The 113,558-nt window shown below is 62.6% G+C and carries 107 protein-coding genes, 1 tRNA gene and 1 pseudogene (2 of these 109 only partly in view); 53 read left to right on the plus strand and 56 right to left on the minus strand.

The annotated features are described in order from the left end of the window. Positions 1–1,610: the 3' portion of a cation-translocating P-type ATPase gene (locus KBX19_RS00545; RefSeq protein ID WP_255997031.1), read on the plus strand. 283 nt of this gene lie to the left of the window's left edge; only the last 1,610 of its 1,893 coding nucleotides appear in the window; its start codon lies beyond the left edge, outside the window; its stop codon occupies positions 1,608–1,610. A gap of 78 nt (positions 1,611–1,688) precedes the next feature. Here the strand turns inward: KBX19_RS00545 and KBX19_RS11350 are convergent. Together KBX19_RS11350 and KBX19_RS00560 are read right to left on the minus strand one after the other, a co-directional pair. After that, positions 1,689–2,676 (minus strand): annotated as a pseudogene (locus tag KBX19_RS11350) (NAD(P)-binding domain-containing protein). 286 nt (positions 2,677–2,962) lie between these two features. After that, positions 2,963–6,631 (minus strand): hypothetical protein, encoded by a 3,669-nt coding sequence (locus tag KBX19_RS00560; RefSeq protein ID WP_255997034.1) that lies wholly within the window; start codon positions 6,629–6,631, stop codon positions 2,963–2,965. A 611-nt stretch (positions 6,632–7,242) separates the two neighbouring features. Here KBX19_RS00560 and KBX19_RS00565 point away from each other — a divergent pair. From KBX19_RS00565 to arfB, 3 genes are all read left to right on the plus strand, one after another. After that, entirely contained in the window at positions 7,243–7,554 is a 312-nt protein-coding gene (locus KBX19_RS00565; RefSeq protein ID WP_255997035.1) for a helix-turn-helix domain-containing protein, read from the plus strand. 433 nt (positions 7,555–7,987) lie between these two features. Beyond that, a complete protein-coding gene (locus KBX19_RS00570) occupies positions 7,988–8,269 on the plus strand; it encodes a putative glycolipid-binding domain-containing protein (protein ID WP_255997148.1) in 282 nt (93 codons plus the stop codon). 31 nt (positions 8,270–8,300) lie between these two features. Next, entirely contained in the window at positions 8,301–8,744 is a 444-nt protein-coding gene (arfB, locus tag KBX19_RS00575; protein ID WP_255997036.1) for an alternative ribosome rescue aminoacyl-tRNA hydrolase ArfB, read from the plus strand. 54 nt (positions 8,745–8,798) lie between these two features. Here the strand turns inward: arfB and KBX19_RS00580 are convergent, their stop codons facing one another. The 4 genes from KBX19_RS00580 to KBX19_RS00595 form a co-directional block, all read right to left on the minus strand. Continuing rightward, a complete protein-coding gene (locus tag KBX19_RS00580; RefSeq protein WP_040424570.1) occupies positions 8,799–9,059 on the minus strand; it encodes a HigA family addiction module antitoxin in 261 nt (86 codons plus the stop codon). A 34-nt stretch (positions 9,060–9,093) separates the two neighbouring features. After that, positions 9,094–9,375 (minus strand): type II toxin-antitoxin system RelE/ParE family toxin, encoded by a 282-nt coding sequence (locus KBX19_RS00585; RefSeq protein ID WP_005290974.1) that lies wholly within the window; start codon positions 9,373–9,375, stop codon positions 9,094–9,096. A 39-nt stretch (positions 9,376–9,414) separates the two neighbouring features. Continuing rightward, positions 9,415–10,500, minus strand: coding sequence for a redox-regulated ATPase YchF (ychF, locus tag KBX19_RS00590; protein WP_255997037.1), 1,086 nt, complete (start codon positions 10,498–10,500; stop codon positions 9,415–9,417). Between the two features lie 143 nt (positions 10,501–10,643). Beyond that, positions 10,644–12,128 (minus strand): metallophosphoesterase family protein, encoded by a 1,485-nt coding sequence (locus KBX19_RS00595; RefSeq protein ID WP_255997038.1) that lies wholly within the window; start codon positions 12,126–12,128, stop codon positions 10,644–10,646. Between the two features lie 152 nt (positions 12,129–12,280). On the opposite strand from KBX19_RS00595, the gene KBX19_RS00600 reads away from it, so the two are divergent. Genes KBX19_RS00600 through KBX19_RS00610 form a run of 3 tightly spaced genes read left to right on the plus strand, consistent with a single transcriptional unit; the run spans position 12,281 to position 15,820 of the window. Next, positions 12,281–13,861 (plus strand): AI-2E family transporter, encoded by a 1,581-nt coding sequence (locus KBX19_RS00600; protein ID WP_370686975.1) that lies wholly within the window; start codon positions 12,281–12,283, stop codon positions 13,859–13,861. 21 nt (positions 13,862–13,882) lie between these two features. Then, on the plus strand, positions 13,883–14,974 hold the full coding sequence (locus tag KBX19_RS00605) for a DNA recombination protein RmuC (protein ID WP_255995708.1): 1,092 nt from the start codon (positions 13,883–13,885) through the stop codon (positions 14,972–14,974). A gap of 39 nt (positions 14,975–15,013) precedes the next feature. Next, positions 15,014–15,820 (plus strand): DUF6542 domain-containing protein, encoded by an 807-nt coding sequence (locus KBX19_RS00610; protein ID WP_255995709.1) that lies wholly within the window; start codon positions 15,014–15,016, stop codon positions 15,818–15,820. Between the two features lie 6 nt (positions 15,821–15,826). Here KBX19_RS00610 and KBX19_RS00615 read toward each other — a convergent pair whose 3' ends face one another. Further along, positions 15,827–16,786: a 4-hydroxy-3-methylbut-2-enyl diphosphate reductase gene (locus KBX19_RS00615; protein WP_255997040.1), complete on the minus strand. Its 960-nt coding sequence runs from the start codon at positions 16,784–16,786 to the stop codon at positions 15,827–15,829. Positions 16,787–16,857: 71 nt separating this feature from the next. On the opposite strand from KBX19_RS00615, the gene xseA reads away from it, so the two are divergent. Together xseA and KBX19_RS00625 are read left to right on the plus strand one after the other, a co-directional pair. Continuing rightward, the gene (gene xseA / locus KBX19_RS00620) at positions 16,858–18,108 is read left to right on the plus strand and encodes an exodeoxyribonuclease VII large subunit (RefSeq protein WP_370686976.1); all 1,251 of its coding nucleotides are present in this window, start codon (positions 16,858–16,860) and stop codon (positions 18,106–18,108) included. A gap of 27 nt (positions 18,109–18,135) precedes the next feature. Then, entirely contained in the window at positions 18,136–18,402 is a 267-nt protein-coding gene (locus tag KBX19_RS00625; protein WP_255997041.1) for an exodeoxyribonuclease VII small subunit, read from the plus strand. A 281-nt stretch (positions 18,403–18,683) separates the two neighbouring features. Here the strand turns inward: KBX19_RS00625 and KBX19_RS00630 are convergent, their stop codons facing one another. Next, complete coding sequence (locus KBX19_RS00630) at positions 18,684–19,241, minus strand: DUF4245 domain-containing protein (protein WP_255997042.1); 558 nt, start codon at positions 19,239–19,241, stop codon at positions 18,684–18,686. Positions 19,242–19,359: 118 nt separating this feature from the next. Between KBX19_RS00630 and glpX the strand changes: the two genes are divergently transcribed. The 3 genes from glpX (at position 19,360) to KBX19_RS00645 (ending at position 23,522) form a co-directional block, all read left to right on the plus strand. Further along, entirely contained in the window at positions 19,360–20,367 is a 1,008-nt protein-coding gene (glpX, locus tag KBX19_RS00635; protein WP_255997043.1) for a class II fructose-bisphosphatase, read from the plus strand. Between the two features lie 117 nt (positions 20,368–20,484). Next, complete coding sequence (locus KBX19_RS00640) at positions 20,485–21,882, plus strand: class II fumarate hydratase (RefSeq protein WP_255997044.1); 1,398 nt, start codon at positions 20,485–20,487, stop codon at positions 21,880–21,882. Between the two features lie 77 nt (positions 21,883–21,959). Continuing rightward, positions 21,960–23,522, plus strand: a complete 1,563-nt coding sequence (locus tag KBX19_RS00645) for an MDR family MFS transporter (protein WP_255997045.1) — start codon at positions 21,960–21,962, stop codon at positions 23,520–23,522. 10 nt (positions 23,523–23,532) lie between these two features. Here the strand turns inward: KBX19_RS00645 and KBX19_RS00650 are convergent, their stop codons facing one another. The 4 genes from KBX19_RS00650 to KBX19_RS00665 form a co-directional block, all read right to left on the minus strand. Continuing rightward, on the minus strand, positions 23,533–24,084 hold the full coding sequence (locus tag KBX19_RS00650) for a GNAT family N-acetyltransferase (protein WP_005291087.1): 552 nt from the start codon (positions 24,082–24,084) through the stop codon (positions 23,533–23,535). Between the two features lie 78 nt (positions 24,085–24,162). Beyond that, entirely contained in the window at positions 24,163–25,506 is a 1,344-nt protein-coding gene (locus tag KBX19_RS00655; protein ID WP_255997046.1) for a PhoH family protein, read from the minus strand. Between the two features lie 128 nt (positions 25,507–25,634). After that, positions 25,635–26,219 carry an LGFP repeat-containing protein gene (locus KBX19_RS00660; RefSeq protein ID WP_255997047.1) on the minus strand — a complete coding sequence of 195 codons (585 nt, stop codon included), beginning with the start codon at positions 26,217–26,219 and terminating at the stop codon, positions 25,635–25,637. 60 nt (positions 26,220–26,279) lie between these two features. Then, positions 26,280–26,975: a substrate-binding domain-containing protein gene (locus KBX19_RS00665; protein ID WP_255995719.1), complete on the minus strand. Its 696-nt coding sequence runs from the start codon at positions 26,973–26,975 to the stop codon at positions 26,280–26,282. Between the two features lie 23 nt (positions 26,976–26,998). Between KBX19_RS00665 and KBX19_RS00670 the strand changes: the two genes are divergently transcribed. After that, positions 26,999–27,382 (plus strand): DUF5997 family protein, encoded by a 384-nt coding sequence (locus KBX19_RS00670; RefSeq protein WP_255997048.1) that lies wholly within the window; start codon positions 26,999–27,001, stop codon positions 27,380–27,382. On the opposite strand, the gene glyA is transcribed toward KBX19_RS00670, so the two are convergent. Next, on the minus strand, positions 27,379–28,668 hold the full coding sequence (glyA, locus tag KBX19_RS00675; protein ID WP_255997049.1) for a serine hydroxymethyltransferase: 1,290 nt from the start codon (positions 28,666–28,668) through the stop codon (positions 27,379–27,381). The two genes, KBX19_RS00670 and glyA, sit on opposite strands and share 4 nt — an antisense overlap. Before the next feature lie 77 nt (positions 28,669–28,745). On the opposite strand from glyA, the gene coaA reads away from it, so the two are divergent. Further along, entirely contained in the window at positions 28,746–29,672 is a 927-nt protein-coding gene (gene coaA / locus KBX19_RS00680; RefSeq protein WP_255997050.1) for a type I pantothenate kinase, read from the plus strand. On the opposite strand, the gene KBX19_RS00685 is transcribed toward coaA, so the two are convergent. The 3 genes from KBX19_RS00685 to mca are packed head-to-tail and all read right to left on the minus strand — an operon-like array spanning position 29,673 to position 31,647. Beyond that, positions 29,673–30,443, minus strand: coding sequence for an isoprenyl transferase (locus KBX19_RS00685; protein WP_255997051.1), 771 nt, complete (start codon positions 30,441–30,443; stop codon positions 29,673–29,675). Positions 30,444–30,469: 26 nt separating this feature from the next. Further along, positions 30,470–30,760, minus strand: coding sequence for a hypothetical protein (locus tag KBX19_RS00690; protein WP_005291110.1), 291 nt, complete (start codon positions 30,758–30,760; stop codon positions 30,470–30,472). Further along, entirely contained in the window at positions 30,760–31,647 is an 888-nt protein-coding gene (mca, locus tag KBX19_RS00695; RefSeq protein ID WP_255997052.1) for a mycothiol conjugate amidase Mca, read from the minus strand. Before mca ends, KBX19_RS00690 begins: the two co-directional genes overlap by 1 nt. A 75-nt stretch (positions 31,648–31,722) precedes the next feature. Here mca and KBX19_RS00700 point away from each other — a divergent pair, with 75 nt between their 5' ends. From KBX19_RS00700 to KBX19_RS00710, 3 genes are all read left to right on the plus strand, one after another. Further along, the gene (locus KBX19_RS00700) at positions 31,723–32,184 is read left to right on the plus strand and encodes a DUF4307 domain-containing protein (RefSeq protein WP_255997053.1); all 462 of its coding nucleotides are present in this window, start codon (positions 31,723–31,725) and stop codon (positions 32,182–32,184) included. Positions 32,185–32,290: 106 nt separating this feature from the next. Then, on the plus strand, positions 32,291–32,815 hold the full coding sequence (gene greA, locus KBX19_RS00705; RefSeq protein ID WP_255995725.1) for a transcription elongation factor GreA: 525 nt from the start codon (positions 32,291–32,293) through the stop codon (positions 32,813–32,815). Positions 32,816–32,863: 48 nt separating this feature from the next. Then, the gene (locus KBX19_RS00710; protein WP_255995726.1) at positions 32,864–33,409 is read left to right on the plus strand and encodes a hypothetical protein; all 546 of its coding nucleotides are present in this window, start codon (positions 32,864–32,866) and stop codon (positions 33,407–33,409) included. A 403-nt stretch (positions 33,410–33,812) separates the two neighbouring features. Here the strand turns inward: KBX19_RS00710 and KBX19_RS00715 are convergent, their stop codons facing one another. Continuing rightward, positions 33,813–34,715: a Bax inhibitor-1/YccA family protein gene (locus KBX19_RS00715; RefSeq protein WP_255997054.1), complete on the minus strand. Its 903-nt coding sequence runs from the start codon at positions 34,713–34,715 to the stop codon at positions 33,813–33,815. 119 nt (positions 34,716–34,834) lie between these two features. Here KBX19_RS00715 and KBX19_RS00720 point away from each other — a divergent pair, with 119 nt between their 5' ends. Continuing rightward, a complete protein-coding gene (locus KBX19_RS00720) occupies positions 34,835–35,878 on the plus strand; it encodes a suppressor of fused domain protein (protein ID WP_255997055.1) in 1,044 nt (347 codons plus the stop codon). A gap of 8 nt (positions 35,879–35,886) precedes the next feature. Here the strand turns inward: KBX19_RS00720 and KBX19_RS00725 are convergent. Both KBX19_RS00725 and KBX19_RS00730 read right to left on the minus strand, forming a co-directional pair. Further along, positions 35,887–35,960, minus strand: a tRNA-Leu gene (locus KBX19_RS00725). Positions 35,961–36,032: 72 nt separating this feature from the next. Next, a complete protein-coding gene (locus KBX19_RS00730) occupies positions 36,033–37,367 on the minus strand; it encodes an NAD(P)H-binding protein (RefSeq protein ID WP_255997056.1) in 1,335 nt (444 codons plus the stop codon). Positions 37,368–37,389: 22 nt separating this feature from the next. Between KBX19_RS00730 and KBX19_RS00735 the strand changes: the two genes are divergently transcribed. The 7 genes from KBX19_RS00735 to KBX19_RS00765 all read left to right on the plus strand — a co-directional run bounded on the left by KBX19_RS00735 (position 37,390) and on the right by KBX19_RS00765 (position 42,010). Further along, positions 37,390–38,010: a CPBP family intramembrane glutamic endopeptidase gene (locus tag KBX19_RS00735; protein WP_005291135.1), complete on the plus strand. Its 621-nt coding sequence runs from the start codon at positions 37,390–37,392 to the stop codon at positions 38,008–38,010. Between the two features lie 52 nt (positions 38,011–38,062). Continuing rightward, positions 38,063–38,869 carry an ABC transporter ATP-binding protein gene (locus KBX19_RS00740; RefSeq protein ID WP_005291138.1) on the plus strand — a complete coding sequence of 269 codons (807 nt, stop codon included), beginning with the start codon at positions 38,063–38,065 and terminating at the stop codon, positions 38,867–38,869. Then, complete coding sequence (locus tag KBX19_RS00745) at positions 38,866–39,501, plus strand: ABC transporter permease (protein WP_370686977.1); 636 nt, start codon at positions 38,866–38,868, stop codon at positions 39,499–39,501. Before KBX19_RS00740 ends, KBX19_RS00745 begins: the two co-directional genes overlap by 4 nt. Continuing rightward, entirely contained in the window at positions 39,489–40,193 is a 705-nt protein-coding gene (locus KBX19_RS00750) for an ABC transporter permease (RefSeq protein ID WP_005291143.1), read from the plus strand. Before KBX19_RS00745 ends, KBX19_RS00750 begins: the two co-directional genes overlap by 13 nt. Continuing rightward, positions 40,193–41,119, plus strand: coding sequence for an ABC transporter substrate-binding protein (locus KBX19_RS00755; RefSeq protein ID WP_255997057.1), 927 nt, complete (start codon positions 40,193–40,195; stop codon positions 41,117–41,119). The genes KBX19_RS00750 and KBX19_RS00755 overlap by 1 nt, the downstream gene beginning before the upstream one ends. Positions 41,120–41,162: 43 nt before the next feature. Beyond that, positions 41,163–41,363 carry an antitoxin VbhA family protein gene (locus KBX19_RS00760; RefSeq protein ID WP_005291148.1) on the plus strand — a complete coding sequence of 67 codons (201 nt, stop codon included), beginning with the start codon at positions 41,163–41,165 and terminating at the stop codon, positions 41,361–41,363. A gap of 74 nt (positions 41,364–41,437) precedes the next feature. Beyond that, on the plus strand, positions 41,438–42,010 hold the full coding sequence (locus tag KBX19_RS00765) for a Fic family protein (protein WP_255997058.1): 573 nt from the start codon (positions 41,438–41,440) through the stop codon (positions 42,008–42,010). A gap of 24 nt (positions 42,011–42,034) precedes the next feature. Here the strand turns inward: KBX19_RS00765 and mfd are convergent, their stop codons facing one another. Next, complete coding sequence (gene mfd, locus KBX19_RS00770) at positions 42,035–45,709, minus strand: transcription-repair coupling factor (RefSeq protein ID WP_255997059.1); 3,675 nt, start codon at positions 45,707–45,709, stop codon at positions 42,035–42,037. A gap of 434 nt (positions 45,710–46,143) precedes the next feature. On the opposite strand from mfd, the gene KBX19_RS00775 reads away from it, so the two are divergent. After that, on the plus strand, positions 46,144–47,046 hold the full coding sequence (locus KBX19_RS00775) for an Ltp family lipoprotein (RefSeq protein WP_255995735.1): 903 nt from the start codon (positions 46,144–46,146) through the stop codon (positions 47,044–47,046). A 23-nt stretch (positions 47,047–47,069) separates the two neighbouring features. On the opposite strand, the gene KBX19_RS00780 is transcribed toward KBX19_RS00775, so the two are convergent. Continuing rightward, positions 47,070–48,584: a multicopper oxidase domain-containing protein gene (locus tag KBX19_RS00780; protein WP_255997060.1), complete on the minus strand. Its 1,515-nt coding sequence runs from the start codon at positions 48,582–48,584 to the stop codon at positions 47,070–47,072. Positions 48,585–48,693: 109 nt separating this feature from the next. On the opposite strand from KBX19_RS00780, the gene KBX19_RS00785 reads away from it, so the two are divergent. From KBX19_RS00785 to KBX19_RS00800, 4 genes are all read left to right on the plus strand, one after another. Further along, a complete protein-coding gene (locus tag KBX19_RS00785) occupies positions 48,694–49,944 on the plus strand; it encodes an MFS transporter (RefSeq protein WP_255997061.1) in 1,251 nt (416 codons plus the stop codon). A gap of 72 nt (positions 49,945–50,016) precedes the next feature. Then, entirely contained in the window at positions 50,017–51,468 is a 1,452-nt protein-coding gene (glmU, locus tag KBX19_RS00790) for a bifunctional UDP-N-acetylglucosamine diphosphorylase/glucosamine-1-phosphate N-acetyltransferase GlmU (protein WP_255997150.1), read from the plus strand. 19 nt (positions 51,469–51,487) lie between these two features. Then, complete coding sequence (locus KBX19_RS00795; RefSeq protein WP_005291171.1) at positions 51,488–52,465, plus strand: ribose-phosphate diphosphokinase; 978 nt, start codon at positions 51,488–51,490, stop codon at positions 52,463–52,465. Between the two features lies 1 nt (position 52,466). After that, positions 52,467–53,945: an amino acid permease gene (locus tag KBX19_RS00800; protein ID WP_255997062.1), complete on the plus strand. Its 1,479-nt coding sequence runs from the start codon at positions 52,467–52,469 to the stop codon at positions 53,943–53,945. On the opposite strand, the gene KBX19_RS00805 is transcribed toward KBX19_RS00800, so the two are convergent. After that, entirely contained in the window at positions 53,942–55,423 is a 1,482-nt protein-coding gene (locus KBX19_RS00805; protein WP_255997063.1) for an NAD-dependent succinate-semialdehyde dehydrogenase, read from the minus strand. The genes KBX19_RS00800 and KBX19_RS00805 overlap by 4 nt on opposite strands. A 307-nt stretch (positions 55,424–55,730) precedes the next feature. Between KBX19_RS00805 and KBX19_RS00810 the strand changes: the two genes are divergently transcribed. The 3 genes from KBX19_RS00810 to KBX19_RS00820 all read left to right on the plus strand — a co-directional run bounded on the left by KBX19_RS00810 (position 55,731) and on the right by KBX19_RS00820 (position 57,773). Beyond that, positions 55,731–56,417, plus strand: a complete 687-nt coding sequence (locus KBX19_RS00810) for a 50S ribosomal protein L25/general stress protein Ctc (protein WP_005291181.1) — start codon at positions 55,731–55,733, stop codon at positions 56,415–56,417. Positions 56,418–56,558: 141 nt separating this feature from the next. Beyond that, positions 56,559–57,125 (plus strand): aminoacyl-tRNA hydrolase, encoded by a 567-nt coding sequence (gene pth / locus KBX19_RS00815; protein WP_255997064.1) that lies wholly within the window; start codon positions 56,559–56,561, stop codon positions 57,123–57,125. 111 nt (positions 57,126–57,236) lie between these two features. Next, a complete protein-coding gene (locus KBX19_RS00820; protein ID WP_255997065.1) occupies positions 57,237–57,773 on the plus strand; it encodes a hypothetical protein in 537 nt (178 codons plus the stop codon). A gap of 6 nt (positions 57,774–57,779) precedes the next feature. Here KBX19_RS00820 and KBX19_RS00825 read toward each other — a convergent pair whose 3' ends face one another. The 3 genes from KBX19_RS00825 to KBX19_RS00835 are packed head-to-tail and all read right to left on the minus strand — an operon-like array spanning position 57,780 to position 60,291. Further along, positions 57,780–58,739 carry a nitronate monooxygenase gene (locus KBX19_RS00825; RefSeq protein ID WP_255997066.1) on the minus strand — a complete coding sequence of 320 codons (960 nt, stop codon included), beginning with the start codon at positions 58,737–58,739 and terminating at the stop codon, positions 57,780–57,782. A 26-nt stretch (positions 58,740–58,765) separates the two neighbouring features. Beyond that, entirely contained in the window at positions 58,766–59,503 is a 738-nt protein-coding gene (locus KBX19_RS00830) for a hypothetical protein (protein ID WP_005291192.1), read from the minus strand. Next, a complete protein-coding gene (locus KBX19_RS00835; RefSeq protein WP_083770330.1) occupies positions 59,500–60,291 on the minus strand; it encodes a hypothetical protein in 792 nt (263 codons plus the stop codon). The genes KBX19_RS00830 and KBX19_RS00835 overlap by 4 nt, the downstream gene beginning before the upstream one ends. Before the next feature lie 51 nt (positions 60,292–60,342). Between KBX19_RS00835 and pth (KBX19_RS00840) the strand changes: the two genes are divergently transcribed. Further along, positions 60,343–60,972: an aminoacyl-tRNA hydrolase gene (gene pth / locus KBX19_RS00840; protein WP_255997151.1), complete on the plus strand. Its 630-nt coding sequence runs from the start codon at positions 60,343–60,345 to the stop codon at positions 60,970–60,972. Position 60,973: 1 nt separating this feature from the next. Here the strand turns inward: pth (KBX19_RS00840) and KBX19_RS00845 are convergent, their stop codons facing one another. Further along, on the minus strand, positions 60,974–61,519 hold the full coding sequence (locus tag KBX19_RS00845; RefSeq protein WP_005291198.1) for an NADPH-dependent FMN reductase: 546 nt from the start codon (positions 61,517–61,519) through the stop codon (positions 60,974–60,976). 138 nt (positions 61,520–61,657) lie between these two features. On the opposite strand from KBX19_RS00845, the gene KBX19_RS00850 reads away from it, so the two are divergent. Together KBX19_RS00850 and KBX19_RS00855 are read left to right on the plus strand one after the other, a co-directional pair. Beyond that, positions 61,658–62,542 (plus strand): NAD(P)/FAD-dependent oxidoreductase, encoded by an 885-nt coding sequence (locus tag KBX19_RS00850; RefSeq protein ID WP_255997067.1) that lies wholly within the window; start codon positions 61,658–61,660, stop codon positions 62,540–62,542. Between the two features lie 59 nt (positions 62,543–62,601). Beyond that, positions 62,602–64,242 (plus strand): peptide chain release factor 3, encoded by a 1,641-nt coding sequence (locus KBX19_RS00855; protein WP_255997068.1) that lies wholly within the window; start codon positions 62,602–62,604, stop codon positions 64,240–64,242. A gap of 19 nt (positions 64,243–64,261) precedes the next feature. Here KBX19_RS00855 and KBX19_RS00860 read toward each other — a convergent pair whose 3' ends face one another. From KBX19_RS00860 to KBX19_RS00890, 7 genes are all read right to left on the minus strand, one after another. After that, positions 64,262–65,851: a DASS family sodium-coupled anion symporter gene (locus KBX19_RS00860; RefSeq protein ID WP_255997069.1), complete on the minus strand. Its 1,590-nt coding sequence runs from the start codon at positions 65,849–65,851 to the stop codon at positions 64,262–64,264. A 291-nt stretch (positions 65,852–66,142) separates the two neighbouring features. Next, positions 66,143–67,786: an HNH endonuclease gene (locus KBX19_RS00865; RefSeq protein ID WP_255997070.1), complete on the minus strand. Its 1,644-nt coding sequence runs from the start codon at positions 67,784–67,786 to the stop codon at positions 66,143–66,145. A 215-nt stretch (positions 67,787–68,001) separates the two neighbouring features. After that, positions 68,002–68,871 carry a patatin family protein gene (locus tag KBX19_RS00870; protein ID WP_005291211.1) on the minus strand — a complete coding sequence of 290 codons (870 nt, stop codon included), beginning with the start codon at positions 68,869–68,871 and terminating at the stop codon, positions 68,002–68,004. Positions 68,872–68,882: 11 nt separating this feature from the next. Further along, the gene (locus tag KBX19_RS00875; protein ID WP_255995454.1) at positions 68,883–69,758 is read right to left on the minus strand and encodes a patatin family protein; all 876 of its coding nucleotides are present in this window, start codon (positions 69,756–69,758) and stop codon (positions 68,883–68,885) included. Positions 69,759–69,799: 41 nt separating this feature from the next. Next, positions 69,800–70,681: an SDR family oxidoreductase gene (locus KBX19_RS00880; protein ID WP_255997071.1), complete on the minus strand. Its 882-nt coding sequence runs from the start codon at positions 70,679–70,681 to the stop codon at positions 69,800–69,802. A 23-nt stretch (positions 70,682–70,704) separates the two neighbouring features. Then, positions 70,705–71,403, minus strand: a complete 699-nt coding sequence (locus KBX19_RS00885; RefSeq protein WP_255997072.1) for a YihY/virulence factor BrkB family protein — start codon at positions 71,401–71,403, stop codon at positions 70,705–70,707. A gap of 7 nt (positions 71,404–71,410) precedes the next feature. Continuing rightward, positions 71,411–71,917 (minus strand): YhjD/YihY/BrkB family envelope integrity protein, encoded by a 507-nt coding sequence (locus KBX19_RS00890; RefSeq protein WP_255997073.1) that lies wholly within the window; start codon positions 71,915–71,917, stop codon positions 71,411–71,413. Between the two features lie 85 nt (positions 71,918–72,002). On the opposite strand from KBX19_RS00890, the gene KBX19_RS00895 reads away from it, so the two are divergent. The 3 genes from KBX19_RS00895 to KBX19_RS00905 are packed head-to-tail and all read left to right on the plus strand — an operon-like array spanning position 72,003 to position 73,001. After that, entirely contained in the window at positions 72,003–72,296 is a 294-nt protein-coding gene (locus tag KBX19_RS00895) for a PLDc N-terminal domain-containing protein (RefSeq protein ID WP_005291223.1), read from the plus strand. Positions 72,297–72,311: 15 nt separating this feature from the next. Next, a complete protein-coding gene (locus tag KBX19_RS00900; protein ID WP_255995450.1) occupies positions 72,312–72,599 on the plus strand; it encodes a PLD nuclease N-terminal domain-containing protein in 288 nt (95 codons plus the stop codon). Between the two features lie 3 nt (positions 72,600–72,602). Next, positions 72,603–73,001, plus strand: a complete 399-nt coding sequence (locus KBX19_RS00905; RefSeq protein WP_255997074.1) for a hypothetical protein — start codon at positions 72,603–72,605, stop codon at positions 72,999–73,001. A gap of 34 nt (positions 73,002–73,035) precedes the next feature. Here KBX19_RS00905 and KBX19_RS00910 read toward each other — a convergent pair whose 3' ends face one another. Continuing rightward, entirely contained in the window at positions 73,036–74,304 is a 1,269-nt protein-coding gene (locus tag KBX19_RS00910; RefSeq protein WP_005291233.1) for an MFS transporter, read from the minus strand. Between the two features lie 100 nt (positions 74,305–74,404). Here KBX19_RS00910 and KBX19_RS00915 point away from each other — a divergent pair, with 100 nt between their 5' ends. Further along, a complete protein-coding gene (locus KBX19_RS00915; protein WP_255997075.1) occupies positions 74,405–75,661 on the plus strand; it encodes a D-serine ammonia-lyase in 1,257 nt (418 codons plus the stop codon). 5 nt (positions 75,662–75,666) lie between these two features. Here the strand turns inward: KBX19_RS00915 and KBX19_RS00920 are convergent, their stop codons facing one another. Then, entirely contained in the window at positions 75,667–77,358 is a 1,692-nt protein-coding gene (locus tag KBX19_RS00920; protein WP_255997076.1) for an FAD-binding dehydrogenase, read from the minus strand. Positions 77,359–77,568: 210 nt separating this feature from the next. On the opposite strand from KBX19_RS00920, the gene KBX19_RS00925 reads away from it, so the two are divergent. The 3 genes from KBX19_RS00925 to KBX19_RS00935 all read left to right on the plus strand — a co-directional run bounded on the left by KBX19_RS00925 (position 77,569) and on the right by KBX19_RS00935 (position 80,253). After that, on the plus strand, positions 77,569–78,765 hold the full coding sequence (locus KBX19_RS00925) for an NAD-dependent epimerase/dehydratase family protein (protein WP_255997077.1): 1,197 nt from the start codon (positions 77,569–77,571) through the stop codon (positions 78,763–78,765). 9 nt (positions 78,766–78,774) lie between these two features. Beyond that, the gene (locus KBX19_RS00930; protein WP_255997078.1) at positions 78,775–79,914 is read left to right on the plus strand and encodes a glycosyltransferase family 1 protein; all 1,140 of its coding nucleotides are present in this window, start codon (positions 78,775–78,777) and stop codon (positions 79,912–79,914) included. Between the two features lie 126 nt (positions 79,915–80,040). After that, positions 80,041–80,253: a PLD nuclease N-terminal domain-containing protein gene (locus tag KBX19_RS00935; protein ID WP_255997079.1), complete on the plus strand. Its 213-nt coding sequence runs from the start codon at positions 80,041–80,043 to the stop codon at positions 80,251–80,253. Positions 80,254–80,260: 7 nt separating this feature from the next. Here KBX19_RS00935 and manA read toward each other — a convergent pair whose 3' ends face one another. The 3 genes from manA to KBX19_RS00950 form a co-directional block, all read right to left on the minus strand. Next, complete coding sequence (gene manA, locus KBX19_RS00940; protein ID WP_255997080.1) at positions 80,261–81,538, minus strand: mannose-6-phosphate isomerase, class I; 1,278 nt, start codon at positions 81,536–81,538, stop codon at positions 80,261–80,263. Beyond that, positions 81,538–83,010, minus strand: a complete 1,473-nt coding sequence (locus KBX19_RS00945) for a glyceraldehyde-3-phosphate dehydrogenase (RefSeq protein ID WP_255997081.1) — start codon at positions 83,008–83,010, stop codon at positions 81,538–81,540. The genes manA and KBX19_RS00945 overlap by 1 nt, the downstream gene beginning before the upstream one ends. A gap of 72 nt (positions 83,011–83,082) precedes the next feature. Continuing rightward, entirely contained in the window at positions 83,083–84,084 is a 1,002-nt protein-coding gene (locus tag KBX19_RS00950; RefSeq protein ID WP_255997082.1) for a 3-hydroxyisobutyryl-CoA hydrolase, read from the minus strand. 34 nt (positions 84,085–84,118) lie between these two features. Here KBX19_RS00950 and KBX19_RS00955 point away from each other — a divergent pair, with 34 nt between their 5' ends. Together KBX19_RS00955 and KBX19_RS00960 are read left to right on the plus strand one after the other, a co-directional pair. Beyond that, positions 84,119–84,931 carry an HAD family hydrolase gene (locus KBX19_RS00955; protein WP_255997083.1) on the plus strand — a complete coding sequence of 271 codons (813 nt, stop codon included), beginning with the start codon at positions 84,119–84,121 and terminating at the stop codon, positions 84,929–84,931. Between the two features lie 3 nt (positions 84,932–84,934). Continuing rightward, on the plus strand, positions 84,935–85,492 hold the full coding sequence (locus tag KBX19_RS00960; RefSeq protein WP_255997084.1) for a DNA-3-methyladenine glycosylase: 558 nt from the start codon (positions 84,935–84,937) through the stop codon (positions 85,490–85,492). Here KBX19_RS00960 and ppk2 read toward each other — a convergent pair. Then, positions 85,489–86,361: a polyphosphate kinase 2 gene (gene ppk2 / locus KBX19_RS00965; RefSeq protein WP_255995437.1), complete on the minus strand. Its 873-nt coding sequence runs from the start codon at positions 86,359–86,361 to the stop codon at positions 85,489–85,491. The two genes, KBX19_RS00960 and ppk2, sit on opposite strands and share 4 nt — an antisense overlap. Before the next feature lie 80 nt (positions 86,362–86,441). Continuing rightward, on the minus strand, positions 86,442–86,765 hold the full coding sequence (locus tag KBX19_RS00970) for a putative quinol monooxygenase (RefSeq protein WP_005291270.1): 324 nt from the start codon (positions 86,763–86,765) through the stop codon (positions 86,442–86,444). Positions 86,766–86,836: 71 nt separating this feature from the next. On the opposite strand from KBX19_RS00970, the gene KBX19_RS00975 reads away from it, so the two are divergent. Genes KBX19_RS00975 through KBX19_RS00985 form a run of 3 tightly spaced genes read left to right on the plus strand, consistent with a single transcriptional unit; the run spans position 86,837 to position 90,902 of the window. Continuing rightward, positions 86,837–87,595 carry a 5-oxoprolinase subunit PxpA gene (locus KBX19_RS00975; protein WP_255997085.1) on the plus strand — a complete coding sequence of 253 codons (759 nt, stop codon included), beginning with the start codon at positions 86,837–86,839 and terminating at the stop codon, positions 87,593–87,595. Next, positions 87,592–89,145 (plus strand): urea amidolyase family protein, encoded by a 1,554-nt coding sequence (locus tag KBX19_RS00980; RefSeq protein WP_255997086.1) that lies wholly within the window; start codon positions 87,592–87,594, stop codon positions 89,143–89,145. The genes KBX19_RS00975 and KBX19_RS00980 overlap by 4 nt, the downstream gene beginning before the upstream one ends. Before the next feature lie 5 nt (positions 89,146–89,150). After that, complete coding sequence (locus KBX19_RS00985; RefSeq protein ID WP_255997087.1) at positions 89,151–90,902, plus strand: biotin carboxylase N-terminal domain-containing protein; 1,752 nt, start codon at positions 89,151–89,153, stop codon at positions 90,900–90,902. Between the two features lie 7 nt (positions 90,903–90,909). On the opposite strand, the gene KBX19_RS00990 is transcribed toward KBX19_RS00985, so the two are convergent. Together KBX19_RS00990 and KBX19_RS00995 are read right to left on the minus strand one after the other, a co-directional pair. Next, positions 90,910–91,701, minus strand: coding sequence for a putative hydro-lyase (locus tag KBX19_RS00990; protein ID WP_370686986.1), 792 nt, complete (start codon positions 91,699–91,701; stop codon positions 90,910–90,912). Further along, on the minus strand, positions 91,680–92,927 hold the full coding sequence (locus tag KBX19_RS00995) for an NRAMP family divalent metal transporter (protein ID WP_005291282.1): 1,248 nt from the start codon (positions 92,925–92,927) through the stop codon (positions 91,680–91,682). Before KBX19_RS00995 ends, KBX19_RS00990 begins: the two co-directional genes overlap by 22 nt. A 103-nt stretch (positions 92,928–93,030) precedes the next feature. Here KBX19_RS00995 and KBX19_RS01000 point away from each other — a divergent pair, with 103 nt between their 5' ends. After that, positions 93,031–93,846: a TraB/GumN family protein gene (locus KBX19_RS01000; RefSeq protein WP_255997089.1), complete on the plus strand. Its 816-nt coding sequence runs from the start codon at positions 93,031–93,033 to the stop codon at positions 93,844–93,846. A 30-nt stretch (positions 93,847–93,876) separates the two neighbouring features. On the opposite strand, the gene KBX19_RS01005 is transcribed toward KBX19_RS01000, so the two are convergent. The 5 genes from KBX19_RS01005 to KBX19_RS01025 are packed head-to-tail and all read right to left on the minus strand — an operon-like array spanning position 93,877 to position 99,528. Next, positions 93,877–95,679 carry an ABC-F family ATP-binding cassette domain-containing protein gene (locus tag KBX19_RS01005; RefSeq protein WP_255997090.1) on the minus strand — a complete coding sequence of 601 codons (1,803 nt, stop codon included), beginning with the start codon at positions 95,677–95,679 and terminating at the stop codon, positions 93,877–93,879. Positions 95,680–95,691: 12 nt separating this feature from the next. After that, entirely contained in the window at positions 95,692–96,642 is a 951-nt protein-coding gene (locus KBX19_RS01010) for a 4-(cytidine 5'-diphospho)-2-C-methyl-D-erythritol kinase (protein ID WP_255997091.1), read from the minus strand. After that, positions 96,642–97,493 carry a 16S rRNA (adenine(1518)-N(6)/adenine(1519)-N(6))-dimethyltransferase RsmA gene (rsmA, locus tag KBX19_RS01015; protein ID WP_255997092.1) on the minus strand — a complete coding sequence of 284 codons (852 nt, stop codon included), beginning with the start codon at positions 97,491–97,493 and terminating at the stop codon, positions 96,642–96,644. The genes KBX19_RS01010 and rsmA overlap by 1 nt, the downstream gene beginning before the upstream one ends. Positions 97,494–97,504: 11 nt before the next feature. Beyond that, the gene (locus KBX19_RS01020; RefSeq protein WP_255995422.1) at positions 97,505–98,647 is read right to left on the minus strand and encodes a resuscitation-promoting factor; all 1,143 of its coding nucleotides are present in this window, start codon (positions 98,645–98,647) and stop codon (positions 97,505–97,507) included. A 29-nt stretch (positions 98,648–98,676) separates the two neighbouring features. After that, complete coding sequence (locus tag KBX19_RS01025; protein ID WP_255997093.1) at positions 98,677–99,528, minus strand: TatD family hydrolase; 852 nt, start codon at positions 99,526–99,528, stop codon at positions 98,677–98,679. A gap of 23 nt (positions 99,529–99,551) precedes the next feature. Between KBX19_RS01025 and KBX19_RS01030 the strand changes: the two genes are divergently transcribed. After that, the gene (locus tag KBX19_RS01030; RefSeq protein WP_005291296.1) at positions 99,552–99,941 is read left to right on the plus strand and encodes a DUF3806 domain-containing protein; all 390 of its coding nucleotides are present in this window, start codon (positions 99,552–99,554) and stop codon (positions 99,939–99,941) included. A 338-nt stretch (positions 99,942–100,279) separates the two neighbouring features. Here KBX19_RS01030 and metG read toward each other — a convergent pair whose 3' ends face one another. Genes metG through rsmI form a run of 3 tightly spaced genes read right to left on the minus strand, consistent with a single transcriptional unit; the run spans position 100,280 to position 104,854 of the window. Further along, positions 100,280–102,148, minus strand: a complete 1,869-nt coding sequence (gene metG, locus KBX19_RS01035) for a methionine--tRNA ligase (RefSeq protein ID WP_255997094.1) — start codon at positions 102,146–102,148, stop codon at positions 100,280–100,282. An 18-nt stretch (positions 102,149–102,166) separates the two neighbouring features. Beyond that, positions 102,167–103,969, minus strand: coding sequence for a BCCT family transporter (locus KBX19_RS01040; RefSeq protein WP_255997152.1), 1,803 nt, complete (start codon positions 103,967–103,969; stop codon positions 102,167–102,169). Positions 103,970–104,008: 39 nt separating this feature from the next. Continuing rightward, the gene (gene rsmI / locus KBX19_RS01045) at positions 104,009–104,854 is read right to left on the minus strand and encodes a 16S rRNA (cytidine(1402)-2'-O)-methyltransferase (RefSeq protein ID WP_005291302.1); all 846 of its coding nucleotides are present in this window, start codon (positions 104,852–104,854) and stop codon (positions 104,009–104,011) included. Positions 104,855–104,904: 50 nt separating this feature from the next. On the opposite strand from rsmI, the gene KBX19_RS01050 reads away from it, so the two are divergent. Then, positions 104,905–106,482, plus strand: coding sequence for a dolichyl-phosphate-mannose--protein mannosyltransferase (locus tag KBX19_RS01050; protein WP_370686978.1), 1,578 nt, complete (start codon positions 104,905–104,907; stop codon positions 106,480–106,482). A gap of 110 nt (positions 106,483–106,592) precedes the next feature. Here the strand turns inward: KBX19_RS01050 and KBX19_RS01055 are convergent, their stop codons facing one another. Further along, on the minus strand, positions 106,593–107,249 hold the full coding sequence (locus KBX19_RS01055; protein ID WP_255997095.1) for a zf-HC2 domain-containing protein: 657 nt from the start codon (positions 107,247–107,249) through the stop codon (positions 106,593–106,595). Next, positions 107,242–107,649, minus strand: a complete 408-nt coding sequence (locus tag KBX19_RS01060) for a DoxX family protein (protein WP_005291308.1) — start codon at positions 107,647–107,649, stop codon at positions 107,242–107,244. Before KBX19_RS01060 ends, KBX19_RS01055 begins: the two co-directional genes overlap by 8 nt. A 56-nt stretch (positions 107,650–107,705) precedes the next feature. On the opposite strand from KBX19_RS01060, the gene KBX19_RS01065 reads away from it, so the two are divergent. Next, positions 107,706–108,443 (plus strand): DNA-3-methyladenine glycosylase I, encoded by a 738-nt coding sequence (locus tag KBX19_RS01065; protein WP_255997096.1) that lies wholly within the window; start codon positions 107,706–107,708, stop codon positions 108,441–108,443. A 67-nt stretch (positions 108,444–108,510) separates the two neighbouring features. Beyond that, entirely contained in the window at positions 108,511–110,154 is a 1,644-nt protein-coding gene (locus KBX19_RS01070; protein WP_255997097.1) for a thiamine pyrophosphate-dependent enzyme, read from the plus strand. 25 nt (positions 110,155–110,179) lie between these two features. Here KBX19_RS01070 and KBX19_RS01075 read toward each other — a convergent pair whose 3' ends face one another. From KBX19_RS01075 to glp, 4 genes are all read right to left on the minus strand, one after another. After that, positions 110,180–110,710, minus strand: coding sequence for a hotdog fold domain-containing protein (locus KBX19_RS01075; RefSeq protein ID WP_005291314.1), 531 nt, complete (start codon positions 110,708–110,710; stop codon positions 110,180–110,182). 24 nt (positions 110,711–110,734) lie between these two features. Continuing rightward, a complete protein-coding gene (glpR, locus tag KBX19_RS01080) occupies positions 110,735–111,847 on the minus strand; it encodes a gephyrin-like molybdotransferase receptor GlpR (protein WP_255997098.1) in 1,113 nt (370 codons plus the stop codon). Between the two features lie 108 nt (positions 111,848–111,955). Continuing rightward, a complete protein-coding gene (locus KBX19_RS01085; protein WP_255997099.1) occupies positions 111,956–112,633 on the minus strand; it encodes a GNAT family N-acetyltransferase in 678 nt (225 codons plus the stop codon). Then, positions 112,630–113,558 carry the 3' portion of a gephyrin-like molybdotransferase Glp gene (gene glp / locus KBX19_RS01090; protein WP_255997100.1) on the minus strand. The gene runs 337 nt beyond the window's last position, so 929 of the gene's 1,266 nt are visible here — the last part of the coding sequence; the start codon falls outside the window, past its right edge — the gene reads right to left on this strand; its stop codon occupies positions 112,630–112,632. The genes KBX19_RS01085 and glp overlap by 4 nt, the downstream gene beginning before the upstream one ends.

Below are 113,558 nucleotides of genomic sequence, written 5' to 3' on the forward strand. Positions count from 1 at the left end.
CGGTGATCCTCGGCTTCGTCGGAGAGGCCGCGGCGCTAGCGTTCCTATACTCGATCGCCGAGGCACTGGAAGACAAGGCGATGGACCGGGCCCAGGGCGGACTGCGGGCACTGTTGAAGTTGGTACCGCAGACCGCGACGGTGCTACGCGACGGCACGGCGGTCGAAGTCGCAGCGAAGGACCTCGTGGCTGGCGAGCTGATGCTCGTGCGCCCCGGGGAGCGGATCGCCACGGACGGCATCATTCGGTCTGGGCGCTCCAGCCTTGACACCTCAGCGATCACCGGAGAATCCATTCCGGAGGAGGTCGCGCCCGGCGACGAGGTCCCCGCGGGAGCGATCAACTCCGCCGGTGTGCTGGAGGTCGAGACGACCGCAGCTGGAACGGACAACTCGCTGACCACACTCGTGGACCTGGTTGAGCAGGCGCAGGCGGAAAAGGGCGACCGCGCCCGGATCGCCGACCGGATTGCCCAACCCCTAGTGCCCGGGGTGATGATCCTGGCGGTGCTGGTCGGCGTGATCGGCTCGCTGCTGGGCGACCCCGAGACGTGGATCACCCGTGCGTTAGTGGTTCTGGTCGCAGCGTCGCCGTGCGCGCTGGCAATCTCCGTGCCGCTGACGGTCGTGGCCGCGATCGGCGCGGCCAGCCGGTTCGGAGTAGTCATCAAGTCCGGCGCGGCGTTCGAGCGGCTCGGCGGCATCCGTCACCTGGCGGTGGACAAGACCGGAACCCTCACCCGCAACCAGCCCGAGGTTACCGGCGTGATCCCGGCAGACGGATTCGATCGGGCGCAAGTGCTTGCCTTCGCGGCGGCAGTTGAGCAGCAATCCACGCACCCCCTCGCCGCGGCGATCGCGGCAGCGGGGCCCGAAGCGCCCGCCGCCCTGGACATCAGCGAGGAAGCCGGGCACGGCATCAGCGGCACCGTCGAAGGTCGACGGGTGCTGGTGGGCAGCCCCCGGTGGATCGACGCCGGGCCGTTGAAGGCAGACGTTGAGCGCATGGAGTCCGAGGGCCAGACCTGCGTCCTGGTCACCGTCGATGACGCTCTCGCTGGGGCGATCGGGGTCCGCGACGAGTTGCGGCCCGAGGTGCCCGAAGCCGTGCAGGCCCTGCACGCCAACGACGTGGAAGTAAGCATGCTCACCGGTGACAACACTCGCACCGCCCGGGCGCTGGCTGAAATCGCCGGAATCGACGACGTGCGCGCCGAGCTGCGACCCGAGGACAAGGCGAGCATTGTCGCCGAACTCTCCTCCAAGACGCCGACGGCGATGATCGGCGACGGCATCAACGACGCACCGGCACTGGCGGGCGCGACGGTGGGCATCGCGATGGGAGCGACCGGCTCTGACGCCGCGATCGAGTCCGCTGACGTCGCCTTCACCGGCCACGACCTCCGGCTGATCCCGCAAGCGCTGCAGCACGCCCGCCGAGGCAGCAGGATCATCAACCAAAACATCGTGCTGTCTCTGGCCATCATCATCGTGTTGATGCCGCTGGCGATCAGCGGCGTGCTGGGCCTGGCCGCCGTCGTGTTGGTTCACGAGGTCGCCGAAGTCATCGTGATTTTGAACGGCCTGCGGGCTGCGCAAGCGAAGCGCTGAGACACGCCTTCGCCCAGCGCGCTGGCTCTCCAACGCGGATCATGGAAGGATCGAGCTGCTTAGGGACCAAGCGTCATCTCAAAACTTTTGGTGCCGAGCTTCATCGACACGGCCCGCGACTACCCGGGCAGTGTGTTTGGCAAAGGGCCCGACACCCATCAGGGTTGCCGAACCGTCGCCGGTCCAGTTGCCGTAACCAACTAGATGCAGATTCTTCACCGCGGTTTCGCGGCCGCGCATGAGGTGGCGGAATGGGCCGAGAGCCGGACGGAAACCCGTGCACCAAATCAGGTGGTCGTGGTCGAGCTCGCTCAGGCTATCGAAGATGGGGGTAGCGGTGAGCTGACCGGAGTTGCGGAGCTCACGTAGATGAGGAAGCGCGACAATATCCCCGAGGGTCGGGCCGGAATCACCGCCGAGAATCGGACGGCGGCTGCGTAAGAAAAGATCACGGCCATCGACATCATCAGGCATCCAGCGAGGCTCCTCAAGCGTGAACCATGTGACCTCCGACGGCCCGATGAGGTCGGCAGCGATCTGGGCACCCGAGTTCGCCCCACCGACCACCGCGACCTTCGCGCCGCGGAATGGTTCAGGCCCGGGGTAGGTCGACGAGTGCCACTGGCGTCCGCGGAAGGTGCCAGGATAGTGGGGCACGAAGGGCGCGGACCACGTGCTCTGCTGTGAACTGACCGGCAGACGTGTCCAGATGGAACACCCCACCATCAAGAGAAACGCTGCGAACGCGCACTGGGCGCCGAACCGGGAGGTCGTAGCGCCGTTCGTAGTGTTCGAGGTAGTCGATGACATGGCGTGCCGGCGGATACCCCGGGTACTGCGGCATAGGCCAGCCGGGCAGGTTGGAGAACCCCGCGGCGGAGAAAAGCGTCAGTGAAGGCCACGCGTGCAACCACGCTCCGCCGGGTTCCTCTTGATTGTCTAAGACCAAGAAGTCCACTTTGAAGCGCCGCAGGTAGTATGCCGTGGCTAGGCCGGACTGGCCACCACCGACGACGATGGCCGTGTGATGCTCAGCCAATCGATCATCCCTCCATAAACTCCCCATCGAGAATGGTCAGCTTCACGCGCATGCCGCCCGCGAGCTTATCCTCATCCAGCAGGCCAGCTAGCTGGATCGACTCGAACCTGTTGTCGGCCACGGGGCTCAATGACTGCGATCGAAAGGTCAGCAGTTTCAGAAGTAACGTGCAGGGGGAGCTTCTCCACCCCGCGTTACACGTTGAACTTGGACTCGACCACATTCCATATTCTTATAACGTCTCGAGCGATGTGCATACACACTCCAGCTCACAGTGTCCTGCAAACTCGCTGTGTGACGCGATTTATGCCGCTCAGTGCAGCCCGCGCCGGAAACGTTCTGCGTCCTCCTCGTTCCGTCGTGCGTCGTTTTCGTACGAGGCAGCGATTCTCCTAAACAAACCAGCCACTCGAGGCGCGATGTCGGCGAATGCTTGGGCCTTGACTCGATAGTCCGCAGCAAGCCTGAGCTCCTGCTCGCCGCCGTCTTCCAAGCCGCGACTAGTAACTCCACGACTATTAAGGATATAGAGGCACAAACCGGTCTCAATGTGATCAAGCTGCACTTCTTCAATGAGATCCCGCACGACGTTGCCCGGCCAGGTGCCGTCAGCGTCTGGTGGGGTGTGGCCGAGAACCTGGCCAATCTGCTGCAGGCCGACCTCGGTCCGGCCTCGTTCAGCCAGGAGCTCCATAGCTCGATCAAGCCAGGCTCGAAGCACCTCGGCATTCATGACGCCATCGACGAGGCCGGGCGGTGTGTCCCATGCATTGAGTAAGCGGTACGCATTGGTTGCCAGGGAAGCGTCGTGTTGTTCTTCGCCAGCCGGGTCCTCGGCGCCTTCTCCGTCCTCGCCGCTCGGCCGGGCACGGTAAACAGTGCACACGATCTCGACGAATTTTGCAGGGTCGGCAGCTAAGCTTTCGGATAGCGCTGGGACTCTCGCGTCATAGCCGAGCGCCGGAAGGTACGACCACTGTAGTCGAACAAGGCAGCCAGGCTCAAGGTGCTCGCGCATAGCTTCGAGGTAGGCGAAGAGCCGCTGAAAATCATAGGACGATAGATCACGAGCAGCGGCAGATGGAGTTTGATCTGCCAGGAGCCCGTCCAGTGCTCGCACAATGAGTTTCGCTACCTGGGGACGCGGACCGTCCTTGTCGATGTGGGTGTACATGCTCATGAGATGTACAACGTCGGCGTGGCGGCCAACTTGGATCAAGTGCTCAGCAATTTCGTCGATCTTGTCAATGTCTTGCCCCAAGCCGATTGTCTGGAATGCCCTCCAGTACCGGGCCTCAAGATCCGGGTCCGTATCAACCAGAGCCCATACCTCCGCGAGGTTGTCGCGCGCGACAAGCAGGAGTCGAACACGTTGATCGACCGTAAGATCGCTCTGTTCAAGGAAGTCTGTGATCAGAGCGAAACCTTCTAGGGAATAGCGAGTCGAGAAATACGACATCGCGGTGCTGGCGAGATCCTGGTCGGCAGACGTCAACCAACCGAGCAACTCATCATCGTGCGACGAGCCGATTTTCGCCAAGGCGATACCAACGGCCCCCGGCACCGACGCGTCTCGTGCCAGTCTCGTGATGGCGTCAAAACCGCCCTCGGCCTCGATCTTCTCTACGGCTTGGACGCGTCGGCGCCCGAGCTCACGTTCAAAGGCTTCATAATCATCTTGTTTGTGAGCGCCGATATACGGAGTCCATGATTGAAAGAGTCCGATCAGTCGGACATACGCAGACCTCGGCTGGTAGCGCGCTGCCAGTGCGTCGAGCTTGCCGAGTTCCTCGTCGGGAAGTGTCCAGGCAGCATCCGGAAACTTGCGATGACGGCCGATGAGGTCCACCAGGGTTCGCCACACCGCTTCTCGAAAGTCAGCCGTAAACCGCGGCTGGTCGGCCATCGATTCGAGAGCATCCACCACTCGCGCTCGGTCTGCTGGTGGTAACTCTGCCGTGTGAGAAAGGATCGTTGACCAGCGCTGCGCATCCTGACCAGCATCTTCGATGCAACGCTCTACCGCGGCGGTCGTCATCTTCCAGAATTCGCCGTATGTCACAGATAGTTTGTCCGGCCTCCAAGTTCGGAACGCAGGTGTACTAATCGGGAAATGTGTCCCGTGCCCCTCAGGAAGCATGCTGCACTCCAACTTCCAGGCGACGCCAGGGCGTCTTCGGCGCAACGTGTCGAGGACAATAAGTCGCCGGTCAGGATCGACAGAGCTATCTGGATGCCACGGGCGGAACATTGCAGCCAAAGAGGCCGCGGGACGGTTAGCCAGCCGACCACCCGGATCGATCTCGTCAAGGCGTGCCAGGAGATCGACAGCACGTCCGAAATGATCAGAGGACCAGGACACGCACTCGAGCGCCCACAGCAGATTGCTGTGGGGAGTTCCGCCCGAGAAGATTCCCGATTCGTCGGCGTTGTCCTGGAACATGGTGGCCAATAGAGGGGCATCGCCCGCTGTTGCTGCACTGACCGCATCGAGGAAGGCGTCCGGCCCGGCCTCAGCGAGGAGGGGCAAGATGTCAGCTAATGATTGCCACGCTCGCCCGGTATCATCTGTCGACGCCCATTCGAGTAGCTTCCCAACCAGATAGTTTGCGAAGTCTGACCCTGATACTCCACCCGACAAGACGACAGTTTCGCCGTACATTCCCAATAGAGCGAGCGACTGAGCGAGGCCGCGGCGGAGGTCACCGGAGTAGCGACGGGTTTTGCCATCAATCGATGCTCTCCACCGTTGATCCCGCGGTAGGTCGAGGGCCGGATCATCCTCTGCGAAGACCCTCTCGACGATGGTCTCGAACCGCTTCATGTCATCGTGAGTCAGCTTCGGCACCAACAGCATCCAAGCATCCACCGGTGAGACAAGATGCCAAGCTTCGCCAGTGCGGATTACCAGAGGATCGGTAGGATTGTCGGCTGTTCCTGTGATCGCCTCTCTAAACGACTCGTAGTCGGTTCCCGTGAGCGCCTCGAGGATCGAACGATCCCATTCTGCATTGTCTCCCCAGGAGCCAACCAACAGGATTGATCGGAAGTTTCGGGACGGACTCGCATCAGCCCAGGTCGGTCGATGCAGGACGGCCTTTACAGCCAAGTTTCGCCGCAGACCGGTCAAGCTTCGCCGTGCGAGCCTACCGAGCTCATCGGCCCTATCTCTATCTGTGACTCCGGCGCTCGTCAGCGCGACTGCTGCCTCAGCAGCATCCAACGCTGGAAGTGTGACGTCGGCACCTTCGTTGGAGACAACCGGCACACAAAAGTTGTGCACAGTACCTGCGGGGATCTCGCTTGCCAACTCGGGCCTGCGAGGGACCAAGACGAGCGGTTGGGACGAGGTTGTCAACTGCCTCCATGTGGATATGTCGTCGACGAATGCGAGCCGTGCGAGCATCTGGCCGCTGCCCTGGTCATCAAGGTTGACGGCGATCGCAGCGATGAAGGCGCATACTTCCTCCATCGAGGCGCCAGCAATCGTAGTGACGGAGCCGGATGAACCAAGCCGGTCTTCAAGATCCTTGGCAGTGTCAGTTCGACCGGCGAGCACAACTTTCGGTATCAATGTTGGATTCGTTTGTGCTGCCCAATCTCGCCACCAGGTCAGACCGGTGCGAAGTCCGTATGGAGAAAGCCCCAGTTCTTCCGACAGCCACGCCCATGTAATTGGGGCGGCCTCAAGCCAGGTCTCGATATCATCAAGCCCGAAAGCCTTGACGTCTCTCCAGACCTGGTCGTTTCGCTTATTTGTAGCCCACTTGTCCCGTGCCGTCCAAGTGCGCAGGATCACTTCGATATAGGTGCATTCAGCGGTCCGTGTGCCGTCTGGAGTGTCTGTTCGCTTAGAATAGTCCTCATCGGCCTTCTTGTTAGGGCTGGAATTAACCGACAACTCCCATACCGACAAACCATCTGGAACCCAAGCCGTCGCTTCGGTTGCCCGAACAGAACCGTCCCAATCCCCTGCTGCCACGCCGTCGCCTGCGGGCATCCCTAGCTGGACCAACCCCGGTGTCGTTTCAAGGATGAGACGACGAACCAGACGCGGGAGTTCAGACTCCGAATTACGAGTATCGGCCCAGTTCTTCAGCTTACTTCGGTCAATGTAGCCTGCTCTAGTCCTCACGGGACACGCCTCCAGTCGCGCAAGTTACTCCCCATAAACAAGGTCGCTCCAGATCCAGCTTTAGAGAGTTTAATGGATAACCGATTCCTTATACCTGAACGCGCAGCCCCAAATTGATCAATATCAGAAGAGTAATTACGGCAGAGCACTATATGTTGAACTGGACCACCACGTTTCACATAACTACAACTTCACAGCGCTCAGTCACGCTCTGGGCCGCTCATCCGTGTTATTCTGGTGTCACGTTGTGCTGGTGTGACTATCCTTCATCTGCAGCATGACGGGAGTAATTGCCTGGGGCGTCACTGGATTGGACGTCTGGCGACAATGGTCGCCACTGGCCCGCGCGACGGAACGGGCTCGCCGAATACGCCTGAGGGGATGGACCCCGGGCCGGAGCGCCGATTGGCTCCGGTAGCGCCTTCTTGACGGAAGGAGAAACGCTACCGGGAGTTTCCATGGGCGCATTCGCCTTACCGTCACTAGAAGACGAGAAAACACTTCTTACCCTGCAGGATGCGGTGGCCGAAGGTTTCGGCGGCTACTCCACCCTCCGCAAGTACATCTCCGAGGGGCATCTGCGCGCCAGGAAAATCGGTGGGCGCATCAAGATCGAGAGGGCTGACCTCGAGGCCCTCAAACGCCCCACCGGCCGCCAGCCGACATTTGAGGATATCGAGTCGGCCGTGAGCCGCATCGCCGCTGCTCCCCCGCTGAGTGATCAGCAGATCCACCGTCTCGCTCGGCTCCTGGGCGGTGGCCAGCAATGAGCACAAGTAAAAACCCCGCCAGCCTGGGGTGAACTGCACCCCATTAGTTGGACTGAGAAATCAGTTACCGACTAGTGGGGAGCAGTTTTCATTGAGAGCACGAAGTTCGCTGAAAGGGCCTGACCCCGATGCAGTATTAGAATCAGACCCTTGAACCCCTCACAGCCTAGAATTAAACCAGTCCAACTTTCGGGGGCTAGTTCATGTATAGGGGGAGCTTGGCAGTGGTAGTCAAAATCTCCACCTCGCTCTCGATTCCACAATCGTTCAGCGTCCTTGTCGGTGAACTACTGAGCTACGCTTCAAACTACCCCAATAACGCGAAGCGTCATTAACACCCCGCGTTACACGTTGAACTTGAACTCGACCGAGTTTCAGTCGAAAGCTACCTGCCTTTTCGCACCATCCCCCCGGTATCGTCCAGTCAGCCGACCTGAAAGCCGCACTCGATCGCGATCTCGGTCTGTGCCCTCTCACCAACACAATGCCTATTCGTCGCTTGACGCTGCTTGAGACTCAGGTTCCGAAAACGCAGCTGATCATGGCTTGGATTGATATACCGTCCCTCCAGGTGATCGCATCAGACCAGTACTACCGCTCCGTCGATGCTGAAACTGTCCGATACAAAAGCAGAACACGGGGAGTCGACGTCGAGTTGGAGGTCGACGGTGACGGAGTGGTCGTACACTACCCTGATCTCGCACGGCGGGTCTGATCCGGAAACAACTCTAACTAAGCTGGGCGGTATGAACGACCTGACCATCGCACCCGGCCCGGGCATCCCCGGCGGCCTCGTCATCGCCGCCGCGGATCTGACGGAGCGGTTCGCGAAGGCGTCGGGCCCGGGCGGCCAGGGCGTCAACACGACGGACAGCAAAGTGCAGCTCTCCATCGATATCGCGGAATGCGCATCGCTTTCCGACGCCCAACGCCGCCGCGCCCTGCGCAACCTAGAACACCGCCTGGCCGGCACGGTGCTCACCGTGAGCGCGTCGACGCAGCGGTCTCAGGTCCGCAACCGTGCTGAGGCGCGCGAGCGCATGGCCACCCTATTGCGGGAGGCGCTCGCCCCGCCGCCTCCCCCGCAGCGGAAGACGAAGCCGACGCGCGGCTCGGTGCGACGCCGTCTCGAAGCGAAAAAGCGGCGCTCGGAACTCAAGTCCACGCGACGGCGGCCCCAAATTCCCTAGTTCGAATCATCCGCGTGCATATCCTCACGCTGACGGACCTGGTTCGGGTAACCGCTACGCCGAGACAGCGTGAACCGGCTGAATTCGCTCGATCTCGGCGAGGATTTTGTCTTCTGCCACATCCAGGTCGTACTGGGTCTGCAACCCGAGCCAGAACTGGGGGCTCATCTCGAAAAACTTCGCTAGACGAAGAGCAGTGTCCGCGGTTACAGCGCGCTTACCGTGAACAATTTCGTTGATCCGGCGGGGCGGAACGCCGATGGAGACGGCGAGCTTGTGCTGGGTGATCCCCATTTCCTTGAGAAAGTCCTCCATGAGGATCTCACCGGGGTGAACCGGAGGGAGCTTGTCAGTGGTAGTCAACGATCTCAACCTCCTCTGGCCCCGCGGCGGACCACCGAAAACAGATCCGCCACTGGTCGTTGATTCGTATGCTGAACTGACCCCGCCGATCACCTTTTAACGCCTCGAGCCGGTTTCCCGGGGGAATCCGTAACTCATCAAGAGTCTGCGCGTACCCAAGCTGGCGAAGCTTGCGCAGCGCTACTGAGTGAATGCGGGAATCGATCGAGCGAACCCGCTCTCGATTCCACAGACGCTCAGTGTCCTTGTCAGCGAACGACTGGATCATGCTTCACCCTATCCCCCATAACGCGAAGCGTCAATAACGCTACACGTTAAATTTGAACTCAACCACGTCACCATCGGCCATGACGTAGTCCTTGCCCTCCTGGCGGACCTTGCCCTTCGCGCGGGCCTCGGCCATGGAGCCGAGTTCGTCGAGGTCATCGAAGGCCACGATCTCAGCCTTGATGAAGCCCTTCTCAAAGTCAGTGTGGATCACACCGGCGGCCTTCGGAGCAGTGTCGCCCTTGTGGATCGTCCAGGCGCGGGACTCCTTCGGACCAGCAGTCAGGTAGGTCTGCAGGCCGAGGGTTTCAAAGCCGGCGCGCGCGAGCGTCGACAAGCCTGGCTCGTCCTGGCCGACGGCGGCGAGGAGCTCGGCGGCGTCTTCGTCGTCAAGCTCAAGGAGCTCGGTCTCAGTCTGCGCGTCGAGGAACACGGCTTCAGCAGGCGCAACGAGTTCGCGCAACTCGGCCTTCTTCGCGTCATCGGTGAGCACCCCCTCGTCGGAGTTGAACACGTAGAGGAACGGCTTCGCGGTCATCAGGTGCAAATCGCGCACGAGCGCGAGGTCAATCTCGCCTGACTTGGAGGCGGCGAACAGCGTCCGATCTGACTCCAGGATCTCCTGTGCCTTTTTGGCCTCGGCGGCCTGGGCAGCGATGTCCTTGTCTTTGCGGCCGTCTTTCTCCAGGCGCGGCAAGGCCTTCTCGATCGTCTGCAGGTCGGCCAAGATGAGCTCAGTGTTGATCACAGAGATATCGCTGGCTGGGTCGACGTGGCCGTCGACGTGGATGACGTTGTCGTCAGCAAATGCGCGAACCACCTGGCAGATCGCGTCCGCCTCGCGGATGTTGGCGAGGAAGGCGTTGCCCATGCCCTCGCCCTCGGACGCACCCTTGACGATGCCTGCGATGTCGACAAACGACACCGTCGCCGGAAGAATCTCCGCGGACTCGAAGATCTCCGCGAGGCGGTCCAGGCGTTTGTCCGGCAGTGGCACTAAGCCGACGTTGGGTTCAATGGTGGCAAACGGGTAGTTCGCCGCCAGAACCTCATTGCGGGTCAGCGCGTTGAACAGGGTGGATTTGCCCACGTTAGGCAGGCCGACGATTCCAAGAGTAAGGCTCACGCTGGCCAATCATAACGTACGCCCCGGCTGCCAGTTCAGACTGGGCCGGGGCGCGGCCAGCCGCAGGCTAGCGCGGCTATGGTTACAGCTCGAGGCCGAATTGACGGGCAATGTCACCCGCCTGCCGAGCAAGCGGAACCGCCCTAGCTATTGCGCTGGGAGGAGCCAGAAGAACCGAAGGAGCTGCCATTGCCTTCGCCACCACCGGGTTGTGCAGGGGCTGCGCCGCTGCGGTCGATGGTGAACTCGTCGACAACCGAGTTGTCGGCGACATTGTGCGTACGCACGGTGAGCGTATTCTTGCTCACCTCAATGTTGGCGTAATCCGGGTTGTAGTCCTGGCGCCACACAGCGATCTCCGGGATGGCAAAGTCCTTACCGTAAGTCTGGGAGACATCGGTGAACTCCTTGCGCTTCTTACCGTCGCGGGTGTGGAAGTCGTAGTATTTGCCGCCGCCTGCGGTCGTGGTTGTCATGTAGACGGTCTCATTAGCCTTCGGGCGCAGCACGTCGCCGGGCTTCGGCGTGTCTTCCGGGATGACGGGCTCGGTGCCGTTCATCAGGTGGCTGCGGTTGTACATGTGGTCGTGGCCGTTGAGCACCAGGTCCACACCGGTTTCGGAGAACACCGGCGCAAGGCCTTCGCGCATCTGCGTGATCTCTTTCTCGTGGTAGCGGCCACCGTGGGAGTACGGAGCGTGGTGCATGACCACGATGGTCCAATCCTTGTCCGCGCCGTGGGCAGCGGTAGTCTCGCGCACGAACTGAGACTGCTTTTCGATCGCCCGCTTGCGCTTCGAATCGATCGGCTCGGAGTACTTGTTTCCGGTTTCGTTAGAGTCCAAAACGATGAACAGGGCATTGTTGCGCTCGAAGAAATAGTTCGCGTCACCCGGTTTCGCGTTTGGCAGGTTCCCGTGCTCTTTGAAGTGCTTATCGACGATAGACGTGGGCAACAGCTCGTGATTGCCCTTCGCCATAGCGAGCGGGTAGGACTGCAGCTCTTCAGCGGTAAAGAACGCCTCCCACTGTTTGATCGGGTCACCCCAGCCCTCAGCTTGGTCACCGGCGTGGACGATGAACTGGGAGTCCGGGTAGGCGCCGGTGGCTTGGCGGACCGCAGTGCGCCACGCTTCAGCCTGCTCGTCCACTTTGAGGTTCACACCGATCTGGGCGTCGGACAAGGTGAGGAAGTTCCAGCTGTCTCCTGCCGGCTGGGTGCGGAAGGTCGCCGCTTCGCTCCATCCGCCCTCATCGGAGCCGAGCTGGTAGGTGTACTCGGTGCCCGGCTGCAGACCGGTGACGGTGGCGTGGTTGGCGCGGTAGGCGATGGCGCCGAAGTCAGCCTCCGTAGCGGCCACTTCGTTCACCGCCTCAGGGGCGTCAGTCGGGTAGTACTTCACAAACTCCTGGCCGTTGTAAGCGGTGCGCCAGGAGAAGTTCATGTCGGCAGAGGTAGCGCCGACATGCACGTGACTGGACGAGATCGGCCCACCGGCTGCCTGGCTGGATCCTCCAGGCTGACTGGACTGCGCAACAGCTTCTGGTACGGCGGTGAACGACAGACCGAGCGCGAGGGACATCGCGGCTGCGGTCACTTTCAGGGAACGGGCGGGAGTCAGCGACATGGGAGGCCTTTCAGCAAACAGGCGCGGCACGGGAAGAGCAGCGTTCGCAGGCAAGGTATCACGGACGGGGTGTGGTTGCTGGGTGAGCGGGGAGGAATCGTCGATAAGCATTGCTTAGCGGGGCTGCTGGTGCTTCGGGCACAATAGTCTCCGTGACTGAAACGACGAAGGGTGGCGAGGACGCGGGCGCCGCCATGGCCTCCGGTTCCGCGCAAAAGCTCGCGGAGGAGGTCAAAGCCTCCGATAAAGCTAACGCCGGCGACAAGAAATCCCACGAATACGACAACCGCGTCGACCGCGCGGTGGTGTTCAACTCGTGGATGAAATCGACCGCGCTGTTCTCGCTGCGGATGGTGGCCATCTTCATCCTCATCGGTGCGCTGGCGTACCTGGTGGGCAAATTCTGGGCCGGCATCCTGCCGATCGTCCTCGCACTGATCGTGTGCACCGTGCTCGAACCCGTGACAAGCTTCCTGCGCAAACACGGCCTCCCCGGTGCGTTGTCGGCGCTGATATCGATGCTGCTGGCGCTGGCTGTGCTGGTGTTCTTCGTGTCGATGATCCTGCCGGACATCATCACGAACTCCCGCGTCCTTGCCATCCAGGCTGGGCAAGGGCTGCAAAGCCTGGCGCTATGGCTGCAGAACCAGGATTCGCTGCCGTTCAGCGTGGATGCGGAGCAGATCAACGAAGTCGTCCAAGACTCGATCACCTGGGTCCAAAACCGCGCCGGCGCGATCGCAGGCGGCATTTTCTCCGGTATCAGCACGGCGACGTCGATGATGATCACCTTCGTCGTTGTCGTGGTCCTCACCTTCTTCTTTCTTAACGACGGCCCCAAGTTCCTCCCCTGGGTCCGCTCCGCCACCGGCGGCCGCGCCGGACTGCACGCCACCGAGCTGCTCACCCGCATCTGGAACACGCTGTGCGGATACATTCGCGCCCAGGCGGTCGTGTCGTTTATCGACGCTGTCTGTATCGGCGTCGGTCTGTGGGCGGTCGGCGTGCCCATGGCGTTCACCCTTGCGGTGATCACGTTCATGGCAGGCTTCATCCCGCTTGTCGGCGCAATTGTCGCCGGGGCGCTTGCCGTGATCATCGCGCTCGTTTCCCTTGGGTTCACCGAGGCGCTCATCGTCCTGGGCATCGTCATCGCCGTCCAGCAGCTTGAAGGCAACGTCCTCTCCCCGCTGCTGCAGTCCCGCGCGATGAACCTGCACCCTGTGGTCGTCTTGGTCTCCGTCACAGTCGGCGGCGGTCTCTTCGGCCTCGTCGGCGCGTTCCTAGCTGTTCCCGCCGCCGCGACCGTTGCCGTGATCTTCCGCTACATGCAGGACATGCTCCAGCTGCACGCCGGTGAAGTCAGCGCAAGCGACCTTGAGTTCGCCACCGACGTGGGCAAGGCGCTCGCCGAAGCAGAAGAGCAGGAAAGCGCGGCGCAACGCGATGAGCTCATCGACAACCATGTCTGGAAAGCGCCGAGCATTGACGACGAGCCCGACGCACCCGCCCCCTCCCCCGGCTCAACGCTCGTGCGCCAGTGGAACAAGGTGGCCGCCCGACGCCGCTCCGACAAAGCAATGGACAAGACGGCGGACACGACAGAGGACAAGACCGCCTCAGCGAAGACCGGCGGCGACGGCGCGAACGGCTCGAACGGCTCAGCACGGAAAACTCGCCGTTTCGAACTTCCGTTCGGTACATCCAAGGGTGGCGGCGAGGACATGTCCTAACCGTATGCAAGGGTGAGACACATGAGTTCTGTGTCCCCAGCGCTGACTTTCACCCTTGTCTTCCTCGCGTTCATTCTCGGGCTGCTTGCCGGTGCGGCCGCGATGCACCTATTGCGCCGCCCCGCATCCCCGCCTTCCCAGCCGCCGCGGCAGGATGTGCGGCGGGAGTTGGAGCCGTTGGAGAGGGCCGTCGATAAGCTCGCGGCGCAGTTGCGTGACATGGATGAAGATCGCGCTGTCGCCCACTCAGCGCTCGCCGGGCAGGTGCAGGCCGTGACGCGTGCGAGTTCGCGGCTGAGCGATCGCACGGATCAGCTGGTCAACGCGCTGCGCTCACCGAACACGCGCGGGCGTTGGGGCGAGATGCAGCTCGAACGTGTCGTGGAGCTCGGCGGCATGGTCAAGTACTGCGACTTCGATGTGCAGCAAGCAGCGCGTATCGACGGTCAGCTGCTCCGCCCCGACATGATCATCCGGTTAAGCCGCGGCCGCAACATCGTGGTGGATGCGAAAGTGCCGTTCAGCGCCTACCTCGACGCGCTCAACACGGAGGATCCCGAGGAGAAAGCCGGCTATCTGCGCAGGCACAGCCACCTACTGCGGCAGCACGTGGCAACACTCGGGCAGAAAGCGTACGTCGAGGCTTTCGCGCCGACGCCCGAGTTCGTGGTCATGTTCATCCCCGCCGACCCCTTCCTCGACGCAGCGCTCGAGCAAGATCCGCAGTTGCTTGACGACGCATTTGCGCGAGGCGTTGTCATCGCCACCCCCTCCACCCTGTTCGCGTTGTTGCGCACCGTCGGGCTGGGATGGCAGCAAGAAGACATCAACGCGAAGGCGGCCGAGGTGCAGCGGCTCGGTGCGCAGCTGTACACGCGGTTGGGGACCATGGCGGAGCACTACAACCGCGTCGGCGGCTCGTTGGATAAGGCCGTCGAGGCGTTCAATGCCACGCTCGGGTCAATGGACGCCCGCGTCATGGTCACCGCACGCCGGCTGAAAGACCTCGACTTGCCCGGGCGTACGACTAGTGAACCCACCGAACTCCGTGCGGTGACTGCCCGGGCACGCACCGCCAACGGGGAAGAAAGTTCGCACTCCCACGTCGAGTAAAAGCTGTCCGCGCGCGGCGGCACGGTAACATCACACAACGTGTCGCATGCAACGTCCCGATCCTCAACGCAGTCAGACCCGGCAATGCCCGGTTTCTCGACGGGATCCGGCGTGGGCATCATCATCGCGGCCCTTGTCACTGGCGGCCTACTGTCCGTCTACAACGAAGCAATCGGGTGGCCGTTCCTAGCGCTGTTCGCGGTGGCCTCCTTGGTCGTGGTCACGTTTGTCAACCCGCGCGGGCTGTTTCTCATCGTTGCGTCCATCCCGCTGCTGTACACATTGTTTTTGTTGGTAACGGGCACCCTCAACGCGTACTTCCAACTGCCGGAAGGCCAAACATCGCTGGGACGCACCTCTGCCCTGCTCATTTTGTATCCGCTGGTGCAGTTCTTCCCCGTGATGGCAATGGTGACCCTCGGTGCGCTGGTCATCGCGTTGTTGCGCTACCAGCTGCTGAAAAGGCACAACGAAGAGATCCGCCAGCAGGAACAGCGCCAGCGCAGGCAGGCTTCCGAATCGAATCGTCGTACCCAACGTGAGGCGACACGCTTCCGTGAACGGACCACCACGCCGGGCAAGGTCACCGTTGAAGAGCTACTGGCACGAAGCAACGAGCCCTCCGCTTCTAGGCGTCCCGCCCAACGTCTCGCGCCCAGCAACGCACGTTCGAAGGGCCGAGACGAACCCGTGCAGCGCAGCAATGCTCGACGCTCGGACGGGCGTGATCTCCGTCGCGTCAGCGCGCAAGACGGCCGCGACAGTGCATGGGACAGCCGAGATGGCGGCCGCGGATCATCTCGGCGGGTCAGCCACCGTCTCCGCGAAGACCTCTACGACGACTAGCCGCCACTACCCCGCCTGGCGCGGCGGGCGCAGGTCGCGCGGCAGCGCGAAGGTGATGGTCTCGGTGGTCGTGGTGACCTGCTCGACGTTGTCGTAGCCGCGCTCGGCGAGGTATTCCACGACTTCACGGACAAGGATCTCGGGCACGGATGCGCCGGAGGTGACACCGACCGTCGTCACACCGTCGAACCAGGCGTCGTCGATCTGGTGCGCGTAGTCAATGAGGTGAGCGTCGTTCGTGCCGTTCTGCAGTGCGACCTCGACAAGGCGCTTCGAGTTGGAGGAGTTCTGCGACCCGACGACGATCATCAGCTCGCATTTCTCCGCGATCGCCTTCACCGCGACCTGGCGGTTCTGGGTGGCGTAGCAAATATCGTCGCTCGGCGGATCTTCCAGATTCGGGTACTTCTTGCGCAGCAGAGCGACGATCTCCATGGTCTCGTCGACCGACAGCGTGGTCTGCGACAACCACACCAGCTTCTGGTCCTCCGGGAACTGAGGGGCGGCGTCGACGCCCTCGACACCGTCTACCAGGTGCACCACGTCTGGCGCCTCGCCAGCGGTACCTTCGACCTCTTCGTGGCCTTCATGGCCGACGAGGAGAATGTGGTAGCCGTCGCGGGCGAAGCGCTTGACCTCATTGTGGACCTTGGTCACCAGCGGGCAGGACGCGTCGAGAGCAATGAGCTGTCGCTGCTGTGCCGATTCGCGCACGGCCGGTGAAACGCCGTGTGCAGAGAAGACAACGTGCGCGCCCTCAGGCACTTCATCGGTCTCCTCGACGAAGATGACACCGCGCTTGGACAGCGTCTCCACGACGTACTTGTTGTGCACGATCTCTTTGCGCACGTAAATGGGGGCGCCGTACTTCTCCAGCGCCTTTTCCACCGTCTCCACTGCACGGTCAACACCAGCGCAGTACCCGCGAGGGGCGGCGAGAAGGACGTTTTTTCCGGTGCTCGTCATGTGCCCAAGGGTAATGGATGTGCGGGCGAAAAGGTAAGCTGGTCCCGCACAACGGAAGGGGGCTGATGCCCATGGCGGGCGCACAACCGCCGAAGAGCACGCCGGAGGCGCCGTGGTCCGTCTCGCAGGTCAATGACAGCGTCAAGCAGTGGATTGAGCGTTTGGGTTGGCTGTGGATTGAGGGTCAGCTCACGCAGATCAATGTGAAGCCGTCGTGGCGGTTTTCCTACCTGACGCTGCGTGACACGCAGAAAGAGATGAGCATTCAGCTCACTGCGGACACGAAGATGGTGCGCTCGCTCGACGCCCCGCTTAACGACGGCGACCGCGTCATCGTCCTCGGCAAACCCGCCTTCTACGCCGGACGCGGTTCCTTTTCTTTGTGGGTCACCGAGATCCGCCACGTCGGCGAGGGTGAGCTGCTGGCGAAGATCGAGCAGCTGCGCAAGACGTTGGCTGCTGAGGGGCTGTTCGATCCGGCGCGGAAGAAGCCTCTGCCGTTCCTGCCGCGCCGCGTCGGGCTGATCACCGGCCGCGGATCTGCCGCCGAGCGCGACGTGCTGTCGGTGGCGAAAGACCGCTGGCCGGCGGTGGACTTCCGCGTGATCAACACCCCGGTTCAAGGTGCCGGCACCGTCCCGCAGGTCGTGGAGGCGCTGCGCACTCTCGACGAGGACGAGACTGTCGACGTGATCATCATCGCCCGCGGCGGCGGCTCCGTCGAGGACCTGCTCCCCTTCTCCGAGGAGTCGCTGCAGCGTGCGGTCGCGGAGGCGTCGACGCCGGTCGTCTCAGCGATTGGCCACGAGCCGGATAATCCCGTCTTGGACAATGTCGCTGACCTGCGCGCGGCTACCCCCACCGATGCCGCGAAGCGTGTGGTTCCGGATGTCGTCGCCGAGCGCCAGATGCTTGACGACGCCCGCTCCCGCCTCTCCTCCGCCCTGCGCTCCTGGGTCAGGCGCGAACGCCACGGCCTGAGCCAGGTGCGTTCCCGCCCCGCTATGGCGAACCCCCTGACCCAGGTGACGTTGCGCCGCGAGGAACTCGACCGCGCCACCGCCGCCATCCGCCGCGACATCACACGCCTGCTCAAGCAGGAGACCGCAGAGGTCAAGGCCTTGCGTGCACAGGTGTCCGCCCTCGGTCCAGCCGCAACACTCGCCCGCGGCTACGCGGTGGTCCAGGTCCAGCCGCGCGACGGCAGCGAGCCGGAAGTGGTGACCAGCATCGCCCAGGCTCCGCCCGGCTCGCAGCTACGCATCCGAGTTGGTGACGGTTCCATCACCGCAGCCAGCATGGCCGCCACACCCGCCGAATAACAGCTACGCACCCAAGGAGAACCCACCATGGCAGATAACACTTTCGGCCAAGGCACCCCGAACGCCGACGCAATCCCGGACCCGTCCTCCCTGACCTACGAGCAGGCGCGCGATGAACTGGTTGAAACCGTGAAGATTCTCGAGCTCGGCCAGATGAGCCTCGACGAATCCCTGAAGTACTGGGAGCGCGGTGAAGCCCTGGCCAAGCGCTGCGAAGTGCTTCTCGACGGCGCCGAGAAACGCATCGAACAAGCCCTACAACAGGGCTCCGACGATGAGGAACAGGCAGAGTAAAGCCGCCTTCAGCCGAGGCCGCCGACTCATCCGGCCCAGCTGCCTCAGCCGAGGCCGCCGCCTCATCGCGTAGCCTCCCTAACCCTCCTTACCCCTCCCCTAACCCGATTAGCTAGAAACAGACGACTAGAACGTCCGAAAATCAGGCCCGAAAGGATCATTCCAGTCGTTTGTTTCTAGCTAATCGCGGACGGGGCAGGACGGGTTGGCCTGGGGCCGGGTTTCGGGCCGGGGCGCGACTGGGGACGGGTTGGGGTCTGTTGTGAGCTAGTGCTATCGAATTACAGCGGCTCGGAAGCGGCGAACGCTTCAATGAGTTCGCGGAATTCGGCATCGGGGGCGGCGCCGGTGACCAGCAAGCGGACATCGTCAAGGTCAACGACCCACAGATCACGCACATCTTTGGCATCCGAGGTGTAGACGGTCGCCGGAAAGTCCGCGACGGTCTCTTCGCGGGAGTGTTCGCGGTACTTCCCGTCGGCTTGCGCTGCCTCATCGGCCGGCACACCGGTTTGGGTCACTTGCAAAAAGCCTTCTCCGGGGGTGACCCAGCCGGCGACGGGGGCGGGGGTGCCGTCGATAAGCGTGCGGCGTGCAGAGTTATTCGTCCACCCCTCCGGCATCTCCGGGAAACGCACCGGGAAATCGGCTGCGCGGGCCTCCATCTCCATGAACGTGCGGCCGTCGACCTCGTGTACTGGGCCGTTTTCTGGGCGGCCCGGATTGAACTCGCACATCCCAGTGAACGCCACCGACAGGATCATCAGGGCAGCAATGAGCACGACATTGATTGCCATGTCCCTGCCGTCCTGGAAAATCCGCGGTTTCTCATCAGCCACGCTTGCAAGTATCGCATGCCCGTTCCGCCCCACCCCAATTGCTCCGGAGCAGCAGGAAAAATGCCACAATGGGCTAATACACGTATCGTTCTGCAACTGCCCCAGGAGGCACAAACCAATGGGTAACCCCGTCGAAGCACCCGACCGCAACCTAGCGATGGAACTCGTCCGCGTCACGGAGGCCGCCGCCCTAGCCTCCGGCCGTTGGGTTGGCCGCGGCAAGAAGAACGAGGGCGACGGAGCCGCAGTCGACGCGATGCGCAAGATGATCAACTCCGTGAATATGGACGGCATCATCGTCATTGGTGAGGGTGAGAAGGACGAGGCGCCGATGCTGTTTAACGGCGAGCGCGTGGGCAACGGCCAGGGTGCCGAGCTCGACATCGCTGTCGACCCCGTCGACGGCACACGCCTGATGGCAGAAGGCCGCCCGAACTCCATCTCCGTCATCGCCGCCGCTGAGCGCGGCACGATGTACGATCCCGCGGACGCGTTCTACATGAACAAGATCGCCGTCGGCCCCGAGGCAGCAGGCAAGATCGACATCACGGCGCCGGTGGCGCACAACATCGAGGTCGTTGCGAAGGCGAAGGGCATTGAGCCGCGCGACGTTACTGTTGTTGTCCTCGACCGCCCGCGCCACGCCGAGCTCGTCGCTGACATCCGCGCCGCTGGTGCGAAGGTCCGCTTCATCATGGACGGCGACGTCGCTGGCGCTATCGCGGCAGCACGCAACAACAACTCCATCGACATTGCCATGGGCGTCGGCGGCACCCCGGAGGGCGTCATCACTGCCTGCGCCCTGAAGTGCCTTGAGGGCGAAATCCAGGGCATGCTCGCCCCGCAGTCCGACGAAGAACGTGAAAAGGTCGTCGCAGCCGGCCACGATCTGACCCGCGTCTTGGGCATCAACGACCTGGTCAGCTCCGACAACTGCTACTTCTCCGCCACCGGCGTGACCAACGGCGACATGCTGCGCGGTGTGTCCTACCGCGCCAACGGCGCTACCACTCGTTCGCTGGCGATGCGCTCGAAGTCCGGCACCGTTCGCCTCGTCGAGTCGCAGCACCAGCTGGCCAAGCTGCGCGAGTACTCCGTCGTCGACTACTCCGGTCCGGACAACTAAAAGGCCGGTCGACGACTCCCCTATTCGGTCTCCTCGGATCGGCAAATCAGGAATAATGGCGTGTGTCAGGAGCGGCGCCTTTGGCGCCGGAACACGTTCCAACCGCAAAGGATGATTATGGCTGATCAGGAATACCGCATCGAGCACGACACCATGGGTGAAGTGAAGGTGCCCGTGAACGCGCTGTGGCGTGCACAGACCCAGCGTGCCGTGGAGAACTTCCCCATCTCCGGCCGTGGGCTCGAGGCGCAGCAGATCCGCGCGCTCGGCCTGCTCAAGGCTGCGTGTGCGCAGGTGAACAAGGACCTGGGCAACCTGGACGCCGAGAAGGCCGATGCCATTATCGCCGCCGCGAAGGAAATCGCTGACGGCCAGCACGACGACGAGTTCCCGATCGACGTTTTCCAGACCGGTTCCGGTACCTCGTCCAACATGAACACCAATGAGGTCATCGCGTCGATCGCGAAGGCGAACGGTGTGGAGGTTCACCCGAACGATGACGTGAACATGGGCCAGTCCTCCAACGACACCTTCCCCACCGCGACCCACGTCGCCGCGACCGAGGCAGCTGCGAACGACCTCATCCCGGCGCTGCAGGTGCTGCACGAGTCCCTGGACAAGAAGGCCAATGAGTGGAAGGACGTGGTCAAGTCCGGCCGCACCCACCTCATGGACGCCACCCCGGTCACCCTGGGTCAGGAGTTCTCCGGCTACGCCCGCCAGATCGAGCTGGGCATTGAGCGCGTGCGCAACACCCTGGAGCACCTCGGTGAGCTGGCCATAGGCGGCACCGCTGTGGGCACCGGCATCAACACCCCGGCTGAGTTCGGCGGCAAGGTCACCGAGGAGCTGAAGAAGCTCACTGGTGTCGAGCAGCTGTCGGAGGCCAAGAACCACTTCGAGGCGCAGGCTAACCGCGACGGTTTGGTCGAATTCTCGGGCGCAATGCGTTCTGTGGCTGTCTCCCTGTACAAGATCGCCAATGACATCCGCTTGATGGGTTCCGGCCCGCTCGCCGGCCTCGCCGAGATTCACCTGCCGGACCTGCAGCCGGGTTCGTCCATCATGCCGGGCAAGGTCAACCCGGTGCTGTGCGAGACCGCTACCCAGGTCTCTGCGCAGGTCATCGGTAACGATGCAGCTGTTGCGTTCGCCGGCACCCAGGGCCAGTTCGAGCTCAACGTGTTCATCCCGGTCATGGCGCGCAACGTTCTCGAGTCCGCGCGTCTGCTGGCGAACACCTCCCGCCAGTTCGCCACCAAGCTTGTCGACGGCATCGAGCCCAACGAGGAGCGCATGCGCACCCTCGCAGAGTCCTCTCCGTCGATCGTGACCCCGCTGAACTCTGCAATCGGTTACGAAAACGCCGCCAAGATTGCCAAACACGCGGTCAAGGAAGGCATCACCATCCGCCAGGCCACCATCGACCTGGGCTTCATCGGCGACGACCTCTCCGAAGAAGAGATGGACAAGCGCCTCGACGTGCTGTCGATGGCGAACACCGACCGCAACTAGCTGCCACGGTTTAAGGCTCAGCGTGCTCGCTCGCTGGGCCTTCTTTCATGTCGTTTTTCAGGTGTAGTCTTCGATGAGTGACGGAAACTCAACACGATCAGCACACTGAAGAACACGAGCAAGAAGCCGGCAAACCGAACGTCGGGCTGGTGTTCGCTGCGCTTCTGACGACGATGCTCATGAGCTCGCTGGGGCAGATGATCTTCTCTACTGCCCTGCCGACAATCGTCGGCGAGCTCGGTGGTGTGGAGCACATGAGCTGGGTGATCTCGGCGTTCATGGTGACCATGACCATTGCGCTGCCTGTCTTCGGCAAGCTTGGCGACGGCCTGGGCCGCAAATGGTTCTACATCGGCTGCATCGGGCTGTTTGTCATCGGGTCGACCATCGGCGGTTTCGCCCACACGATGGAGTTGCTCATCATCGGCCGCGCGGTCCAGGGCTTCGGTGCGGGCGGCATGATGATCAATTCGCAGTCGATCATCGCGGAAGTCGTTCCGGCGCGCGAGCGCGGCAAGTACATGGGCGTTATGGGCGCGGTGTTCGGCATCTCCTCGGTGCTGGGGCCTGTTCTCGGCGGCTGGTTCACCGATGGTCCCGGCTGGCGCTGGGGATTGTGGATGAACATCCCGCTGGGCATTTTGGCCATGACGATCTCCGCGATCGTGTTGAAGCTGTCCAAGGGCGACAGGGAGAACTTCCGCTTCGACTGGTTCGGTGCGGTGTTGCTGGCGATTGCGACGACGTGCCTCATCCTGGCGACAACGTGGGGCGGGCTGCAGTACCCGTGGGGCTCCCCGACCATCCTCGGGCTGCTCGCGGCGGCGGTCGTCGTGGGCGCAATCTTCGTCTTCGTGGAGCTGCGGGCGGGCGACCCGCTCGTGCCGATGCACCTGTTCGACAACCGCAACATGGCTCTCACCACCGCAGCCAGCGTTGTTCTAGGTGTGTCCATGACCGGCGTCATGGCCTACCTGCCGACGTACCTGCAAATGGTCCACTCCATGTCGCCGACGGCGGCGGGCCTGATGATGATCCCGATGGTCGGCGGCATGCTGCTCACCTCCATCGGAGTCGGCGCGCTGATCTCGCGGACGGGCCAGTACAAGATTTTCCCGATCGTCGGCATGGGCATTGTGGCTCTCGGGTGCTTCTTGTTGTCGAGGTTGACGGCGGAGACGTCGTTAAGCGTGCTCGGCGTCTACATCTTCATTTACGGCTTCGGGCTGGGCATGGTGATGCAGGTGCTCATCCTCATCGTGCAGAACTCTTTCCCCATCCGCGTGGTGGGCACCGCGACGGCGGCGAACAACTTCTTCCGCCAGATCGGTATGTCCGTCGGCGCGTCTGTGGTGGGCACCATATTCATCCACAACACGCAAAACAACATGGAAGAACGGCTGCCAGGTGCACTGCAGCAGCTCGGTCCGGAAGCCGCGAAGTACACCGAAGGGTTCGACCCCAACGCGCTCACGCCGGAAATCATGGACCAGCTACCCGGCCCTATTCATGACGCGATCGCATCGAGCTACAACGACGGCCTGACGCCGGTGTTCTTGCTGCTCATTCCGCTCGTGCTCGTCGCGATGGCCCTGCTGTTCCCTGTTGAGCAGGTGAAACTGAAGGAAACCGTCGAGTAGTTATTGCCAGCTATTGCTTGCCCGGCTTGGGCAGCAGCAGCTCATAAATGTCGGTGTCGCGCCAGGTGCCGGCCAGCTCGCCGTATGTCATCAGTGCCATCTGGTGGTAGGTGCCCACCTTCACAAACCCGCGCGACTCGTGCAGACCCGCCGAACCAGTGTTCTCCGGGAAGATCCACGAGTGGATGGACCACTTGTTCAACCCAATGCACGTCTCGATGAGCTTGTCCAGTAGAGCACCCGAGACGCCACGGCCTTTCGCGTCATCGTGGATGTAGATCGAATCCTCCACAACACCGTGGAACACGCTGCGTGTCGACGCCTGCGCTGCAGCAACCCAGCCAAGCACACGGTCATCATCATGCTTTTCGACGGCGACAAACACCGTCTCAATGATCTTGTTCGTAGCGAACTTCTGCCACGTCGGCCCATTCTGTTCGTACGAAGCATGGCCAGTGCCTAGGCCTGCTTCGTAGATGTCGCGGACCTGCGGGTAGTCCTCCGGCCGGATGGGGCGGATTGTGAAATCGCGTTCGGACTCGGGAATCGGCATGGCGACCATCGTACAAGTCACTCCCACAGCACGAAAACCGCGCCGCAGACGCAGGTTAGCGCCCTGCGGCGTGGCTGAGCCCACGGGTTAGGCGTGGTCCTCGAGGAGGTCTGTCACCAGCTCCGCGATCGGAGAACGCTCCGAGCGCGTCAGGGTCACATGCCCGAAGAGGTCCTGGCCCTTGAGCTTTTCAATGACAGCCTGAACACCGTCGTGGCGGCCCACGCGCAGGTTGTCGCGCTGGGCGACATCGTGGGTGAGCACCACGCGGGAGCCGCGACCGAGTCGGGACAGGACAGTCAGGAGCACGTTGCGTTCGAGGGACTGGGCCTCGTCGACGATGACGAATGCGTCATGCAGCGAGCGGCCGCGGATGTGCGTCAACGGCAGCACCTCGACGAGATCGCGCGCTGCGACTTCCTCGAGCACGTTATCGGACACGACGCCCTCGAGGGTGTCGTAGACCGCCTGGGCCCAGGGGTTCATCTTCTCCATCTCGTCGCCCGGCAGGTAGCCCAAGTTCTGGCCGCCGACGGCGTAGAGCGGACGGAAGACGATGATGCGCTTGTGCTCCCCGCGCTCCAGGACAGACTCCAGGCCGGCGCACAGTGCCAGCGCCGACTTACCGGTGCCGGCGCGACCGCCGATGGAGACGATGCCGACGGAATCGTCGAGAAGCAGATCGAGCGCGACCCGCTGCTCAGCGGAACGGCCGGACAGACCGAACGCGTCGATATCGCCGCGCACGAGCTTGACCCCGCCCGAAGGTGCAACACGGGCCAGCGCCGACTTGTTGCCGGCGTTGAGCGTCAGGCCGCAGTGGACCGGAAGCTCACCGGTGTCGATGGCGCAGAAGCCGGTGGCATAAAGCTCGTCGATCTCTTCCCCGGAGACCTCGAGCTCAGCCATGCCGGTGTACCCGGTCAGAACGACATCCTGTGCGCGGTACTCCTGCGCAGGTAAACCAACAGCGCCGGCCTTGACGCGCAGCGGCACGTCCTTAGTCACCAAAACAGTGTCCCTACCTTCCTGCATGAAGTTGTAGGCGCAGGCGAGGATGCGGTTGTCATTCTCCCCGCCGCGCAGGGCGGACGGCAGGTTGTCATGGGACTGGTGGTTGAGTTCCACGTGCAGCATGCCACCGTCAAGGTTGACGGGCATGGGCTGGTCGAGCCGGTCGTAGTCGGCGCGCAGGTCTTCCAAAAAGCGAAGAGCTTGGCGGGCGAACCAGCCAAGCTCTGGGTGATGGCGCTTCTGCTCGAGCTCCGTGATGACCACGAGCGGCAGAACCACGTTGTGTTCCGCGAACTTTTTCAACGCCCACGGATCAGACAGAAGGACTGACGTGTCGATCACGTAGGTTCTCAAGGCGGTGTGCGCCGTGAGCTGCTCAGGTGCGGAGTCGATCTGGGTAACAGAAGGGTCAAACATGCAATTGCTCCCCTAGTGCGGTTGTCGGGTAGCCAGGACCGTGCTTCGCGGTACCTGACACCTGCCACACTAGGGGAGCAAAGTGGAAATTACATCGATGTAAGGTGAATTTCCGGTTACAGCGTCAACTAGCTGATCTTCGCGGTGAACTCGCCGTTCTCCTCGAGCCACTCGATGGTGCCGTTCTGGAATTCCTGGATCCAGCCGTTGTCGTCGGAGCGCTTCTCCTCAGGCGCGGTCGGCAGGCCGACCTCTGCGTCCAAGCCACCCTCTTCCTTCCAGGTCTTAGAGATCTCGCCGACGACCGGCACAGCGCCCGTCTCCTCGGAGTAAACGATGTTCTTCTCAGCGTCGTACTCGATCAGAGTGGTGCCGTCCTCGCGGGACTCAACGTTGAACGGGTCGCCCCAGTTGCCGCCGCTGTGCTCCTCAGCAGCTTCCTGTGCGGCAGCCGGAACCAGAACAGACTCGCCGTCCTGAGTGGTGATCTCGACGGTCTCGCCGTCCTCACCCTCGCCCTCAGCGTTCTCGTCAGCACCGGCACCCTCAGCGTCGGTCTCCTCGGTCACGGTCTCGACATTGGTCTCGGTTGCCTCGACCTCTTCGACGTTGCCGTCAGCGTTGTCAGCATCGTCGGAGCAAGCAGCAAGGCTGGTGGCCAGTGCGAGAGCTGCGACGGAAGCGCCGAGCTTACGGTTAATCTTGATGTTCATAATATGAAGTCCTTTCATAAGCTAACTTTTAAGACCGTTCACCATTATGCAAACTTCACGTTACATACGTTTTCTGCTTCCCCCCTTTTTGGGGTAATTGCGGCGGGATCCCTTGCGCTGGCCACTGCTTTTGCTTTTTACTTTGTGTTTTCGTTTGTCGCCCGAACGATGGTTTCGGTCCCGATTCTCAGCGCTGCTTCTCGACGAGTTCCGCGTCCTTCCCTTCGCCACCCCAACGAAATCCTGGATCGCATCGGAGTCTTCCTCCACCTTCCACACGAGCGCAATCGCCGTTGGCTCATGCGCCGGCTCCCCTTGCAGCTCCGCGACAACGACCTGTTTTTTAGACAGCACTTTCAGCAACGGTGCCGGGGCGAACGCCACTCCCACGTTCGCTGCTACGACTTGGAGCGCCATCCGCAGGTCGTCGGTCGTTCCGTTGGGATAGGTGTAGTTGACGGGCTCGTCGGTGACGTCAATAAGCGAAATGGGCTCCCCGATGTCATAGAGCGAGTCTTTCGGGACAGCGAGACCGGGTTTTTCCTCGTAGAGACGCACGTGGTGGAACTGCTCCCCTGGCTGCCCGATGCGGTCGTCGGGTACACGCATCAGGGCGAGCTGGGCGGCACCGCTGTCGATGAGTTCGAACGGGTCGTCGCTGGGAATCTCCTCGAGTTGGTGGTTTGCGCGGTAGCGGGCGAACCACTTGCCGGGCTCGGTGCCAGTGACGAACGCGAGGCGGAGGGGGCTGGACATGCCACGATGCTACCGTCTGTGGCATGAGCGAAACGCCCTCGAACACCCCGTCCAGCACAGCCATGAAACCGGAAACTGCCGCGAAGAAGCTCGGTATTTACCTTCCGGCAGCACCGCAGGAGTTCCAGGACGGTGCCGTCACACACGCCCAACTGCGCGAACTGCAGATGAACCCGCCGCAGTGGCTGAGTTCCTTGCGCGCCGACGGCCCCCACCCCCGCCCCGAAGTCGCCCGCAAACTCGGCATTTCCATTACTGCCTTGAAGAAGAACGACATGGATAAGCCGCTGACCACTGAAGAGATCCAGGCTCTTCTGGCGGATCAGCCCGCATGGTTGCGTGAGGCCCGCCGGATCCACGCGCAAGAGCGCGGCGACGGGCCTGCGAAAGAGTCAAAAGAGCGTTAGAGCATCTTCCAGTCTTCAAGACCCGGGTACAGCGGGTAGTTCTCCGCGAGCTTGGTCACGCGGGCACGCAGAGACTCGACGTCGGCGTTGGTGCCCTGAGCCAGCGCGGTACCGATGATGTCGGCGGTCTCGGTGAACGCCTGTTGGTCAAATCCGCGGGTCGCCAGGGCCGAGGTGCCGATGCGCAGACCGGAGGTGACCATCGGCGGGCGCGGGTCATTCGGGACAGCGTTGCGGTTGACGGTGATGCCGACCTCGTGGAGCAGATCCTCGGCCTGCTGGCCGTCGAGCTCGGAATTGCGCAGGTCCGCGAGCACAAGGTGGACGTCGGTACCGCCGGTGAGAACGTCGACACCGACTTCCTTGCAGTCGGATGCGGTGAGGCGCTCGGCGAGAATGCGGGCGCCCTCGAGGGTGCGCTCCTGGCGGTCCTTGAACTCCGGGGTGCCGGCAATCTTCAGCGCGGTGGCCTTCGCGGCGACCACGTGCATGAGCGGTCCGCCCTGCTGGCCGGGGAAGACAGCGGAGTTGAGCTGCTTCGCATAGTCCTGCTTCGCCAGGATCATGCCGGAGCGCGGGCCGCCGAGGGTCTTGTGAATCGTGGTGGACACCACGTCGGAGTGCGGCACCGGGGACGGGTGCAGGCCGGCGGCGACAAGGCCAGCGAAGTGGGCCATGTCGGTCCACAGGTAAGCGCCGACTTCATCGGCAATCGCCCGGAACGCCTCGAAGTCGACGGTGCGCGGGTAAGCGGACCAGCCAGCGATGATGACCTGCGGCTTGTGCTCCAACGCCAGCTCGCGGACCTTATCCATGTCGATGAGCATGGTGCCCGGGTCGACCTCGTAGGCGACAACGTTGTAGAGACGACCGGAGAAGTTGATCTTCATGCCGTGGGTGAGGTGGCCGCCGTGGGCCAGGGACAGACCCATGATGGTGTCGCCCGGCTTAATCAGGGCATGCAGCACAGCGGCGTTCGCCTGTGCGCCAGAGTGCGGCTGGACGTTGGCGTACTCGGCTCCGAACAGCTCCTTGGCGCGGTCGCGCGCAATATCCTCGATGACGTCGACGTTCTCGCAGCCACCGTAGTAACGGCGACCCGGGTAGCCCTCCGCGTACTTGTTGGTCAGCACCGACCCCTGAGCCTGCAACACAGCGCGCGGCACGAAGTTCTCTGAGGCAATCATCTCCAGAGTGTTGCGCTGGCGGGAGACCTCCCCGAGGATCTGCTCATAAACATCCGGGTCTAGCTGGGCGAGCTCTTGGTAGCGGAGATCGTCGGTCATCATCGTTCCTTTCGGGTCGAGCCTTCTACGCACACCACAGTAAGCCAACCACCGCCAGCAGTGTAAGAATGGTCCTCATGCCGCGACCAGCAGACCCTAGCCCCTACCTTGATTTGACGCGTGACGCTTGGCGGGAGCGCCGCGCGGAGATGCCGCAGGTGCTCACCGAGGACGAGCTTGCGCGTCTGCGCGGTATCGGCGAGAGCATGGATCTCAACGAGGTCGCCGAGATTTACCTGCCGCTGTCGCGTCTGTTGCACTTGCAGGTTCGTGCGCGCCAGAAGCTCACGGCCGCCACGGAAACATTCCTCGGGGAAAACCCCGGGCACGTGCCCTTCATCATCGGGGTCGCCGGGTCCGTCGCGGTGGGCAAGTCGACCACGGCCCGTGTGCTCCAAGTGCTGCTGGAGCGATGGAAGTCCCACCCGCGGGTGGATCTGGTCACCACCGACGGTTTCTTGCTGCCCACCGCGGAGCTCACGGCCCGCAATCTCACTGGGCGCAAAGGTTTCCCGGAGTCCTATAATCGGCGCGATCTGCTGCGCTTTGTCACCGACGTCAAAGCCGGCCGCGACAACGTCAAGGCTCCGGTCTACTCTCACGACGCTTACGACATTCTCCCTGGCGAGTACCAGGTGGTAGACCATCCAGACATTCTCATCCTCGAGGGCCTCAACGTGCTGCAGACTGGCCCGACGCTGATGGTCTCCGACTTGTTCGACTTCTCCGTCTACGTTGACGCCAAGACGGAAGATATTGAGCGCTGGTACATCGACCGCTTCATCAAACTCAAGAACACAGCATTCCAAGAGCCAAGCGCGCACTTCGCCCGCTTCGCCCCGCTTTCCGACGAAGCCGCCGCCGCCGAAGCCCGCCGCATCTGGCAAACCATTAACCTGCCGAACTTGGTGGAGAACATCCTGCCCACGCGTGTCCGCGCATCGCTGGTGATGTCGAAGGCGGCGGACCACTCCGTGCAGCGCGTCCGGATGCGGAAGATCTAACTATTTGCCGAAGCGGCGCGAGCGCTGCGAGTAATCTCGCAGAGCGCGAAGGAAGTCGATCTTGCGGAACGCCGGCCAGTACGTATCGGTGAACCAGATCTCCGAGTAGGCGGACTGCCACAGCAGGAAGCCAGATAGCCGCTGTTCCCCTGATGTGCGGATCACCAGGTCCGGGTCGGGCTGGCCGGAGGTATAGAGGTGCTCCGAAAGGGATTCGACACTGACATGGTCCGCGAGCTGCGCCGCAGGCACACCCTCGTCCACCTTGGCGCGGATGAAGTGCTGCACCGCGTCGACGATCTCCTGGCGGCCTCCGTAACCGACCGCGATGTTGACCACGATGCCGTTCTTCGCCTCCGTCGCCGCCGCTGCCGAACGCATCCGCTGCGAGACTTTCTCCGGCAGCAGATCCAGATGCCCCACGAGCCGGATGCGAGCTTCAAACTCGTCGCTGCACAGTTCATCGACGACGCCGGAGATGATGTCGTAGAGCAGCTGGACTTCTTCCGCTGTGCGCGAGAGGTTCTCGGTGGAGAGCAAGTAAATGGTCACCACGTCGACGTTCATTTCAGCCGACCACGCGACGAGCTCCGCGATCTTCGCGGCCCCGACACGGTGGCCGTGCGCGATATCTGTGAATCCAGCCTCGCGCGCCCAGCGGCGGTTGCCATCGGCCATGACGGCGATGTGTTTCGGCTGGTTCTTACCCTGCAGCTCATGCTTCAAACGCCGTTCGTACAGCGGATACAGAATTCGTTCAAGCAGGGCCATGGCACTCATCCTAGCGCGCGCAGCCGCTAGAAAATCGACTTCTTTCGGCGGTCCAGCAGACCTTCTTCTTCCATGGCTTTATCCACGGCAGCTTCATCGAACACGTCGAGTCCGCGAGCTTCGGCAAATGCTTTACGACGATTGAACCGCGAGTACCTCCGATGAAACGCCCATCCAATGAGCAAGATGACGACGGCCAAAGCCAACACGATGAAGGCACCGATCGGCTCCGCCTTACCGAACTCCGGACCGACCGGAGCATCGGGGTTCATCTGCTGGGCGAGAATGATCGTGTCGGTTGTGACGTCGATAAGCATTAATGCTCCTCCTCAATGCCTGCGAAGAGGTCCGTCTCCGGCAGGTCGGTCTGCACACGGGTGCGCGCGAGCTCGAATTCTTCAGTGGGCCACAGCTCAGCCTGCACCTCAGGGGTGCTGGCGAGGAACGGGCCGTTTGGATCGATCTGCGTCGCGTGGGCTGTCAAAGCGTCAGCACGGTTCTGGAAGTAGTCGCCGCAGTCCACCTGAGTGGTCACGCGCTGCATGATGTCGGAAGAATTCTCCTCGAACCGGCGCAGCATCGGCTCATACGGGCTGGTCTCACCGTCACCGATGACACCATCTTCCAACAGGCGGTCGTGCAGTAGACGCATGCGCTGCGGCACGAAACCGTGGGTGTAGTACAGCTTCAGCGGCTCCCACGGTGCACCGATCTCTGGAGCGAACTCTGGATCGCCCGCCTTCTCCCACGCGATCATGGATGCCTTATGAACCATGATGTGGTCCGGGTGCGGGTAGCCGCCGTTCTCGTCGTAGGTGATGATCACGTGGGGGCGGAACTCGCGGATCTCCGCCACCAGCGTCTTCGCCACAACCTCCGGATCTTTCAGCGCGAAGCAGCCTTCCGGCAGCGGCGGCAGCGGATCGCCCTCCGGCAGCCCGGAGTCGACGTAGCCGAGCCACTCGTGCTCCACGCCCAGGGCGTTAGCAGCCGCCGCCATTTCCTCGCGGCGCACATCGGTCATGTTCTCAATGATCCCCGGCTTGTTCATCGCCGGGTTCAAAATGTCGCCACGCTGCCCGCCCGTACAGGTGAGCACCTTGACGCGGTGGCCCTCATGGGCATACTTCGCCATCGTCGCCGCACCTTTCGATGACTCATCGTCAGGGTGCGCGTGGATAGCCAGCAAGCGAAAGCCCGTCACGTAGTACTCACCTCTAGTTGAGTTAGCTGGTTGAGTTAAGGTTGATCGGGAGATCATCTTAGTAGAGGAGCCACCGTGACCACCATCGACCGTCCCGCCGCACGGTACGGCGACGAGCAGCCGCGACGCACATCGGGAACCTCCGGGAAGGTCGTCGCCGTGGTCGCTGTCATTCTCGTCGCTCTCATCGTGGTCTTCCTGGGCCGTTACGTCATGCAGCGCCAGGCACAGCCGATCAGCGCCACCCTCGTCTCGCACGAGCGCGTCGACGACACCACATCCCGCGTCTGGTTCGACGTCCAACGCGACGACTCAGCTGTCGACGTCCCCTCCTACTGCATCATCACCTCCCTGAACTACGACATGACCGAGATCGGCCGCCGAGACGTAGTCATCCCGCCCGGTGGAGAGAAGCAGATGCGCATGCACGTGGATATCCCGGTGGGTGAACAGCCCGTCTCCGGCGGCGTCTACGGCTGCTCGACCACGTTCCCCTCCTACCTCGACGCGGAGGCGACACACACTGCCGCACGCTAAAAACCGCAGGCCGGAGACCCTACCCGGCTGCCGTCGATAAGCATGCGCTGTGTTAGGATCCCAACCGACCACTGACGTTAAAAACCGAAACGAGGGTTACACTTCCATGGCTGATTCGCAGCAGCAATACATCACCCCGGAAATGAAGGCCAAGCTTGAGGCCGAGCTGCAGCAGCTCATCGACAACCGCCCAGCCATCGCCGCCGAAATCAACGAGCGCCGCGAAGAAGGCGACCTGAAGGAAAACGCCGGCTACGACGCCGCGCGCGAACAGCAGGACCAGGAAGAAGCCCGCATCAAGCAGATCTCCGAACTGCTGGCCAACTCCACCACTGAGCGCACCGGCGTTGTCGAGGGCATGGCCGTGGTCGGTTCCGTGGTGCACGTCTACTACAACGGCGACGAGGACGATAAGGAAACCTTCCTCATCGGCACCCGCGCCGCCTCCACCGACAACAAGGACCTGGAGACCTACTCCGAGCAGTCCCCGCTCGGCGCAGCCGTGCTCGGCGCCACCGAGGGCGAGACCCGTACCTACACCGCACCAAACGGCCGCGAAATTTCGGTCACGATCGAGTCCGCAAAGCCGTATGATTCGGTTAAGGCAAAGACTCCCCGCGCAGCTCAGTAGACCGCGCCGCCTCTTCAACAACATCTCTACCCGATAAGGATCTCCGCAGTGACTACCCGCACTTCCCGCAAGGTCGCCACAGTCGCCTTCGCCGCCGCCACCGCCCTCGGCCTCGCAGCCTGCTCCCCGCCGAACGAGCAGGCATCCGAGGAGAAGGTGGACACCGCACAGAGCCAGGACCCTGACTCCCTGACGGGCGCGGGCCAGGTCCAGGAGACCGACAGCACCAGTGCCGCCAACGTCACCGACGCGAATACGGCAAGTGCGACCACTACCGCTGCGGACCGCGAGAACGCTGAGTCCGCACCGGACGGCACCCCGTTCTACATCGGTTGCAACGGCGCCCCCGTGCACCAGCCCGTCGAAATCAACCTGAACTGCAAGGACAACAACGACTTCGCCCTTAACATCGTGTGGGAAGAGTGGTCCGACGAGATCGCACAGGGCACCACCACCCGCAACAACGGCGGCCGTGAAGGAGTCGAGGAGAACGTGAAGATCACCCTCACCTCTCCCGACGTCAAAGACGGCCAGCTGGTGTTCACCAAGGTCTCTATCGACGGCAAGGATGTCATGCCGCAGTCGGACTACTAAACAATAGAGTCTCTGCAGCCCCCGGTTGTTTGCCGGGGGTTTCTCGTCGTTCCTAAGGGGGGCGGGTGCGGCGGGGCGGCAGGAACGCGACAGGAGTGCGGGCGCGCCCCTCTGCAATCCACCCCGAAAGTGTCATGAACCTCTGCCTATGAACTGAGTGCTGGGGTGAAACCCTTTGCGCTGACCTTGTTCAAAGGCAGAGGTTCATTCCCGTTCACTTCCCCACTCCGACCGGCCGCACCCCACTCCGACCACCCAGCCCCGCTCCCGTCAGCGGCACCCCCGCAGATCGAAACCCCCGCACCCATTCAGGAGCTGAACGGTGTGCGGGGGCACGAATCCTGCTTCGAGCTGCAGGTGCCTAGGAAACGCCTAGGCAGGCGGGTTGGTTACTACCTGTTGCCTAGTCGCGGGAGAGGATGGACAGGAGGCGCAGGATCTCGGTGTAGAGCCAGACCAGGGTGACGGCCAGGCCGAGGGCAACGCCCCATGCCATCTTGGCCGGCGCACCCATGCGGACGAGCTTGTCGGCAGTGTCGAAGTCGACGAGGAAGCTCAGGGATGCCAGCACGATGCAGACGAGGGAGAAGCCGATGGCCAGCGGGCCGCCATCACGAAGCGGGGACATACCGGTGAAGATGAACATCAGCAGGTTGCCGACGGCCAGGACGGCCACGCCGATGATGCAGCCGGTGAGGATGCGGGTGAACTTCGGGGTAACGCGGATCGCGCCGACTTTGTACACGAAGAGCATGCCGGCGAAGACACCAACCGTGCCCAGTACGGCCTGGAAGACGAGGGTGCCAGCGTCTGCGTTGCCGAGCATCCAGCCGGAGACGGCCATGGAGAAGCCGCCGACGAAGAGGCCCTCAAACGCGGCGTAGATCAGGGTCACAGCAGCGGATCCGTACTTGCCGCCGAAGCTGTGGATCAGGACGGTGATCAAGCCACCGATGGCACCCACGAACGTGAGGATCATGGAGATGCTCGGGTCGACTGCGATGCCGATACCGAAGTTGATCAGGGCAAATGCCACGATCACGGCGAGGGTGATGCCTGTCTTGGTCACGATGTCGTCGACGGTGATGGGACGCTCACCAGTCGCACCAGCGTACGGATCCTGCGCGTAACCGGCCTGGCCGTAAGGGTTCTGGCTAGCGCCGTAGGGGTCCTGGTAGCCGCCCTGCTGGTCGTAGCCGTAGGAGCCGCCCTGCGGGTTGTAGCCGTGGCCGCTCTGGGGCTGGCCGAACCCAGCCTGCTGTGCAGACTGAGGAAGTCGCGCCATCACGGGGTTGGAAGATTTCACTGGCCTGTTTCCTTTCTGATTTATAGCTCGAAGCAAAGATTCGACCGGTATTCGATCATACCGTTCAACGGGAGAACTGCCCGTTTCGTTCCCGCCGGGCGCAAAATAGTATGTAAGCCATGGTCTGGAGGCGTAGGTTCTTCTCGCGCGACCGGGTGAAGAAGCGCACCGGCAGCGAGTTCTTGCTTGACCATCTCGCGGCGCTGGCGGGCGCAGATCCCGTCGCAGTGCATGGCGAGCTGGAGTTCAGCGACGGTGTCGCGGTGCTCGTATACCGTTTCGACCAGCCTGTCCCCCACTACCTCTACGTCACGCACGGGATTTCCCAGACGAACAGCTCGCAGCCAGTCGCCGGGCTTCAGACAGAGCTTTCCCTGCGAGTGCCTCTGACAGAAGAGCCTCCCACGTGGCCTGTCCACCGTCTTCGCCGCTTGGCGGCGTACCTGCGTGAATCGGGTGATTCGCTCGAGCCGGGCCACTACATGGACTTACGTTCCCCTGTCTGCACGGACGCGACGCTGTCAGCGTTCATCTTCGTCAACGACCCGATTCTGGAGCTCTCGATCTCCCCCACCGGCTGGGTCCGTTTCATTTACGCCGTCGCAGTCACCGCAGATGAGCTTGAGGCGGCATTGCGCTGGGATCCTTTGAAGTTCGCGGGTGTTCTCGGCGACAGCATTCCGCTCGGCTTGAGCGATCCGCGTCGCAGCTCCTTGCTTATCGACGCCTCCTCCCTCCCCCTCATCACCTCCCACACTGAGGCGGAAGGCTCGTCGATATCTGCGGTGTCCTCCAGTTACTTCGCCGTGGATGAATCGGGGCGCATTGACATGACCGCTCAAGCTGCCGCAGATGTTGTCCGCGCTATGCGCTGGCGGCTTGGGTACGACAGGACCTTCGCGGTCATGGGTGCGGGCAACGGTGTCGAAGCGTGGCTGCGGTTTCTGCCGGACGAGGATGCCGCATCGTCGTCAGTCACCTTCAGCCGCGACAGTCCAGGCAAACAGCGGCGCACTCAGGAACCCCCGCTGTCCGCGCACATCACCGTCGAGGTCAACCGAGCCCTGCGCCACGAAATCATGGCTGTGCTCGAGGCCGAACCCGGCACCTACCGGATGCGGTCTGCCCCGCTGACGTTCTGCGTCATCGACCCGAAGCGCTGAAGAAATAGTGCCCCCAGTCGGACTCGAACCGACACTGAACGGATTTTAAGTCCGCTGCCTCTGCCAATTGGGCTATAGGGGCGTGCGGGCGGCGAGCGCTCGCACAGAACCAGAGTCTACGGCACCCCGAAGCCGTCAATGACAACGGTCGCCGCTAGCGGCGGGAGCGGGGAACGAGAAAGAACTGGCCCGCGATGTACGGCAGCAGAGCGAGGGCACGCACCGGTTTTTCCTTGTAGGCCCGGCGCGCAAGGTCGAGCGAGGAGACCATCCACGCGCCACGGGTCCACTTGTTGGGCCACCGACGGGCGATCCAGTTGAAGTCCCAGTTCATTGCCGTCGCTAGGGCAGCCTGTGAGGCTGGCGCGCCAAGCGGCGACAGCCCGGAAGCATCATCCAGGGTCTGCGAATCATCCCGTTCGTTGATGTCGGCAAGGGTGGGCACCATGACCACCGCTTGGGTGAGATTCAGCGGCAGCCACCACTTCCTACCGGGGGCGAAGAGGGACCAGATCGCCGCGAGCGCGTGGTACATGGTGGCCGTGGACCTGTAGTGATGCGGGTACGTTCCAAGGGCGGCTTCAATAACGGCTGACTCGAATGAATCGTTGCCACCCTCCGGAGTGCCGACGAGGTCTTCGAGGTCCCGCTCTTTGACCACAGTGTCGGAGGAAACGGAGTCAAAGATCGGCAAGATCTCCCCGTACGTCAACGGCGTCACAAACGACAATCCCAGGGCTGCCATGGGGCGGGTCATGATTGGGGCGGTGAAGTAGGGACGGCGCCGCATCTGCACGGTCTCGGCGTAGCGCTGCATCATCTCCACGTACGGCATGGTGTCCGGGCCGCCGACATCGAACGTGCGGTTGAGATCGGATGGGAGGTCAGCGGCGGCAACGAGGTAGTGGACAATGTCGCGCTGGCTAATCGGGGTGATCTCGTTGGTGATCCAATCTGGCGCGATGAAGAGCGGAACGCGCTCAGTCACGTGACGCAAAAGCTTGAATGACAATGATTCGGCACCGATGACCACGCCTGCTTGGAGCGCGGCGGTGGGAACGCCGGAACCCAGAAGGATCTCTCCCACCTTGATGCGGGAGGCAAGGTGCTCGGAGACATCGTCGGAGTCCCCGGTCACGCCCTGAGGGTGCAAGCCGCCGAGGTAAACGATCCGGCCTACCTTGTGGCGCGCAGCTTCCTCACCGAACTGGCGGGCCATTGTCGCTTCCTCGTCGGCGAAGCCAGAGCCGCTGTCCATGGAGTGCAGCAGGTACCAGGCACAGTCCACACCTTCAAGAGCTCGGGAGACGTCCTCGCGGTCGGTGGCGTCTCCTTCCACGATGTCCACAGCATCGCCCCAAGGGCGCTTTTTCGCTTTCGCGGCGGAGCGGCAGAGGATGCGCACGCGCCATCCGTCGTCAAGCAAATTGCTCACGACCTCTCCCCCGATGAATCCCGTGGCACCTGTTACAAGAGCTGTGCGAGTCATGCCCCCAACCTATACTGGCGGCATGAATTTTGGCTGGGTCATCCCCTGCGTGCTGGGCGCACTCGGGCTGTTCTTGGCGCGCAATGCGGGTGACGGCAGCCTCGGGTTCTACGCTTTTACCTTTTTTGCCGCGACGGTGTACGCACTCGGCTGGTGGCTGTGGGGCAGCAAGAGCGCGTTCGCTGGGCCGAGGATCGGGCGTGAACTCGGCCGTGGCGTGCTCATCGGTGCTGCTTTAGCGATCGTCTTCGTGCTCGGCGCGCTAGTGGTGCAGAACATTCCGTTCCTGGCAGGCCCCGTCGAGCAGCTGCTGAACACCCCGGATCAGGGCGGGCTGTTGCCCACGTTCTTTGTGCTGGTCATCAACGGGATCGGCGAGGAGCTGGTGTACCGCGACATGGTGCCGCGGCAACTGCGCGAACGGTTCCCCCGGCTCCCGGAAATCTCTGTCGGCGTGGTGTCCACCCTGATCTACGGCGTGGTCACCATCGCAATGGGCGTGCCGCTGCTGGTGTTCTCAGCCCTGGTTCTCGGCGCCGTGGCGTTCTACGAGGCATCGCGCTCGCGGCGGTTGTACTCACCGATCGCCGTGCACCTGACGTGGAGCGTGACCATGCTGCTCGTCATGCCGCTTTTCTTTTAACCCGTACATGTAAACCCACTCCTTTCCGGCTCAACAAGCTACGCTGGGCTTGGTGATTGAATTCCGCGACGTCTCAAAGACGTACCCTGGAACCTCTGCACCGGCAGTGAATGGCTTCTCCCACACCGTCAAGGAGGGTTCCACAACCGCCTTCGTCGGCCCGTCCGGTTGCGGCAAAACAACCCTGTTACGCATGGTCAACCGCATGGTCGAGCCCGATACCGGCGCAGTTCTTGTGCGTGGGGAGGATGTTGCGGACACGGACCCAGTTCAACTGCGCCGCAGCATCGGCTACGTCATGCAGCACTCCGGTCTGATGCCCCACCGCAGCGTCCGCGACAACGTCGCCGACGTCGCCAAACTCGGCGGAGCGAGCAAGTCAGAGGCGAAACGCAAGGCATCCGAGATGCTCGAGCTGGTCAACCTCGACCCCGCATTGGAGGACCGCTACCCCGCGGAGCTTTCCGGCGGCCAAGCGCAGCGCGTCGGGGTGGCTCGCGGTCTGGTGAATCAGCCGGACGTGCTCATCATGGACGAGCCTTTCGGCGCCGTCGACCCGGTGGTGCGCCGCGGCCTCCAGCAGGAGATCATGAGCATTCGGGAGAACCTTGCCACCACGATCCTCATTGTCAGTCATGACATTGAGGAGGCGTTCTATCTCGGTGACACCGTGGTCATCCTCGGAGAACAGGCTCGTATCGAGCAAGCAGCGTCCCCGGAAGAGATCATGGCGCGCCCCGCGAACGATGCCGTGCGCGACTTCGTCGGCATGGACGCGCGCACCCTACGCACCGTAGAGCGCGACGGCGAGACGCTCGTCCTCGACGCAGGCGGCAACATCAAAGGGGTGCTGCGGTGAATTGGGCGTGGCTTTCCAGCAATCTCGGCATGATCGCAGGTCTCGCCGGGCAGCACCTGCTCATTGCGCTGCCAGCGATCATTGCGTCCTTCCTCATTGCGGTCCCGCTCGGTTGGGCCGCGCACCGCTCAGGCCGGTTCCGCGAAGTCATCGTTGTGGTGACCAGCCTGATCTATGTCATCCCGGGCTTGGCCATGTTCGTCTTCATGCCGTTGGTGTTGGGAACCTCGATCCTCTCGCCCGTCAACGTCGTCATCGCGATGACGCTCTACGGCATTGCGCTCATGGTCCGTAGCGCCGCCGACGCGTTCGACGCTGTTCCTGGAGCCGTGCGCCAATCCGCCACCGCAGCCGGTTACTCGCCGCTAGCACGCGTGATGCGGGTTGAACTTCCGTTAGCCGGCCCCGGGCTGCTGAGCGGGGTGCGGGTCGTGGCGGCATCGACAGTGTCCCTCATCTCCGTCGGCGCGCTTGTCGGCGTGCAGTCCCTCGGCACGCTGTTCACGGAAGGGTTCCAGCGCGCCTTCCCCACCGAGATCATTGCGGGGCTCGTGGGCACGATTCTGCTCGCAGTGCTTATCGACGTCTGCCTCACCCTCATCGCCCGCCTCACCATGCCGTGGAGGCACTGACCGCCATGCAACCGATTATCGACGCGTTCACCTACCTCACCGACCCAACCCACTGGTCCGGCGCCACCGGTTTTCCCATGCGGATCGCCGAACACCTCGGATACACGTTCCTGGCTGTGCTCTGCGCCGTGCTCATTGCACTGCCCATCGGGATGTATGTGGGCCACACACAACGCGGAGCCTCAGCAGTGCTCGCTGTCTCCGGTGCCCTGCGTGCTCTGCCTGCCCTCGGCCTGCTCACCTGGTTGGCCATTTCCATTCCGCGCGGGATCAGCTGGCCGATCATTCCCGCCACCATCGTGCTGGTGCTGCTCGCCGTGGCCCCGCTGCTCGCCGGCGTGGTGGCAGGCTTCGACTCGGTCTCGCGCGACGTGGTCTACTCCGCCCGCGCTGCCGGATTCAGCGAACGGCAGATTCTCCGCCACGTCGAGCTACCCATTGCTGCCCCGACAATCCTTGGCGGGTTGCGGTCCTGCGTCGTCCAGGTGCTGGCCACCGCGGTGGTCGTCGCCTACATCGGCATGGGCGGGTTGGGCCGATACCTGATCGATGGGCTTGCGGTGCAGGATTACGCACGGATGGTGGCGGGAGCGATCGTCGTCACGCTTGTGGCGTTAGTCATGGACCTCCTGTTGGCTGCTGTGCAACGCTGGGCCACGCCTGCGGGCCTGCGAGTGAAAGGAAACGGCTAATGCTCAAACGCGTGTGGGTGCTGTTATTGCCACTGGTTCTCGCGGCGTGCGCCTCCGGTGACCCGCTGGAGACTGAGACGACCGAGGAGCCGGAGATCGAGGCCAGCGGGGACATCGTCATCGGCACCGCCAACTTCCCCGAGGCTGAGATCATCGGCCAGATCTGGGCGGCCGCGCTTTCTGATGCCGGTTTCGATGTCGACGTCGCTTCCGGCATCGGCTCCCGCGAGGTCTACATGACCGCCTTGGAGGACGGCGACGTCACCGTCGTGCCCGAATACGCCGGCAACCTGGCCGCCTTTTACGACGACCTGCCCGAAGGCGCCGACGAGCAGACCATCCGCGACACCCTCACCTCCTCCCTGCCCGAAACCATCGAGGTCGGCGAGTTCAGTCCCGCATCATCAGCAGATGCCTACCGTGTCACTGCCGAGACCGCCGCAGACAACGACATCCAGACCATCGCCGATTTGGACAAGCTCGATCAAATCACCGTGGCTGCCCCGCCCGAATTCGCAGAGCGGCGTTACGGCCCGCCTGGTTTGACCTCTGTCTACGGCATTGACCCGTCCAAGATCAGGGTGAAGCCGATCTCCGATGCTGGCGGCCCGCTCACCGTCCAAGCCTTGGTGGAGGGCGCGGCAGATACCGCCAACATCTTCACCACCTCCCCCGCCATCACCGGCAAGGGTGACCGCCCCGACCTCGTGATTCTCGAGGATCCCCTAAACCTCATCCCGCCGCAGAACGTCGTCCCCGTCATCCGCGCGGGGCACCTGCCGCCCGAAGCGCTCGACGTTCTCAACAACGTCAACGCTCAATTGACCACTGATGACCTGGTGGAAATGAACCTCCGCAACGTCGGCGACGAGCGCGCTGAGCCTGCCGTCATCGCCAGGGACTGGGTGGACGGTCTGGAGCTTTAGCGCCCCCCAACGGTAGAATCAGCAGGACGAAAGGGGGTCGCACATGACTCGGACGATGAAGAACCTCAACCCAACTTCTGATCTTTCACCCAAGGAAATCCGGGAATATTCCGCAGGCGCCGCGAATCTAGCCGGCGGGCGCACAGCCGACCCCTACCTGTCGGAATTGCTCGATGCCCACGCTGCAGGTGAGCTCACAACCGAACAAGCTCAACAGCTGGCTCGAGAACACATCCTCGGATAATGGCGCGGCGGGGGGCGTTCAGAAACTGGGATGACTACTTCATCCCTGGAACACGTACATTACGCAACCTCTTCGTGAGCGATGAAGAACCGTTCGGCGTTGAAGACCCAGAAAAACTGCGGGTACTGGAGTTGGTTAACACGGAGTTCCGCATGAATGAGCTCGCCGCCAACCCCCTCCCCGGCAACTTCGATTACGCCCACATGAAGGCGATCCACCGCCACATTTTCCAGGATGTGTACGAGTGGGCGGGCGAAGAACGCGTCGCCCCAACCGGGCAATGGATGGCCAAAGACGGCCACGCCTACTACCCCGCCGGACCCGTCCTCACCGAAGCAGCCGAAAAGCAGTACCGGCTTTTGGACAAAAAGAACCTACTCAAAGGTTTGACGCGAGAGGAGTTCATCATCGAACTTGCGGAAGCCTGGGGTGAAATCAATGTCATCCACAGCTTCCGAGAGGGCAACACCCGCGCGCAGGTGGTGTTCTTCAGCGAGCTCGCCCGCAACGCGGGCTACGTGCTGGAACCAGCGGTGTTCCTTGATGATCCGCTTCGCGACGCTTTCGTTGCTGCCCGCTTTCACTCCCAAGACACCGGCGAGAACACCAAACTGGCCGAGGTTCTGTCCACCATCGTGCGCGCATGACCGAACACTGGCCCGTTCAGTCGGCTACTCGCTCACCGAGAACACACGCTTCTTCCGCTTATCGCCGTTCCCGGCTGCGCCGTCCGCAGCACCATCCCCCACTGCCGTGGACCCCGACACGGACACCGGGTCCACGTCGAACATCTCAGACAGGAAGTCGGCGACCCACTGGAGCAGTTCTTCGTCGCGCAGGTTGGGTGCGTTGAGCGCCTTCTTCGTCCCGCCTTCGCGCGGGAAAGGCACCTGGATGGCCTTTGCGGCGGCACGGTAGTTCGCGCCCGGGTAGAGGCGCTTCAGCCGGATCTGTTTCGAGTCGGCCATGTCCACCGGGTGGAACTTCAGGCGGGTGCCCTGCATGGTGATGTCAGCAACCCCGGCCTTGCGGGCCTGATGGCGCACGCGTGCCACCGCGAAGAGACGCTGGACCTCGGCGGGAAGATCGCCGAAACGGTCGACAAGTTCGTCGGCGACCGTTGTCAGCTCGTCCTCGTCGCGGGCGGCGGCTAGCTTGCGGTAGCTCTCTAAGCGTAGGCGCTCGGAGTTGATATAGGTCTCCGGAATGTGGGCGTCAACAGGCAGGTCGATGCGGATTTCCTTGGGGCCGTGGTCGGTGGCGTCGACGACTTCACCCTGCATGAGGGACTTGAAAGTCTCCACCGCTTCGCCGACGAGGCGGACGTACATGTCGAAGCCGACTCCGGCGATGTGTCCGGACTGCTCCGCACCGAGCACGTTGCCGGCGCCGCGCATCTCCAGGTCCTTTTGCGCGACGGCCATGCCGGCGCCCAAGTCGTTGTTCTGGGCGATGGTGGCCAAGCGGTCGTAGGATGTCTCGGTGAGCACCTTGTCCTTGGGGTACAGGAAGTAGGCATAGCCGCGTTCGCGGGAACGGCCGACGCGTCCACGCAGCTGGTGGAGCTGCGACAGACCCATGTTCTGAGCGTTTTCGACGATCAGCGTGTTGGCGTTGGCAATGTCCAAGCCAGTTTCCACGATCGTCGTGCACACGAGCACGTCGAATTCGCGGCCCCAAAACCCTTGCACGGTCTGTTCGAGCACCTGCTCACTCATCTGGCCGTGGGCGACGACGATGCGCGCCTCCGGTACAAGGGTGCGCAGGTGGCGGGCGGTCTTCTCAATGTCGGCGACCTTGTTGTGAATGTAAAACACCTGGCCGTCGCGCAGCAGCTCACGGCGGATCGCGGCGGCGACCTGCTTGTCCTCCTGCGGGCCGACGTACGTGAGCACCGGGTGGCGGTCCTCCGGCGGGGTCGTGATCGAGGTCATCTCGCGGATGCCGGTCAGGGACATCTCCAGGGTGCGCGGGATCGGCGTCGCGGTCATGGTGAGCACGTCGACATGCGATTTCAGGGCCTTGATGTGCTCCTTGTGCTCGACACCAAAGCGCTGCTCCTCATCGACGACGATGAGCCCCAGGTTCTTCCACTGCACACCCGTCTGCAGCAGCCGGTGGGTGCCAATGACGATGTCGACGGAGCCGTCGGCAAGCCCGGCGCTTATCTTCTTCGCGTCCGCGGCCGTGGTGAAGCGCGACAGCTCGCGAATCTCCACCCCGAACCCGTCCATGCGCTGAGAAAACGTCGAGTAGTGCTGCTGGGCGAGCAGTGTGGTGGGCACGAGCACGGCGACCTGCTTGCCGTCCTGCACCGCCTTGAACGCGGCGCGCACCGCGACCTCGGTCTTGCCGAAGCCAACGTCACCGACAATGACGCGGTCCATTGGCGTGGGCTTTTCCATATCGGACTTCACGGCTTCAATCGCAGCCATCTGGTCTTCGGTTTCGACGAAGGGGAAGTTGTCCTCCATCTCCATCTGCCAGGGCGAATCCGCCGCGAACGCGTGCCCCGGCGCGGACGCGCGCTTGGCGTAGAGCTCCACAAGTTCACCGGCGATTTCACGCACCGCGGCGCGAGCTTTGCGCTTCGTGTTCTTCCAGTCGGAACCGCCCATTATGCTTAACGACGGCTGCTCCCCGCCCGAATACTTGCTCAGCAGGTCCAAGGAATCCATTGGAACCCACAGCATGTCCGCGGGTTGGCCGCGCTTGGCGGGCTGGTACTCGAGCACGATGAACTCGCGCCGGGCAGCGTCAGAGCCGGTGCCGATTGTGCGCTCAGCCATCTTCACAAAGCGGCCAATGCCGTGCGTGTCATGGACGACGTAGTCCCCCGGCTTAAGCGCGAGCGGGTCGACGCGGTTGCGGCGGCGCGGAGCGCGACGCTTAGCCCCGGCGATGTCGCCGACACGGTTGCCGGTCACGTCGGTCTCAGTGAAAACGACCAGACCCGGGCCGGGGAAGCTCAGGCCGGCATGGGACAGAGCCTGATAGAGAGTCACCTGGCCATCGACCGGCTCCAGGCCCGGGGTAGCAATGCGCGCGGAGACGCTGTTTTCACGCAGCCTTTCCGCCATACGCTCGATCGTGCCCTTGGCTGGTGCGACGAACGCAGCGCGGCCGCCGCCCTGAAGGTGCAGCTTCACCTGGCCGTACAGCGCCTCGATCTGCTTCGGATCGCCCTTCGGTGCGGGGGCGGGCTCGTACTCGAGCGGCAAGGTGGCCTCATCATCAGCGGTGAACATGCCGGGCGGGGCGAACGTCCACCAGGCGTTGTCCGCGTCGCGCGCCGAGACCTCGAGTGATTCGAAGGAGCGGTAGGAGCTGGCCGACACGTCGAGTCCTTCAGCGGCAACAGGACCCTCTGCTCCCATGGCGGCGGCCTCCCAGCCCGCTTCGAGGAACTCTTGGTCGGTCGCTTGCAGGTCAGCAATGCGGGCGCGCACCTTCTCCGGGGAGGTCACCAGTACGATCGAGCCGGCCGGCATGAGCTCCGGCAGCACGGAAAAGCTCGCATCCGTCAGGGCGGGAACGATCGCCTCCATGCCGTCGACGTATGTCCCTTCCGATACGCGCTCCAGCAACTGGGCCAATGTCGGGTTGCCGCTGTGCGCGGTGGAAAGGGCTTGGGCGCGGGTGCGGACGGAATCGTCGATAAGCAACTGGCGCGCGGGGTGCATCTCGACGGAAGCGACATCATCGATGGTGCGCTGATCTGCCACCGCGAACGTGCGCAGATCAGTGGCCTCATCACCCCAGAACTCGATGCGAACGGGGTGCTCGGCGGTGGTGGGAAACACGTCGATGATCCCGCCCCGGGTGGCAAACTCACCGCGCTTGGCCACCATGTCCACGTGCTCGTAGGCGAAGCGGACCAGGGTTTCAGTGAGCTCGCTGAAGTCGTATTCTTCGCCGAGCTTCACCGTGACCGGGGCCACCGGCGGCAGCACCGGCTGGCAGGCCGCGCGCGCCGACGCCACGACCACACGCGTGGATGCGATGTTGTGCACCACCTTGTTGCGCGCACCGATGACATCCGCCGCAGGCGAAAGGCGCTCGTGCGGCAAGGTCTCCAGCGCCGGCATCAAAGCGACCTGCTCCTGGCCGATGAGCGCCGCGATCTCCGCCGCGAGATCCTCTGCCTCATGCCCGGTGGCGGTAATGAGCAGGACCGGCACCTCACGTGAGAGCGCCGCCGCAGCCCACGGACGCACTTGGTCGATGCCGGTGACGTGGAGCGCGGGATCCCCCACGCGTGCGCGCAAGCCCGTCAGCTTCGGGTCGCCCGCGGCCTGCGTGAGCACTCCGGCGAGCATGGGAAGGTCTTCGGTGTGGTTGGCCATGGAATCTTTCTGCGAAGCGCTTGGGGTGTTGGGCAGGCAATAAAAAAGCTTCCCCACCAGGACTCGAACCTAGAATGACGGTACCAAAAACCGTAGTGTTGCCAATTACACCATGGGGAAAGACGATCAAGAGCATACCGCATCCCCGCTCCTGCCCCTAATAAGCCTTCGTTGCTCTCCTCGCCTCGGTGCACTGCAGCGGCGAGGGCAACGCTTTCAGCCAAAAGCCCAGTATGGAAGGCGTAGAACCGTTCAATGTGGGACAAGGCACGCAGCCACCGACGGTGAAGATGGTCTGGCTCAAACCGGACCTGACGCCGAGTGAGTATGCGCACAAGCCGACTTTGTCACAATGTCTTGTAACCCGGGGCGCTCCTGATCCCATCTAACAGGAAGATGAGTGCCGTCAACTTCCCCGAAAGGTCATTCCTGTCATGAACACCGCTTATCCCGGCCCGAACAACGACTCCAACCAGCGCGGAGGCACCTCACCTCGCCCAAACCCGTACCTGTCCCAGCAGCAAGGACACGCCCAACCCGGGCAACCAGCACACCCCGGTAACACTGGTCAGCCCCAAAGTTCCTACCACCGGCAGGTCAATCAGGGCGGGCCCTACCAAGGCGGGCAGTTCACTCAACCGGTGCAGCAGTATCCGTTCCAAGGCGCCCAGCAGCCGCACCAGGGTTCGGAGCAGAACTTTGCCGCCGGGCCCAACGGGCCTGGTTTCGGGTACCAGCAGGGCCAGCAGATGCCTGGATATCAAGGCCGTCCCGGGGCATCCAACCCGTACACGCAAGGGGGGACGAAGAAAAGTAACAACGGGTTGATCACCGCGATCGCGGTCATTGGGCTGCTGGCAGCACTCGGGCTTCTCGCCGCTGTGCTCTTGCTCACCGGCGGAGACGACGCAGACTCGTCAGCGTCAGCAACGTCAGCACCGACGAGCGCCATCGCGCCCGGTGTAGGCGGTGCGACCGGAAAAGAAACAGAGCCGTCTACGGCACCGAGCTCTCAAGCAAGCACTGGTGCCGCCAGTGGCGCTGGCAGCAACGAAGACGCCCTCGAAGCCGCGCAGATGTACGTTGATGTAGGCGGCGTTTCCAAGCGCAACTTGAAGTCGCTTCTCGGCAACACGACGTACGGACACGGCTACACCCAAGAAGCTATCGATTACGCACTCGATAACGTCGACGTCGATTGGAACGAAGAAGCGCTGGAAGCTGCTAAAGAATTACGAGACATTCAAGACACCAGCGATGAAGAACTAAGAAGTTACCTTTCCATCGCAGCTGGGTTCACTGACGAGGAGATCGATTACGCCTTAAGCAAGCTCTAGTTCTTTGCTTGCCGGCGCTAGGCCTAGTGGTTGGGATGGTCTAGTGCCGGCTGTTGCCCCGGTTCCACGATGACGAACTGCCCCATCATGCCCTCATCCTCGTGGAAGAGCATGTGACAGTGGAACATGTAGGCCAAGGTGGGGTCGGGACACTGGCCGAACACGACAAGTAAAGACACCCGCGATCTCGGTGGGATAGTGATGGTGTCGTGCCATCCGTCCCGGAAGGCGATCTCTCCGTCCTGGATGTCGTGAACCCTGAACCGGGCGTTGTGGATGTGGAAGTTGTGGGGCCAATCTGCGTTCTCGTTGATCACGTGCCACAGTTCGGGGCCGGAGTGGTCAATCACGGCGTCAACACGCGCCATGTCCATGGATTGCTCGTTGATCTGGAAGCCGTTGAGCCGCCACTCACGTTCCGGCACCCCTTCAGCGGAAGGTTCTTCACTGTGAATGTCCCAGACCAGCTTCCCCTCTTCGCCCTCGCCGGAGCCCTCCAAGGTTTCCGGCACCGCGATCTCCAGCAGGTCGAAGGTGTCGCGGAGGCCGAATCCGTTGGCGGCTTCCTCGCGGGGCAGGCCCCCGCCGTCGGGCACGCCGGTGCTGCGCAGCGTGAGGTTCTTGCCGGGTTCGAGGTAGACGAGGATCTCGGCGCGTTCGCCGGGGCTGAGCAGGATGCCGTCGACAAGCGCGGGGCCGCTGAGTACCCCCTGGTCAGTGGCGATGACCTGGAACGGCACGCCGAGTTCAAGGTGATGGAAGCGCATCGTCGCGCCGTTGACGAGCCGCAGGCGCAGTACCCGCTTGGACGCCTCAAACCGCGGGCGCGTGATGCCGTTGACCAACGGGGTGTCGCCGAGCAAGCCGTAGGTGGGGTCGATGGTCTCGTCGAGTTGGAAGTCCGCGGTGAACTTCGCGTCGGTGATGATCACCGGGATGTCGTCGACACCGTAGTCGGACGGGAAGTCAATCGTCTCCGGCCCTTCGTCGGCGACGATGATCGCGCCGGCGAGCCCGCGGTAGGCGTGCAGCGCGGAAGTCTCGTGCGGGTGCGGGTGGTACCAGCACGTCGCGGCAGGTTGGTCGACATCCCAGCTCGGTGTCCATGACTCCCCCGGCGGAAACATTAAGGCGGGACCACCATCGGCTGCGGCCGGGAGGTGCAGGCCGTGCCAGTGCACGACGGTGGGTTCTGGCACCTCGTTGCGCACGGTCATCTCGATGTGCTCGCCGCGGCGCATGAGTAGCGTCGGCCCCAACCACGCCCCGTTGAACCCCCAGGTCTTCGTGGTGTGGCCGGGCACTATCTCGTATTCGCCTTCCTGCGCAGTGAGCTCGAAGCGGCGGGTCGTGCCGTCCGTGCCGTCCAACTCGCCTTCGTACAGCGGCGGAATCGGCAGTGGACGCGGGTCCGCGTCAGCACCAGCAGGCGTTGGTTGGCCGCGGCGCACACCACCGGGGCCAGCGCAGGCTGTCAGCGCGGCGGCACTGGCCAGAATCATGCCTTTGAAGAACGTCCGCCTGCTGATAGTGCCCACATAGCCTCCCAGGAAGTCGATCGACGCTGATCAAGGACGCAGATCAAGCGAGCCTTTCTTAGCCCACACTTGCTTTCCACGCGTTCCTGCCCAGCCTACTATTTCCGTTATGACCGCAGACGAGAACGAATCGGGCGGCACGAGCCTCCCCCACGAGGAGCACAACGCCCGCCGCTTCATCTGGTCCAACGGGTTCCAGAACATCGGCGACCAGATCGTCGCCCCCAAAACCGTATTGACGTGGCTGTTCACCTCCGCCGGCGTACCGGCGGCATTCACCTCCTTCCTCGTGCCGATCCGCGAGTCGGGCTCGATGCTGCCGCAGTTCGCACTGGGGCCGTGGGTGACATCCAAGAGCTCCCGCAAAGGCGTATGGATCTTAGGATCCGTGGGCCAAGCAATCTGCGCCGCGCTCATCGCTGTATCCGCATTGCTTTTCGACGGCACCACCCTCGGCATCTCCGTCCTCATCCTGCTTGCCGGTCTCGCGTTGTTCCGAGCCATGTGCTCCATTGCCGGCAAAGACGTCCAAGGACGGACCATTTCCAAGGGTCACCGCGGAATGATCACGGGCCGGGCGACTGCTCTGGGCGGCGGCTTCACCTTGGCAGTCGGCCTGATTCTGTTCTTCTTGCCGAACGACCTGCCGCAGTGGGTCATGGCCGCGCTGCTTGCCCTGGGTGCCTCGACCTGGGCGCTCGCTGCGCTCGTTTTCGCGGGCGTTAGAGAACCGGAATACGAAACCGAGGACAACGCGACGGCACACGGTTTCGGGCACATGTGGGAGCTGGTCAGAACCGACCGCGACCTGCAGAAGTTCCTCCTGGTGCGCTCGTTGATGCTAGTGACCGCACTGTCCACCCCATTCATCGTGGTGCTGGCCCAAGAGCAAGGTACCGATCTCGCAGGTCTCGGTGCGTTCATCATCGCTTCCGGCGGGGCTGCTCTGCTGGGAGGACGGGTGTCCGGGTGGTGGTCGGATAAGTCGTCGAAAAGCACAATGGCGTGGGCCGCCGCAACTGCCTCTGTCGTGCTGGTGCTGCTGGTGCTCAGCGCACGCCTGGCACCGGAAAGCGTGAACGCGTGGGTGATGCCGCTCGGATTCTTCGCGGTGAACCTAGCGCACACCACCGTGCGAGTGAGCCGAAAGACCTACCTCGTGGACATGGCGGACGGCGACCGCCGCACGCTGATCACGGGTGCCTCCAACACGGTGATGGGCATCATGCTGCTTGTCGTCGGCGCGGTGAACTCGGTCATCGCGGTCCTCGGCACCCAGGCCGTGCTGCTCTTCCTGGCTGTGCTGGGTGTGTGCGGAGTGTTCGGAGCGAGGAACTTGAAGGAAGTCTCCGCCTCCTAATTGGCAGTGCGTAAAGTGGGGGCGAACTGCCCACGACTCCCCATCACTGAAGAAGGAGCTTTTGTGCCCGCTGTGAACACTGCGAACACTGCGAACCAGCCCCGCGCCGTTGTCGTCCTCGCTGCCGGCGCCGGAACCCGCATGAAGTCGACCAAGCAGAAGACTTTGCACGAGATTGGCGGCCGCAGCCTGTTGTCGCACTCGCTGCACGCGGCGGCGGCGATCCACCCGGCGCATGTCGTGGCGGTGGTGGGACACCAGCGCGACCAGGTCTCCCCTGCTGTCGACGCGGTGGCAGAGGAAATGCGCATCCAGATCCTCCAGGCCGTGCAGGAGGAGCAAAACGGCACCGGTCACGCCGTGCAGATTGGTCTGACCGCGATCCCCGAGTTCACCGGCACGGTTGTGGTCACGAACGGTGATGTGCCCCTGTTGACGCCGGAGACGATTGAGGGGCTCATCGATAAGCATGAGCGCGAAGAGGCCGCGGTGACGGTGCTCTCCCTCGAGTTCGACAACCCCACCGGGTACGGACGCATCATCCGCGATTCTGCCGGGCAGGTGCAAGAAATTGTCGAAGAGAAGGACGCGAACGACGAGCAGCGCCGCGTGCGCGAGGTCAACTCCGGTGTCTTCGCCTTCGATGGCGCCGTGCTTCGCGACGCTCTGACACGCATCACCTCCGACAACGCCCAGGGCGAGCTCTACATCACAGACGTACTGGGCATCGCGCGTAACGACGGCCGCAAAGTCGCCGCCCACATCGCCCCCGACGCGCGCGAACTGGCCGGCGTGAACGACCGCGTGCAACTCGCCGAGGCCGGCAAGGAACTCAACCGCCGCTTGGTTGAACGCGCGATGCGTGCTGGCGCGACCGTGATCGACCCGGCCACCACGTGGATCGGCGTCGACGTGGAAGTCGGCCAAGACGTGACCATTCACCCGAATACGCAACTGTGGGGCTCGACGAAGATTGGCGACGGTGCCGTGATCGGCCCTGACACCACCCTGACCGACATGGAAGTCGGTGCGCGGGCGTCGGTGGTGCGCACCCACGGCGAACTCAGCGTCATCGGCGACGACGCTACTGTCGGCCCGTTCACCTACATCCGGCCGGGTACAGAACTGGGCGCGCGCGGCAAGCTCGGTGCCTTCGTGGAATCCAAGAACGCCACGATCGGTGAAGGGTCAAAGGTGCCTCACCTGACCTACATCGGCGACGCGACCGTCGGCGTGGAGTCCAACATCGGCGCGTCCAGTGTCTTCGTCAACTACGACGGCGTGAACAAGCACCGCACCACCATCGGCGACCACTGCCGCACCGGCTCCGACACCATGTTCGTCGCTCCGGTGACCGTCGGTGATGGCGCGTATACAGGCGCAGGTACAGTAGTCACTGAGGATGTGCCCGCAGGCGCCCTGGCCATCAAGGAAGGTCGCCAGCGCAACATCGAGGGCTGGGTGGAAGACAAGCGCCCCGGCACCGCCGCGGCGGAGGCTGCCCAGCGCGCACGCGAGAGCTAACTGAAAGGCGACACCACCCATGACCGGTAAGAAAGTCGAAAGCCACAAGGACCTCAAGGTCTTCTCCGGCCGCGCCCACCCAGAGCTGGCGGAGAACGTGGCCCGGGAACTCGGCATCGACTTGGTCCCCACCACCGCCCGCGACTTCGCCAACGGTGAGATCTTCATTCGCTTCGGCGAGTCCGTCCGCGGCGCGGACTGCTTTGTCATTCAGTCCCACGCGCAGCCGCTGAACAAGTGGCTCATGGAGCAGTTGATCATGATTGACGCGCTCAAGCGTGGCTCCGCCAAGCGCATCACCGCGATCCTGCCGTTCTACCCCTACGCCCGCCAGGATAAGAAGCACCGCGGCCGCGAGCCGATTTCGGCCCGCCTGGTCGCTGACCTGCTCACCGCCGCGGGTGCCGACCGCATCGTCTCCGTGGACTTGCACACCGACCAGATCCAGGGCTTCTTCGACGGCCCGGTCGACCACATGCACGCGATGCCGATCCTGACCGACTACATCAAGTCCAAGTACTCCATGGACAACCTCGCCGTGGTCTCCCCCGATGCCGGCCGTGTGAAGACGGCTGAGAAGTGGGCCAACACGCTTGGGGACGCTCCGATGGCCTTCGTCCACAAGACCCGCGACATCGACGCGGCCAACAAGGTCGTGGCCAACCGCGTTGTCGGTGACGTTGAAGGCAAGGACTGCGTGCTTCTCGACGACATGATCGACACCGGCGGCACCATCGCCGGGGCTGTCGGTGTGCTCAAGGACGCTGGCGCCCGCTCGGTGGTCATCGCCACCACCCACGGCGTGTTCTCCGACCCGGCCCGCGAGCGCCTCAACGACTGCGGCGCCGAAGAAATCATCACCACCGACACCCTGCCGCAGTCCACCGAGGGCTGGAAGAACCTCACCGTGCTGTCTATTGCGCCGCTGCTCGCCCGCACGATCCACGAGATCTTCGAAAACGGTTCCGTGACCACGCTGTTTGAGGGCCAAGCTTAAGGTGCCTGCCCCTCACATTGATCCCGCCGGCGCCGGGTCAGCTGGCGGGAGTTCCACCGTTCCCGCTGGGCCTGCCGCGACCGTGACATCGGATGCACCGCATTCGCTGCAGCAGCGCGACGCTGGATTGCAGCGGGCAATGAAAAGCCGCCAGCTGCAGATGATCGCGCTGGGCTCCGCCATCGGCACCGGTCTGTTCCTTGGATCCGCGGAATCGATTGGTTACGCCGGTCCAGGCGTGCTGGTCACCTTCCTCTTCGTCGGTGCAATCGTCTACCTGCTCATGCGCATGCTGGGTGAGATGGCGGTGGCCAACCCTGTCTCTGGGTCGTTTGCTGCGTACGCCCGCGACTTCATCGGCCCCCGCGCGGGCTTCGTCGCGGGTTGGAACTGGTGGTACACCACGATCGTGGTGGGCATGATCGAGCTCACCGCCATGGGCACGTTCCTGGACTTCTGGTTCCCCCAGATCCCCCACTGGATCACGGCGCTGGTCACCTTGGTGGTCGTGCTGATCATCAACGCCGCCCGCGTGAGCATCTTCGCCGAAGCCGAATACTGGCTGTCCCTCGTGAAAGTCATCGCACTCGTCGCGATGATCATTCTGGGTTTCGTGCTGGTGCTCACCCCCTCCGCCGACGCCGGGTTCCACAACCTCACCGACCACGGCGGCTTCTTCCCCTTCGGTGCTTCCGGCGTGGTCTTCTCACTCGTTGCGGTCACCTTCACCTTCGGCGGCATCATGTCCATCGGCACCGCCGCCGGAGAAACAGAGAATCCGGAACACACGATCCCGAAGGCCATCAACTCCGTGATCTGGCGCATCTTGGTCTTCTACATCGGCGGCATGAGCGTGATCCTGCTGCTGGCGCCGTGGGATGGGCAGGACTCGTCGAAAAGCCCCTTCGTGCGCGTGCTTAGCTTTGTCGGTGTAGACGGCGCCGCCCACGTGCTCAACCTCGTGATCCTCGCCGCGGTCGCCTCGGTGTGCAACACCATGACGTACTCAGGTGCCCGCATGCTGCGCGACCTGTCGCTCAACGGTCAAGCCCCCGCGTACTTCGGCCAGACCACGAGGAAGGGTCTGCCACTGCGTGCGCTGCTGTTCAACTGCGCACTCATGGGCTCTGTCGTGCTGCTCAACTACTTCTTCGAGGGCAAGATCTTCACTGTGTTGCTTGCCGTCGTGGTCGGTTCCGAGCTGATCACCTGGGCTGCAGTGAACTTCGCTCACCTGAACTTCCGCAAGAGCGGACGCAGCTCGAGCTTCACAGCACCGCTCTTCCCCGCTGCGAACTACATCTGCGGAGCCTACTTCGTGCTGGTCCTGGTGCTCATGGCCGCACTGCCCGACTACCGCGTCGGCCTCATCGCCATGGCTGTCTGGGCGATCGGCCTGTTCATCGCGGCGACAGTCATGGAGCGTCCCGGTGGTCACGGGGCGCTGCGGCGCGAGACTGTACAGCCTCACACCCTCTAGTTATTCGCGTACGGGTCTGGCATGCCGACGAACTGCACCTCGGTGTACTCGAGCATGCCCTCCTTCGAGCCCTCGCGCCCCAGACCCGACGCCTTGACACCACCGAACGGGATTGAGGCATCAGACACTGCGCCGGTGTTGAAGCCGACGATGCCGAACTCCAAGTTGTCGGAGGCGCGGAAGATCACGTCGGGGTTCTGGGAGAACACGTAGGAAGCCAAGCCGTATTCGGTGTCGTTAGCCAGCTCCCACAACTCGTCCTCATCCTTGAAGGTGAAAATCGGCGCAATCGGGCCGAAGATCTCTTCACGGTATACCTTGGCTTCCTTGGAGCAGCCGCGGACCACGGTGGGCTCGAAGAAGTAGCCGTCGCGGTCGAGTTGCGTGCCTCCGCAGAGGATCTCGCCGCCGTGGGAGACAGCGTCGTCGACAAGCTCTTGCATGTCTTGCTGCGCCTGTTCGTCAATGAGCGGGCCGATGTCAGCGCCTTCCGCAAACGGGTCGTCGACCTTCATCTCCTTGACCGCGGCAACGAACTTCTCGGTGAACTCGTCGGCGACGGACTCGTGAACGAAGATCCGGTTCGCGGCGGTGCAAGCCTCTGCATTGTTGCGCATCTTGGCCATCTTCACACCCTCGACTGCGACATTCATGTCAGCATCACCGAAAACGATGGCGGGCGCGTTACCCCCGAGCTCCATCGACGTGCGCACGACGTTCTCTGCCGCCAGTTTGAGCAAGGTCACGCCCACGGGAGTCGATCCGGTGAAGGAAAGCTTGCGCAGGCGGCTGTCGGCTAGGATCGGCTCGGAGACATCCTTCGAGCTCGCGGTGGAAACCAGGTTGATCACGCCGGCGGGCAGGCCAGCTTCCATCATCGTCTGCGCAAAGTACTGAATGGTCAGCGGGGTTTTGCTAGCAGGTTTCACCACGACGGTGTTGCCGGCCGCCAACGCCGGAGCCACCTTGCGCGTGGCCATCGACAGCGGGAAGTTCCACGGCGTAATCAGCAGGCAGGGACCAATCGGCTTACGGAAGGTGAGCATCCGGTTGCCCTTGGCTGGGTATGCGTTGGTGTTGCCGAAGAAGTGGTTGGCTTCCTCAGAGAACCACAGCAGGTAATCGGAGCCGTAGTCGACCTCACCTTCAGCCTCGGCGTACGTCTTTCCCATCTCCAGGGACATCAGGGTGGCAAACTCCGCCTTGTGCTCGTGCATGAGGTCGTATGCCGTGCGCAGGATCTCGGCTCGCTCGCGCGGGGTGGTGTGCTCCCACTCGGCGCGGGCATTATCAGCCGCTGCGAGCGCTTTGAGTGCGTCCTCGCGGCTTGCCGACGCCATGGTTGCAATGGTCTCCCCCGTGGCCGGGTTTTCTACCTCGAACGTCTCACCCTCCGAGCCGTCGCGCCACTCGCCGCCGATGAGGAGACGCTTTTCTACCTTTTCCAGAAGCTGGTCAATATCAATCTTGGACATCATGCGGGGTTTCCCTCAATCGCGGATTGCTTATGCTTTCCCTTTCCGGTCTACCACCGCCAACGTTGGGTGTTAGCCCACTATTCGCGGCACGGGGGTTTTGGTCCCGCCTGCGGTGGGCTGTTAAGCTCTACTGCGTCTCGGCGAGGGCGCCCTACGGGGAGCCGTTATCGACGCGATTCGACTACATATCATCTCGCTGTTGTTGAGCGGAAGCGAAACAACAGCGCGCGGTCACTCGACGAGCACACGAACATCGTCATCACAGTGGCCGCATTTTTTGTGGCCCGAACACACAGGAGTAACCATCATGGCTAACCCGGTTATTAAGGCCGAGAAGCGCGAAGAGTTCGGCAAGGGCGCTTCCCGCCGCCTTCGCGCCGCGGGCCGCGTCCCCGGCGTTCTCTACAGCTCTGGCGAGGACAACTTGCACTTCCACGTCGACATCCTCGAGATTAGTGCGCTTGTGCGTAACGACGGCACCAACGCCATTCTCGAGCTCGACATCGACGGCGAGAAGAACCTCGCCATGGTCAAGAACATCGACCAGAACGTTCTGACCCTGAACATCGACCACATCGACCTGCTGGGCGTCAAGCGCGGCGAGAAGGTCAACGTCGAGGTCCCGGTTACCTACGAGGGCGAGGCTGCTGCCGATGCCGTGGTCCTGCAGGAGCTCGACGTTGTCGAGATCGAGGTCGAGGCCCTGAAGATTCCGGACGAGATCATCGTGTCCATCGAGGGCAAGGAGATCGGCGACCAGATCTTCGCTTCCGACCTGCAGCTGCCGGAGGGTGCAGAGCTGCTCACCGATCCGGAGTTCTTGGTCATCAACGTCACCTACGAGCAGGTCGACGAAGAGCTCGAGGCTGCTGCCGCTGATGTTGAGGAGGGCGGCGCTGAGGCTGGCGCTGACACCGAAGGCGAGGACGGCGACGCAGAGGGCACCGTCGAGATCGCCGACGGCGGCGAGGGCGACGAGGGCGCAAGCGAGTAAGTCGCTTATCGACGCCCCACTTGCCAAGGCCGGCTTCCCCCACCCCGGGGAGCCGGCCTTTCGCATTGGTCCGGCAACTCTCGGCATGCCCCGGGTTTACCCGCCACCCGTTGATCCGTATTGCCCGTAGAATTAATTCCCGTGGCTACTGATTCCCCCATTCTGGTCGTGGGCCTAGGCAACCCGGGCACTATCTATGCGCAGACGAGACATAATGCGGGGGCGATGGTGATCGACGAGCTTCTGGATCGCGCTACCCCGATGCCCGCCCAACTGAGCGTGCACAAGAAGACCAACACTGAGGTCGCTGAACTCGCCGCGGGTCGTCTCATGCCGCGACGCACGATTCTCGCGCGCACGCGTGGCTTCATGAATGTCTCCGGCGGCCCCGTTAAGGCGCTGGCCAGCTACTACGGAACGAAGCCTGCCGGCGTCTACGTCATCTACGACGAGCTGGACCTCGACTTCGGCCAGTTCAAGCTCCGTCTCGGCGGCGGGGACCACGGCCATAATGGGTTGAAGTCCGTCACCAAGTCATTGGGTACCTCCGATTACCACCGTCTCGCGGTGGGCATCGGGCGCCCGCCGGGGCGGCAGGCTCCCGCCGATTACGTGCTCAAGCCATTCAGCAAGCAGGAGTTCGCGGAGCTTCCGATCGTGCTCGCGGACGTGGCCGACGGGCTGCTGGAATACTGCTCGCCCGAATAAGCCACGCCGCACGTTTTTGACCAGTATGTTTATCCGAGCAGTATTCCGGAAAACCCTCAGCAGTATTCTGCCCCCGGGAAACGGCGTGACATTCGTAGAGAGGTCGGTTCCATGCACCAGTCCACCCGCCACCTGACAACGCGGGCGCTCGCCGCGGTCCTCACCGCAGCGATTCTCAGTGTCGGCGTCACGGGATGCTCCACTGAAGCACCGATCCCAGAGCCCGATTCATTGGCCGTGCCGGGCGAGGGAGGAGATTCGGGGGAAGACCTCAACCTTGCGCCAGGAGAGCAAGTGCTGGAAGGAACGCTCAAGGCGGTTCACTTCAAGGACATGCTTCCCCCAGGAGTGCATGAAGAGGTTGCGGACGACGTAGACAATGTTTCTGCTTTCTATGCAATCGAGCTTGACCCAGTGAAACCAGTTGACGGCCTTGTCGCTGGAGGGATCGAAACTACCCAAAGCCCGCTGTGGGCAATCCTGGGTAATGACACCTCGCCGCAACCGCTGGACTGGACCAAATACGTCGACAAGCGCATCCGTGTGATCGCCCGTGCGGATCAACTGAGGTATGGCTCCGACATAGCGACTCCCCCTGACGCCGTCAATGTGGAGAACTCCGATCACGAACCGGAAGTTCTGGACTGAACCTGACTAACGCGCGCCCAGCAAGTACGCCTCGATCTCGGCCGCCGGGCCCTCACGCAACTCCTCTGGCCGCTCGCCGACCAGGCAATAAGCGTAATCTGGGTCGTTGCGCCGAGGTTTCAGCATCGCGTTGAGGTGCGGGTACGTCGGTGGCAGGTCGGGATGGGTGCGCGTGAACTCGGTCTCGAGGCCGCGGGCGTAACGGCCCGAGAAAGCACGCGTAGAAACGCTGCGCTCACCACCGGTGCGGGCATCGCGAAGGTGGGCGCGGTTGGTGTCGGAGGTGCCGGCTTCGTCGGCAAGCAAAAAGGCGCTGCCGCACGCAACGGATGACGCGCCCCACTCGATGAGGCGCTCCACGTCGGCGGGGCCGCGGGCGCCGCCAGCGGCCATGAGGGGGATGTTGATGAGGCGGAAGATGCCATCAAGAAGCTTTTCGACGCTACGGTCCCCCGGCTCCTCCCCCAGCCGCCACGTCGCGCGGTGCCCACCAGCTTCGGGACCTTGCACGATGAGTCCGTCGGCGTACTCGGCCGCCTTGACCGCGTCGACTTCGTTGGTGACGGTGACCCAGGCTTGGATCCCGGCGTCATGCAGCATGCGGACTTCCTCAGGAGTGAAGCAGCCGAAGGTCGACGACACGATGGTGGCTCGTCCGTCCTCGATGGCCAAACGCAGCTTGTCGTGGAAGCCGAAAGTCAGGTCGGCTGGGGGCACAGGCTCGTCGAGTTCTGCGGAGAGCCGCTCCAGGTCCGCCGCGGCTGGCTCATCGGCCTGCGGGTAGAAGAGGTTGATGCCGAAGGGCTCCTCGACGCGGGCGAGCTCTTCGGCCGCCTGCGCCAACGAGCAGGTACCCCAAGCCAGGAACCCGAAGCTGACGGCATTGACCAGTTCGGGCGTGGACGGGCCGCCGGCCATGGGGGCGGCGACGACGCGGGGCAACGGAGCAGGCAGGTCGGTGGGCATGCAATCCAATGTAATGAACTCGACCCTTAGTCGCCGCCACCACCGTCACCGCCGCTATCGGAACCGCCATCAGCGGAGCTGCGGTCTAGATGCTCTTCAACCGCAGTGGCGTATTGCCATGGAATGAAGCCGTTGTACCCGGCGCCGAAGACGAAAAGCTCATCCCCGAAACGGGGCGGGACGAAGTCGATATCTCGCCTAATATTCACGAAAGCCCACGGGCGCGCCGCGACAACGACCATCGCATACTCCCCCACCACAAGTAAGAAGTCCTCGAAAAAATGCGGGGACCGCAGATCGCCTTTCAGTGCGCGGGCCTGATCGGTGAGCCGATGGATAGACATCTCGATGTCCAGGTTTGGTTTGTAGCTGAAACGCCGGTGGTTCTCGGCAAAAACAAGATCGCTGACCAAATCATCGACAATAGCCAGTCGGGCATCTTCGTCTTCGCCCTCCGCGGCAGCGAGAATGGCTGTGTGGGAACTGATTCGGGCAATCTGGCGCGCTGACCGCATGGCAGCTGTGACCTGTTTCTTCTTAGTCCCTGGGGGCAATGGAACAATATCCGCCTTCGCACGTGCCCACTGCTCGGCTGCCCCGAAAGATAGCGGTGAACGCAGCTGCGGAATGAGCCAGTCGGTTTCTGGTATGCCCGCCATTGCGCGGTGATAGAAAGCGTCGTCGCGTGCGATTCGCTCCTCACCGGCGGCATAGACATCGCCGCCTATGATCGCGCTATCTTTCTTCCAGTAATGGGGGGTCACCTCAGTACCTCCCCGTGCAACCAGCGGCGATAGAAGCGGGCTTGAGCTCTGGACTCAAGACCCTGGCTTCTGATCGCGGACTGCAGCGAAAGGTGCTTCACGTAACCGCTCCAGATCGCGGCTGCCGGCATGTACCCGTTCAACCCTGCACCAGGCCGGTACTCACGCTGGGCAACTGTCGGCGGTACTACCCCGGCGTACTTCTTCAAGCTCGATCGCGATAGATCCATGGAAGCGAGATTCGCGTCATTCCACTCGCGCGAGGAGACACCCATATCGTGCACATGACGGGCTAATTCCTCGCAGAACCCCGGCTCATTCACTTTTCCCCGCATGGCGCCGAGTTTGCGCCATACCCATTCATCACCGAAAACCACAGCATCTGACATGAGCTCGTTAACGGCTTGGCTCCGCAACCGTTCGTCCCCGTTTTCAATCCCCGAAAGATAAGCAATGTTGCGGTGCGCGTTGATCACATCCCGTGCAGCCTCTTGCGACGACGGCTCAGCAGCGAACCGGTTCTTGATCGTTTCCCACTGGTTGCGGACCATTGGAAATGTGAGTGGGGATCTGAGCCCCTTGACCAGCCAGTCCGTTTCCTGAGCCGCCCGGAAAGAAGCTTCACCGTACGTAGCGAGCCACTCTTTAGCGTACTTTCGCTTCCGCCTCCTCGTACTGACTATCTCGAAAGTCACCAGAAAAACCACCCACACGACCGAAACGATGAGAAACAAAACTAGCCCAGCAGTCTCTGAATCGCTCGTTGAAGCGAGGAGGTGCGCACCCATGGAAATCATCCTAGAGACAACCTGCCTACACTGGCACCCGTGTTCGACTACTTGCTCTCCCTCTTTCGCGCCCGTCAGCTAGCGGAAAAGGATCCGGCTGGGCTACCCGACGCCAAATGGCTTGTCGTTGGCCTGGGCAACCCCGGCGCGAGGTATGACGCTACGAAGCACAACGTCGGCTACATGGTGCAGGACATCCTCCTCGACCAGGTCGCGGCCACCCTGGCCCCGCTCAACGGACACAAAGTGACCGTCGCCGTCGCTGACGGGGTGGCCTACGCCCGCTCCACCACGTTCATGAACTTGAGCGGCGAGGGTATCGCTCCCCTGGCCCGTGAACTGGGTATCACGCCCGATCACGTCGTGGTGCTTCACGACGAGCTCGACCTCCCGCCCGGCAAAGTCCGCATAAAACTCGGCGGCAACGAGAACGGGCACAACGGATTGAAATCCCTCACTGAGGAACTGGGCACGCGCGACTACGTGCGAATTCGGATCGGAATCGGGCGCCCGCCGAAAGGAATGCCCGTGCCGGAGTGGGTGCTCAGCTCGCTGCCGCAGGACTCAGAACACGAGGAGAAAGCTCTGACGGAGCAGTTGGAGTTGGCGGCCGAGGCGGCTGGGATCGTCGTTAAGCACGGGGTGCAGCGCGCGCAGAACGAGATCCACCCGCGTAGCTGAGTTACTTGTTCAGCTGGGCGGTGAGCGTCTCGAGGCGGTCGCACATCGCGGCGAGCTCCTTGGCGCGATGGGGCATCGGCTGGAAGCCGTCGCGCATCTCCATCGCCTGGATAAAGCCGAGCTGCTCGCGGATGTCATGCATGTGGAAGTTCGCGGCGATCTGGCGCCAATGCTCGATGGCGCGGATCGCGCCGACACCGCCGTAGCCGACAAACGCGATCGGCTTGCCCACCCACTCGGGGCCGAGCGTATCCACAGCGTTCTTCAGCGCTGCCGGGACCGAGTGGTTGTACTCCGGCGTGATGAAGATGAACGCGTCGCAGGCGTCAATGGCTTGCGACCAGCGGGTGACCTCATCGTTGTCGTACTCGCGGTTCATGAGCATCGGCATGCCGGCACCGTCATACATCGGCAGGTCGAAGTCGGCGAGGTCGATGAGCTGGTACTCCGCGCCGCTGCGATCGGCCACCTGCTCCTGCACCCAGGCGGCCACCTTCTCCGCGGTGCGGCCCTTACGGATAGATCCGACGATGACGCCGATCTTCATTGCTTCTCCTCTCGTTTGCGTACAAGTCACCTAACTCGGCTCCACTCTAATGAAGGCCATCAGGGCCTCCCGCGGTGGAGCTCGAGCAACTAGTTTCTTCAACGAGAACCAGTCCAAAGAATTCCAGGAGGCTAAGACATGGATGTCACGATCATCGGCGGAGGTTTCGCCGGGACCGCGGCGGCAATCAACTTGGCAAGAGCGAATCGGTCCGTCTGCTTGGTCGACGAAGGGCGGCCGCGCAACCGGTTCAGCGAGCACGCCCACGGCATCCTAGGAATGGACTCGATCAAACCAGTCGAGCTACTCGAAAAGGGTCATGCTGAATTCGAGTCGTTCGGCGGGACGATCGTGCGGGACCGCGCTGAGAACCTGACAAAGTCGCACGACAAGTGGTCCGTAACTCTCGCGAGCAGCAAGGCCATTGATTCCCCGCATGTTCTCGTCACTACCGGAATCACCGACGTCTTGCCTGACGTGTACGGTTTGTCCGCACTGTGGGGAACGCGGGTCTTCCACTGCCCCTACTGTCACGGGTACGAAGTGAACGGGACGGACCTCGCTGTCATCGGTGGAGAGAACCCCGGCTTCACGTTCCATATTTCCAAGCTGCTCACCAAGTGGGCGGAGACCGTCACGTTCTTCACGAACGGTCTCGATCTTCCCAGCCAAGAGACTACCTTTTTCGAAGCACTTGACATCAAGCTCGTCGACGAGCCTGTCCTGGAAGTCGGCCCGGCGGAGGGAGATCGCGTCGTGGTTCGCACGACTAACCACCATTTCGTGTTCGAATCCTGTTTCACCGGCCCACGTTTCGAACCGAACGACGAGCTGCTGCGCGAAGCTGGTTGCGATGTCGTCAACGGGTGGGTCCGCACAAAACGCGGTCTGACATCACAGCCGGGGCTATGGGCAGCGGGCAATGTGGTCAGCTCCCCCGACCAAGTTTCGCAGGCAGCAGGCGCGGGAGCAGCCGTCGGGATCGCGATCGACCAGGCACTTTTCGCCGAGAAGCTGTCCTAATTTCGCTGCTTTGCACTGGTTCGCTCTCCCACCGCACAAGCGACTACCCTCTACAGGTCATGAGCACCGCTTCCACCGTCACCGAGGCCGCCCGCCGCCGCACATTCGCCGTCATCGCCCACCCGGACGCGGGTAAGTCGACGCTGACGGAGGCGCTGGCGCTGCACGCCCACGCGATCTCGGAGGCGGGCGCGGTGCACGGCAAGGGCAACCGCAAAGACACGGTGTCTGACTGGATGGAGATGGAAAAGGACCGCGGCATCTCCATCGCATCGTCAGCGCTCCAGTTCGAATACGCTCCCGAGGGCCACACCGGTGAGCCGTATGTGGTCAACCTCGTGGACACCCCGGGCCACGCGGACTTCTCCGAAGACACCTACCGCGTGCTGTCTGCCGTCGATGCTGCCGTCATGCTGATCGACGCCGCGAAGGGCCTCGAGCCTCAAACTCTCAAGCTCTTCCGCGTCTGCAAAGCCCGCGGGTTGCCGATTGTCACGGTGATCAACAAGTGGGACCGCGTGGGCCGCGAGCCGCTGGAGCTTGTCGACGAGATCGTCACCGAAATCGACCTCCAACCCACTCCCCTCTACTGGCCTGTCGGCGAGGCAGGCGACTTCCGCGGCCTCGCTCACGTCAACGACGACGGTGAAGCCGATGAGTACATTCACTTCACCCGCACCGCTGGCGGTTCCACCATCGCCCCGGAAGAGCACTTCACCCCGGACGACGCAACCGCTAAGGAAGGCGACGTGTGGGAGACCGCCATCGAGGAAGCCGAGCTGCTCGCCGCCGACGGCGCCGTCCACAATCAGGACCTGTTCGAGCAGTGTGTGACGTCGCCGCTCATTTTCGCGTCTGCCATGCTCAACTTCGGCGTCCACCAGATCTTGGACACGCTGTGCGCCATTGCGCCCGCTCCGGAGGGCCGCGAGTCGGATCCGGCGGCGGTGGAGGCGTCGACAAGCGCGATGGATGAGTCGCGTTCGGTCGGCGATGAATTCTCCGGCGTCGTGTTCAAGGTGCAGGCGGGCATGGACAAGAACCACCGCGACACGCTCGCGTTCATGCGCGTGGTCTCCGGCGAGTTCGACCGCGGCATGCAGGTCACGCACGCGCAGTCGGGCCGCAGCTTTTCGACGAAATACGCACTCACCGTCTTCGGCCGCACCCGCGACACCGTGGAGACCGCGTTCCCGGGCGACATCATCGGTCTGGTCAACGCAGGCGCCCTGGCGCCGGGCGACACGATCTACACGGGCCGCAAAGTCCAGTTCCCGCCGATGCCGCAGTTCGCCCCCGAGCACTTCCGCACGCTGCGCGCGAAATCGCTGGGCAAATACAAGCAGTTCCGCAAAGCGCTGGAGCAGCTCGATGCCGAGGGTGTGGTGCAGATCTTGCGTAACGACGCCCGCGGCGACGCCTCCCCCGTCATGGCCGCCGTCGGCCCCATGCAGTTCGAGGTCATGCAGGCCCGCATGGAAAACGAATACAACGTCGAGACAGTGACCGAGCCGATCCCCTACTCGGTGGCGCGGCGCACCGACGCGGAGTCGGCGCCCGAGCTGGGCCGTCAGCGCGGCGTAGAAATTTTCACCCGCACCGACGGCGAACTCATCGCGCTGTTCGGCGACAAGTGGAAGCTCGCCTTCGTGGAGAAGGAGCACCCGGAGCTCACCATGGAGCCGCTCGTCGCCGACTAGCGCGTTTGGTGCGAGTTGTTTAGACCAGCCCGATCCAGTTCCAGTACGTCGCCGAGAACAGCAACACCAGCAGGTACCCAACGATTGTCAGCGGGATACCGGTCTTGAGGAACTGGCGGGTGGTGAACGCCCCGGTACCGTAGGCCAGCATGTTCTGCGGGGCGGAGACCGGCAGCAGGAAGCCGAAGCAGATGACGAACTGCTGGATGACCACGAAGCCCAATCCGCCGTTGGGCACATCCAAGGTCGCTGCGAGAGCGATGAACACCGGAATGAGCGCCGACGACAGCGAGGTGGCCGAGGCGAAACCGAGGTGGATCACAATGTTGAATAGCGAGACCAGCGCGATGGTGGCCAACAGCGGCATGTTCTGCAGTCCGATGGCACCAAAGGTCTTTTCCGACAACCACGTCGCGGCGCCAGTCTCCAGCATGAACATGCCCAAGGAAATACCGACAGCGAAGACGACGAGCGTTCCCCAGTTGATCTTCTCCTGAGCGTACTTCCAGTCCATGACGCCAATTCCGGGCAACAGCATGATGCCGATGGCCACGATGGTGATCACCGAGGAATCAATGGGGTGAAGCACGCCTTCGGTCGCCCAGAACAGCAACAGGATTACCGCGATCGCGGTAAGACGCTTTTCTGCGCCGGACATCGGTCCCATCTCTTCCAGCTGCTTGTCGACGAGCGCCTTCCCGCCCTCAATCGACTCCGTTTCCGGCTTAATCGCCCAGCGCATGATGAAGTAGAGCGCGATCGACATGAGGACGGACCAGGGCGCGGCCCAGAGGAACCATTCACCCCACGACACGGTCCGGCCCATTTCCGACTCGATGAATCCGACGGCAACGAGGTTCTGGGCGGCAGCCGTTTTGATGCCCACGTTCCACACCGATACGGCCTGGGTCGCTGTGATGATCAACAGCGCCGACAGTTTCGAGTTGGTGGCCAACCCGAAAGCCGCGACCATGCCCAGCAGAATCGGCACGACGGCGCCGGCGCGGGCCGTTGCAGACGGCACGAAGAACGCCAAAATGATGGAAATGACGATCGCGCCGATGACAATGTTCGACGTCTTCTCGCCGGCCAACCGCAGAACGTACAGGGCGAGGCGGCGGTGCAAGCCGGTCGCCTGCATCGCCACGGCCAGTGCGAGGGCGGCGGCAACGAGTGCGACGGCCGAGGACGAAAAGCCAGCCATCGCTGTCTTCAGGGCCGCGGACGTGCCGACGATCTCACCCGGGTTTTCGGGGTCCTGTGAGAATCCGAGCAGCAAGGAAATCAAGCTGATGATCAGCACGGAGCTGACCGGATAGGACACTGCCTCGGTGACCCACATGATCACTGCGAAGGCCAGCAGGCCAAGCGCGATCTGGCCCTGCCAGTCGATGGTCTCGATCGGGATGATCAGCACCGCACCGAGGGCAATGAAGGCCAAGAAGAAAGCAATCAGCTTGCCCCGGCCAGAGCTCTGGGGTTTCTCCGGGGCACCGCTGCTAGCTTCAGCTGTGGGGGTGTTGGGGTCCGTCGCCGTCGAGGGCGCGGTGGCACCGGAGGGTTCGGACGGGGTGGAAGATGACGCGGGGTTGTTGACCGCGGATGACAAGCGGAACACTCCAATCAAAGTCAGTGGAGAGACATGCGGACGCACTCTCCTCAAAGGGGTCACCTTCCAGAATACGCCCGCCTGAGACCTGAAATGCCTGGTCAGCCCCGGTTTAGGGCATGCGTTTTAGCTCACACAACCCTCCAACGTTTCGTTCATGGCCCGCTGGGCTCTGGATGCAGGAATCTGGCGCCCAAACCGTTTCCGACAGGCCTTCTCCACGGCGCGCCAGGGGTGCACAGTGCGGATGGATACGGCAGGACTGGGGGTAGTGAAGCGAGGATGTCCCTCTTACTCACGAGCCCGGGGGCGTTTTCGGGTGCGGGTTGGTGTGTTGTTTGGTGGGAACAGGGGTGGGTCGGGTCTGGTTTTGGGTGTGGGTGTTGTGGGCCCACTGGTGCCAGTGCCAGTGCCGGTGTTGGTGGTGGTGTTTCTGCGGCGGATGCGGTTGGCTGCGCAGTGGTGGGCGGGGTCTGTGGTGTTGAACTGCATGTGTGTAACCCCAGGTGTGACAAGTCCTGCTTGTCCGGTGTCGGGGTCGTAGTCCATATGGCCTTTGCCCCAGGTACCGTCACGGTTGTCGTTGTTGCATCTGTGGTGCTCGCGGCATAATCCGGTGAGGTTATCCATCGTGGTCAAACCACCCAGGATCCAGGCGAAGATGTGGTGGGCTTCGCATTCGGTCAGTGGTTTGGTGCATCCGGTCCAGGAGCAGACCCCTTGGACGGCGAGCATCGCGATGCGCTGCCCGATCGAAGCAGTGCGGGTTTTACCCATCGACAGCGGCACCGCGGTGACGGAGTCGAGCTGGAGGATGAAGTTCGCCTGGTCTGAATCAGCGGTATCCAGGGTGCCTAGGCCGAGGCGGGCCATGTCGACGACATCAATGTCGATACCTGTGTTGGTGGCAAACACCCCACCGCCGGCGGCGTGGCGGTCAGTATCGGCAAGATCGTCCATTGTCATGGCGATGACGACAGATGCCGCACCACCGCTGAGCTTTTGCTGGCCTGATTCGAAAGCTTTGAGGATGGTGGTGAATTGGTCGTAGTGGCGTTGGGGTGGCGTGCGGTAATCCGTCACACCACCGGTTTCGCCGGTGCCATCATTACCGCGCTGAGCATCACCGGTGTTGGTGTGCGGGGCGAGTCCTTTATCCAGGTGCGCTTTGAATAGTGCGGTATCACCGGCGGTGGCGGTGATGGTGATCTCGTGGGTGCCGTCCGCTTTGCGGTGCCCGATGTGGACCGCGCGGTTGGCAAAACCTGCGTTCGGGTTGTTCCGTGGGGCGTGCTTACGGTTGGCGGCGTCGACGTTGCGACGCACGAACATCCGGAGGTCTTTTACGTCCCGGGAGGCGGCTTCATCCATGGCTTGGGCGTGGATGCGGGTGCGGTCCCCGCGGGCGGGGGCAAGCAGCTTGTCGAGTTCGCGGCGGATGATGTTCTGCTTCTCCGCGGACACAGCAGCTGCTTTGGTGCGTGCTTCTTCCTGGCTGCGGCGGGCTTGCTCTTCAGCCTCACGGCGAGCGTGTTCGGTTTCCTCATTATCCGTACCGAACTCGAGCTCAAACCCTGAACCACCGGAACCATCATCGTCACCACCGGTGTCAGCCGGTTCAGGTGTCACTGGCGGGGCGAAGAGGTCGCGTCCGCGGGCGAGCCGGTCGTAGGCTTCCCCGGCCGAGAGCCCTAGTCGGGTGGTCAGGTAGGCGTTGGGGTGGACTGCCCCGACGAGTCGTCCGGCGTTGTCACGGTCGCACAGGTAGGCGAATGAAGCGTCGATAAGCGCTTTGGCGTTAAGGTGCTCCTCGAGCTTTTCCATCTCAGCGGCCACATCATGCAGCGATAGTAGAGACGGGTCGGCGAACTCCTCGCGAAGCTGCGCTAAAGCATCGCCGATAGTGTTCACGAGCTGTGCGATGCGCCCCGTCATGGTCCCCTCCCCTCGATACTGTGTGCAGCGTATCAACCGTTGCCACCATTGTACCCACTCCCAAACCATGAACGCAAGACTGTTCGAAAATATTCATCAGAACGTCCGCAGCGCGATCAAGGATGCCGAGAGGGAGACAGAGGCTGGGGACGGCCAGCGCATCTATCGGATTGAACGTGGCTGACGCCGGATTGCGTGGGACTGGCCTGTAGCGCCTAGCCGCCCAGGAATTCCATCCATTCGTCCCATTCACGCTCCATTTGAGCCTGCCCCAGAATGTAGTTCGTGTTGAGCTTGGTCACATTGCGTTCTGATGCATCCACGCTCATCTGATCCGGAAAAAAGACCTTCGCTCGGCCATCTTGCTCTAGCTCCAGAATGCGTTTCTTGGACGCGTTGTACCGCCCCGGCCGGACAATTAATGCCTCTGCGACGGCGGGATGCTTATTGAACAACCTGCGGGTCGCGATCGGCCGTGTCACCGTCGGCCGGACGTAGTCCCGTTCCTTGGTGGCGAGAACGAGGAATTTGGTGAAGCCGGCTTTCTCGGCGGCGTCGATAAGCAAGCCCCCCGAATACCCCAACGCACCGTCGACGTACTGGATACCGTCGATCTCTGCCATCGGCATGATCTTCGGCAGCGTGGACGACGCGCGCGTGACTTTGCCTACGGTCTCGATGTTCGCGAGATCCTTCTTCGTCCACTGCACGGTGTGGCCAGTGTCGGCGCGGACCGCCTCAATGTGAACCTCAGTGTCCGTGTTGGACAGGAACGCGTCCCAGTCGAACGGCAAGACATCGTTGGAGCGCTCATAAATGAACTCGGCGTTGAAGTAACCGCGACCGCGGGCCAGCGATTTCCAGCCGCCGAACTCTGCATTGGCAGCCATATTCGTGAACGCCTCGCGGGCACGGTGTGCGTCGCGGGACACGTAGTTGATCGCATGCCCCGAACCAGCCGACACTCCCCCAGCCCAGCCAAATACGACGTGTTCCTGGATGAATCTGACGATGGCGGGAGCGGTATAAGAGTTGCGCATCCCACCACCCTCGAGAATAAGGGCAGTGTCGGTGGCATCGATCATAACTTGCTAGTTTACGCGCCGGACCCCTCGAGGAAAGCCTTCATAGCGGGCCACTCGCGCTCCAGCTGCTCTTCACCAGCGGCGAAGTTCTTCTCCAGCTTGTGCACCTTGAACTCAGCGTTTTCCACCATCATGTTCTCCGGGAAGAACGCGTACGCATTGCCAGCGTTCTCCAGCTCAACGATGCGATCCTTGGCGCGGTTGTACTTGTCTGGGCGCTCGATCGTACGGCGCGCGACCTCGGGATACTTAGGGAACATACGGCGGATCATCGCTGGACGGTTGACCGGCTCGCGCACATAGTCGCGGTCCTTGGTGCCCAGCACCAGGAACTTCTTGAAACCAGCCTGTTCGGCAGCATCGATGACAAGGCCACCGCCGTCACCTAGAGCACCGTCGACGTACGGCACGCCGTCGATGTGCGCCATCGGCATCAACATCGGCATCGTGGAAGAGGCGCGGATGACCAGGTTCATGAAGTCTTCGTCGAAAAGCTCCTCGTTGTGCCATGCGACTGATTCGCCAGTGTCCGCACGCACGGCTTCGATGTGGAGCGGTGTTTCAGCCTGTTTGAACGCGTCCATGTTGAACGGCAGCTCACCGCCGCGGTCCTGGAACATGAATTCTGCGTTGAGCAGACCGCGTCCCAGTGCGAGCGAGCGCAAGCCGCCGATCTTGGGGTGGCCCATGAAGGTGGTGAATGCCTCGCGGGTGCGCTCCGCATCCCCGGACAGGAAGTTCACGGAGTGGATGGCGCCGGCGGACACCCCGCCTACCCAGCCAAATTGGACACCTTCCTCAATGAGTTTGATGATCACCGGGGCGGTGTAGGAGTTACGGGTTCCGCCGCCCTCAATGACGAGAGCAGTATCACGTGCGTCAATCATGGTTCACCAGTGTACGGGGTCACAGGCCGCCTGCGGACCATTTAGGGCGTGAGCGCCCCACCTGTAACGCCGAGGGTCTCACCGGAGATAAAAGAGGCTTCCTCAGATGCCAAGAACACGTAAGCACCAGCACATTCGACGGGCTGACCTGCCCGTCCCAGACCGGATTCCTGGCCGAACTCGGTGAGCTTCTCCATCGGCTGGCCGTAGCTCGGCTGCAGCGGGGTCCACACCGGACCCGGCGCGACAGCATTGACACGGATGCCCTTTTCCAGCAGCTCCATGCTCAAGCCCTTCGCCATGTTGTTCATCGCGGCCTTGGTCACGGCGTAGTGGTTCAGGCCCGGCGTCGGGTCATACGCCTGAATGGAGGAGGTGAAAAGGATGGACGAGCCGGGTTTCAGGTGCGGCAACGCCGCCTTGGTCACGCGGAAGGAGCCGTAGATGTTGGTTTTCATCGTGGCATCGAACTCTTCATCGTCGATGTCCAGGAACGATTCGGCGAAGATCTGGCGCGATGCGTTGTTGACCAGGATGTCCAGGCCACCCAGCTCGTCGAGGGCCGTCTGCACGGTCTTGGTGCAGGTATCTGGATCCTGCAGATCGCCTGGGATGCCCACAGCCTTGCGGCCGGCCTCCTCAATGGCGGCCAGCACGCGGTCAGCGTCGACCTGCTCTTCTGGCAGGTACGCGATGGCAACGTCAGCACCCTCACGGGCGTAAGCGATGGCGACGGCAGCACCGATGCCGGAGTCACCACCGGTGATCAGCGCTTTGCGGCCTTCGAGGCGGCCACGGCCCACGTAAGACTCCAAACCGATGTCGGCGGTCGGTTCCATTTCAACGTCCAGGCCCGGGTGGGGCTGGCGCTGTTCGGGCGGGGAGATTATCGGGTACTTGCTGCGGGGGTCAATGAGAGACATGACACCCACCGTACGCAAGAACGTTAGTCCCGGTCGCCGCTGCGCTTGACGCTCTCCTGCTCCTCCATCTCGCGCTTGGACTGTGCATCCTCGTAGACATCCCGCGCCAGCCGGTGCAGGAAACCCACGATCTTATACCGGAACAGCACGGCGTCTTGCGACCTCGGCGCCGCCTGCACCATCTCTTCCGCGTTCCACCCCATCTGGAGCTCTTTGGCCCGCAAGATCTCCGCGTCGAGTTTCACTCCGAGCAGCAGCACAATATTCATTGCCCAGACCATCACGAGCATCGCCAGGACAGACCCGAAGGCCCCGTAGGCGCTCTGAAGCCCGAAGTTGGACACGAACCAGTTGAACAGCGCCCACAGCAGGCCAATGACCACAAGCGCCAGTGCAGAGCCGACGGTGAGTAGGCGGAACCGCCCCGGCCGCACATTCGGTGCGAAGTAGTACAGGCAGGACACCAATGCGATCGCGGCGAGAATCACCACTGGGTAGCGCAACCAGTTCCAGACGGGGATGAAGATCTGGTTGAGGTAGTCCACCACCCCTTGGAGCCGCAGTGGCTCCGCGATGGGCCCTAATACCGCGTCCACGATCGATGTGCGCAGCACTACACCTGCGACCATGATCACGCCACCGAGCACCATCAGCACCGTGATCCCCCACATGGTCAGCCAGGTCACCGGTAAGCTGCGCCCCTCGGTACGGGTGTAGATCACGTTGCAGCTACGGGAAAACGCCCTCACATACGCCCACATACGCCGACGAAGAGAAAAGCGACACTAATAGCGAAATGATGATGGCCACGGTGCTCTGCTCCGGGGTACCGGCGACGTTGAGGAGAAGGTCGAGTGCTTGCTCTCGCAGCTCTTCAGGCACCGTGTCCTCAATCACCCCGCCCATGAACTCGCGCAAGTCATCTTTGTCTGACGGGAACATCAGCGTGACCAGCGAGTAAAACGCGAGCAGAGTCGGCGCCATCGCAGTAATAGTGAAATACGTCAGCGTCGCACCCCGGTCCATGAGCGCGATCGGCCCGAAATCGAGCACAGTGCGCGCGATGACGAGCTTCCAACCCTTCCAGCTCAGACGGTTTCCCCTTTGCAAAGCCTTGGGGTTCTTGTCAGGCGGATCCACCAGGACTGTCTCGCCCGGCCCGTAGGTTTGGACTAGTTGCGCAGGGCGCGCGATGATCTCTTTGTCTGCGCCCTTTGCGCTGTCGTCCTCGCTCATATCCCTCACCTTATCTGCCCGGCTCACACGTGCAGCGCATGTTCACAGCAGCTTTGCGCCAGGTTTCTCGGTTAAAATTAAAGACATGGTTCTTGTGGCAAGTGATCCCATCATCAGCGGGGATACGGCCTTTGGTCTCGGCTTCCTGTTCATGATGCTGCTCGGTGTGGCTGCGGTCGTCCTGTTCTTCTGGGCTCTGTTCAGCATCATCCTGGATAAAGGCCTTCAACCTGCGCCCAAGCTGCTCTGGGTCATTGTGGTGCTTTTGCTTCCGGTCATCGGGCCCTTGCTGTGGATCTTTCTCGGCCACAAGGTGGGGCGCCACACCACCCCACTCCAGCCTGGACAAGAACCGCCACCGTGGGAGCGCAAGGACTAAAGGAAGGTTATATCCATGGGCACTACTGAATTCGGTGAACTCGGTTTCAATGTTTCTTGGCTAGAAGTCCTGATCCTCGGCGGCATGGCCCTCCTCGCAGTGGCTTCTTTTGTTCTCTTTGTGTGGGCGATCGCGTCCATTATCAGAGCTGATTATCTCGATGGGGTCTCCAAACTCATTTGGGTCATCGTCTGCGCCCTCTTCCCCCTCATTGGCTCCTTGGTGTGGCTTTTGGCGGGGCGCAAAGGATCGGGGCGCACAGGATCCGGCCGCAGCGTCGACCCGAACTACATGCCGAGGTAGCACATGGGTTTCTTCGACCGCGTCCGCACGCTCTTCGGCCGTGACGCCGTCCCGCTCGTTGCCATGCCGCGCGACCCCCGCGAAGTGGAAGCACGCTCACTCGAGGTTCACACCGCGAACTTGAGCCCCGACACAGATGAAATCATTGTCATCATCACGCTAGACGAAGATGCGTTCCAGGAGCTTTCGCTTATCGACGCTCCCTTGCGCCTCACCTCCCCTACATCCCGTCCCGTCACATTCGTGACCGGTATCACCGGCGGTGCCCCCACGTTGGACCCGAACTACGGCTGGATCATTCCCGTCACAGACGCGACCCGCGAGGAGCTCCACGCTCTCCCGCCAGGTCCGGACGAGCATGAGTTGGCCACGATTCACGTGGGACTCATTGTGCTGGAGTAATGCGCGCTACTTCAGCACGTGCTTGAACAGCCGTTTACGCTGCCTGCGGCCTGGTGAGGTAACCAGAGCGGATCTGCACCGTGCGGATTGTCGCGGACGCCAACGCGAGCACCGCGAGCACCCAGTACGGCAGGGATGGTCCGACAAAGCCGCTCAGCCACTCAATCAACGGCGGGAACCCGAAGCCAATGTAGGTGGCCACGTAGTAAATGCCGATGACAGAGCCACGCTTTTCGGGCGGGCTGAATGTATCAACGTCCAGAAGCCCTTCGCGCAAGCACAGCCCGTACGCGAGGCCCAAGAAGACCGACGCCACGATGAACATGACCATCGATGGGCTTGCTCCGCCGAGCGCCACCAGCGTCATGCCCGTTACCGCGCACAACGCACCGACGACACCGGAGTACGGGCCGAAGTTCATCTTCCGGCCGATCGCCTGGATCACCAGACCCGACCCGAAGGCGGTCACAGCGGCAACGCCCGGCAGGAACGCCCCAGACTCGAAGTACTGTCCCACGCGTCCGGACAGGGTGACAATCGCACAGGTCATGCATGCGAAGACCCACAGACCCATGGGGAATGCAGTCGCCAACGCCTTGCCGGCGGACTGCTCCACCGCCGGCGCCAGCTCATCTGCGTCGTGAGCGCCGTCTGCATCGTCTGCATCGTCGAGCGCATCGCGCTGAATGTCTTCCTCATCCACCTCTTGATGCAGGACTTCCCGAGTGTGCGGAACATCGCCGACGATGAAGGAGAACACGATCGCACACAGCGAAAGCAGGATCGACGCCACGTACGGGATGTAAATGGCGTTGCTAGCGCTGACCGTGTGCGCGATGATCCCGGAGGCGATCGGCCCCAGCATGAAGCCCGAAGTGAGGAAGATGCCAGCCAGCGTCGTGCCTTCTGTGCCGCGCAAACGCCCGGCCCAAGCAGTGCCCGCACTGACCACCAGGCCCACGCCCAGCCCGACGACGAAGCGCGCTCCCAGCAATACCGCCGGGTGCTCCTGCCAAAACATGAGCGCGATGTTGCCCAGCATGGCCACGGTCGCGCCGACCATCACCGCCGGGCGTGAACCAAAACGGTCCGCGATGAGGCCGCCAGCGATCAGGCACGGAAACAGACCCAGGGCGTAGATACCGTACGCACTGTTGACTAGCAGCGTCGACATGTCCTGGTTTTCCCGGAGTACCACGAGCACGGACGCGAAGTGGTTCGCGGCCCATCCGGCAGAGATGAGGAACGCTACCACGCTCATGAAGACAGTCTTGGAGTCTTTCGGCGTGAAGGTGCGGGTCATTGCAGGTGCCTCCTCCCGCGGAACAATGCAACGGTTGTGACCCGGGTAACTCTACTCCCGCTAATATCTACTTTCCAACAGATTTATAGAATGGGTGCTTATGACCATGCCCTGGGACCGTCCCGCTTCCCCTCCCCCAAGCGCCCTTTCGCTTATCGACGCCCTCCGCACCGCCCAAGAAATCTCCTGGGCCCGCGAAACTACCCGTGAGCTCGACGCCGATATCGCGGCCGCCGTGGACGAGGCCGCGGAGCGTTTCGACCGCTTCGCTCCGTGGGTGGCCGAGCACTATCCCGAAACCCGCGCTGGGTCAGGCGCGTTCGGCCCCGGCATCATCGAATCTCCCGTCAAGGAAGTACCGGACACCAAGGACTATCTCTCCCGCATCCTCGAGCGCGACCTGTCGGGGCCGCTGTGGATCAAGCGTGACGACGCCCTGCCGATCAGCGGCTCGATCAAAGCCCGCGGCGGGATCCACGAAGTCTTCCGCCTCGCTGAGGAGCAGCCCGGTGTGAAGATCACTGTTGCTTCCACGGGCAACCTAGGGCTGTCCATCGGCACAGTCGGCCCGCAGCTGGGCTTCCCCACCGAGGTGCACATGTCCGTCGACGCCAAACAGTGGAAGAAAGACCGGCTGCGCACTGGCGGCGCGACCGTCATCGAGCACCCTGGACTGTTCACGGACACCGTCGCGGCGGCCCGGGCGACTTCACAAAGCACAACTACCGACGCCGGATCGGCGTTCTTCATCGACGACGAGAATTCGCTCGGCCTGTTCACCGGTTACGCCGTTGCTGGCCGTCGCCTCAAAGCCCAGTTCGATACCCTCGGCAAGGAGTTCACGCCGGACTCCCCGCTCATCGTCTACCTCCCCTGCGGTGTCGGCGGCGGCCCCGGCGGGGTCGCGTTCGGTCTCAAGCAGGCTTTCGGCCCCGCTGTCCAGTGCCACATCGTCGAACCCGTCACCAGCCCGTGCATGGCTCTCGGCCTCGCCGCCGGCAAAGGCGCAGACATCTCCTGCGCTGACTTCGGCTTGAGCGGGCGCACCATTGCCGATGGTTTAGCTGTGCAGCGCCCGTCGCCGCTCGTCGTCAAGCACGCGGATGCGCTTTTCGACGGCATCCACACCCTCGAAGACGTGACATTCCTCGCCGGAGTCAACTGGCTCGAGCGCACCACCGGCATCGTCGTCGAACCGTCCGCGACAGCCGGCCTGACTATCCCGTGGCGGCTGCCTGATGTGCCCGACACTGCCACGCACCTGGTCTGGCTCACCGGTGGCTCACTCATCCCCGACCAGGACCGGGAACGACTGCGCGGACAAGCGGCCACCGCCGCTATCCAGGCTGCACGTTAGGCAGATTAGCTGGCAACGCTTTCTCCGACGCGCTTGCCGGAGTGAATGCAGCCGCCCAGGAAGGTGCCCTCCAGGGCGTTCTTGCCGTGGTAGCCTCCGCCACCGAATCCGGCGACTTCACCGCAGGCGTAGAGGCCGGGGAAGACGGAGCCGTCGTCGTGCAAAGCGCGGCCGTTCAAGTCTGTCTCAATGCCGCCAAGAGTCTTGCGGGTGAGAATGTGCAGTTTGACGGCAATGAGCGGGCCCTTCTTCTCGTCCAGAAGGCGGTGGGGTTCGGCGCAGCGCACAATCTTGTCGCCCAGGAAATTGCGTGCCGTGCGGATGTAGTTGATCTGCGCATCCTTGGAGAAGGTGTTGGTCAACTGGGCGTCACGCTCGACGACCTGCTTGTGCACGAGGTCGTAGTCCACCTCGATGGCCTCATCGTCTGCAGTTTCGGCTGCCAGCTCGTTCATCTTGCGCACCAGATCTTCAAGGTTGTCGGCAATGACCCAGTCCGCACCGTTGTCCATGAACGCCTTGACAGCCACGTGCGTGCCGGGGCCGAGCTTGCCGGCGAGCTTCTTGAAGGACTTGTCGGTCAGATCCGGATTCTGCTCGGAGCCGGAGAAGATGAACTCTTTGTCGGCGATGTGCTGGTTGAGCAGGAACCAGGAGTACCCGTGGCCGGTGCGCCCTATGTGGGCCAGGGCGGCAATGTTGTCCGAGCCCGGGAACAGGTTCGTGGGCAGGCGCTTTCCGGTCGCGTCGAGCCACATCGACGATGGGCCGGGAATGATGCGGATGCCGTGGCCCGGCCAAATCGGATCCCAGTTGATCATGCCCTCCGGGTAGTGCCACATGCGGTCAGTGTTCACCAGGTTCGCCCCAGCTGCCTCCGCGATGCCGATGCCGCGTCCGTCGACGAACTCGGGCACACCTGTGACCATGTTCTCCGGGCACGGGCCCCAGCGGTCGTCCGGCCACATCTCGCGGACCTTGTCCAAGTTTCCGCCAATGCCTCCGGTGGAGATGACAACGGCGTCGCCGCGGATCTCAAACGGTTCCACCTCATCGTTGTTGGAAGCGAAACCGCGCTCGGAGGAATCGTCGGCAAGCACCATGCCCTTGACTCCCACTGCTCTGCTGTTTTCCACGATGATTTCGTCCATGCGGTGGCGGTTACGGAACTCCACCTTGCCCTGCTTCTCGGCGGCCTCGAGCGGCTCGAGGAAGACGCGGACGACTTCGGGGCCGGTGCCCCATGTGAGGTGGAAACGCGGCACAGTGTTGCCGTGCCCAGATGCATCACCAGAGCCACGCTCAGCCCACCCGACGGTCGGAAGCACACGCAAACCCAGCTCGCCGAGGTAATCGCGCATCTCGTTAGCTGCGAAACGAACAAACTCACGGCCCCACCTGCGCGGCCAATAGTCGTGGTTGCCCTCGCCACCAGGCCCGGTCGCATCGTCGTAATCAGCGGAGTTCTCCCAGTCCGCCCACGCGAGGTCTTCGAAGTCCTTCGCCCCCATCAACTTCTGCTCCGGGGTACCCACCATGAACAGCCCACCGAGCGACCAAAATGCCTGACCGCCTAAGTTCGCCCTGCTTTCCTGATCGATGAACACGACCTTGCGGCCTGCCTTCACGGCTTCGTGGCCTGCGACAAGTCCGGCCAAGCCCGCGCCGACGATAATGATGGAGTCAGAAGTTTTCATGCCAAAAAGAATACCGGCTCCCCGTGAGCCCGTGAGCAGATTGAGAACGAGTTTGAGGGCGTTATAGAAACTGATCGACCATGTCATCTAACGTTCACTCTGCATACCGCGCGCCGGTAGAGCCGGGCAGGTAACGTGACCTAGAAGCTTGCGCGCATGAAAGTTCACGCGCGCGACCTGTGCATGCGACTTGAAAGGTGAAACAACACGATGAAGATTGCAGTTCTCGGCGGAGACGGATTCTGCGGGTGGCCCTCCTCCCTGCACCTTTCGGATCTCGGGCACGACGTCACCATCGTGGACAACCTTTCCCGCCGCGCCATCGACGAAGAGCTCGGCGCTCAGTCGCTCACCCCGATCGTGCCCATCGAGGAGCGTCTGGAAGCGTGGAAAGAGGTCTCTGGCAAGACGATCGAGTTCCGCAATATCGACGTCGCCCAAGACTATGAATCGCTCAAGCGATTCATAGAAGAGGAACGCCCAGACACCATCATCCACTTCGCCGAGCAGCGCGCCGCACCGTACTCGATGAAGAACAACCGCACGAAGCGCTACACCGTGGACAACAACGTCAACGCCACCCACAACCTGCTCGTGGCGGTGGTGGAGTCTGGCCTGGACATCCACATCGTCCACCTGGGCACCATGGGTGTGTACGGCTACGGCACCGCTGGAATGGAGATCCCGGAGGGCTACCTAGACATCAAGGTCGACGCTGGTGAAAACGGCATGATCGACCAGCAGATCCTCTACCCCACCAATCCGGGCTCGGTGTACCACCTGACCAAGGTGCTGGACCAGAACCTGTTCGCGTACTACGCCAAGAACGACGAACTGCGCATCACCGACCTGCACCAGGGCATCATCTGGGGCACCCACACCCCGCAGACGGAGCGCGACGAGCGCCTGATCAACCGCTTCGACTACGACGGAGACTACGGCACCGTGCTCAACCGCTTCCTCATGCAGGCAGCCATCGGCTACCCGCTGACTGTGCACGGCACCGGCGGCCAGACCCGCGCGTTCATCCACATCCGTGACATGGCAAAGTGCATCCAGCTCGCGGTGGAAAACCCGCCGGAGAACGGCGAGCGCGTGAAGATCTTCAACCAGATGACGGAGACCCACCGCGTCCGCGACCTGGCCAAGCTCATCGCCGACATCTCCGGCACGGAGTACGCGCTCGTGCCCAACCCGCGCAAGGAGGCCGACGAGAACGATCTCTTTGTCTCCAACGACACCTTCTTAAGCCTCGGCCTCGAGCCCACGAAGCTCGCTGAAGGCCTGCTGCAGGAGGTGGAAGAGGTAGCGAAGCGCTACGCCGACCGCGTGGACCGCTCCAAGATCCCCGCCCGCTCCCTGTGGACCGAGAACCAGGCTGAGGGTGTGCCGGAGACCGAGCGCTAGCTCGACCTCATGCGCATTGCCATCTTCACGGAGGTCTTCCTCCCCAAAATTGACGGTGTGGTCACCCGCATCATTCGCACCGTGGACCAGTTGGCGGAAATGGGACATGACGTAGTCATCTTCGCCACCGGTGATGCCCCCGACACCTACGCGGGGTTCCCTGTGGAGAAGGTGCCCAGCATTTCCCTCCACTGGATTTACCCGGAGATCAAAGTCGGTTTGCCGATGCCGCGGGTATCTAAGCGCCTCAAAGAGTTCGACCCGGACATCGTGCACATCGTCAACCCTGTCGCGTACGCCGGATACGCCGCCGTTGTGGCCCGCCGCCAGAAGATCCCTCTCTTGGTGTCCTTCCACACGGACGTGCCCGCCTACACGAAGGATCTAGGCATTGGCTTCGTGCATAAGCAGTCGATCTGGCTGATCAAGAACTGGCACAATCTCGCGGGAATGAACCTGGTCACCTCCGGCCCCATGATGGACACTGCCGCAGGCTACGGCTTCAAGAACGTGGCGCTGTGGCCGAAGGCTGTCGACACCGTCGGTTACCACCCGGACAAGTACTCGGAGCAGATGCGGGCGCGTCTCACTGACGGCAATCCGGAGGCTCCCCTACTGCTCTACGTCGGGCGCATGTCGGCGGAGAAGAATCTGACCACCCTCAACGATGTCATGCCGCTGCTGCGCGAGAAGGTCCCCGGCGCGCGCTTGGCCATGGTCGGCGAAGGCCCGCAGTACGAGCAGATGAAGAACGCCTTCAACCCCGAGTTCACCCACTTCACCGGCTACATGTCGGGCGAGCCGCTCGCGCAAGCATTCGCGTCGGCGGACGTGTTCGCGTTCCCCTCGCTGACCGAGACTCTCGGCCTCGTCGCGCTGGAGTCATTCGCGTCTGGTGTCCCGGTCGTCGGCGCCCGCGCGGGCGGCATCCCGTTCGTCATCGACGACGGCGAGACGGGCCTGCTCGTGGATAAAGAGGCCTCAGCCGCGCAATGGGCGGACGCGTTCGCGCAGTTGCTTATCGACGACACCCGCCGCCACACCATGGGAACCCTCGCCCGCGAAGAGGCGCAGCGGTGGTCGTGGCGCGCGGCCACAGAAAAGCTGGTCGAGTACTACGCGCAGTGCATCAGCCAGCACACTGAATAATTTCTCTTTCGACGTGTAACCTTCCGCTTCTTTGCAGAGTCTAAGGGTCAGGACATCAGTTGATGATGCCGCAGTACGACACGTTCACTTTCCCGAAAGGGAATCGCCAGCCTGATCTCCTTCATCGTGTGGCTCTGGGCGGTCATTGACTTCGCCCGCACCAAGCCGATGGATAGCACCTCGAGGATCATCTGGCTGGTCGCGCTTCTCTTCGCTGGCATCTTCGCCGCACTGGTTTGGCTGCTGTGGGGCCGCAGGAACAAGGACAAGTGGCGGGCTGACGACTACACTCAGACCGCACCGGGCGGCCCGACTGCCCCGGGCAGCCACCAGTACTAGTACCTAGCTACAAGTCGAACTCGGCCGGGTCGATTGACCCGGCTTTCGTCATTTCTCCAGGTGCAATTTCGAAGAACCGGGCACCGGACCCTGGGGTGGTCTCCACGTGAATGAGACCCTCGTTCGCGCCGATGAAGACAGCTTCACCCGGGGCCAGCTCCAACGGCGAGGAAGCCTCAGACGCAATGGTCAGGGTGCCTTCCACCACCAGGATGATGGTCGGTTCCCCGCCGTCGATGCGGACCATCGTGCCGTTTTCTTCTTCGTCATCAGTTTCGTCGAAGTAGCGGGTGACCCGGAAGTCCGGGATGCCAACGTCGAAGTTGCGCGCGTACAGGCTGAGTGTCTCGGTAGCTTGCCCGTGGAAGGTGGGATCCCCCAGCGGCGTGAACTCCAGAATGCTCAGCAGTTCTGCCTGATCGATGTGCTTGCTGGTCAAGCCGCCGCGCAGCACATTGTCGGAGTTGGCCATCACTTCCACACCGACACCGCTGATGTAGGCGTGAAGGTTACCGGCCGGCAAGAAAAGCCCGTCACCTGTGTCCAGCTCGACGTGGTTGAGCAACAGCGCGGCGAGGATGCCCACATCGCCGGGGAACTGCTCCCCAATGAACTCCAGGTTCCGGGCGATGGTGATCAGTTCCGCCTCATCCGTCTCACCGTCAGTGAGAGCCTGCGCCCGCTGAACGACAGCGTTGGCCAACGGGGCAGGGTCATCCAACGACAGCCACCCCTCCAGCACCGTGTGCAGGCGTTGTTCCTCGCTCATCGTTTCTTCGGCGAGAACCTCTTGGGCGGGGTTAAGCGCCGGGAGCGCAAGAACGTCGATAAGCGCCCGCGTTTTGGCCACCGGGCGGAATCCTGCGAGCGCACGGAACGGGGACAGCGCGATGAGGATCTCCGGCTTGTGGTTGTCATCCTTGTAGTTACGTGTGGGCGCGTCCACAGGGATGCCGGCGGCGTTCTCCCGTGCGAAACCCTCCCGCGCCTGCGCAATAGACGGGTGCGCCTGGATAGACAGGGGCTGCGCGGCCGCGAGAATCTTCACGAGGTACGGCAACGTGCCGGAGAAAGTCTCCGCGCACTGCGGGCCGAGAATCCTCGCGGGGTCGGCGGCGATGACAGCATCGAGCGGGCCGGCGTCGGTCAAAGACGGCGCGCTCGGGTGCGCGCCGAACCATAACTCGGCTTCCGGTTTGCCTGAAGGTTCGCGGTTCTGCAGCGAAGCAATGCTGGAGTCATCGCCCCAGGAATAGTGTTGCAGCTGCCCTGTCAGTTTGAGCACTAGCGGATGTCCTGCGGATCCTTGCGCTCCGGCAAGATCTTCGGGCGTACGCCCGCGGTCTCCTCGACGATGCGCACAACCTGGTTGGAGTAGCCGAACTCGTTGTCATACCAGACGTAGAGCACCAAGTGGTTGCCGGTGGCGATGGTGGCCAACCCGTCCACGATGCCGGCGTGGGTGGTGCCCACGAAGTCGGTGGAAACAATGTCCGGGGACTGGATGTAGTCGATCTGCTGGCGCAGGTCCGAGTCAGTGGACACGCGACGCAGGTAGTTGTTCACGTCGTCCTTGTTCACCTCGGAATCCAGATCGAGGTTGAGCACAGCCATGGACACATCCGGGGTGGGAACGCGGATAGCGTTACCGGTGAGCTTGCCCTCAAACTCCGGCAGCGCCTTGGACACGGCCTTGGCTGCACCGGTCTCGGTGAGCACCATGTTCAGGCCGGCGGCGCGGCCGCGACGGGCACCCTTGTGGAAGTTGTCAGCCAGGTTCTGGTCATTGGTGTAGGAGTGGACGGTCTCAACGTGGCCGTGCTTGACGCCCCAACGGTCACCAACGACCTTGAGCACTGGTGTGATCGCATTAGTGGTGCACGACGCGGCGGACAGCACTCGGTCCTGCTCGGAATCGTCGATCATGTCGTGGTTCACGCCGTAGACAATGTTCTTCACGTCGCCCTTGCCCGGCGCGGTGAGCAGCGCGCGGGCGACGCCCTTGGAATCCAGGTGGCGGGACAGGCCAGCGCGGTCGCGCCAGCGGCCGGTGTTGTCCACAACGATTGCGTCGTTGATGCCGTAGGCGGTGTAGTCGATCGCACCCGGATCATCGGAGTAAATCATCTGGATTGGGGTCCCGTTAGCCCAGATGATCTCGTTCTCACGATCGACGGTGATCGTGCCGTTGAACGCACCGTGGACGGAATCGCGGCGCAGCAGGGACGCGCGCTTGACGATGTCGTCGTCGCCCTTCTTACGCACGACCACGGCACGCAGGCGCACGCCGCCGTACTGGGCCTCACGCGCGATAAGGATGCGGGCGAGCAGGCGACCGATGCGGCCGAAGCCGTAGAGGACCACGTCACGCGGGACGCGGTGGCTGTCAGCACCGATGACTTCCGCCAGCTCTTCCTCGAGGAAGGTGCGCAGCTCCACACCCTCGGTGCGGCTGTAGTTCTTGGCCAGACGGCCTAGATCGATGGACGCAGTGCCAAGGTCCATCGTGGACAGCTCACGCAAAATCGGCAGGGTCGCGTCCAGCGGAAGCTCGCGGGCGACCACGCGGCGGGCGTAGCGGTGGGCCTTGATGATCTCAATGTCTGTCATTCCCACCAGAATGCGGCCGTAGATCGATGTCACAGCGTTGTTCTCGCGGTGGAGCTTACTGATCAGCGGCAGCATTTCCTGGGCGAGCTTCAGCTTGTTGTTCCAGTCCTCGGTCAGGTTCTGGGGCTGCCCTGCGGCTTCCGTCACGTCTGCGTCCTTCCTTACATTCTCTACATGCGTTAGTGCTTCAGCTGGCCTGCTCACAGGCCACTAAGAGCCTTAGTCTAGTACTTCCCTGTACCGTTCCGGCCCTGGCTCCGGGGCGAAGTCCGCATCGTTGGACTTATCCACCAGCACAGCGCGTACTCCTTCGAGGAAATCCGGCTCGCGGCGGATCTTCAACCCCAACCTCTCTTCGTTGTCGAGACTGCCTTTCAGATCGTGCTTGGCGTTGGCATCCATCAGCTCCGCCGAGGCGACCAATGATGCCGGGGAGGCCTGCTTCAGCAGCGGGTTGGCCAGCTCGCCGAGCTCACCAGTCAGCTGCTCACGGATGTGAGACCAGGGGCCGGTGAAAGTGCCGTCGACAAGCGAATAAATGCTCTCGATCTCCGCTTCGCCGTGCTCCATGCCCATCGCGTCGAGCGCACCGGCCCCCTCGTTGATCACGCGCTCCGCGACACCATCTAGCGATTCGACGAGGTGCGTGGCTAGGCCCGTGGCCATCATGTCGTTCGCTTTCAGGCGGTACCCCGTAAGCGCGAGGAACGTGCCCCAGCCTTGCGACGGGTGCTTCGGCAGGTTCTGCAGCGTCCAGCTCATGCCCACGTCGGTGAAGTAGCCGATGTTCATCTCCGGCATCGAAGCGAATGCGTCGGGCGTGACCACGAAGTGGCTGCCGTGTGCAGACAGGCCCAAACCGCCACCCATGACCACACCGGAGATGAGTGAGATATACGGCTTTGGAAATTCGGAGATGAGGTAGTTCATCTCGTATTCGCGGCGGAAGAACTCGTCGACGCCGTCGTGGTTGCCGGCCATGATCTGCTCGCGCGCGTACCGCACATCGCCGCCCGCACAGAAGTGCTTGCCGCTCGATTGGACCAGCACTTGCTCAATCGCGTCGTCCTCGCGCCAGGCGTGCAACGCATCGATGATCGGGTAGAGAATGTCCGGGTTCAGCGAGTTCAGCGCCTTCGGCCGGTCGAGCGTGACCACTCCGGTAGACTGAACCACGTCGATTTTCACTGGTTGCGTCGCATTTTCGTTGCTTTCACTCATGAAACCAGTGTTCCATACCCTACAAAGGACTGCTATGAGCTTTCCCCGCATCGTTGCTTTGGACATGGACGGCACGCTCGTCGACCCGGACGGCAACATTCCCGACGAATTCTGGCCGCTGCTGGGGCGTGCCAAGGACGCTGGGATGATCATCGCCCCCACGTCAGGCCGCCAGCTGGCCACACTGCAGACAATGTTCGACGGCCGCGGACTGGAGACGTTCATCGCCGAAAACGGCGCCGTCGTGTGGCACCGCGGAGAGATCATCTCTACCAAGCCGATGTCCCTGGACACCGTCACTTCGATCCTCGACGCTGTCCGCGAGAGCGACACCGCCATTCACCCCGTCGTGTGCATGCCCGAGTACGCCTACGTTGCCGAGGCCATTCCGCAGTGGGTACAGGAGGAGACGGACAAGTACTACGTGTCGCAGCGTGCGGTTGGTTCGCTTATCGACGCTGCCCGGACCGACTCCAACCCCACCACCAAAGTGTCCCTGTTCGTGGAGTCCAATGCCGAAGACGACGGTGTGCCCCTGATCGAGAAAGCGGCCCCCGGTGTGAACGCGGCGGTCAGCTCCGAGCACTGGCTGGACATCATGTCCGACGATGCCAACAAGGGTGCCGCGCTGACGTCACTCGCGGAATCGCTGGATGTCAACATCGCCGACACTGCCGCCATCGGTGACTATCTGAACGACACGTCCATGCTCGAAGCTGCTGGCACCGCCGTGGCGATGGGAAACGCGCACAGCGACCTGAAAGCCATCGCCGACGAGATCACCGGCACCAATGCGGAGCACGGTGCCCTGAATGCAATCCGTAGGTGGCTGGAGACCAACGCCTAGAAAATGATCGATTTCACCGCACCCGCTGACGTTGTCGGCCCACAGTTGCTCGGCTGCCTGATCACCCACAACGGCGTGACAATCCGGTTGACAGAGGTGGAGGCTTACCTCGGCGAGGAGGATGAGGCCGCACACACCTACCGCGGAAAGACCCAGCGTAACGCTGCCATGTTCGGCGAGCCGGGCCGGCTCTACGTCTACCTCTCCTACGGCATCCACTTGAACGGCAACATTGTCTGCGCTCCGGAAGGCACAGGCCAGGGATGCCTCATGCGTGGTGGTGAGGTTGTAGAGGGGATCGACGCGGCGCGGGAACGTCGACAAGCGAAAGGCAATACTGTCGTCGACGAGAACCTTGCGCGCGGACCCGGAAATTTGGGGCAGGCGCTGGGGCTGTCCCTGCCCGACAACGGCACCCCCGTCCAGTTGACCGAACGCGATGAAGAACCAGAGTGGGAGTCTGGGCCGCGTGTGGGCATCAGCAAAAACGTCGATGCCCCCTACCGCTTCTGGATCCCCGGCGACCCGACCGTGAGCAAGTTCCGGGGAAAGAAACGCTAGTTCTTCTTGCCCTTCTTGTCGCGCTCCAAGTCGGCAGCGACATCGGGGACGTAACGGAACTCCTCGCGCGGTGGCCGCTCATAGTTGCTGGAGGCGGGCCGCTCCGGGATCTCAGGGAGGTCGAGTGCAACGTCCTCGTACGGGATCGAGGCCAGCAGATGCGAGATGACGTTGATGCGCGAGCGCTTCTTATCTTCGCTCTCCACCGTGTTCCACGGCGCCTCTGGGATGTCGGTGTGGACGAACATCTCGTCTTTCGCGCGGGAGTACTCCTCCCACTTCGTGATGGATTCCAGATCCATCGGTGATAGCTTCCACTGGCGCAACGGGTCTTCGCGGCGGGACTGGAAACGCGCAATCTGCTCTTCATCGGAGACAGAGAACCAGTACTTGCGCAGCAAGATCCCGTCCTCGACCAGCAGGCGTTCAAAGATCGGCGCTTGGTGGAGGAAACGGCGGTACTCGTCCGTCGTGCAGAAACCCATCACGCGCTCAACACCGGCGCGGTTGTACCAGGAGCGGTCAAAGATGACGATCTCACCAGCCGCAGGCAGGCGCTCGATGTAGCGCTGGAAGTACCACTGCGTCTGCTCGCGCTCCGTCGGCTTAGGCAATGCCTCAATGCGGCACACCCGCGGGTTGAGGTACTGGGTAATGCGCTTGATCGCCGAGCCCTTGCCAGCGGCATCGCGACCCTCCATCACGATGACGATACGGGCACCCGTGGCAACGACCCACTGCTGCAACTTCACCAGCTCGGCCTGGAGCCGCAGCAGCTCTTTCTCATAAGCCTTCTTCGCCAGCTTCGGGGGCTTGGTGTATTCCTCTGCTTTGGAATCTCGGGCTTCGGAATTGATGTCGGAACTCATGGGCTTTCACCGTAGTCCCGGCTGTGAGATACCTGGCAACCGGGGTCGCCCCGGCAGGCGGAGGGGTGATTCCCCCCCAGCTAGTTCACCTTGAACTCAGCCATCTCGTCCCACTCGGTCTTGCCTTCGATCAGGGTGTTGATGATCTCCGGGGTCTCCTCCAGAATCTTCGGGAACAGCTCCTGTGCGGCCTTGAAGTGATCAGAGGTGACGTGGGCCTCGGCGGCATCGTCCTGGAACGCCTCGACGAGGATGTACTCGCCAGGCTGGTCGGTGTTGCGGTACCACTCGAAGAACAGGCATCCGGCCTCGTTGCGGGACGCATCAGTGAAGTCGGCGACCAGTTCGCGGAAGTTCTCGGTGTTTTCGGGCAAGGGCTTGAAACGGACATTGATGAGGATCATGAGGCCCAGTGTAGAGCGGCTCACTACACTGGGAAGAACTACTTTCGACGAACTGGAAAGCGTGGTGCACCGTGAGCGAGCACATCGACCTCAACGCCGACCTTGGCGAGACGACGGCGGGTAACCCCGTCGCCGACGACGCAGCCATGCTGGAGATGGTCTCCAGCGCCAACGTGGCTACAGGTTTCCACGCGGGTGATCCGCATTCCATTAAAGGGACGCTTGTCGACGCGAAAAGAAGCAACGTGACCGTCGGCGCCCACATCGCCTACAAGGACCCGGCCGGTTTCGGTCGTCGTTTCATCGACTACGACCCGGCCGAGCTGGCTGACGAGACTTTGTACCAAATTGGCGCTCTTGACGCACTGGCCCGTGCGCAGGGATTGGAGGTCCGTTACGTCAAGCCGCACGGTGCGCTGTACAACACCATCGTTCACTACGACAAGCACGCCCAAGCCGTGATCGACGGCATCAAAGCCTTTGGGGATCTCCCAGTCATGCTTCTGCCTGGCGGCGCCGCGGTGGACATCGCAGAAAAGGCTGGCCTGCGGGTGATCCGTGAAGCCTTCGCGGACCGCGGGTACAACCCGGACGGCACTTTGGTCTCCCGCCGCGAACCGAACGCTGTGATGACGGATGCCCAGCAGGTGGCTGAGCGCGTGTTGCAGGTCGCATCCACCGGTTCCGTCACTGCTATTGACGGAAGCGTCATCGACGTTGCGGCGGAATCAGTGTGCGTGCACGGCGACTCCCCCGGCTCGGTTCAATTGACCCGCAGCGTTGTGGCGAAGCTGCAGGACGAAGGCATTGAGATCAGGAGCTTCCTGTGAGCGACACCATTAAACGCGACATCAAGCGCGTGGGCACGCGCGGACTCATGGTCGACCTAGACAGCCTCGAACAGGTCATGGATTTCTACGCGGCCTTAAGCACCGAGCCTCTCGAGCGCCAAACCGACGTCATCGCCGGCGCCCGCACCGTGCTGGTCACCTTTGATTCCACCTCAGCGGCTACAGCAGCAGCCGAATTCCTCCGCGACTTCGAACCCGAGGCGGCAGGAAGCAAGGAATCCCGCGAGATCGAAATTGAGGTTTGCTACGACGGCGCAGACCTCGACGAACTAGCTGAACACCTGGGCAAGACCCGCGACGAACTCATCGAATGGCACACCTCCACCGTGTGGAAGGCCGGGTTTGGCGGATTCGCTCCCGGATTCACCTACTGCGTCCCTGAAAACGAGGCAGACGCACTCGACGTGCCACGCCGCTCATCCCCCCGTACTGAGGTCCCAGCCGGCGCCGTCGCATTGGCTGGTGACTTCTCCGCCGTTTACCCGCGCACCTCACCAGGCGGGTGGCAGCTCATCGGCACGACCACGACACCGATGTGGGACTCCACCGCTGAGCCTCCGGCGTTGGTCAGCCCTGGGGATACGGTGCGCTATGTCAGCGTCGAAAAGCTTGCGCACGAGCAAGAGACCAGCCACTTCGAGCTGGACACTCCCCCACGCATGCCGCTGTTCACTGTGGACGATGCTGGACTGCAGACGCTCTACCAGGACCTAGGCAGGCAGGGCAACGGCAGCCTCGGCGTGACCACGTCCGGATCGTCGGACCGTGCGTCCGCGCGCATCGCGAACGACGTGGTGGGCAACAAGCGCAACGCGACTCTCCTGGAAAACATCGGCGGGCTGACTATGACGGCACTGACGGAAACCGTCGTGTGCGTCACCGGTGCCGACACCGACGTGTTCGTGGGCCAGAGGTCGTTCCCACTCGCCACCCCGATCATTGTGCCGGCCGGTGCGCAGCTCGTTGTCGCCCCACCCCGGGTGGGCATGCGCTCTTATATCGCTGTGCGCGGCGGGCTCATCGCCGATACCGAGTTGGATTCCGCCGCGACCGACCTGCTCTCCGGGCTCGGCCCCGCACCGATCCAGGCTGGCGACACCGTTTCCGTGTCGCTGAAGAAGCCGGACACTGCGAACGCCCTGTTGTCCAACCCACTGCGCGTCACCGCTGACACCGCGACCGTGCGCTGCGTGCTCGGCCCGCGCGATGACTGGTTCAGCACAGATGAAGTCGAGCGTTTCTTTGACACGACTTTCACGGTGACCGGCGAATCCAACCGCGTCGGCGTGCGCCTAGAAACAGACAAACCGCTGCAGCGTGATCGCAGTGGCGAACTTCCCTCAGAAGGCATGGTGGCCGGCAGCGTGCAAATCCCGCCCAGCGGCCAGCCCGTCGTGTTCCTGCGTGACCACGCAGTGACCGGTGGCTATCCCGTCATTGCCACCGTGATCAGTGAAGACGTCGACATTGCCGCGCAACTTTCCCCTGGCTCCACCATCCGCTTCGAACGATACAGCGAAAGAGATTAACTACCATGACCACTCCTGCACCTCAGACATCCTTGAAAGCGGTGCTCATTGCCAACCGTGGGGAGATCGCGGTCCGCATCGCCCGCGCGGCGCGCGACCTGGGCATCCGATCCATCGCGGTCTATTCCGACGCTGACACCGGCGCGCTGCACACGCTCGTTGCCGACGAGGCCTACCGCCTGCCCGGCAATAGCGCTTCCGAGACGTACATGAACGTCCCGGCACTGATCTCCCTGGCGCATAAAGTTGGAGCAGACTGCATCCACCCCGGTTACGGCTTCCTGTCGGAGAACTCTGACTTCGCCCGTGCAGTTGTTGACGCTGGCCTGACTTGGATTGGCCCCACTCCCGAGTCGATCGACCTGCTCGGCGACAAGATCGCCGCTCGCCGCGTCGCAGTGGAGGTTGGCGCGCCGCTGGCCCCAGGTACCGAAGATCCGATCGGCGACTGGGAGGAGGCCCGCGCCTTCGCGGAAGAACACGGCATGCCGATTGCCATCAAGGCTGCTTACGGCGGTGGTGGACGCGGTTTGAAGGTCGTCCACGACGAGTCCGACATCGAGGACGCTTTCGCATCTGCCGGCCGCGAAGCCAAGGAAGCTTTCGGCCGTGCGGAATGCTACGTGGAGAAGTTCCTCACCCACCCGCGCCACGTTGAAGCTCAGGTGCTTGCCGACACCCACGGCAACGTCGCAGTGTTAGGAACCCGAGACTGCTCGACGCAACGCCGGTTCCAGAAACTCATCGAGGAAGCCCCCGCCCCCTTCCTCACCGACGAGCAGCGCACCGGCATTGAGGACGGTGCGCGCGAGATTTGCCGCGCAGCGAACTACGTGGGTGCCGGAACCGTCGAATATATCGTTTCCGAAGATGGCACCGTGTCCTTCCTGGAGGTGAACACCCGCGTGCAGGTGGAGCATCCCGTCACAGAGGTGGTCACGGGCGTGGACATCATCGCTGAGCAGTTCCGCATCGCTGACGGCCAGGAGCTGTCCTTCGGTGGGGACCCGGAGATCACCACTCACGCCTTCGAGTTCCGCATTAACGCCGAGGACGTCACCAACGGTTTCGCGCCCGCGCCGGGCACCGTCACGCGTTTCGACGTCCCCACCGGCCCCGGCATTCGCGTCGACTCTGGGGTGCGGACAGGCAGTGAGATCCCTGCCTATTACGACTCGCTGATGGCCAAGCTGATTGTCACCGGCCCGAACCGCGACGCGGCTCTGGCGCGCTCCCGCCAAGCCCTGAAGGAATTCACCATTGAGGGAGTGCGCACCGTGTTGCCGTTCCACCGCGACATGGTGGATGCTCCGGAGCTCAACGGCGATTCTCTGGATATCTACACCGACTGGGTGGACGGCAATTACTCCCCCAGCGCCAACCACGAAACGGCCGATATCGAGCACATTTACGACGAGCGGGAGACCGTCGTCATCGAAATCGACGGGCGCCTGCACCAGATCGGCTTCCCCCGCAGCTTGCTCCTCGGCGGCGCCACTGGCGAGTCACTTTCTTCCGCCGCGGAGAATACTGCTGGTAGCGGCGGTGAAGGGGCTGTGACGGTGAAGTACGAGTCGACCATCGTGAAGTGGATGGTCAGCGACGGCGACACCGTGGAAAAGGATCAGCCGCTGGCCACCGTCGAGGCCATGAAGATGGAATCCACCATCAAATCCCCGACCGCCGGCACGATCTCGCTCTCCGCGTCGGAGAAGGACCGTGTGAAGGCGGGAACGACGATCGCAACGATCGCCTAAGCCCTCTTTACGGAACCTGGTAGGACCGGTCCGGAATATCAGTGATGAGCATCTTGCCCGGGGCATGGCAGATGGCCAGCTCCGGCTTGGAACTCATCACGACGGACTGCGGAGTCACGCCGCAACCCCAGAACACTGGGATAGTGCCGGCGGGGATGTCCACGGGGTCGCCGAAATCGGGTGCCCCAAGATCCTTAATGCCGATCGCCGCCGGGTCGCCGACATGGATCGGCGCACCATGCACCGCTGGATAGCGCGAAGTGACCCGCACAGCGTCCGCGACGCGGTTAGCAGGGATCGGGCGCATAGACACCACCATCGGCCCGCCGAAGGCCCCGGCTGGCTCCGTCTCGAGGGTGGTTTGGTACATGGGCACATTGCGCCCTTGCTCGATATGCGCGACTGGAATTCCCTCGGCAATGAGGGCGTCTTCGAATGTGAATGAGCAGCCGATGAGAAATGCCACCGTGGAGTCGGTCCAGTAGCCGGTGGCGTCGGTGATTTCGTCGATAAGCACACCGTGCTTGTAGATCCTGTACGCCGGAATATCCTTGCGAATGTCGCCGCCGGCCATGAGCTCGGAATTTAGTTGGCCTGCCTCGAGAACGCCGAGCACCGGGCACGGCTTCGGGTTGCGCTGAGCGAACAGCAAGAAGTCGAAAGCGTACTTCTGGTCAACCGCAATAAGGTTCGCCTGCGCGTAGCCGGGCGCCCACCCCGCGGTGGTGCCCACGTCGTGGGTGCGGAAGTAGTCCCGCGCGCGGGCGGGATCCTTTTCTACGCCCACAGTGCTGCCAATCCGGAGAGTGAGCGGAAGCCCATGCAGAAGGTTCCTGCGAGCACAATCACTCCTATGACCTTCATCCACACCGGGTAGTTGTATCCCTTGAGTAGATCCTTGCGGAACAGCGCGGCCCACATGACCACGGCAAAACCGATCGGCAGGATAAGCCCGTTGAAGGCACCAGCGAAGATGAGCAGTTTCTGCGGCGCAGTGCCAAGGAGGAGGAACAGGATCGTGCATACCACGATGAACGCCACCGTGAGCCAGTTGCGCAGCTTCACATCTGTCTTCTGCGTGGTCACGAATGTCAGCGAAGTGTAGGACGCACCGATCACCGACGACAGGCCCGCCGCCCACAGCACCAGACCGAAGGCACGAAGCCCGAACTCTCCGGCGGCCTGGTAGAAAGCATCGGCGGCCGTATTGTCCTTGGATAGCACCACGCCGGTAGCAACCACGCCGAGCACCGCGAGGAAGAGAAGCACACGCATGATGCCGATCACCACGATGCCCAGCACAGATGCATTCGAAATATTCTTGATATTCTCCACACCGGTCTGGCCCGAATCAATGATGCGGTGGACACCGGCGAAGGTGATGTAGCCGCCGACCGAGCCGCCGATTAGCGTGACGATGACTGCAAAGTCCACTTGCTCGGGGAGGACCGTCTGCTTCAACGCATCTCCGACGGGCGGCTGGGAGACAATAGCGACGTACAGCATGAGCAGGATCATGATCGCGCCGAGGCCCACAACAATGCGGTCCAGCGCAACACCTGCGCGTTTGGACAGGAAGATCAATACGGCGATCACCGCTGAGATCCCGCCGCCGATCTTCGGGTCAAGGCCGAGCATGGCATTCATTCCCAGCCCTGCACCGGCGATGTTGCCGATATTGAAGATCATGCCGCCTGCGAAGACCAGTAACGACATCACCCATCCCAGCCCGGGAATCACCGAGTTGCCGAGCTCGTTAGCACGCAGCCCCGAGATACCGAGCACGCGCCACACATTCAGCTGGATCGCGATATCCACGAGAATGGAGATGAGAATCGCGAACGCGAAAGCAGCGCCCAACCGGACGGTGAACACACTGGTCTGGGTGAGAAAGCCCGGGCCGATCGAGCTGGTCGCCATGAGGAACACAGCGCCGATAACGGAGCCGACGCCCTTGGGTGCCTCCACTTTTCCGTTATTAGAGGTCTCAACCTCTGCCTTGGTGGAGCCGTCCTGAGTAGTCATCGGGCCCTCCTTTCCTAGGGAGAAAATTTGCGATTAGTTTAAGGCGTGAACCTACCCTTGCGGACCCGAATGCCGGGAATCGGGGTCCGCTACCCTCAATCTCATGAGCTCATCCACACCGTTCGCTGATTCTCTCTTCTGGTCGCTCAGGTCACCGGAGGGAAAAGAATCCTTTCTCTTCGGAACCCTCCACGTCATCGACGACACGAAGATCGCGTTGCCGGTGAGCGAGCTCGAACAGATCCTCAAGAGCAAAGAGGCACTGTTCGTTGAGATCAACCCCCACGACCTTGATGATCTGCGGGAGCAGGGGCTCGAACAACTCGGCAGCGAAACTGAGATGAGCCAGAAAACTGCATCCGAAACCCTTTCCTCAGATGACATGGACAGGTTGCAGAGTCTGCTGAGCTCGTCCCCTCGCCTCTCCCCCATGAAAGACCACCTCGAACACTTGCCAGCGGGAGCACTCGCGCAGCTGGTCAGAGTGGAAACCCAGCTCCGTTCGCAGTTTTTCGACGAGGGCACGTTCGAACCTGAAACTCACTTCGTCGACGTTGCAATGAAGGAAGAGATTCCGGTTGAATCCCTCGAAAGTGTCGAAGAGCAATTTGCACACATGCACGAAAACGAGGACCTCGCGGAAGCGTTAGACGAGTACTACGCGGACGACGCATTCGACATGTTTGAGCGTTATGTAGAGCAAAACTTGCTACTGGTTCGGGACAAGGACCTGAACTCGCCCGCCATGGTTGAGCGCAACAGCGCCCTGGCCAGCAAGCTGGACGTCGCGCTGTGCGACAAAGAAGGATTGGTTCTCGTCGGCGCCGCCCACCTACCGCTCGATCATGGCGTGTTAGCGAGCCTGGCACGCGCGGGATGGACAGTGCGAAAGGTCGAGCTGCCCGTCGAGCGACGCTAAGTCAGCGCGTTCTCGACAACGTTGAGAGCTTTAACCCTCGAGCATTTCTCCCAGCTCAAGCCACTCGAGCTCGAGTTCTTCGCGCTGTCCGCGCAGCTGCGCGACCTCACCCGTCTTGGCTCCGATGGCCTCGAAATCGGGGGCATCCTCCTGCGACATCGCCGTGATCTGCGCCTCCAACGCGGCCACCTGCTCGTCGAGCTTCTCCATTTTGCGGTCGAGCGATTTCATCTTCTTCGACAGCTCGCGGCGTTCCTGCGGTGAGACGCCAGCCGGCTTCTCCGCAGCCTTCGGCTCGTTCTGTCCCAGGTTGAGAACGCCCGAGTCCTGCTCCATTGCTTTTCTGCGCTCCAGGTACTGCTCAATCCCACCCGGCAAATTCGTTAAGTCACCGTCACCGAAAAGGGCGTACGTGACATCAGCGATGCGCTCGATGAGGTAGCGGTCGTGGGAAATCACCACGAGCGTCCCCGGCCACGAGTCGAGCAGGTCCTCGAGTTCCTGGAGGGTGTCGATGTCTAGGTCGTTGGTCGGCTCGTCGAGAAGCAGCACGTTCGGCTCGCTCATGAGCACACGCGTCAGTTGCAGGCGACGGCGCTCGCCACCGGAGAGATCCCCGACGGGGGTGCGTTGACGTTTGGGTGAGAACCCGAGGCGTTCCGCCAGCTGGGAGGCAGATAGCTCCTTCTTGCCTAGGGTGATGTAGGTGGCCACGTCTTCGACTGCGTCGATAACCCGGCGGGTCGGGTCGAGGTCGTCGAGCTCTTGGCGTAGCCATCCAATACGGGTCGTCTGACCTTCAACGCGGCGGCCTGCAGCGAGGGGGTAATCGTCTGCCAACGCGCGCAGCAGCGTCGTCTTGCCGGATCCGTTCACGCCGACCAGACCGATCCTCTCCCCCGGCGCGAGACGCCACGTGAGATGGTCCACAAGGGTTCGCCCGTCAGGAGCGTCAATACGTGCGTCCTCGAGCTCGATCACAACGCGGCCCTGGCGCTGCTTAGAAAACGCCATGAGCTCGACCGTGTCGCGCGGGGCAGGAACGTCCGCAATGAGTGCTTCCGCCGCCTCGATGCGGTAGCGCGGCTTCGACGTGCGCGCCGGCGCACCGCGGCGCAACCACGCAAGCTCTTTGCGGGCGAGATTCTGGCGGCGCTGTTCAATCGCGTCGGCCTGGCGGGCGCGCTCGGCGCGGGCGAAGGTCCAGTCGTTGTATCCGCCCTCGTAAACGTCGACTTTGCCGTCATGGACTTCCCAGGTCAGGGTGGCCACTGTATCCAGGAACCAGCGGTCGTGCGTGACCACCACGATGCCGAGTTTGCGCTTCATCAAATGGTCAGCGAGCCACTGCACACCTTCCACATCGAGGTGGTTTGTCGGCTCATCGAGCACCACCAAATCGAGATCACGCACGAGCGCAGCGGCGAGGTTCACGCGGCGACGCTCACCACCCGATAAATGCCCCACGGGTGTATCCAACCCGAGTTCAGCCACACCGGTGCCGGCAAGCACCTCGCGGACCTTTGCGTTCGACGCCCACTCGAAGACCTCCAACCCAAGCGGCTCCACAACTGCCTGGCCAACGGTCATCTCATCTGGCAGATCGAAACGCTGCGTCACCACCGCCATCCGCAGATCGTTCGTGTGGGACACGCGCCCCTCGTCTGGCGGCTCGATGCCGGTGAGCACCTCCAGCAGCGTGGTCTTGCCGCCGCCGTTGAGACCGACAACACCGATGCGGTCGCCGGTTTGAACGCCGAGAGAGACTCCATCCAAGAGCGTTTTCAGCCCCCACGTCTTGGACACATTTTCCAGGTTGATCAGGTTAGCCATGATGTGGCCATTCTAGAGAAGAGCTGCACCACCGACGGGACCCTGTGCGGCGAAACCTTCAATGTTTCCGTGCGCCGTGAGCTTATCGACGACGCGCAGCGCCACCGCCTGATCCTCACACAGCGCGGCAATTGTCGGCCCGGATCCAGACACCATTGCTCGGATTGCACCAGCGTCTTCGGCATCGTGGATGATCTGCTGCAATGACGGCCGCAACGCCAGGGCCGCCGGTTCAAGATCGTTGTGCATCGCCGCGCCGACCTGGTGAGGGTCGCCAGAAAGCAGCGCCCGGGAAATGAGTGCGGTGTCCGTGTGCGGGACCATCGAAGCGTAGGTGAAGCGCAGATCGTCGAGCTTCTCGAAGACCTTTCCAGTCGACAGCCCCACCTGCGGGTTGAGAAAAGCGAACCAGTAGGAGCCGCGGCACATCATCGGTACGAGGCTGTCCCCGCGGTCCGTGCCCAACGCGACGCCGCCCATCGCAGCAAACGGCACGTCTGCCCCGAGGGCCTTCAATACGTTGTCTCGATCTTCCGGCTCCACTGTGTACCCGTAGTGGAGCAACAGGGCCTCAGCAGCGACAACCGCGGCAGCCGCATCGGCGGAGCCACCGGCCATGCCACCTGCGACGGGGATGGTCTTATCTACCTCAATCCGCACCGGCGGCAGATCAGCCCCCTCTGCGTCTCCGGCCACGCCAGCCAGCGCCTCCACCGCGCGCCAGGCCAAGTTACGCGGGGTGTCCACATCTTCGTCGGGTTCTTCGACATGGAAGGTCGTGCTGATCGACGCCTCCTCCGCCGGCGTCAGGGTGACTGTCTCCGGCCTGTCGACGGCCATGAACACTGTGGACAACTCGTGGTACCCGTCGGCCCTTGCTTCCCCCACACCCAGGTGGAGGTTCACTTTCCCGTGCGCACGGCCCGAAAACGATTCCGTGAACAGTGGAACTGCAGGTGCCATCAGTCAGTCACCTCCGCAAGCCGGACAAAGTCCTCCACAGAGAGCTTCTCACCGCGCAGCCCCGGGTCAATGCCCGCTACCCGCAAGGCTTCCTCTGCAGCCGGGCCAGATCCGTAGACCCCGGTCAAACACGCACGAAGGGTTTTGCGGCGCTGGGCAAATGCGGCGTCGATAAGCGGAAAGACCTGGGGCCGCAGCGAGCGGTCGAATGTCTCGTTCACATCAATGCGCACAAGCCCTGATTCGATGTTTGGTGCAGGCCAGAAGACGTTCTTGCCGATCGTCCCCGCCTTGCGCACATCCCCATAGAATGACGCTTTAACGCTGGGCACGCCATAAATTTTCGAGCCAGGGTCGGCCGCGAGACGCTCCGCCACTTCAAGCTGGACCATGACCAGCACGCGGCGGATGCTGGGAAACTCCTCAAGCAGGTGAAGGAGCACGGGCACCGCCACGTTGTACGGCAGGTTTGCCACCAGCGCCGTCGGCTCCCGGTCGAGGTCGGCGTGGGACACCGCGAGTGCATCCATGTTGAACACGGTGAGCTTGTCGTCGTCGCTGCGCTCGGCGACAGTTTCCGGCAGTTTGGTTGCCAGCCGCGGATCGATTTCGACAGCGACGACGTGATTCGCAACGTCGATAAGCCCCAGCGTGAGCGAGCCCAAACCCGGTCCGACTTCAAGAACCGTCTCAGCAATGCCTGGCTCATCCAGGTCAGCGGCAGCGACGATCCGGCGGACCGTGTTCGGGTCGTGCACGAAGTTCTGCCCCAACTTCTTCGTTGGAGAGACCTCGAGCTCCTCAGCCAACGCGCGGATCTCCGCGGGGCCAAGCAGCTGGGAAGTAGTCATGCCCTCCGAGACTAGCGGATACCCAGCGATGCGGTGCACGCTGGCCACGCGCCCCAACCCTGGGCAGCCTGGACCTTTTCAGCGACGGCAATCTGCTGCTCGCGGGTCGCCTGGTCAGCCGTCGGAGCGTACTGGCCGCCACCGTAAGCGGACCACGTGGACGCCGCGAACTGCAGGCCACCGTAGTAGCCGTTACCGGTGTTGATGGACCAGTTTCCGCCGGACTCGCACTGTGCGATGGAGTCCCACACGGAACCGCCAGCGACTGCCGGTGCGGACGCGCCCGTGTTGCCGCCCGCCTGCTGCTTGCCGCGGGCAATCACAGCGGGACGTGCCTTGCGGGTCTCCTCGCGCTTGAGCACGTCATCGGACTCGACCTTGCCGTTCACGGTGACCAGGCGGCGGGTGACCTTGCGTTCGCCCTTCTCGCCCTTCTCGCGGACCTTCTCTTCACCCGGCGCAAGGCTGTCATCGTCGACGTACGTCGGATCCGCCTCGAACTCCTCGGTGGCGGTGCGCTGGGTGATGTCCACGCGCTCAATCTTGACGGCCATATCCTCGGTCACCGGGGTGTTCAGGCTCGGGGTGACGCGGTCGTTAGAGTCGATGACCACGCCGCGGGCCGCCAACAACTCGGCGACAGTGCGCGCCGGGGCGGAGGTGTAGGTCGTCTTGCCGCCGTCGGTAATGGAGACGATCTTCGGAGAGGTCACGTCGATCGTCATTCCGTCCTCGACGCGCTGGTCGGCGGAGTAATCGTGAGCGGAGCCACCGGCGACGCCGGGCATCTCGCCCAAGAAGTCATTCACCGTCGCAGCCGTGGTGGTGACTTGCTGCACCTGGCCGCCGTCGATGCGTACACCCACCGGCTTCGCCGTGCGCACGGTCACGGTGTCACCGTTGGACAGCGACTCGCCCGGCGCCGGGTGCACCAGATCCTGGTCGCCGACATCCACGCCGGCAGCCTCCAGCGCGCCGTCGACACTGCCCGCGAAGGTGTTCAGTTCCGTCTCCTCTCCATTGAGGTCGACGGTGATTGTTTTCTGGGCTGCGGCAGCAGTGGTCGCACCACCAATGACGACAGCTCCGATAGCGCCAGAGGCGATCACTGCTCGGGTGGTGGAGTTCTTATTGATCCGACGATGACGTGACATGGAAGATAACAATACGATAACTTCCCGTGTTAATCAAGCGAGTTCGCAGGTTGAAGCAGCCGGTCAAAAGTGCCCCTGACCTCATGCGCCAATTCAGTCACATCAACCCCACGAGCCTCAGCCACAACGCGCGCAGTATGACCAATCAGGGCTGGTTCATTCCGTGCGCCTCGGAACGGTTCGGGCGTCATGTACGGTGCATCAGTCTCGATCAGCACCTGCCCCACCGGCGCTTCAGCTGCAGCCTGACGCAACCCCTCATTGCGCTTGAACGTGACATTGCCGGCAAACGACAAAACGTACCCGCGCTCGATCGCCTCCCGCGCCACGTCGAGAGGTGAAGAGAAGCAGTGCAGCATCACGTGCTTCGGCTGCGGCGAATCCGCGAGGATGCGCATCATGTCGTCGTCGCCCTCGCGGTTATGGATCATCAAGGTCTTGCCCGTGTCGCACGCGAGCTGGATGTGCCACCGAAACGCCTCCTCCTGCACCTCGAGCGGGGCGGTGCGCTCCGGGTCATGTTTAAGCCAATAGGTGTCCACACCGGTCTCCCCCACCGCTACGCAACGCTCGTCGCGGGCCATGTCTGCCAACCGTTGGCGTGCGTCGTCGTCAAGCTCATGCGCTCTTGTCGGGTGAATTGCACACGCCGCGAACACGCGCTCATTGAAGTGGGCAGCCTGCAAAGCCAGCTCCGCTTCCTCCAACCCGTCACCGACGGTGCACACCCGTTCCACACCAGCGCCGACCGCCCTTTCAACGATCGCGTCGACCTCCTCGCGGGTGCGGGCATTGCAGGAGGCGAGGTGCGTGTGGGCATCAATAAGCCCAGCGATTCCTTCGGCTGGCACAGGCGTAGGGCGCGGTTTCTTCTTGGACATACCTCCGAGCCTATATTGGGGGCATGTTCACCGACATCGACGATGCCACCCGCGCCCACATCGACCGCGACCTCGCCGAAGCAGCGGTCGCCGGAATCAACGGCTCCATCAGCGACATCGTGGCCAGCTTCGAAGAAACCCTCGGCGAATACCTCGCACTCGACCCCGACCTGCAGCGCGCCTACCCGCGCGGCGACACCGCCCGCATCTTCGGCACCGCGCTCGGCGACGCCTTCATCCGCGAGCACGGTTTCCAATGGCAGATGCTTAACGACGACTACGGCACCGACCTCGTCGTCGCCTCCCCCAGCCGCGACATGTACACCGCGCCCCTCGTCGTGGTGGATACCCGCTTCGAAGATGACGAAACAGGGAAACTGACTGCGTTCATCGCGCAGTTCTTGGGCGAGTAGGGCTGGAAGGGGGTCTGGCCGGTCTGGATGGTCTGGATGGACCCTCTCCCGGCCCGCTTGCGGAAAAGTTGACGACTTTGATAGCGGTTTAGCGTCCTAGAACGCGCTGACCTGCGGTAATGACTCTAGGAAGAAAACCAGTTTGTCAACTTTTCCGCACGGGCGCCCTGGCGGTCCCAACTCGAAGCACTTCAAACTCCCGCTGCAAACGTTGACAAACTCGATTTCGATCTACTCCCCTAAAAGGCTCTGACCTGCGGGGACTGTTCTAGACAGGAATCGAGTTTGTCCTCTTTTGCAAGATCGAGCCCAGCAGGGGTTACCCGGGCCCGAGCCCGCTACTGCACCGGTGCCCACTCGGGGCCGGTCCCGCCGAGCTCCGGGTCGAGCTTCGCAATGAGGGGTTGCGGCTTCTCCAAAGGAGTGCCCGGCACAACGTCGACGCGGGACCAGGTTGCCTGCTGCTGTTCGTAGTCACCTGTGATCACCGGGTAGGTCTGGCCGATTTCGGGCAGGCCGACACCGATGAGGTTCATGCCAGCATCGTCATGCTCGGCGTTATCCACGACCTCCTCCACGCGCGGGGATGCGGCCCACACACCGTCGCGGCCGAGAGTCTCGTGCACCTTTTGAGCGGTGTGCGGCAGGAAAGGGGTCAGCATCGCATTGCAATCGGAGACGACTTGGAGGGCGGTCCAGAGGACCGTCGACAAGCGCTCGCGCTGAGACTCGTCCTTGGCCAGCTTCCATGGCTCCTGCTCCGCGATGTAGGCGTTGGCCTCGCCGACGACGTGCATGATTTTGGTGATGGCGTTCTTAAAGTGGGCCTCACCAAGCTCCGCGCCGGCCTCGCCGAACGCGCGGGCAGCCAGGTCGAGAATGCGCTGATCCGACTCGTTCCACGCCCCCGGCTGCGGCACCTCGCCGAAGTTCTTGTGCGCCATGGACACGGTGCGGTTGACCAGGTTGCCCCAGCCGTTCGCCAGCTCGTTGTTGATGCGGCGGACGAACTCGTCCCACGTGAAGTCAGTGTCGTTGTTCTCCGGGCCAGCCACGGCAATGAAGTAGCGCAGCGGGTCAGGTCCGAACTCCGCCAGGAAGTCCTTGACATAGATGACCACGCCCTTGGAGGAGGAGAACTTCGAGCCGGACATGGTGAGGAACTCCGAGGACACAACCTCAGTGGGGAGGTTCAGTGTGCCCAGACGGTGCTCCTGGCCGCCCTTCGTGCCCTTACCTGCATATCCCAGCAGCTCACCGGGCCAGATCTGGGAGTGGAACGTGATGTTGTCCTTGCCCATGAAGTAGTAACCGCGCGTGGCCGGGTCCTGCCAGAAATCCTTCCAGGCGTCCAGGTTGCCCGAGCGGGCAGCCCACTCGATAGAGGCGGACAGGTAGCCGATAACCGCATCGAACCACACGTAGAGCTTCTTGCCTGGGTCGTTCTCCCAGCCTTCGACAGGAACGGGGATGCCCCAGTCGATGTCGCGAGTCATGGAGCGCGGACGCATGTCCTCGAGCAGGTTGAGCGAGAACTTCAGCACGTTGGGGCGCCAGTCTTGGCGCGCCTCGAGCCACTCCTTGAGGGCATCGCCTAGTGACGGCAAGTCCAGCATGAAGTGCTCGGTCTCAACGAACTCCGGTGTTTCACCGTTGATCTTAGAAACCGGATTGATCAGGTCGACTGGGTCGAGTTGGTTTCCGCAGTTGTCGCACTGGTCGCCGCGGGCATCGTCTGCACCGCAAATCGGGCATGTGCCCTCGATGTAGCGGTCGGGCAAGGTACGGCCCGTCGACGGGGAGATCGCGCCTTTGGTCGTCTCCTTGATCATGTACCCGTTGTCATACAAGCCCTTGAACAGCTCCTGCACCACCGCGTAGTGGTTACGGGTGGTGGTGCGGGTGAACAGGTCATAGGACAAACCCAGACCGGCCAAGTCCTCGACGATCTGGCGGTTGTAGCGGTCCGCCAGCTCTTTGACCGTCACGCCCTCTTTGTCGGCTTGGACCAGCAAGGGGGTGCCGTGCTCGTCGGTGCCGGACACCATGAGCACGTTGTTTCCCGCCATGCGCTGGTAGCGCGCGAACACATCGGAAGGGACGCCGAAGCCGGCGACGTGGCCGATGTGGCGTGGCCCGTTTGCATAGGGCCACGCCACGCACACGAGGACATTTTCGGAGGTGGCGTTGTTCGGGGAGACAGTCATACGCCCCAGCATAAGTGACTACCGCTTGGTGCCGAACATGCGCTGCCGTTTGCGGGCCTTGGCAATGGCATCGCGGTGCATCCGGCGCTCGACAGCCAGCTGGTGGTTGAAGCGCTGCTCCTCCTTCATGTCCAGGTAGATGGTGTCATTGCTGACGTCCTTCACGATGGCGAACATCAGCAGGATGAGAATGACCAGGAACGGGGTGGCAGCCGCGATGGTCACGCTCTGGAGGGAGTCCAAAGCGTCGTCACCGCCCGCGATGAGCAGGGTCAGGCCGACGGCTGCGGTGGCAAGGCCCCACATGCCGGTCAGTAGCGGCTTCGCGTCGGTCTTGCCGTTCTGGGACAGGGAGCCCATCACAGTCGAGGCGGAATCCGCGGAGGTGATGAAGAAGGTGCCCAGCAGGATCAGCGCCAGGATGCCCATGGCGAAACCGCCCGGGAAGGAGTGCAGCAGGTTGAACAGCTGCTCCTCGGACGATCCCTCGCCATAGATGGACTCACCGGTCTGCTCGAGGTGGATGGCGGTGCCGCCGAAAATGCAGAACCACACGGTGGACAAGCCAGCCGGGATGAGAGTGACACCAAAGCAGAATTCACGGATGGTGCGGCCACGGGAAATACGAGCCAGGAAGGTGCCCACGAACGGGGACCAGGAGATCCACCATGCCCAGTAGAAAATGGTCCAGGAACCGAGCCACTCCCCTGCCTCGGTGTCGGCGGACTCGGCAGTGCGCGACGCCATGAGGAAGAACTGGTCCAGGTAGGAACTAATGGCAGTCGGCAGCAGGTTCAGCTGCGTCAGGGTCGGCCCGAAGACGAACACGAAGATGGCCAGCACCGCCGCCACGATCAGGTTGAAGTTCGAAACCCACTGGATGCCCTTGCCCACTCCGGACATGGCGGACAGCAGGAACGCCAGGGTCAGGACACTGACGATGCCGACGGTCAACATGGTCGACGGGGAATCGACGAGTCCGGAGGCCTCCAGGCCAGTGGAAATCTGCAGGGCGCCCAGTCCCAGGGAGCAGGCGGTGCCGAAGATGGTGGCGAAGATGGCGAGGCCGTCGATAAGCTTGCCCAGCCATCCGTCCGCGCGCTTTTGTCCGATGAGCGGGATAAACGCGCTGGACAGCAGCTGCTTGCGGCCGAGGCGGAACGTGGAGTAGGCGATGGCGAGGCCGATGATGGCGTAGACGGACCACGGATGAAGGGTCCAGTGGAACATCGTCTGCGCCATGGATGTGCCCACGGCATCCGCGCTGTCCATGCCAGGCACGCCGTCACGGTAGAAGTTCAGCGGCTCGGATGCGCCGAAGAACATCAGGCCGATGCCCATGCCGGCGGCGAACATCATCGCGATCCAGGACATGGTGGTGAATTCCGGTTGCTCGTCGGAAGCGCCGAGCCGGATTTTGCCGAATTTGGAGACCGCAAGCACCATGACGAACACGACGAAAATAGTGCCGAACAGGACGTACGCCCAACCGAGGTTCTCGATCACCCAGCTGAACGACGCGCTGGAGAAGGCGCTGAAGCTCTCCTTTGCGGCCAGGCCCCAAACGACTACGGCGACCACGATGACGGCGAGCGGGGCGACAATCGCCCAGTCGATTTTCAGGTTCTCGTCTTCGGAGGCACGCTCAATAGCATCCTCCGGGTCGCTGATCTTCTGCTGGCCGCCGTCGTTCCGCGCATCCAGAAGGTCCTGAAGCTCGGCGGTAGCGGGGCGGTTGTGGGTCACGATCGGGTCGTCAGCGTGCGGGTCGATGTTCGGGTCATGCGGATCTGTCATCTTCTCTTCACTACTCACCCACATGACGGTAACGGAGATGTGCGCAGGGTGCACCTTTGCTGACTATTGGCTGCGGGCGGCGATGAAGGCGTCGTAAAGCTCTCCTGCTTTAATTCCCGCATTTTTCGCGACCTCTTTGACTGCATCCTTCAAGCGCATGCCGCCTTTTGTGAGCTTTTCGACGTCCCCCACCAAGTCCTCCGGCTCTACCCCCACTTCGGTGGTGCCGTCGATGACAACGGTGACTTCCCCGCGCACGCCCTCGGCCGCCCACGCGGCGAGCTCGCCCAGGGTTCCGCGGCGGACTTCCTCAAATGTTTTGGTCAATTCCCGGCACACGGCGGCGCGGCGGTCATTCCCGAGGACCTCCGCGGCCTCCTCGAGCGTGGCTGCGGTGCGGTGGGGTGACTCGAAGAAGCACACGGCGCGCTTTTCGGTCTGCAGCGACTCGAGCCATGACCGACGCGCACCAGACTTCCGTGGAGCGAAACCGTCGAAAATGAACCGGCCCACGCCCAGTCCGGACAGAGCGAGCGCAGTGGTCACGGCCGACGGCCCAGGCAGGCACGTCACCGGCACACCAGCATCGTGGGCCGCGCTGACAAGGGAATGCCCTGGGTCGGACACCAGCGGCATGCCTGCGTCGGTGACGATGAGGACGATGCCTGCACGTGCAGCGTCGATAAGCTCACGCGTGCGCTTGTCCTCGTTGTGGTCGAAGTTGGAGACGACTCTGCCGCGGATCTCCGCCCCGAGCGCTGCCGCCAGGTTGCGGGCCCGCCTGGTGTCCTCAGCGGCGATCACGTCGGCGCGTTCCAGCGCTGCCTTCAGGCGCGGGGACGCGTCACCGATATTGCCCAACGGAGTGGCGGCCACCACGACACCATGGGCGGGAAGAGTGTTGTCCATGCACCCAGCTTGTCACAAGCAGCGCGGGGCACACAGTAAGATCATCACCCGTGAGTTCGACACTAGTGGCCGAGAAAGTGCGCGTGGACCGTCCCGCCCCCACCGCACCTGTGACGGTCCCCTGGGACCGCCGCGACACGATCACCACAGCGGTGGTGGCCGTGCTGGCGTTCTTCACGCGATTCATCGGAGTGACCACGGCAGTGTCGAAAGGCACCCCGGTTTTCGACGAGAAGCACTACGTCCCTCAGGGCTGGGACATTTACCGTTCGTCGTTCAACCCGGTCATCGGCGGTATTGAGTCGAACCCGGGTTACGGCCTCGTTGTACACCCGCCGCTGGGCAAGAAACTCGTCGCACTCGGTGAAGCACTGTTCGGCTACACCCCGCTCGGCTGGCGTTTCGTGGCGGCCCTGTTCGGTGCGTTGACTGTGGTGTTCATCATGCTGCTCGCGCGGCGCATCTCGCAGTCGTGGGTGGTGGCGATGTTCGCGGGCATCATTGCTCTTTGCGACGGTGTGCTGCTGGTCATCAGCCGTTTCGGCATGCTGGATGTGTTCATTCTGCTTCCCGTTGTTGTAGCCGCGTGGACGCTCGCGGGAGATATGCGCCAAGTGCATCAGAGGCTTTACAGCGCCTGGCGTGACGGCACCATCGCCGCCTCCGGCCCGTACGGCCCCCGGCTGGGTTTTCGCTGGTGGCGGTTTGCCACCGGCGTCGTACTCGGGTGCGCTCTGGCCGTGAAGTGGTCCGGCCTGTACTACATCGCCTTCTTCGGATTGCTGTCGTCCTTTTATGACGTGTACTTGCGGCGGCGCTACGGCGTGGAAAAGCCCGTGGCCGGAACGCTGCTGCGCGACGTTCCATCAGCGCTGGCGTCGATCGTGCTCATCCCGGCAGTTCTCTACTTGTGGTCGTGGCGCGCTTGGTTCGCCTCCGAAACCTCGGTGTACCGCCACGCGGCGGTCGACGGCACCATCGCCGACTCCGACTGGCCTTGGCTGAGCAACCTGCCCGACGCTTTGGGCGGCTGGCTGTACTACCACCTGTCCGTGCTCAACTTCCACAGTGAACTGACCTCCTCATCCGGCCACTCGCACCCGTGGGACTCTAAGCCGTGGGCTTGGCTGGTGGCGTCGCGCCCGATCCTGTTCTACTCCTCCACCGGCATCGAATGCGCCGGCGGGCAAGAGTGCCGCCGCATGATCTACCTCTTCGGCACACCCGCGATCTGGTGGCTGACAGTCCCGATCCTGCTGTGGGCGATCTGGGCGTGGATCTCCCGTGGTGACCGCCGCGTCATCTTGCCGCTGATCGGCTTTGCGGCGGGCTTTTTGCCGTGGCTGGCGGCTTTCGACCGCCAGATGTACTTCTTCTATGCTGCGCCGCTGGTCCCCTTCACCATCGTGCTCATAGCTTTGGCGCTGGGGAACCTAGCGCAGAAGGGCGGGCCCGTGCCGAAGTTGCACAAGATCGCCGGCTACCCGATCACATGGGGCCAGTTCACGGTGGTGAGCTACTTAGCTGTGGTGATCGGGATGTTCCTCTACTTCTCCCCGATCCTCTACGGGTTTGTCATCCCCGACAGCTGGTTCCAGCAGATCATGTGGCTACCGAGTTGGACCTAGCTTTTCACTAGTCTGCTGGAATACTGCTGGACCTTTTCCGGAATACTGCTCACGCAAAGCTACTGGTCAAAAGCATGCGGCAAGGGCAATAAGAGCGAGCAGTATTCCAACTACGGGACCGGACCCGAACTGAGGCGCCGCAGCGGGTTAGCCAGCCCCTTGTCGGCAAACCACATGAACACCAGCGCAGCACAGGTGAGCAACAGTGCGAACAGCTGCATCCACGGCGCTGTGCCGCTGCCAGAAACGGCCTCCAGCACGACGAAGCCCACCGTGAAGCCGAACATTGCGCCCACGATGAGCAAGATTCCGGGGATTTGAGCAGGCTTCCAAGCAGCAAAAAGCAAGGCGGATGTAATGCCGACATGAACCGCGGCCATCCCGATGAGCAATTGGGCCGTGGAGGAATCATCGGTGACAGCCGTTGCGGACAAGACATAGTCACCGGCCCAGAACGCGTGAACCACACCGAGCACAACTAGGAGGATCCGGCCCACCGCCAACGCCACAACGCGCCGGGAGGAAACGCGGCGGAATTCGCCCTCCACCCCAGCAAAGATGACATCGGAGAGATCTGTAGGCGGGACCATGGCACCATCAGCCTCCACCAGGCTCAAGGAGCTGGTCAGCCGCAGCGACCGTTCCCAGAAGGCCAGGCACTCGGGGCAACCGGCGAGGTGAGCGTCGAGGACGGCGTTGTCTAGGCCGGGGTCTTCACCGTCGATACGCGCAGAGAGCGCTTTTTGCACCTCGCTGTGGCTAACCATCAACGAGCACCCGGTCCATGCTCGCCCGGCCCGCGCCGAACACGAAGATCAGCCCCAGGAGAACGGCGAGAATCAGCGGGTACTCTAGCCCGCCGTCTTCTGCGAAGAAACCGTGCGGAAGGTGGATGAAATAGCCTGCCACCAGCACCATCACGGCCATCAACCCGGCGATGATAGTGGTGAGCAAACCGATGATGAGCATGGCACCGCCGATCAACTCGACTGAGCCCGCCACATACGCGACCAACCGTGGCTGCGGTACACCTGCCTGGGCGAATTGCTGCGCAGTCTCGCTCATCCCCGTTCCCACCCAGTGCTGGTAACCCCGGGCAATGAACACCACTCCCACGATGAAACGTGCAAGGAGCAGCGCAAAGTCGCGGACAGCCGGTCTATTCATGAATTCAACCCTACAACGTGGAACCAAACGGGCACGTCCAGCAGTCTAACGAGGGTATGACGACATACCTCGACTTTGAAACACACTGCACCTGCTCCTACGACCACCTCCCCTTCGACTTCCTCACCATCGACGACTGCCCGCTGCACGCCCGCTTGCTCGCGCCCCTGTTGGAAGACAAACCGGCCATTGTCGGCCCCGTCATGTGCGAAGACGGCAAGGCCCGCCCGCCGTGGGCAGCCACAGACCCACTGACACGTTTGTATTACGACACGACGTGGGGTGTGCCCGGGCTGAGCGAGAATGAGATGTTCCGCGCCCTGTGCTTCCAAGTCCTGCAATCCGGGCTCTCCATGCGCGCCGTGCTGCGGAAGTTCCCCGCCCTCAACCGTGCCTTCAGCGATTTTGACCCCTATGTCGTGGCGCAGATGACGGAGACTGACGTGGAGAAAATGCTGGACAATCCAGCCCTGATCCGTAACCGGACGAAACTCAGCGCCGTCATCACCAACGCTGAGGCCACTGTGGCGATGCGACGCGACGGAACATGCCTGCCCGAACTCGTGTGGGCCTACCAGCCAGCCATCATGCCGCAACCGGAAACGATGCTGGACATCCCTGAACGGACAGAAGAATCTGCTGCGCTGGCCAGAGACCTCAAAGCCCGCGGCTTCACCTTCATCGGCCCGAAGTCTGCGTGGCTGTTCATGCAGGCGGCAGGTGTGGTGAACACCCATCTGCAGGGCTCTTGGCGTCGCGATGCGGGACTGCGGATGACGCCGCTCGAGTTCTAAGTCAGTGGCAGAAACTGGCATGGCAGGGCACTCTTGGTGGGGTAAGTAGCCCCCACCAAGGAGAGCCATGCACGTCGGTTCGGCCATCGCCCAAGCCCTCGAAGACCACGGGACGGAACACGTCTTCCTCGTCCCCGGTGAGAGTTACCTCGCTGTGCTTGACGGTTTGCACGACACTGATACTTCCACCATTGTGTGCCGCCACGAGGGCGGCGCCGCCTACATGGCAGATGCCTACGGTAAAGCGACCGGTAAACCCGGAGTGGTCATGGTCACCCGCGGCCCCGGTGCTGCCAACGCCAAGATCGGTGTCTACACCGCCTGGCAGGACGCCGTCCCGCTCGTGCTGTTCATTGGTCTGATTCCGCGCGAAGACCGCTACCGCGAGTCTTTCCAGGAATTCGACCCGCACCAGTGGTTCGGCTCGATTGCCAAGGGCGTGTTCATTGTTGATGAGCCAGACCGCGCCAGCGGTGTCGTCGCGAATGCGATGCGTTTGGCTCAGCAGGGCCGTCCGGGCCCGGTCGTTGTCGGGTTGCCGGAAGATGTCGTAGCCGCCGAGTTCCCGGGCGGTGAGCTCGCTCCGCCCATCAAGGTCGCGCATGGAGGCGTGTCCAATGCCGATGCGGCGGTGCTCAAGGAACACCTGGAGAAGGCCGAGCGCCCGCTCATCTTCGAAGGTGGCCAGGGCTGGACGCAGGAAGCGTGCGACGCCGTCCAGCGGTTCGCGGAGGAGCATGAGATCCCGGTCGTGGGCGACACCCGCTCCTCCGACCGCATCGGCTTCGACTCCCCTGCCAACGCCGGGTGGCTAGGCACCGCGCGCAAAGAGGAAACCGCGCAGCTTCTCGACGACGCCGACCTGCTCATTACCGTCGGCGGCGTCCTGTGGGACAAACCCACCGACAATTTCACCCGCCGGCAGGACTTTGGTGCAGCGAACATCGTGATCACGCCGGACCCGGACTTGGTCGGCCACACTGCCGCCGTCACGCGTCACATCATCGCCTCCCCGGTGGCCTTCGCCGAAGCGCTGGGCAGCCTCGAGCTCGATTCCACGCCCGACACCAGCGAATGGTTCACCCGGGCGCGCGAGCTGCACCTGGAGCACTCCACGTTGCCCACTGTCGCAAAGCGTTACGACGAACCCGCCGGGTGCGTGGACATGCACGACGTCATGGAGGCACTCATCAAACAGCTTCCCGACGACGCGATCTGCACCTACGGGGCCGGCAACCACTGCTTCTGGCCGCAGCGGTTCTTCCCTACGCGGACATTCCCGTCGATGATCGCGAACCGTCTGGGTTCAATGGGCTACTCGCTGCCGGCTGGGATCGCGTCGAAGCTGGCGTTCCCGGACCGCTTCACGGTCGTGTTCACCGGCGACGGCGAATTCATGATGAACGGCAACGAGTTGATCACCGCCGTGCGCTACCACACCCCGGTTCTCATCGTGGTCGTGGATAACGCCCAGTACGGCACGATCCGCATGCACCAGGAGAAACACTACCCAGGTCGGGTCAGCGGTACCCAGCTGGAGAACCCGGAGTTCTGCAAGCTGGCCGAAGCGAACGGCGCGTGGGCGGCGAAGCTGGACGACCCTGCACAAGTGGACAACACCGTGGAAGAGGCCGTCCGCCAGGTGGCGGACGGCCGGGTGGCGCTGCTCCACGTCCGCGTGGACCAGGAGCAGGCGGAGCCTTTGCCGTAGTCTCTGGAACCTTCAGGCTCAGGGGTTACTTCTTCGCGGTGACCCAGACGTCGATCTCGGCGGTGATGGGCTCAACACCTGCATCGTCGACGATCTGGCAATCAATAGTGACCAGCTGTCCGCCCGTCTCGCGGGTGATGGAGTCGAAGTCCGGGAAGTCCGCGGTCGCGGTAATGGTCAGGCCTCCGGTGGACTTCTTCGGGTAGTCCGCGCGCATGCCACGAGGGATCCAACGGTGGGTGTCCGGAACCGACACTTCGCACAGCAGGCCCATCGCGGCTTCAGCGCCGTTCAGCCCAGCAATCACGTGGAAGGTGCCAATGTGGTTCTGCACACCCCACCACTTGCCCAAACGCACCACGCAGCGGCCCGGGACGGCCTCGCGCACGCGCGGCATGACGGTGCGGAAGTAGGGGGCTTTGACCGAGTAAAAGGCAGAAAACACCGCACGCTTGAGCGCGGTGTCACTGAACTTTTCCCACAGCTGGGCGGATTTGCCCGGGTTGGGGTTGGTCTGGGTGGTCGGGTCAGCAGTAGTCACGGAAGCGTCAGTCATACCCCGTGATGTTACTGGCCATAGTTAGGCGATGTCGCGGTATTGTGCCTCGGGTTCATCGAGCTGCTCGACCGGACGGCGGTAGATGGGCAGGTTGGCGAAATCGGCGCTTTCGTCATCGATCTCCACAATCACAGCGCCTGGACGGCGCATGTGAGCGGGAACCGGAGCACCTTCCTCGGAGGAGACGACACCCAGGCGGGCACGGTGGAGCTGGCGCATACGGCGCGCGTGAAGCTCACGCTCCTGCATGACCTGGGTGCGCAGTGCGACCAAGTACCAGCCCAAAAGACCGGCAGCGACAACCGGTGCTGCCCAGGCCCAGCCGCCAGCGACGAGCGCGAGCACGACTGCGATCGCAGTCGCGGCGGCGAGACCGAGGATGGTGCGGCCGCGGCGGCGAGCGCGGTCCTCGCGGGCGCGCTGCGCGGTCTGCGGGTCCCAGCCGCCGCGCCCACGGCGTGCGCGGGCGTAAGAGATTTCGCTCTCGTCGAGCTCGGCCTCAGCGTCAACATCAAAGTCAACATCGAGGTCTTCTGCGTCGAGATCGTCCTCAACAGCGAGCTCCACATCAGAGGCGCTCTCGTCATCAGCGAAGGCATCAGCGTCTGCTTTTGTATCTGCGTCGAGATCCACAGTCTCATCTGCTTCGAGCGTGACGACGGTACTGTAACCGTAATCCTCCGGGGAGAAGTACGTCGCGTCCAACTCGTACTCGGCGGCACCTACGTCACTGTCATCGAAATCACCGGCGCGAACGACGCTATACGTGACGGTCTCGTCGTCGGTGGCTGCGGTGTCGTCGATAAGCACCGCGGGCTCGGGCTCTGCGTCGATGACATCGTGCTCTGCGGCGGCACTGCGCTTCTTCCAGGAGGCCGAACCGCTGTCGGATTTCACAGGCTCAACGACCTCATAATCATTGTCGTCGTCGAAGTGGTGAATGTCCGCTTTGGTCACGCGCGGACGGCGTCGACCCTGCACATCAGCGGTGCCGCCCTGGTGAAGGACGCGAGTTTCGTCGTACCCCTCTCCGGAACGCCTGATGGGTTTGGAGTCCCCTAACACCATCGGAGCGAGAACGATCGCCCACACCACGACGATGAGGACGATGATCAGGCTGAGGCTGCCGGACATGGGCCCACGACCTTTCTGCACACAGGACAGGTTGCTAGTTGTTAGCTAGACACTAGCCACGGAAAGTGGGCCTCTGACCGAACCACGCCGTGAGAATTGGTGCAGAATTTAAATCCACAAACGCCCCTGTGCGGCGAGCCTTTCCACAGCTGATCCGGGTAGATCATCAATGTTCTGGGCGACAAAGTGGTGGTCACGCCAGCGGCCGTCGATATGCAGATTCTCTTTGAGGAAGCCTTCCTCCCGGAAGCCCGCGTTGGCCAGTACCTTGCCGGAAGCCGGGTTGTCCGGAAGGTAGGTCGCGGTCACGCGGTGCATGCCGATCCGGGCAAAGGCGTGGTCCACCCCGAGGGCGCACGCGACCGTCGCGATGCCCCGGCCCGAATAGGGCGAATGAACCCAGTACCCGATCCAGCACTCCCCGATGGCGCCGTGCTGGATGTTGCCCAACGTGACTTGGCCGATGAAGCCGCCGTCGAGTTCAATGACCAGCGGAACGATGACACCGTCATGGGCGTAGCGGCGCAGGTTGGTCCAGGTAGACATCCATGCGGACTGCGAGTGAGCCTCGCGCCATGTGCCACTGACCGTGGGCTCGACAGGGCGCAGGGTGCGCTCGTCGGCAATGCGAATGCGCGCCCAGTCCCTGCCGTCCTGGATGGTGAGCGGACGCAGGCGCAAACGGTTCTCACCCGGGATGAACACCGTCGGCGTGGGCTCCGGCCAACCGGGGTGGACTGGGTGGCGCTGGCCAGAACGCGGGCGGGATTTCTTGCCGAAGATCATGCCCGTTGCTGGAGGAACATGACATCGACGATGTCGCCAGGACCGACGTGCGCCACGTCGACGGGGATGCGGATCATCGCGTTCGCCTCAGCAAGACCGGCCAGAAGGTGGGCCGGGCCGCCGGACGGGCCGCCAATGCTGTCCACCAGGTAGTCGCGTGTTTCCGCATCGCGCATGAGGCGGGCACGCACGTAGCCCACGCGGCCCGGAATCGACTCGATGTGGTTAAGCGAGCGCGCCTTGACGGTGCGGCGCGTGGGCACGCGCTTGCCCAACGATGTTCGGACCGCAGGTCTGATCAGTGCCTCGAAGATCACCAGCGCACTGACCGCGTTTGACGGCAGCAGGAAAACCGGGATCCGGTCCGCGCCGATCAGACCGAAGCCCTGGGCAGACCCAGGGTGCATGGCAACGCGCGAGGTGTCGATCTCCCCCAGCTCACCGAGCGCTTCCTGGAGCGGCTTCGCACTTGAGCCGCCAACGGCACCCGTAATAATAAGGAATTCGCTGCGCTGCGCCTGGGTGGCAATCTGCTCCTTGAGGCGGCGGGGTTCAGCATTGATGATTCCGACGCGGTTGACCTCCGCACCGGCGTCTTTTGCTGCAGCGGCGACGGCGTAGGAGCTGACGTCATACACCTGGCCCAGGCTAGGGTTGCGGTCAACGTCAACCAGTTCAAGACCGTAAGACATCACTGTCACACGCGGACGCGGGTACACCAGAACCTTATCGCGGCCGGTGGCAGCCAGCAGGCCAATCTGCGCTGGGCCGAGCACGGCACCAGCGCGCACGGCCAGGTCACCGGGTTGGATGTCGTCGCCTTCCTTACGGATGAAATCACCAGAGCGCACCGGACGGTGCGGGGAGACGCGCTTACGGCCGCGGTCGGACCATTCGAGTGGCAAGACAGCGTCTGCAAGCGTCG

The sequence above is a fragment of the Corynebacterium sp. CCUG 71335 genome, from assembly GCF_024454075.1.
In the GTDB taxonomy this organism is placed as follows: domain Bacteria; phylum Actinomycetota; class Actinomycetes; order Mycobacteriales; family Mycobacteriaceae; genus Corynebacterium; species Corynebacterium genitalium.

Coding starts and splice junctions, on each gene's coding strand:
- greA (WP_255995725.1), top strand. CDS start 32,291: ATGGCTGATTCGCAGCAGCAATACATCACCCCGGAAATGAAGGCCAAG.
- KBX19_RS00915 (WP_255997075.1), top strand. CDS start 74,405: ATGACCATGCCCTGGGACCGTCCCGCTTCCCCTCCCCCAAGCGCCCTT.
- KBX19_RS00930 (WP_255997078.1), top strand. CDS start 78,775: ATGCGCATTGCCATCTTCACGGAGGTCTTCCTCCCCAAAATTGACGGT.
- KBX19_RS00925 (WP_255997077.1), top strand. CDS start 77,569: ATGAAGATTGCAGTTCTCGGCGGAGACGGATTCTGCGGGTGGCCCTCC.
- KBX19_RS00650 (WP_005291087.1), bottom strand. CDS start 24,084: ATGGTCGCCATGCCGATTCCCGAGTCCGAACGCGATTTCACAATCCGC.
- KBX19_RS00775 (WP_255995735.1), top strand. CDS start 46,144: ATGAACACCGCTTATCCCGGCCCGAACAACGACTCCAACCAGCGCGGA.
- xseA (WP_370686976.1), top strand. CDS start 16,858: ATGGCGGGCGCACAACCGCCGAAGAGCACGCCGGAGGCGCCGTGGTCC.
- KBX19_RS00720 (WP_255997055.1), top strand. CDS start 34,835: ATGGTCTGGAGGCGTAGGTTCTTCTCGCGCGACCGGGTGAAGAAGCGC.
- KBX19_RS00755 (WP_255997057.1), top strand. CDS start 40,193: ATGCTCAAACGCGTGTGGGTGCTGTTATTGCCACTGGTTCTCGCGGCG.
- KBX19_RS00810 (WP_005291181.1), top strand. CDS start 55,731: ATGGCTAACCCGGTTATTAAGGCCGAGAAGCGCGAAGAGTTCGGCAAG.
- KBX19_RS00875 (WP_255995454.1), bottom strand. CDS start 69,758: ATGATTGACGCACGTGATACTGCTCTCGTCATTGAGGGCGGCGGAACC.
- KBX19_RS00890 (WP_255997073.1), bottom strand. CDS start 71,917: ATGAGCGAGGACGACAGCGCAAAGGGCGCAGACAAAGAGATCATCGCG.
- KBX19_RS01000 (WP_255997089.1), top strand. CDS start 93,031: ATGAGCTCATCCACACCGTTCGCTGATTCTCTCTTCTGGTCGCTCAGG.
- KBX19_RS01005 (WP_255997090.1), bottom strand. CDS start 95,679: ATGGCTAACCTGATCAACCTGGAAAATGTGTCCAAGACGTGGGGGCTG.
- KBX19_RS00730 (WP_255997056.1), bottom strand. CDS start 37,367: ATGACTCGCACAGCTCTTGTAACAGGTGCCACGGGATTCATCGGGGGA.
- KBX19_RS01085 (WP_255997099.1), bottom strand. CDS start 112,633: ATGATCTTCGGCAAGAAATCCCGCCCGCGTTCTGGCCAGCGCCACCCA.
- KBX19_RS00845 (WP_005291198.1), bottom strand. CDS start 61,519: ATGAAGATCGGCGTCATCGTCGGATCTATCCGTAAGGGCCGCACCGCG.
- rsmA (WP_255997092.1), bottom strand. CDS start 97,493: ATGACTACTTCCCAGCTGCTTGGCCCCGCGGAGATCCGCGCGTTGGCT.
- glpX (WP_255997043.1), top strand. CDS start 19,360: ATGGGTAACCCCGTCGAAGCACCCGACCGCAACCTAGCGATGGAACTC.
- KBX19_RS00625 (WP_255997041.1), top strand. CDS start 18,136: ATGGCAGATAACACTTTCGGCCAAGGCACCCCGAACGCCGACGCAATC.
- KBX19_RS00735 (WP_005291135.1), top strand. CDS start 37,390: ATGAATTTTGGCTGGGTCATCCCCTGCGTGCTGGGCGCACTCGGGCTG.
- ppk2 (WP_255995437.1), bottom strand. CDS start 86,361: ATGAGTTCCGACATCAATTCCGAAGCCCGAGATTCCAAAGCAGAGGAA.
- KBX19_RS00785 (WP_255997061.1), top strand. CDS start 48,694: ATGACCGCAGACGAGAACGAATCGGGCGGCACGAGCCTCCCCCACGAG.
- KBX19_RS00565 (WP_255997035.1), top strand. CDS start 7,243: ATGGGCGCATTCGCCTTACCGTCACTAGAAGACGAGAAAACACTTCTT.
- KBX19_RS00865 (WP_255997070.1), bottom strand. CDS start 67,786: ATGACGGGGCGCATCGCACAGCTCGTGAACACTATCGGCGATGCTTTA.
- KBX19_RS00685 (WP_255997051.1), bottom strand. CDS start 30,443: ATGGCCCTGCTTGAACGAATTCTGTATCCGCTGTACGAACGGCGTTTG.
- KBX19_RS01075 (WP_005291314.1), bottom strand. CDS start 110,710: ATGACTGACGCTTCCGTGACTACTGCTGACCCGACCACCCAGACCAAC.
- KBX19_RS00900 (WP_255995450.1), top strand. CDS start 72,312: ATGGGCACTACTGAATTCGGTGAACTCGGTTTCAATGTTTCTTGGCTA.
- glyA (WP_255997049.1), bottom strand. CDS start 28,668: ATGACCGACGATCTCCGCTACCAAGAGCTCGCCCAGCTAGACCCGGAT.
- KBX19_RS00615 (WP_255997040.1), bottom strand. CDS start 16,786: ATGACGAGCACCGGAAAAAACGTCCTTCTCGCCGCCCCTCGCGGGTAC.
- KBX19_RS00855 (WP_255997068.1), top strand. CDS start 62,602: ATGAGCACCGCTTCCACCGTCACCGAGGCCGCCCGCCGCCGCACATTC.
- KBX19_RS00805 (WP_255997063.1), bottom strand. CDS start 55,423: ATGATGTCCAAGATTGATATTGACCAGCTTCTGGAAAAGGTAGAAAAG.
- KBX19_RS00640 (WP_255997044.1), top strand. CDS start 20,485: ATGGCTGATCAGGAATACCGCATCGAGCACGACACCATGGGTGAAGTG.
- KBX19_RS00970 (WP_005291270.1), bottom strand. CDS start 86,765: ATGATCCTCATCAATGTCCGTTTCAAGCCCTTGCCCGAAAACACCGAG.
- rsmI (WP_005291302.1), bottom strand. CDS start 104,854: ATGGACAACACTCTTCCCGCCCATGGTGTCGTGGTGGCCGCCACTCCG.
- KBX19_RS00795 (WP_005291171.1), top strand. CDS start 51,488: ATGACCGGTAAGAAAGTCGAAAGCCACAAGGACCTCAAGGTCTTCTCC.
- KBX19_RS00995 (WP_005291282.1), bottom strand. CDS start 92,927: ATGACTACTCAGGACGGCTCCACCAAGGCAGAGGTTGAGACCTCTAAT.
- glpR (WP_255997098.1), bottom strand. CDS start 111,847: ATGTCCGGCAGCCTCAGCCTGATCATCGTCCTCATCGTCGTGGTGTGG.
- metG (WP_255997094.1), bottom strand. CDS start 102,148: ATGACTGTCTCCCCGAACAACGCCACCTCCGAAAATGTCCTCGTGTGC.
- KBX19_RS00690 (WP_005291110.1), bottom strand. CDS start 30,760: ATGCTTATCGACGTCACAACCGACACGATCATTCTCGCCCAGCAGATG.
- KBX19_RS01055 (WP_255997095.1), bottom strand. CDS start 107,249: ATGGTTAGCCACAGCGAGGTGCAAAAAGCGCTCTCTGCGCGTATCGAC.
- KBX19_RS00820 (WP_255997065.1), top strand. CDS start 57,237: ATGCACCAGTCCACCCGCCACCTGACAACGCGGGCGCTCGCCGCGGTC.
- KBX19_RS00870 (WP_005291211.1), bottom strand. CDS start 68,871: ATGATCGATGCCACCGACACTGCCCTTATTCTCGAGGGTGGTGGGATG.
- KBX19_RS00835 (WP_083770330.1), bottom strand. CDS start 60,291: ATGGGTGCGCACCTCCTCGCTTCAACGAGCGATTCAGAGACTGCTGGG.
- KBX19_RS00910 (WP_005291233.1), bottom strand. CDS start 74,304: ATGACCCGCACCTTCACGCCGAAAGACTCCAAGACTGTCTTCATGAGC.
- KBX19_RS00955 (WP_255997083.1), top strand. CDS start 84,119: ATGAGCTTTCCCCGCATCGTTGCTTTGGACATGGACGGCACGCTCGTC.
- mfd (WP_255997059.1), bottom strand. CDS start 45,709: ATGGCCAACCACACCGAAGACCTTCCCATGCTCGCCGGAGTGCTCACG.
- KBX19_RS01030 (WP_005291296.1), top strand. CDS start 99,552: ATGTTCACCGACATCGACGATGCCACCCGCGCCCACATCGACCGCGAC.
- KBX19_RS00670 (WP_255997048.1), top strand. CDS start 26,999: ATGAGCGAAACGCCCTCGAACACCCCGTCCAGCACAGCCATGAAACCG.
- KBX19_RS00665 (WP_255995719.1), bottom strand. CDS start 26,975: ATGTCCAGCCCCCTCCGCCTCGCGTTCGTCACTGGCACCGAGCCCGGC.
- KBX19_RS00850 (WP_255997067.1), top strand. CDS start 61,658: ATGGATGTCACGATCATCGGCGGAGGTTTCGCCGGGACCGCGGCGGCA.
- KBX19_RS00660 (WP_255997047.1), bottom strand. CDS start 26,219: ATGAACATCAAGATTAACCGTAAGCTCGGCGCTTCCGTCGCAGCTCTC.
- arfB (WP_255997036.1), top strand. CDS start 8,301: ATGAACGACCTGACCATCGCACCCGGCCCGGGCATCCCCGGCGGCCTC.
- KBX19_RS00595 (WP_255997038.1), bottom strand. CDS start 12,128: ATGTCGCTGACTCCCGCCCGTTCCCTGAAAGTGACCGCAGCCGCGATG.
- KBX19_RS00825 (WP_255997066.1), bottom strand. CDS start 58,739: ATGCCCACCGACCTGCCTGCTCCGTTGCCCCGCGTCGTCGCCGCCCCC.
- KBX19_RS01070 (WP_255997097.1), top strand. CDS start 108,511: ATGCACGTCGGTTCGGCCATCGCCCAAGCCCTCGAAGACCACGGGACG.
- KBX19_RS00950 (WP_255997082.1), bottom strand. CDS start 84,084: ATGAGTGAAAGCAACGAAAATGCGACGCAACCAGTGAAAATCGACGTG.
- coaA (WP_255997050.1), top strand. CDS start 28,746: ATGCCGCGACCAGCAGACCCTAGCCCCTACCTTGATTTGACGCGTGAC.
- KBX19_RS00905 (WP_255997074.1), top strand. CDS start 72,603: ATGGGTTTCTTCGACCGCGTCCGCACGCTCTTCGGCCGTGACGCCGTC.
- KBX19_RS00895 (WP_005291223.1), top strand. CDS start 72,003: ATGGTTCTTGTGGCAAGTGATCCCATCATCAGCGGGGATACGGCCTTT.
- KBX19_RS00985 (WP_255997087.1), top strand. CDS start 89,151: ATGACCACTCCTGCACCTCAGACATCCTTGAAAGCGGTGCTCATTGCC.
- KBX19_RS00580 (WP_040424570.1), bottom strand. CDS start 9,059: ATGGAGGACTTTCTCAAGGAAATGGGGATCACCCAGCACAAGCTCGCC.
- KBX19_RS00920 (WP_255997076.1), bottom strand. CDS start 77,358: ATGAAAACTTCTGACTCCATCATTATCGTCGGCGCGGGCTTGGCCGGA.
- KBX19_RS01060 (WP_005291308.1), bottom strand. CDS start 107,649: ATGAATAGACCGGCTGTCCGCGACTTTGCGCTGCTCCTTGCACGTTTC.
- KBX19_RS01065 (WP_255997096.1), top strand. CDS start 107,706: ATGACGACATACCTCGACTTTGAAACACACTGCACCTGCTCCTACGAC.
- KBX19_RS01010 (WP_255997091.1), bottom strand. CDS start 96,642: ATGGCACCTGCAGTTCCACTGTTCACGGAATCGTTTTCGGGCCGTGCG.
- KBX19_RS00760 (WP_005291148.1), top strand. CDS start 41,163: ATGACTCGGACGATGAAGAACCTCAACCCAACTTCTGATCTTTCACCC.
- KBX19_RS00655 (WP_255997046.1), bottom strand. CDS start 25,506: ATGTTTGACCCTTCTGTTACCCAGATCGACTCCGCACCTGAGCAGCTC.
- KBX19_RS00880 (WP_255997071.1), bottom strand. CDS start 70,681: ATGTCTCTCATTGACCCCCGCAGCAAGTACCCGATAATCTCCCCGCCC.
- KBX19_RS01020 (WP_255995422.1), bottom strand. CDS start 98,647: ATGTCACGTCATCGTCGGATCAATAAGAACTCCACCACCCGAGCAGTG.
- KBX19_RS01025 (WP_255997093.1), bottom strand. CDS start 99,528: ATGTCCAAGAAGAAACCGCGCCCTACGCCTGTGCCAGCCGAAGGAATC.
- KBX19_RS00960 (WP_255997084.1), top strand. CDS start 84,935: ATGATCGATTTCACCGCACCCGCTGACGTTGTCGGCCCACAGTTGCTC.
- KBX19_RS01040 (WP_255997152.1), bottom strand. CDS start 103,969: ATGTGGGTGAGTAGTGAAGAGAAGATGACAGATCCGCATGACCCGAAC.
- KBX19_RS00605 (WP_255995708.1), top strand. CDS start 13,883: ATGAGTTCTGTGTCCCCAGCGCTGACTTTCACCCTTGTCTTCCTCGCG.
- KBX19_RS00585 (WP_005290974.1), bottom strand. CDS start 9,375: ATGATCCAGTCGTTCGCTGACAAGGACACTGAGCGTCTGTGGAATCGA.